This is a genomic window from Pelomonas candidula, assembly GCF_043555985.1.
GTDB classification, from domain to species: Bacteria; Pseudomonadota; Gammaproteobacteria; order Burkholderiales; family Burkholderiaceae_C; genus Pelomonas; species Pelomonas candidula.
On the sequence record NZ_JBIGIC010000007.1, the window covers coordinates 225,778 to 322,498 of the forward strand.

The 96,721-nt window shown below is 69.9% G+C and carries 77 protein-coding genes (1 of these 77 cut by a window edge); 45 read left to right on the top strand and 32 right to left on the bottom strand.

Going from position 1 to position 96,721, the window contains the following annotated elements:
• Together ACG04R_RS15820 and ACG04R_RS15825 are read right to left on the bottom strand one after the other, a co-directional pair.
• On the bottom strand, nt 1-333 hold the 5' portion of the coding sequence (locus tag ACG04R_RS15820; protein WP_394412447.1) for a 4-hydroxyproline epimerase. It extends 612 nt beyond the left edge of the window; 333 of the gene's 945 nt are visible here — the first part of the coding sequence; its start codon is at nt 331-333; its stop codon lies off the left edge, out of view.
• Nucleotides 330-1,244: a dihydrodipicolinate synthase family protein gene (locus ACG04R_RS15825; protein ID WP_394412450.1), complete on the bottom strand. Its 915-nt coding sequence runs from the start codon at nt 1,242-1,244 to the stop codon at nt 330-332. Before ACG04R_RS15825 ends, ACG04R_RS15820 begins: the two co-directional genes overlap by 4 nt.
• A 183-nt stretch (nt 1,245-1,427) precedes the next feature.
• Between ACG04R_RS15825 and ACG04R_RS15830 the strand changes: the two genes are divergently transcribed.
• Complete coding sequence (locus tag ACG04R_RS15830) at nt 1,428-2,072, top strand: hypothetical protein (RefSeq protein WP_394412452.1); 645 nt, start codon at nt 1,428-1,430, stop codon at nt 2,070-2,072.
• A gap of 15 nt (nt 2,073-2,087) precedes the next feature.
• On the opposite strand, the gene ACG04R_RS15835 is transcribed toward ACG04R_RS15830, so the two are convergent.
• Entirely contained in the window at nt 2,088-3,788 is a 1,701-nt protein-coding gene (locus ACG04R_RS15835) for a methyl-accepting chemotaxis protein (protein ID WP_394412455.1), read from the bottom strand.
• A gap of 224 nt (nt 3,789-4,012) precedes the next feature.
• Here ACG04R_RS15835 and ACG04R_RS15840 point away from each other — a divergent pair, with 224 nt between their 5' ends.
• Both ACG04R_RS15840 and ACG04R_RS15845 read left to right on the top strand, forming a co-directional pair.
• Nucleotides 4,013-4,519, top strand: coding sequence for a hypothetical protein (locus ACG04R_RS15840; RefSeq protein ID WP_394412458.1), 507 nt, complete (start codon nt 4,013-4,015; stop codon nt 4,517-4,519).
• 31 nt (nt 4,520-4,550) lie between these two features.
• On the top strand, nt 4,551-5,048 hold the full coding sequence (locus ACG04R_RS15845; protein WP_394412461.1) for a 3'-5' exonuclease: 498 nt from the start codon (nt 4,551-4,553) through the stop codon (nt 5,046-5,048).
• Nucleotides 5,049-5,050: 2 nt separating this feature from the next.
• Here the strand turns inward: ACG04R_RS15845 and ACG04R_RS15850 are convergent, their stop codons facing one another.
• The 5 genes from ACG04R_RS15850 to ACG04R_RS15870 form a co-directional block, all read right to left on the bottom strand.
• A complete protein-coding gene (locus ACG04R_RS15850; RefSeq protein WP_394412463.1) occupies nt 5,051-5,239 on the bottom strand; it encodes a hypothetical protein in 189 nt (62 codons plus the stop codon).
• A gap of 35 nt (nt 5,240-5,274) precedes the next feature.
• Nucleotides 5,275-6,774: a malonate--CoA ligase gene (locus ACG04R_RS15855; protein WP_394412466.1), complete on the bottom strand. Its 1,500-nt coding sequence runs from the start codon at nt 6,772-6,774 to the stop codon at nt 5,275-5,277.
• Nucleotides 6,775-6,787: 13 nt separating this feature from the next.
• Nucleotides 6,788-8,776: a hybrid sensor histidine kinase/response regulator gene (locus tag ACG04R_RS15860; protein WP_394412469.1), complete on the bottom strand. Its 1,989-nt coding sequence runs from the start codon at nt 8,774-8,776 to the stop codon at nt 6,788-6,790.
• A 51-nt stretch (nt 8,777-8,827) separates the two neighbouring features.
• Nucleotides 8,828-9,253, bottom strand: a complete 426-nt coding sequence (locus ACG04R_RS15865) for a globin family protein (protein WP_394412472.1) — start codon at nt 9,251-9,253, stop codon at nt 8,828-8,830.
• A 147-nt stretch (nt 9,254-9,400) separates the two neighbouring features.
• Nucleotides 9,401-9,601, bottom strand: a complete 201-nt coding sequence (locus ACG04R_RS15870) for a hypothetical protein (RefSeq protein WP_394412475.1) — start codon at nt 9,599-9,601, stop codon at nt 9,401-9,403.
• 129 nt (nt 9,602-9,730) lie between these two features.
• Between ACG04R_RS15870 and ACG04R_RS15875 the strand changes: the two genes are divergently transcribed.
• The gene (locus tag ACG04R_RS15875; protein WP_394412478.1) at nt 9,731-10,450 is read left to right on the top strand and encodes a response regulator; all 720 of its coding nucleotides are present in this window, start codon (nt 9,731-9,733) and stop codon (nt 10,448-10,450) included.
• Nucleotides 10,451-10,688: 238 nt separating this feature from the next.
• Here ACG04R_RS15875 and ACG04R_RS15880 read toward each other — a convergent pair whose 3' ends face one another.
• Nucleotides 10,689-11,201, bottom strand: a complete 513-nt coding sequence (locus tag ACG04R_RS15880) for a response regulator (protein WP_394412481.1) — start codon at nt 11,199-11,201, stop codon at nt 10,689-10,691.
• 228 nt (nt 11,202-11,429) lie between these two features.
• Here ACG04R_RS15880 and uvrA point away from each other — a divergent pair, with 228 nt between their 5' ends.
• The 13 genes from uvrA (at nt 11,430) to ACG04R_RS15945 (ending at nt 33,110) form a co-directional block, all read left to right on the top strand.
• Nucleotides 11,430-17,057, top strand: coding sequence for an excinuclease ABC subunit UvrA (gene uvrA / locus ACG04R_RS15885; protein ID WP_394412484.1), 5,628 nt, complete (start codon nt 11,430-11,432; stop codon nt 17,055-17,057).
• Between the two features lies 1 nt (nt 17,058).
• Nucleotides 17,059-17,481, top strand: a complete 423-nt coding sequence (locus tag ACG04R_RS15890) for a hypothetical protein (RefSeq protein WP_394412487.1) — start codon at nt 17,059-17,061, stop codon at nt 17,479-17,481.
• A 424-nt stretch (nt 17,482-17,905) separates the two neighbouring features.
• On the top strand, nt 17,906-20,584 hold the full coding sequence (locus tag ACG04R_RS15895; RefSeq protein ID WP_394412699.1) for a S9 family peptidase: 2,679 nt from the start codon (nt 17,906-17,908) through the stop codon (nt 20,582-20,584).
• Between the two features lie 221 nt (nt 20,585-20,805).
• Nucleotides 20,806-23,193, top strand: a complete 2,388-nt coding sequence (locus ACG04R_RS15900) for a sensor histidine kinase (RefSeq protein WP_394412490.1) — start codon at nt 20,806-20,808, stop codon at nt 23,191-23,193.
• A gap of 57 nt (nt 23,194-23,250) precedes the next feature.
• Nucleotides 23,251-24,987: a sensor domain-containing diguanylate cyclase gene (locus ACG04R_RS15905; RefSeq protein WP_394412493.1), complete on the top strand. Its 1,737-nt coding sequence runs from the start codon at nt 23,251-23,253 to the stop codon at nt 24,985-24,987.
• A 183-nt stretch (nt 24,988-25,170) separates the two neighbouring features.
• Nucleotides 25,171-25,542, top strand: coding sequence for a response regulator (locus ACG04R_RS15910; protein WP_394412496.1), 372 nt, complete (start codon nt 25,171-25,173; stop codon nt 25,540-25,542).
• Between the two features lie 11 nt (nt 25,543-25,553).
• The gene (locus tag ACG04R_RS15915) at nt 25,554-25,856 is read left to right on the top strand and encodes an STAS domain-containing protein (RefSeq protein ID WP_394412499.1); all 303 of its coding nucleotides are present in this window, start codon (nt 25,554-25,556) and stop codon (nt 25,854-25,856) included.
• Nucleotides 25,853-28,006 carry a chemotaxis protein CheA gene (locus tag ACG04R_RS15920; protein ID WP_394412502.1) on the top strand — a complete coding sequence of 718 codons (2,154 nt, stop codon included), beginning with the start codon at nt 25,853-25,855 and terminating at the stop codon, nt 28,004-28,006. The genes ACG04R_RS15915 and ACG04R_RS15920 overlap by 4 nt, the downstream gene beginning before the upstream one ends.
• Before the next feature lie 33 nt (nt 28,007-28,039).
• Nucleotides 28,040-30,205 (top strand): methyl-accepting chemotaxis protein, encoded by a 2,166-nt coding sequence (locus tag ACG04R_RS15925; RefSeq protein WP_394412506.1) that lies wholly within the window; start codon nt 28,040-28,042, stop codon nt 30,203-30,205.
• 16 nt (nt 30,206-30,221) lie between these two features.
• Nucleotides 30,222-30,713 carry a chemotaxis protein CheW gene (locus ACG04R_RS15930; RefSeq protein WP_394412509.1) on the top strand — a complete coding sequence of 164 codons (492 nt, stop codon included), beginning with the start codon at nt 30,222-30,224 and terminating at the stop codon, nt 30,711-30,713.
• A 14-nt stretch (nt 30,714-30,727) separates the two neighbouring features.
• A complete protein-coding gene (locus ACG04R_RS15935) occupies nt 30,728-31,546 on the top strand; it encodes a CheR family methyltransferase (RefSeq protein ID WP_394412512.1) in 819 nt (272 codons plus the stop codon).
• Nucleotides 31,543-32,058 (top strand): chemotaxis protein CheD, encoded by a 516-nt coding sequence (locus tag ACG04R_RS15940; protein WP_394412515.1) that lies wholly within the window; start codon nt 31,543-31,545, stop codon nt 32,056-32,058. The genes ACG04R_RS15935 and ACG04R_RS15940 overlap by 4 nt, the downstream gene beginning before the upstream one ends.
• Nucleotides 32,059-32,060: 2 nt before the next feature.
• Nucleotides 32,061-33,110, top strand: a complete 1,050-nt coding sequence (locus tag ACG04R_RS15945) for a protein-glutamate methylesterase/protein-glutamine glutaminase (RefSeq protein ID WP_394412518.1) — start codon at nt 32,061-32,063, stop codon at nt 33,108-33,110.
• A 289-nt stretch (nt 33,111-33,399) separates the two neighbouring features.
• Here the strand turns inward: ACG04R_RS15945 and ACG04R_RS15950 are convergent, their stop codons facing one another.
• A complete protein-coding gene (locus ACG04R_RS15950; RefSeq protein WP_394412521.1) occupies nt 33,400-34,089 on the bottom strand; it encodes a response regulator transcription factor in 690 nt (229 codons plus the stop codon).
• Between the two features lie 160 nt (nt 34,090-34,249).
• Between ACG04R_RS15950 and ACG04R_RS15955 the strand changes: the two genes are divergently transcribed.
• Complete coding sequence (locus ACG04R_RS15955; RefSeq protein ID WP_394412524.1) at nt 34,250-34,606, top strand: hypothetical protein; 357 nt, start codon at nt 34,250-34,252, stop codon at nt 34,604-34,606.
• Here ACG04R_RS15955 and ACG04R_RS15960 read toward each other — a convergent pair whose 3' ends face one another.
• Together ACG04R_RS15960 and ACG04R_RS15965 are read right to left on the bottom strand one after the other, a co-directional pair.
• Nucleotides 34,607-35,149: a DUF1415 domain-containing protein gene (locus ACG04R_RS15960; protein ID WP_394412527.1), complete on the bottom strand. Its 543-nt coding sequence runs from the start codon at nt 35,147-35,149 to the stop codon at nt 34,607-34,609. It lies immediately after the preceding gene.
• Nucleotides 35,146-36,339, bottom strand: a complete 1,194-nt coding sequence (locus tag ACG04R_RS15965) for a M20 aminoacylase family protein (RefSeq protein WP_394412530.1) — start codon at nt 36,337-36,339, stop codon at nt 35,146-35,148. The genes ACG04R_RS15960 and ACG04R_RS15965 overlap by 4 nt, the downstream gene beginning before the upstream one ends.
• Before the next feature lie 50 nt (nt 36,340-36,389).
• Here ACG04R_RS15965 and ACG04R_RS15970 point away from each other — a divergent pair, with 50 nt between their 5' ends.
• The 11 genes from ACG04R_RS15970 (at nt 36,390) to ACG04R_RS16020 (ending at nt 50,993) form a co-directional block, all read left to right on the top strand.
• Nucleotides 36,390-36,704: a hypothetical protein gene (locus ACG04R_RS15970; protein WP_394412533.1), complete on the top strand. Its 315-nt coding sequence runs from the start codon at nt 36,390-36,392 to the stop codon at nt 36,702-36,704.
• A 72-nt stretch (nt 36,705-36,776) separates the two neighbouring features.
• On the top strand, nt 36,777-38,936 hold the full coding sequence (locus ACG04R_RS15975) for a TonB-dependent receptor (protein ID WP_394412536.1): 2,160 nt from the start codon (nt 36,777-36,779) through the stop codon (nt 38,934-38,936).
• A gap of 144 nt (nt 38,937-39,080) precedes the next feature.
• Nucleotides 39,081-40,517 (top strand): circularly permuted type 2 ATP-grasp protein, encoded by a 1,437-nt coding sequence (locus tag ACG04R_RS15980; protein ID WP_394412540.1) that lies wholly within the window; start codon nt 39,081-39,083, stop codon nt 40,515-40,517.
• A 16-nt stretch (nt 40,518-40,533) separates the two neighbouring features.
• On the top strand, nt 40,534-40,692 hold the full coding sequence (locus ACG04R_RS15985; RefSeq protein ID WP_394412543.1) for an alpha-E domain-containing protein: 159 nt from the start codon (nt 40,534-40,536) through the stop codon (nt 40,690-40,692).
• Entirely contained in the window at nt 40,682-41,626 is a 945-nt protein-coding gene (locus tag ACG04R_RS15990) for an alpha-E domain-containing protein (RefSeq protein WP_394412546.1), read from the top strand. Before ACG04R_RS15985 ends, ACG04R_RS15990 begins: the two co-directional genes overlap by 11 nt.
• Nucleotides 41,627-42,343: 717 nt before the next feature.
• Entirely contained in the window at nt 42,344-45,778 is a 3,435-nt protein-coding gene (locus ACG04R_RS15995) for a transglutaminase family protein (protein ID WP_394412549.1), read from the top strand.
• Between the two features lie 38 nt (nt 45,779-45,816).
• Nucleotides 45,817-46,098 carry a DUF6290 family protein gene (locus ACG04R_RS16000; RefSeq protein ID WP_394412552.1) on the top strand — a complete coding sequence of 94 codons (282 nt, stop codon included), beginning with the start codon at nt 45,817-45,819 and terminating at the stop codon, nt 46,096-46,098.
• Nucleotides 46,098-46,382, top strand: a complete 285-nt coding sequence (locus ACG04R_RS16005) for a type II toxin-antitoxin system RelE/ParE family toxin (protein WP_394412555.1) — start codon at nt 46,098-46,100, stop codon at nt 46,380-46,382. Before ACG04R_RS16000 ends, ACG04R_RS16005 begins: the two co-directional genes overlap by 1 nt.
• A 13-nt stretch (nt 46,383-46,395) precedes the next feature.
• Nucleotides 46,396-47,259, top strand: coding sequence for an alpha/beta fold hydrolase (locus ACG04R_RS16010; RefSeq protein ID WP_394412558.1), 864 nt, complete (start codon nt 46,396-46,398; stop codon nt 47,257-47,259).
• Between the two features lie 82 nt (nt 47,260-47,341).
• Nucleotides 47,342-49,999, top strand: coding sequence for a circularly permuted type 2 ATP-grasp protein (locus ACG04R_RS16015; RefSeq protein ID WP_394412561.1), 2,658 nt, complete (start codon nt 47,342-47,344; stop codon nt 49,997-49,999).
• A complete protein-coding gene (locus tag ACG04R_RS16020) occupies nt 49,956-50,993 on the top strand; it encodes a transglutaminase family protein (RefSeq protein ID WP_394412702.1) in 1,038 nt (345 codons plus the stop codon). The genes ACG04R_RS16015 and ACG04R_RS16020 overlap by 44 nt, the downstream gene beginning before the upstream one ends.
• 163 nt (nt 50,994-51,156) lie before the next feature.
• Here the strand turns inward: ACG04R_RS16020 and ACG04R_RS16025 are convergent, their stop codons facing one another.
• From ACG04R_RS16025 to ACG04R_RS16035, 3 genes are all read right to left on the bottom strand, one after another.
• Nucleotides 51,157-53,742 (bottom strand): S8 family peptidase, encoded by a 2,586-nt coding sequence (locus ACG04R_RS16025; RefSeq protein WP_394412564.1) that lies wholly within the window; start codon nt 53,740-53,742, stop codon nt 51,157-51,159.
• Between the two features lie 89 nt (nt 53,743-53,831).
• Nucleotides 53,832-56,441, bottom strand: coding sequence for an ATP-binding protein (locus tag ACG04R_RS16030; RefSeq protein WP_394412567.1), 2,610 nt, complete (start codon nt 56,439-56,441; stop codon nt 53,832-53,834).
• Between the two features lie 118 nt (nt 56,442-56,559).
• Nucleotides 56,560-57,150: a LysE family translocator gene (locus tag ACG04R_RS16035; protein WP_394412570.1), complete on the bottom strand. Its 591-nt coding sequence runs from the start codon at nt 57,148-57,150 to the stop codon at nt 56,560-56,562.
• A gap of 84 nt (nt 57,151-57,234) precedes the next feature.
• Here ACG04R_RS16035 and ACG04R_RS16040 point away from each other — a divergent pair, with 84 nt between their 5' ends.
• Nucleotides 57,235-57,678 carry an Lrp/AsnC family transcriptional regulator gene (locus tag ACG04R_RS16040; RefSeq protein WP_394412573.1) on the top strand — a complete coding sequence of 148 codons (444 nt, stop codon included), beginning with the start codon at nt 57,235-57,237 and terminating at the stop codon, nt 57,676-57,678.
• Between the two features lie 207 nt (nt 57,679-57,885).
• Here ACG04R_RS16040 and ACG04R_RS16045 read toward each other — a convergent pair whose 3' ends face one another.
• Nucleotides 57,886-59,019 carry an ABC transporter substrate-binding protein gene (locus ACG04R_RS16045; RefSeq protein ID WP_394412576.1) on the bottom strand — a complete coding sequence of 378 codons (1,134 nt, stop codon included), beginning with the start codon at nt 59,017-59,019 and terminating at the stop codon, nt 57,886-57,888.
• Between the two features lie 43 nt (nt 59,020-59,062).
• Nucleotides 59,063-61,792 (bottom strand): sensor domain-containing diguanylate cyclase, encoded by a 2,730-nt coding sequence (locus ACG04R_RS16050; RefSeq protein WP_394412578.1) that lies wholly within the window; start codon nt 61,790-61,792, stop codon nt 59,063-59,065.
• Nucleotides 61,793-61,892: 100 nt separating this feature from the next.
• On the opposite strand from ACG04R_RS16050, the gene ACG04R_RS16055 reads away from it, so the two are divergent.
• The 4 genes from ACG04R_RS16055 to ACG04R_RS16070 all read left to right on the top strand — a co-directional run bounded on the left by ACG04R_RS16055 (nt 61,893) and on the right by ACG04R_RS16070 (nt 64,307).
• Nucleotides 61,893-62,438: a DinB family protein gene (locus ACG04R_RS16055; RefSeq protein WP_394412582.1), complete on the top strand. Its 546-nt coding sequence runs from the start codon at nt 61,893-61,895 to the stop codon at nt 62,436-62,438.
• A gap of 13 nt (nt 62,439-62,451) precedes the next feature.
• Nucleotides 62,452-63,003 (top strand): hypothetical protein, encoded by a 552-nt coding sequence (locus ACG04R_RS16060; RefSeq protein ID WP_394412585.1) that lies wholly within the window; start codon nt 62,452-62,454, stop codon nt 63,001-63,003.
• A gap of 26 nt (nt 63,004-63,029) precedes the next feature.
• On the top strand, nt 63,030-63,320 hold the full coding sequence (locus tag ACG04R_RS16065; protein WP_394412588.1) for a DUF1330 domain-containing protein: 291 nt from the start codon (nt 63,030-63,032) through the stop codon (nt 63,318-63,320).
• A 246-nt stretch (nt 63,321-63,566) separates the two neighbouring features.
• Complete coding sequence (locus ACG04R_RS16070; protein ID WP_394412592.1) at nt 63,567-64,307, top strand: PEP-CTERM sorting domain-containing protein; 741 nt, start codon at nt 63,567-63,569, stop codon at nt 64,305-64,307.
• Nucleotides 64,308-64,339: 32 nt separating this feature from the next.
• Here ACG04R_RS16070 and ACG04R_RS16075 read toward each other — a convergent pair whose 3' ends face one another.
• Complete coding sequence (locus ACG04R_RS16075; RefSeq protein ID WP_394412596.1) at nt 64,340-67,870, bottom strand: indolepyruvate ferredoxin oxidoreductase family protein; 3,531 nt, start codon at nt 67,868-67,870, stop codon at nt 64,340-64,342.
• A gap of 112 nt (nt 67,871-67,982) precedes the next feature.
• Here ACG04R_RS16075 and ACG04R_RS16080 point away from each other — a divergent pair, with 112 nt between their 5' ends.
• Both ACG04R_RS16080 and ACG04R_RS16085 read left to right on the top strand, forming a co-directional pair.
• Nucleotides 67,983-68,453, top strand: a complete 471-nt coding sequence (locus tag ACG04R_RS16080; RefSeq protein ID WP_394412599.1) for an Lrp/AsnC family transcriptional regulator — start codon at nt 67,983-67,985, stop codon at nt 68,451-68,453.
• A 31-nt stretch (nt 68,454-68,484) separates the two neighbouring features.
• Entirely contained in the window at nt 68,485-69,501 is a 1,017-nt protein-coding gene (locus tag ACG04R_RS16085) for a sensor domain-containing diguanylate cyclase (RefSeq protein ID WP_394412603.1), read from the top strand.
• Between the two features lie 49 nt (nt 69,502-69,550).
• Here ACG04R_RS16085 and ACG04R_RS16090 read toward each other — a convergent pair whose 3' ends face one another.
• Genes ACG04R_RS16090 through ACG04R_RS16115 form a run of 6 tightly spaced genes read right to left on the bottom strand, consistent with a single transcriptional unit; the run spans nt 69,551 to nt 78,534 of the window.
• Complete coding sequence (locus ACG04R_RS16090; RefSeq protein WP_394412606.1) at nt 69,551-72,817, bottom strand: ATP-binding protein; 3,267 nt, start codon at nt 72,815-72,817, stop codon at nt 69,551-69,553.
• Between the two features lie 4 nt (nt 72,818-72,821).
• Complete coding sequence (locus ACG04R_RS16095; RefSeq protein WP_394412609.1) at nt 72,822-73,799, bottom strand: ABC transporter substrate-binding protein; 978 nt, start codon at nt 73,797-73,799, stop codon at nt 72,822-72,824.
• Nucleotides 73,796-74,761 carry a GGDEF domain-containing response regulator gene (locus tag ACG04R_RS16100; protein WP_394412612.1) on the bottom strand — a complete coding sequence of 322 codons (966 nt, stop codon included), beginning with the start codon at nt 74,759-74,761 and terminating at the stop codon, nt 73,796-73,798. The genes ACG04R_RS16095 and ACG04R_RS16100 overlap by 4 nt, the downstream gene beginning before the upstream one ends.
• Before the next feature lie 34 nt (nt 74,762-74,795).
• Nucleotides 74,796-75,965, bottom strand: a complete 1,170-nt coding sequence (locus ACG04R_RS16105; protein WP_394412615.1) for a hybrid sensor histidine kinase/response regulator — start codon at nt 75,963-75,965, stop codon at nt 74,796-74,798.
• Between the two features lie 31 nt (nt 75,966-75,996).
• Entirely contained in the window at nt 75,997-77,589 is a 1,593-nt protein-coding gene (locus ACG04R_RS16110) for a response regulator (RefSeq protein WP_394412618.1), read from the bottom strand.
• Between the two features lie 60 nt (nt 77,590-77,649).
• Nucleotides 77,650-78,534 (bottom strand): LysR substrate-binding domain-containing protein, encoded by an 885-nt coding sequence (locus ACG04R_RS16115; RefSeq protein ID WP_394412621.1) that lies wholly within the window; start codon nt 78,532-78,534, stop codon nt 77,650-77,652.
• A gap of 107 nt (nt 78,535-78,641) precedes the next feature.
• Between ACG04R_RS16115 and ACG04R_RS16120 the strand changes: the two genes are divergently transcribed.
• Genes ACG04R_RS16120 through ACG04R_RS16130 form a run of 3 tightly spaced genes read left to right on the top strand, consistent with a single transcriptional unit; the run spans nt 78,642 to nt 79,814 of the window.
• Nucleotides 78,642-78,947, top strand: a complete 306-nt coding sequence (locus ACG04R_RS16120) for a carboxymuconolactone decarboxylase family protein (RefSeq protein ID WP_394412624.1) — start codon at nt 78,642-78,644, stop codon at nt 78,945-78,947.
• Between the two features lie 10 nt (nt 78,948-78,957).
• Nucleotides 78,958-79,350, top strand: coding sequence for a tautomerase family protein (locus ACG04R_RS16125; protein WP_394412627.1), 393 nt, complete (start codon nt 78,958-78,960; stop codon nt 79,348-79,350).
• The gene (locus tag ACG04R_RS16130) at nt 79,350-79,814 is read left to right on the top strand and encodes a DUF4865 family protein (protein WP_394412630.1); all 465 of its coding nucleotides are present in this window, start codon (nt 79,350-79,352) and stop codon (nt 79,812-79,814) included. The genes ACG04R_RS16125 and ACG04R_RS16130 overlap by 1 nt, the downstream gene beginning before the upstream one ends.
• Here ACG04R_RS16130 and ACG04R_RS16135 read toward each other — a convergent pair whose 3' ends face one another.
• From ACG04R_RS16135 to ACG04R_RS16155, 5 genes are all read right to left on the bottom strand, one after another.
• Entirely contained in the window at nt 79,815-80,459 is a 645-nt protein-coding gene (locus ACG04R_RS16135) for a response regulator (RefSeq protein ID WP_394412632.1), read from the bottom strand.
• A complete protein-coding gene (locus ACG04R_RS16140) occupies nt 80,456-82,123 on the bottom strand; it encodes a PAS domain-containing sensor histidine kinase (protein WP_394412635.1) in 1,668 nt (555 codons plus the stop codon). Before ACG04R_RS16140 ends, ACG04R_RS16135 begins: the two co-directional genes overlap by 4 nt.
• 240 nt (nt 82,124-82,363) lie before the next feature.
• On the bottom strand, nt 82,364-83,713 hold the full coding sequence (gene ccsB, locus ACG04R_RS16145; RefSeq protein ID WP_394412638.1) for a c-type cytochrome biogenesis protein CcsB: 1,350 nt from the start codon (nt 83,711-83,713) through the stop codon (nt 82,364-82,366).
• Nucleotides 83,710-85,791 carry a cytochrome c biogenesis protein ResB gene (locus ACG04R_RS16150; RefSeq protein ID WP_394412641.1) on the bottom strand — a complete coding sequence of 694 codons (2,082 nt, stop codon included), beginning with the start codon at nt 85,789-85,791 and terminating at the stop codon, nt 83,710-83,712. Before ACG04R_RS16150 ends, ccsB begins: the two co-directional genes overlap by 4 nt.
• A gap of 93 nt (nt 85,792-85,884) precedes the next feature.
• Entirely contained in the window at nt 85,885-86,505 is a 621-nt protein-coding gene (locus tag ACG04R_RS16155) for a c-type cytochrome (protein WP_394412644.1), read from the bottom strand.
• Nucleotides 86,506-86,575: 70 nt separating this feature from the next.
• Here ACG04R_RS16155 and yihA point away from each other — a divergent pair, with 70 nt between their 5' ends.
• On the top strand, nt 86,576-87,325 hold the full coding sequence (gene yihA / locus ACG04R_RS16160) for a ribosome biogenesis GTP-binding protein YihA/YsxC (protein WP_394412647.1): 750 nt from the start codon (nt 86,576-86,578) through the stop codon (nt 87,323-87,325).
• A 135-nt stretch (nt 87,326-87,460) separates the two neighbouring features.
• Here the strand turns inward: yihA and ACG04R_RS16165 are convergent, their stop codons facing one another.
• A complete protein-coding gene (locus ACG04R_RS16165; RefSeq protein WP_394412651.1) occupies nt 87,461-89,473 on the bottom strand; it encodes a DUF1631 family protein in 2,013 nt (670 codons plus the stop codon).
• A gap of 190 nt (nt 89,474-89,663) precedes the next feature.
• On the opposite strand from ACG04R_RS16165, the gene ACG04R_RS16170 reads away from it, so the two are divergent.
• The gene (locus ACG04R_RS16170) at nt 89,664-91,751 is read left to right on the top strand and encodes an O-linked N-acetylglucosamine transferase, SPINDLY family protein (protein ID WP_394412654.1); all 2,088 of its coding nucleotides are present in this window, start codon (nt 89,664-89,666) and stop codon (nt 91,749-91,751) included.
• 29 nt (nt 91,752-91,780) lie between these two features.
• Nucleotides 91,781-92,611, top strand: a complete 831-nt coding sequence (locus tag ACG04R_RS16175) for a MipA/OmpV family protein (protein ID WP_394412657.1) — start codon at nt 91,781-91,783, stop codon at nt 92,609-92,611.
• Between the two features lie 89 nt (nt 92,612-92,700).
• On the opposite strand, the gene groL is transcribed toward ACG04R_RS16175, so the two are convergent.
• On the bottom strand, nt 92,701-94,350 hold the full coding sequence (gene groL, locus ACG04R_RS16180; protein WP_394412660.1) for a chaperonin GroEL: 1,650 nt from the start codon (nt 94,348-94,350) through the stop codon (nt 92,701-92,703).
• A 149-nt stretch (nt 94,351-94,499) separates the two neighbouring features.
• The gene (locus ACG04R_RS16185; RefSeq protein WP_394412665.1) at nt 94,500-94,790 is read right to left on the bottom strand and encodes a co-chaperone GroES; all 291 of its coding nucleotides are present in this window, start codon (nt 94,788-94,790) and stop codon (nt 94,500-94,502) included.
• 676 nt (nt 94,791-95,466) lie between these two features.
• On the opposite strand from ACG04R_RS16185, the gene ACG04R_RS16190 reads away from it, so the two are divergent.
• The 3 genes from ACG04R_RS16190 to ACG04R_RS16200 are packed head-to-tail and all read left to right on the top strand — an operon-like array spanning nt 95,467 to nt 96,611.
• Nucleotides 95,467-95,706: a hypothetical protein gene (locus tag ACG04R_RS16190; protein WP_394412668.1), complete on the top strand. Its 240-nt coding sequence runs from the start codon at nt 95,467-95,469 to the stop codon at nt 95,704-95,706.
• A gap of 36 nt (nt 95,707-95,742) precedes the next feature.
• Entirely contained in the window at nt 95,743-96,036 is a 294-nt protein-coding gene (locus ACG04R_RS16195; RefSeq protein ID WP_394412671.1) for a helix-turn-helix domain-containing protein, read from the top strand.
• Nucleotides 96,033-96,611, top strand: coding sequence for a reverse transcriptase family protein (locus ACG04R_RS16200; RefSeq protein ID WP_394412674.1), 579 nt, complete (start codon nt 96,033-96,035; stop codon nt 96,609-96,611). The genes ACG04R_RS16195 and ACG04R_RS16200 overlap by 4 nt, the downstream gene beginning before the upstream one ends.
• Nucleotides 96,612-96,721: the final 110 nt, after the last annotated feature.

Genomic DNA, 96,721 nt, shown 5'->3' on the forward strand with positions numbered 1-96,721 from the left:
GACATGCTCGCCGGGCGCGATGCGGCCCAGGTGGGCCAGCGTCGCAACGAGGCCGATGGTGCCGTGTCCGCACATGCCGAGATACCCCGCGTTGTTGAAGAAGATGACGCCGGCCGTGTGCGCCGGGTCCTGCGGTGTGCAGAGCAGGGCGCCGACCAGCACGTCGCTGCCGCGCGGCTCCAGCAGCGTCGCGCGGCGCCAGCGGTCGTGGCTGCCGCGCAGCAACGCCAGCCGCTGGGCCATCGAGCCCGTGCCGACGTCGGGAAACCCGTCGATGACGACGCGCGTGGGTTCGCCGCCGGTGTGCGAGTCGATGGCGTGGATGTAGTTCATGGGCGGCTCTGGCAGTCGGCGGGCCGCGTCGCCAGCGCCTGCGCGACGAGCGCCTCCACGCGCTGTCGCTCCGCGCCCACCAGTGGCAGCCGCGGGCGGCGCATGTGCTCGCTGCCCACGCCCACCAGCGCGTCGATGAGCTTGAGGTTCTGCACCAGCTTGGTCGACACGTCCAGGTGCAGCAGCGGCGTCATCCAGCGGTAGATGTCGCGCGCCTCGTTCCAGCGGCCGGCCTGCATCAGCTCGAACAGCGTGACCGTCTCGCGCGGGAAGGCGCAGCCCACGCCGGCCAGCAGGCCGTCGCAGCCCAGCGCCAGGCCTTCGAAGGCGAGGTCGTCCACGCCCATGAACAGCTGGTAGCGGCTGCCCAGCAGGTTGCGCAGGTCGGTGATGCGGGTCACGTCGCCGCTGCTTTCCTTGATGGCGGCCACGTGCTCGCAGTCGGCCAGCTCGGCGAAGTGTTCGGGCTTCAGGTCCACACGGTAGGCGACCGGGTTGTTGTAGACCATCAGCGGCCGCTGGGCGGCGGCGGCGTAGGCGCGCACATTGGCCATGGCCTCGCGTGCGTCGGCCACGTAGATGACCGATGGCATGACCATGTAACCGGCCACGCCCAGCGCGTTGGCGCCCTCGATGAAGCGCAGCGCCTCGCGCGTGCTGGGCTCGGAGACGGTGGCCAGCACCGGCACGCGGCCGTTCGCAGCGTCCAGCGCGCAGCGCGCGACGGCCAGTTTCTCGTCCAGCGTCAGCGTGCTGGCTTCGCCCAGCGAGCCGCAACAGACGACGCCGTGGATGCCGTTGCGGATCTGGAAGTCGATGTGGCGCGCCGTGCCCGCGAAATCGAGGCTTTCATCGGCGTGGAACTTGGTCGTGACGGCGGGGAAGACGCCGCGCCAGGGGACGTTGTGCATCGCTGGGCTCCGGTGCGCTGAGGGCGCCATCATGGCGCAAGCTGCAGCGACAGCCTGGGGTTTGTGTGAAGAAGTCCGAAGCGATGTAAAGGCCGGCGAAAACAGCCCTTCTTTTTGAAGTATCGACAGGCACTGCCGATACCCATGATGACCTCCCTTGGTTTTTTGTCGTGAGGTATCGGCATGAGCACAGTCAGTAGCTTGAGCAGCAGCAATGTCTCGGTGTATTCGCCGACGACGACCCGGGCCAGCAGCGCGTCCGACCCGGACGGTGATGGCGACAACGACGGCGGACGCGTCCACCACGGCCACCGCGGCAAAGGTCCGGAGGGTGGCGGCATGGCTCAGCAACTGATGGCGGCGCTTCAGAGCCTGGGCCTGACGGCGCCGGGCACGTCGTCGGCGTCCAGCAATTCGTCCTCCTCATCTTCCTCGACGAGCAGCGACAACAGCAGCAGCCCGTCGACGGACGCCACGGGCAAATCCACGCTGCGCAAGGACATGCACGAGTTCATGCACCAGCTGTTCGACGCCGCCCGCCAGGCAGAAAGCAGCAGCTCGTCGACGTCGACCAGCGCCGACGCCGGCAAGAACGGCTTCTCCCAGGGGCTGGCCGCCGTGCTGGCCGAGGTCAACGGCGGCAACGCGCCCAGCGGGCTGCAGTCGGCGTTCGACCAGCTGAAGTCGGACCTGACGGCCAGCAGCGGGACGTCCAGCAGCTCGGTGACCCTGCAGGACCTGCTCGGCAAGCTGCAGAGCAACGTCGGCTACAGCGGCACGTCGACGACGACGGCCGCCAGCGGCATCGCGGTCAACACGGTCGCCTGACGCGGCGCGGCGCGCTCAGAACGACGACCAGTCGCCGTCCGGGGCGGTCGTCGACGCGCCGCTGTTGCGCGCGCTGGCGGTCGGAGCCGGGCTCGGCCTGGCGCGGCGGGCAGCCGTGGCGGAGTGAGTCGGGCGGGCCGGTGCGGGCGTCGGGTGCGGCCTTGGTGCGGCGTCCAGCTTGAACGCGGCCACCGTCTCGGCCAGCTGGCCGGCCTGCGTGCGCAGGCTCTCGGCGGCGGCGGCGCTTTCCTCCACCAGGGCGGCGTTCTGCTGCGTCACCTGATCGAGCTGGCTGACGGCCTCGCCGATCTGGCCGATGCCCTTGCTCTGCTCGCCGCTGGCCGCGCTGATCTCGCTAATGAGGTCAGCCACGCGGCGCACCTGGCCCACCACCTCGTCCATCGTGCGGCCGGCCTCGCCGACCAGCGTGTTGCCGGCCTCCACGCGATCGACGCTGGCGCCGATCAGCGTCTTGATCTCGCGCGCCGCCTCGGCCGAGCGCTGGGCCAGCAGCCGCACCTCGCCGGCCACGACGGCGAAGCCACGGCCCTGCTCGCCGGCACGTGCCGCCTCGACGGCAGCGTTCAGTGCCAGGATGTTGGTCTGGAAGGCGATGCCGTCGATGGTGCCGATGATGTCGGCGATCTTCCTGGAGCTGTTCGTGATCTGCTCCATCGTGTCGACGACCTGGCCCATGACCTGACCGCCGCCCTCCGCCACGCGGGCCGCGCTGTCGGCCAGCTGGGCTGCCTGACGGGCGGTGTCGGTGTTGTGCTTGACGGTGGCGCTCAGCTCCTCCATCGACGCGGCCGTCTCCTGCAGGTTGCTGGCCTGCTGCTCGGTGCGCTGGCTCAGGTCGGCGTTGCCCTGGGCGATCTCGCCGCTGGCCGTGGCCACGCTCTCGGCGTTACCCCGCACCGCGCCGACGATGCCCACCAGCGAATCGTTCATGCGTTGCAGCGCGCCCAGCAGCTGGCCGGCTTCATCGCGGCGGTCGGTCGTCAGGCGCAGCCGCAGGTCACCACTGGCCACGGTTTCGGCGGCCCGCACCGCGTCCCGGACTGGTCCGACGACGGAGCGCGTGATCAGCACTGCCATCGCCGCGCCGATCACCATCGACAGCATGGCGCCGGCGAGCATGGCCGTCGACGCGAAGTTGACCGCATGGTCGGCAGAGGCCGCCGACTTTTGCATCAGCTCCTTCTGGAAGTCGATCAGCGCATCCAGCGCAGCGAAATAGGCTTGCTGCTTGGTCTGCACCTCGCCCAGCAGCAGATCGCGAGCGGCCTCCTTGCTCTGCTGCACACCCAGGTCGGTCACGCGCTGGACGGCCTCGACGTAGGGGCCCCGCGCCTCACCGGTGGTGGCCAGCAGCTGAAGGCCGCGGCTGGACGTGATCGACGCCTTGAGCTTGGCAAAAAGTTCAGCCGTGTTCTTGCGATTCTCGGCGATGGTGTCCAGTTGCTTTCGGACGGCGGCCGGCTCGGACAGCAGCACGATATTGCGCACCGTGAGCGCTGTCAGGTTGACGTTGTGCTTGATTTGCTCGAGCTGCTGCACCTTGACGATGCGATCGTCGACCATCACTGCCAGCTCATCGTTGATGCGGATCAGCGCCGTTCGGGCATAGCCGGCCAGCAACAGGCTGATGGCGATGGAGATCGTGAACGCGAGGCCGAGACGGTGGCCGATGCGAAGGTTGTTCAACAGCTTCATGCGTGGGCTCCCTGAGGTTGCATGGAGCGTCGGTCCTGGGCCGTGTGGGCTCTGTCTGGTACCGGCGCCGTGTGTGCGAGTCTGTGCCATCCTGTCGGCCTCGCGCAATACGCTTTTGTGCATAAATGCTGGCGTCATCGTCGTGGAGTACGGGCATGGCTAATGAATTGAATCTGAGCGACAAGGTACTTGCCCTCGTGGCACAGCCGCCAGAACCTGGCGTTATGCCCAGCCCCCGCCCGGCCGACGCAGCGGCGCGTGTCATCGAAGGCGCGGCTGGCAAGGCAGCACTGGCCGCCGGCACGCTGGCGCTGCCCGCGGGGCCGCTGGGCTGGGCCACCATCGCGCCGGAGATGCTGACCGTCTGGCACATCCAGCGCCAGCTCGTCGCCGACATCGCCGCGCTGTATGGCCGCAGTGCCGATCTGGGCCCGGCGCAGATGATGTGGTGCCTGTTCCGCCACACGGCCGCACAGGCATTGCGCGACCTGTCGGTGCGCGTGGGCGAGCGCGTCATCGTGCGCCCGGCGGCGCAGGCGCTGCTGCAGCGCGTGGCCGGTGCCGTCGGCGTGCATGTCGGCAAGCAGGCGGCGGGGCGGGCGCTGTCGCGCTGGCTGCCGCTGGTCGGCGCGGCCGGCGTGGGCGCCTACGCCTGGTGGGACACGCGCCAGGTCGGCCGCGCGGCTCAGCAGCTGTTCGAGGGCGAAGTCGTCATCGACAACCCTGTGTAACTTCTTGTACGGGGCTGAGACACTTGGGCGGATGGACCCGCTGCCCACCATCCTCGACATCGAAGCCTCCGGCTTCGGCCGCGGCAGCTACCCCATCGAGGTGGGCTACAGCGCCGGCGACGGCACGCTGTTCTGCGGCCTGATCCTGCCCGAGCCCGACTGGGTGCATTGGGACGATGCCGCCGAGGCGCTGCACGGCATCAGCCGCGAGCTGTTGTGCCAGCACGGCAAGCCGGCGCGCTGGATCGCCGAGCAGCTCAACACACGGCTGCGCGGCCAGACCGTCTTCTGCGACGGCTGGGGGCATGACTACACCTGGCTGAACCGGCTCTACGACGCCGTGGCGATGCGGCCCAGCTTCAGGCTTGATGACCTGCGCAAGCTGCTGAACGAGGACGAAGCCCAGCGCTGGAAGGGCGTCACCGAGGCCGTGCGCGAACGGCAGCAGCTGAAGCGGCACCGGGCCAGCAGCGATGCGCGGGTGTTGCAGCTGGCGTTGGGGGAGGTGAAAGCGGGCGTTAGTTGCTAAGTTCAGCGCGCACTTGCATGAGCGCGAAACCCAGCAGGTTCAAGCCGCGCCACTGATTTGGATTGCTGGCTGAAGCTTGCAGCGGTGACGCCGTTCTTGCCGGACTGATGGCCCCAGAAGAAGACGAACTTCAGCTTCTCGCCGGCGTTGAACCTCGACCTCAGGTCGTCGACAAGTTGCGAATCGTCCATGGGCTTTGCTGAAGCTGAAGTCATTTGCCCCCTGCTCAGACAAACAACCCCGCGTACTGCTCCCTCAGCAGCTTCTTCTGCACCTTCCCCATCGCATTTCTTGGCAGCGCCTCGACCACGATGACCCGCTTGGGCACCTTGAACCCCGCGATGCGGTCCTTCAGCTCGCGGATCAGTGCATCCGGGTCTGGCTGGCCGGCCGGCGTGATGACGGCGACGACCGCCTCGCCGAAGTCCGGGTGCGGCACGCCGATGACGGCGGATTCGCCGACGCCGGGCATTTCATTCAGGAAGCCCTCCACCTCGGCCGGGTAGACGTTGAAGCCGCCGCTGATGACGAGGTCCTTGCTGCGGCCGATCAGCGTCAGGTAGCCGTTGGCGTCGACACGGCCGACGTCGCCGGTCCTGAACCATCCGTCCGCCGTGAACTCCTCGGCCGTCTTCTCCGGCATCTGCCAGTAGCCGCTGAAGACATTGGGGCCGCGCACTTGCACGTGGCCGATCTCGTCCACCGCGCAGGGCTCACCGTCATCGCGCACGATGCGCAGCCCAACGCCGGGCAGTGCCGGGCCGACGGTGCCGCCGACACGTTCGCCGTCCTCCGGCTTGCAGGGGTTGGACGTGAGCATCAGCGTCTCGCTCATGCCGTAGCGCTCCAGGATCAGGTGGCCCGTGCGGGCCTGCCAATCGCGCCAGGTCTCGATGAGCAGCGGCGCGGAGCCGCTGATGAAAAGACGGATATTGCGCGTGTCCAGCACCTTCTCCTGCAGCAGCCGCACGTACAGCGTCGGCACGCCCATGAAGATGGTGGCCTCGTGCAGCCGATGCGCGACGGCATGCGCATCGAACTTGTTGAACCACAGCATCCTGCTGCCGTTCAGCAGCGCGCCGTGCGAGGCGACGAACAGGCCGTGCACGTGGAAGATGGGCAGCGCATGCAGCAGCACGTCGTCGGGCTGCCAGTCCCAGTAGGTCTTCAGCGTCCGGGCGTTGGACAGCAGGTTGCCGTGGCTGAGCATCGCGCCCTTGCTGCGCCCGGTCGTGCCGCTGGTGTAGAGGATGGCGGCGAGGTCACCGGCATCGCGAGCCACGGGTTCGTGCGCATCGCTCATCTGCGCGGCGCGGTCCAGCAGCGTGCCGGTGCGGTCGTCGTTGAGCGTGAAGACCCAGCGCACGCCGCGCTGGAAGGCGAGCTTGCTGACCCAGCCGAAGTTCTTGCCGGCGCACACGACGACGGCAGGCGCCGCGTCGGCGATGAAGTGTTCCAGCTCGGCCGCGTGATAGGCCGGGTTCAGCGGCAGGTAGACATGGCCGGCACGCAGCACGGCGAGGTAGAGGATCAGTCCTTCGACGCTCTTGTCGGTGTGCACCGCCACGCGGCTGCCGGCGGGCAGGTCCAGCCGGGCCAGCCAGTTGGCCAGCATGGCGCTGCCGCGTTCCAGGTCGCGCCAGGCGTAGAGGGCGCCGTCGTGGTCGATGGCGGTGGCGTCGAGGTCGGCTGGGAAGCCGGCACGCAGGGCGGTGTAGAGGTTCATGGCAGACGGATTATCAAGACAGCAGTTCCGCCACGCGGGCCAGCAGTTCCGCCTTCGAGAACGGCTTGTTCAGGCGGCCGCAGCGCGCCTCGTCGAGGAACTGCCGCGCCGTCGGCGACAGCGTGTCGCCGGTGACGAACAGCATGCGCCGCGCCAGCGTCGGCCGCGTGCGCCTGACCTCGCGCCACAGGCCGGCGCCGTCCAGCTCGGGCATGTGCAGGTCGCTGACGATGGCGTCGAAGCGCGCCTCGTCCAGCATGGCCAGCGCGACGGCGCCGGACTCGGCCGTCATCACGTCGTAGCCGGCGCCGGACAGCATCTCGCCGATCAGCTCGGCGATCTCGGCCTCGTCGTCGACGACCAGCAGCCGCGCATGGACTTCGTCGGTGTCGGCGAGCGGCACGGGCTCGGTCTCGGATGCCTCGGGCTCGCCGCTGACGGGCAGTTGCAGCACGAAGCAGGCGCCTTCGCCGTCATCCTGCAGCGTCAGCTCGCCGCCGTGGTCGCGCGCGATGGAGCGCGACACGGCCAGCCCCAGGCCCGTGCCCACGCCTTCGCTCTTGGTCGTGAAGAAGGGCTCGAAGACGCGCTCGCGCAGATCGGCCGTGATGCCGGGGCCGTTGTCGCGCACGCGCAGCCACACGCGCGGCACGCGGCGGCGGTCGCCGTCGGTCATGGGCGCCAGGCCCGTGGCGACGGTCAACCGGCGGCCGTGGTCGCGCGCACCCAGCGCCTGCTGCGCGTTGACGATGAGGTTGAGCACGATCTGCCCGATCTGGTCGGCGTCGGCCTTCACGGGTGGCAGGCCCGGCAGCAGGTCCAGCACGACGGCGATGCCGTGGCTGCGCAGCACGTAGGCCAGCATGTCGATGGCGGCGGTGGCGAGGTCGTTCAGCGCCACCTCGCTGCGGTTGGCCGGGCGGCTGCGCGCCATGTTCAGGAAGGTGCGCACGATGCGGCCGCAGCGCTCCGCGGCCTCGTGGATGCGCTGGGCGTCGGCGGCCAGCGGGTTGCCGCTCATCTTCTCGGCCAGCAGCGATGCGCGGCCCATGACGATGGACAGCGGGTTGTTCAGCTCGTGCGCCACGCCGGCCAGCAGGCTGCCCATGGCGGTGAGCTTCTCGCTCTGGCGCAGCGCCTCGCGCTGGCGTTCGATCTCGCCCTGCGCGGCCTCGCGCTCGGACAGGTCGAATAGCGACGCGGTGTAGTAGGTCTGGCCGCCGACGGCGGTGCGCCACAGCAGCATCTCGATGGGGAACTCGCTGCCGTCCGCGCGCAGCGCGGCCATCACCATGCGCTTGCCCATCACGCGCTGCTCGCCGCCGGCTGTCACGCGGGCCATGCCGGCGTTGTGCGCGTCGCGCAGCCGCGGCGGGATCAGCACGTCAGCCACCGAGCGGCCCAGCGCCTGCTCGCGCGCGATGCCGAACATCGCCACCGCCGCCGGGTTGAACTCGACGACATGGCCGGTCTCGTCGGTGGAGACGAGCGCGGCCATCGCGTTGTCGAAGATGGAGGACTTCAGCGCCTCGGTGGCCTCCAGCTCGGCGACCTTGGCCGACAGCGCGGCGTCGCGGCGCTTGAGCTCGGTCAGGTCCAGGCTCATGACGACGGTGGCCTGCGGCACGCCGGCCTGCACGTCCACCGGCACGAGGTGCTCGCGCATATAGCGCCGGCCGGCGCCGGCCAGCTCGGTCCAGCCTTCCCAGGCGACGGTCTGGCCGCTGGCCAGCCGGGCGCGCACGGCGTCGTAGCCGGCGTAGGCGACGTCGCCGATGATGCGGCCGATGGGCTGGGTCAGCACCTGCTTGGGGTGCAGTTTCGTGAAGCGGAAGAACTCCTGGTTGGCCCAGACGAGGCGCTCGTTCACGTCGATGACGACGACGCGCGCCGGCACGGCCTCCAGCAACTGCGTCAGCAGCGGCAGCGTGGCCTTGAGCACGGCGCTGAGTTCGCCCACGCCGGCGTCGGGCGTGGGGTGGAAATGGATGTCGTCGGTCATCGCGGCCGTTCTCCCTGGCGCTGCTTCTGGAGCGCGGCCGATGATAGGGAATCAGGCCGCGAGTACGGCCGAGTTGGCGCCTTCCATCATCGTGCGGGCGACGACGCCGTACATCGTCGTCCAGGCTTCGCGCACCTCGACTGTGAAGCCATCGCCCAGGCCAGCGGCCAGCGTGTCCAGCAGAGCAGCGCCGACGCTGTCGTAGTGCGCGTCGACGACGCCGTAGCCGACATGGCGCTGGCCCAGGCGCAGCAGTACCGGCATCAGCGCGCCGGGCCGGTCCAGCAGCTCGATGGCGGCTGACAGCATCTGCATCAGGCGCTCGCCCTGTTCGGCCATGTCGCCGCCGCGGAAGAGGGCGCGCAGCGCCGGGTCGCGGGTGAACAGCTGGGTGTAAAAGGCCTCGGCGACCGTGGCGGCCAGTGGCTTGAGCGGCTCGAAGCTGCTGCGGATGAGTTGGATCTGGTGCGGGGTCATGGCGAATTCCTTTGTGTCCATGGGCGTTTCGGGCCGAGCGCCGGGCCGCTCCCAAGCCGGCCCGTTCTGGGGATGTGCTTGCTGGTCGATCCAGCAAGCATCACCGTCCCCTCGGGGGACCGACCAACGTACTCGTTGGGCGAGGGGTCAACGCAGATACGCGTCGGCGACGGGGGCGAAGATGCACAGCAGCGGCAGGGCTGCCACCAGGCGTTCCAGCGGATGCCAGCCAGGGGCGGGCCGGGTGTCGTCGTCCTCGGCGAGGTCTTCGGCGAAGGCTTCGCTGCGGTAGACGATGGCCATGGTTTCCGGCCAGTCGGTGTGAGGGTTGTCGCTGCGGTAGTTCATGGTGTGCTCCTTTGGGGTGTCGCCACTGTCGGAGGCTCCGGTTTCAGCGCCGCTTCACGCCGCGGCGGCTGTGTTGCGTTTGTTTCAGCACCACGCCGCCGCCGGCGTGTCTGCCTATCATTTGCCGCCATGCCCGACACCTCGCCCACCGTCCTGCTCGTCGACGACGAGCCCGAACTGCGCGCGTTGCTGGCCGAGTACTTCGGCCGTAACGGCTTCGAGGTCGTGCAGGCCGAGGACGCGGCGGCCGCCCGTGCCCGGGTCGCCGAGCAGGTGCCCGACGTGGCGGTGCTGGACATCAACATGCCCGGCGAGAACGGCCTGTCGCTGGCCCGTGCGTTGCGCGAGGCCCATCCGCGGCTGGGCGTGGTGATGCTGACGACGGCCGGCGAAGCCATCGACCGCATCGTGGGGCTGGAGGTAGGTGCCGACGACTACGTCGCCAAGCCCTTCGAGCTGCGCGAGCTGCTGGCCCGCGTGCGCGCCGTGCTGCGCCGCCTGCAGGTCGCGGCTGCGCCGGCCGCGGCAGCACAGGGGCCTGACCGTATCGCCTTCGGCCCCTGTCAGCTGGACGTGGCGCAGCGCAAGCTCTTCGGCGCGGACGGTGCCGAGATCGACATCACCGCCGCCGAGTTCGACCTGCTGGCCCTGTTCGCGCGCCATCCCAACCGGCCGCTCAACCGCGACCAGATCATGGAACAGGCCCACAACCGTGGCTGGGACGTCTTCGACCGCAGCATCGACCTGCGCGTCATGCGCCTGCGGCGCAAGGTGGAACGCAACCCGGACAAGCCGGAGGTCATCAAGACTGTCCGCAACGTTGGGTACGTCTACGTGCCGGTAGGCTGACGAAATCTTCGCGGCCGTAGTGCCCGACTGCGGGCCGAGCGCCGGGCCTGCCATGGCCAGAGGCCATGGCCTTCCGTAGGCACAAGCAGTCCGCAGGGACTGCTTGTGTCCGACTCCAGTTCACCAAGCCGGCCCGTCTGGCGATGTGCGAGCGGCTCAACGCCGAGAGCATCACCGTCCCCTCGGGGGACCGGTCAGCGTTGCCCGCGTTCAGCAGGGCGACGCTGGACGAGGGGCCTCAATTGTTCGCTTGGGGCAGCTTCAACCACCGTTGCAGCCGCGTGCGCAGCGCCACGAAGTCCAGCGGCTTGGTCAGGTGCTCGTCCATGCCGGCCTCCATGCTGGCGGCGACGTCGGCGTCCAGCGCGTGTGCGGTGAGGGCCAGGATGGGGAAGGCGGCCATCTTGCCGTCGCGCTGCTGGGCGCGCAGGCGGCGGGCGCATTCCAGGCCATCCATGCCAGGCATCTGGATGTCCATCAGCACGAGGTCGGGGGCGGCTTCCTCGCAGGCGGCCAGTGCCTCGATGCCGTTCTTGGCCAGGCGGGCCTGCACGCCCATCAACGCGAGGAATTCCAGCGCGACGACCTGGTTGATGTGGTTGTCTTCAACGAGCAGCACCTGGGGCTGGCGTTGGTCGGTCACGTCTTCGTCAGTGCCGGGCTGCGGCATACCGGCACCGACACCGCCTGCGGCGGCGCTCAACCAGAGCGAATGCGTGTGCACTTGAGCAAGCAGCCTGTGGTCGTCCATCCCATATCCTCGATTGGCTTTGTTTTTATGTCCCCCGGTAAGGGGTTGGGCGATTGTTGCCTCAGGCGGTGTTGCGACGCAACCCGTTGCCCCACGATTGCCATCAGCCTTGGCCGCTCACGTAGGCTGGATCGACCGCTGGTCGGTAGGTAGGGGGGCTGCGCGTGCTGACAATTTTCTGTCACCCCCGTCCCTACACTGCTCGCCTTCGCAGTTTTGACCCCCACCATGTCCGACGGTCTGATCCGCATCCGAGGCGCCCGCCAGCACAACCTCAAGAACCTCGATCTCGACCTGCGCACCGCGGAGCTGACTGTCGTCACCGGCCCCAGCGGCTCCGGCAAGTCCAGCCTGGTGTTCGACACGCTGTACGCCGAAGGCCAGCGGCGCTACGTGGAGACGTTCTCCGCCTACGCCCGCCAGTTCCTGGACCGCATGGACCGCCCGGCCGTCGACAAGGTCGACGGCGTACCGCCCGCCATCGCCATCGACCAGACCAACCCGGTGCGCACCAGCCGCTCCACGGTCGGCACCATGACGGAGCTGAATGACCACCTGAAGCTGCTTTTTGCGCGCGCAACAGAGCTTTTTGACCGCAAGACGGCGCTGCCGGTCAGGCATGACACGGCGCAGAGCATTTATGCGGAATTGATGAGCCGCGCCGAGGCCGCGTCCGACCCCAGGATGGTGCTGACCTTCCCGGTCGAGCTGCCCGCCAACACCAGCGCGGAGCAGGTCGCGCAGTGGCTGTCGGCCAGCGGCTTCACGCGCGTGCAGGCCGAACGCGACATCGATGGCAAGAAGGTGCTGGACGTGGTGGCCGACCGCTTCCGCATCCTGGGTGCGGACAAGCAGCGGGCGATGGAGGCCATCGAGCTGTCGCTGAAACGCGGCGCCGGGCGTCTCACGGTCTACGCGGGCGATGCCGGGGAAATGCTGTGGAGGTTCTCCACCGGCCTGCACTGTCCCGAAAGCGACATCCGCTACGCCGACCCGCAGCCGGCGTTGTTTTCCTTCAACTCCGCCTTCGGCGCTTGCGAGGCCTGCCGGGGATTCGGCCGCGTCATCGGCGTGGACCTGGGCCTGGTCATCCCCGACGAACGCAAGACGCTTCGCAACGGCGCCATCAAGCCGATGCAGACGCCGGCGTGGAAGGACTGCCAGGACGACCTGCTGAAGTACGCCGGAGAGGCCGGCATCCCGCGCGATACGGCCTGGAAGGATCTGTCGCCCACCCACCGCGACTGGGTCATCAACGGCACGCCGAACTGGAACGGCAACTGGAACAAGCAGTGGTACGGGGTCAAGCGCTTCTTCGACTACCTCGAGAGCAAGGCCTACAAGATGCACATCCGCGTGCTCTTGTCCAAGTACCGCAGCTACACCGAGTGCCCGAGCTGCCGCGGCGCGCGGCTGAAGACCGAGGCGTTGCTGTGGCGCGTGGGCAGCAAGGCGCTGGCCGACGCGGCGCTGCCGCCGGAACAGCGCTTCCTGCCCGTCGGCGTGGACTGGACCCGCGAACAGCTGGAAGCGCTGCCGGGCCTGTCGCTGCACGACCTGATGCAGCTGCCCATCAGCCGGCTGCGCGACTTCGTCGACGGCCTGCAACTGCCCAGCACGATGCTGGACGAGGCGCTGAAGCTGCTGCTGGACGAGATCCGCCACCGCAGCCGCTACCTGTGCGACGTGGGCCTGGGCTACCTGACGCTGGACCGGCAGAGTCGCACCTTGTCCGGCGGCGAGGTGCAGCGCATCAACCTGACGACGGCCCTCGGCACCTCGCTGGTCAACACGCTGTTCGTGCTGGACGAGCCCAGCATCGGCCTGCATCCGCGCGACATGGGCCGCATCGTGCAGGCCATGCAGCGGCTGCGTGATGCGGGCAACACGCTGGTCGTCGTCGAGCACGACCCGGCCGTGATGCTGGCCGCGGACCGCCTCATCGACATGGGCCCCGGCCCCGGCGAGCGCGGCGGGCAGATCGTCTTCGACGGCACGCCCGAGACCATCCGCGCGGCCGACACGCTGACCGGCGCCTACCTCGGCGCGCGCAAGCATGTCGGCATGGGGCTCAAGCGGTTGGTGGAAGAGAACACGCCCAAGCTCATCCTGCAGGGCGTGCGCGAGCACAACCTGAAGGACGTGTCCGTCGAGTTCCCGCTGCAGCGCATGGTGGTCGTGACCGGCGTGTCCGGCTCCGGCAAGAGCACGTTGATGCAGGACGTGCTCTACCCCGCGCTGGCACGCCAGTTCGGCAAGGCCACCGAGTCCCCCGGCGCACACGACCAGTTGCTGGGCGCCGACCATCTCGCCGACGCCGTGTTCGTCGACCAGTCGCCGATCGGCAAGACGGCGCGCTCCAACCCGGCCAGCTACGTCGGTGCGTTCGACGAGATCCGCAAGCTGTTCGCCGACGCGCCGGTGGCGCGCGAGCGCAGCTACACGGCGGGCATGTTCAGCTTCAACGCCGGCGACGGCCGCTGCCCCACCTGCGGTGGCTCGGGCTTCGAGCACGTCGAGATGCAGTTCCTCAGCGACGTCTACCTGCGCTGCCCGGACTGCGACGGCAAGCGCTTCCGCGCCGAGATGCTGGACGTCAAGCTGTCGCTGAAGGACAGGGACCTGAGCGTGTCCGACGTGCTGGAGCTGACCGTGGCCGAGGCGGTGCACCTGTTCAGCGAGCACCGCGCGGTGCTGCAGAAGCTGCAGCCCATCGTCGATGTGGGCCTGGAATACGTGCGCCTGGGCCAGCCGGTGCCCACGTTGTCCGGCGGCGAGGCGCAGCGGCTCAAGCTCGCCGGCTTCCTGGCCGAAGCCGCGAGCAGCCCGCGCTTCGGTGTGGCGAAGAAGGGCACGCTGTTCCTGTTCGACGAGCCGACCACCGGCCTGCACTTCGACGACATCGCCAAGCTGATGCGCGCCATGCGCAAGCTGCTGTCGGCCGGGCACTCGCTGATCCTCATCGAGCACAACCTGGACGTCATCCGCGCGGCGGACTGGCTCGTCGACCTGGGCCCCGAAGGCGGTGAGGGCGGCGGCGAGGTCATCTGCGTCGGCACGCCGGAAAGCGTCGCGCAGCATCCGACCTCGCACACCGCCGCCGCGCTGCGCGACTACGCGCTGCACATGGACCGCCCGGCCGTGGCCGTCGAGGAAGGCCGTCCGCTGCAGCAGCTGATCAAGGCGCGCCGCACGGCCGACGAGGCGATCAAGATCGTCAACGCCCGCGAGCACAACCTCAAGGGCCTGAACGTCGAGATCCCGCGCGGCAAGTTCAATGTCGTGACCGGCGTGTCCGGCTCCGGCAAGTCCACGCTCGCGTTCGACATCCTGTTCAACGAAGGCCAGCGCCGCTACCTCGAATCGCTGAACGCCTACGCCCGCTCCATCGTGCAGCCGGCCGGCCGGCCCGAGGTGGACGCGGTGTGGGGCATCCCGCCGACCGTGGCCATCGAGCAGCGCCTCTCCCGCGGCGGCCGCAAGAGCACGGTGGCGACGACGACCGAGGTCTGGCACTTCCTGCGCCTGCTCTACGTGAAGCTGGGCGTTCAACACTGCGTCAACGACGGCGCGCCGGTGCGGCCGCAGAGTGTCGAGAGCATCGCCGCGCAGCTCATGCGCGACTATCGCGGCCAGCACGTCGGGCTGCTGGCGCCGCTGGTTGTCGCGCGCAAGGGCGTCTACACCGACCTCGCGAAGTGGGCCAAGGCCCGCGGCCACACGCATCTGCGCGTGGACGGCGAGTTCCTGCCGACGTCGCCGTGGCCGCGCATCGACCGCTTCAAGGAACACACGCTGGAACTGCCGGTTGGCGACCTCGTCATCGAGCCCGAACGCGAGGCCGAGCTGCGCGAGCTACTGGCCAAGGCGCTGGACATCGGCAAGGGTGTGCTGCACCTGCTGGCGCCGTTGGACGGCCTGAGCCTGGAAGACGGTGCGACCGGTGCCGGCGTCGGCACGGTCAAGGTGTTCTCCACCAAGCGTGCCTGCCCGGTCTGCGGCACCAGCTACCCCGAGCTGGACCCGCGCCTGTTCTCGTACAACTCCAAGCATGGCTGGTGCACCAGTTGCGTCGGCACGGGCCTGCAGCTGACGCGCGAGCAGCGCAAGGCGCTGGATGACAGCGTGCAGTCCGACGACAACCGCGGCCGCGAGCAAAGCTTCCCGTCGGAAGAGACCGAGGTCGAAGGGCTGACGGATGCCGCCTGCCCGGACTGCCATGGCACGCGGCTGAACCCGACGGCGCGGTCCGTCGAGTTCGAGGACAAGGGCATCGGTGACGTCGCCGCGTGGAGCGTCGGCGAGGCGCGTGAGTGGGTGAAAGGCCTGCATCTCGAAGGCCGAGACGCCGACATCGCGCGCGACGTCGTCAGCGAGATTCTTGGCCGGCTGGAGTTCCTCGAGGAAGTGGGTCTGGGCTACCTGACGCTGGACCGCGCTGCGCCCACGCTGTCGGGCGGCGAGGCGCAGCGCATTCGCCTGGCCGCGCAGCTGGGCAGCAACCTGCAAGGTGTCTGCTACGTGCTGGACGAGCCCACCATCGGTCTGCACCCGCGCGACAACCAGATCCTGCTGAAGGCGCTGTCCACGCTGGGCGACAAGGGCAACACGCTGGTCGTCGTCGAGCACGACGAGGACACCATCCGCCGGGCAGACCACATCATCGACATCGGCCCCGGGGCCGGCAAGCGCGGCGGCCGCGTCGTGGCCGAAGGCACGGCGGCGCAGCTCGCGCTGCAGCCGGAATCGACGACTGGCCGCATGCTGGCCCGGCCGCTGATCCACCCGCTGCAGGCCCGCCGCGCGATCGACCCGGAAGCGCCCAAGCTGACCGTGCTGAACGCCGCGCTGCACAACCTCAAGGGCGTGACGGTGGACGTGCCGCTGCACCGGCTGGTTGCCGTGACCGGTGTGTCCGGCTCCGGCAAGTCCACGCTGGCGCGCGATGTGCTGCTGGCCAACATGGCCGTCGCCGTGCCGCTGCGCAAGGCGCCGGCGAAGTGGGCGGGCTGCGATGGCATCGAGGGCCACGCACAGGTCGACCGAGTGCTGGAGGTGGACCAGACCCCCATCGGCAAGACGCCGCGTTCCTGCCCGGCCACCTACATCGGCTTCTGGGACGCCATCCGCAAGCTGTTCGCCGAGACGCTGGAGGCCAAGGCGCGCGGCTACGCGCCGGGCCGCTTCAGCTTCAACACCGGCGAGGGACGCTGCCCCGGCTGCGAAGGGCAGGGCATGAAGACCATCGAGATGAGCTTCCTGCCCGACGTGAAGGTGCCCTGCGACCAGTGCCACGGCCAGCGCTTCAACCCCGAGACGCTGGGCGTCACGTGGCGGGGCAAGAGCATCGGCGACGTGCTCTCGATGGAGGTCGACGAGGCGGTCGAGTTCTTCGCATCGATGCCGTCGATTGCGCATCCGCTGCAGTTGCTGAAGGACGTGGGGCTGGGGTATCTGACCCTGGGCCAGCCGTCGCCGACGCTGTCGGGCGGCGAGGCGCAGCGGATCAAGCTGGTGTCCGAACTCGTCAAGGTGCGCGACGACGTGACCCGTCGCGGGCAGAAGGCGCCGCACACGCTGTACGTGCTGGACGAGCCGACGGTGGGCCTGCACATGGCCGATGTGGAGAAGCTGATCCGCGTGCTGCACCGGCTGGTGGCGGGCGGGCATTCGGTCGTCGTCATCGAGCATGACCTCGACGTGATTGCCGAGGCGGATTGGGTGCTGGACCTGGGGCCGGAAGGGGGCGATGCGGGTGGCCGGGTCGTCGTCGAAGGCACGCCGGAGGCGGTGGTGGCGAGTGGCAGCCATACGGGCGTGGCGCTGAAGCCGGTTCTCGCCAGAACCGGGCGTTGAGATGAAGCGACTGGCGTTTTTTATTGGCTTGTTTGGTGCGCTAAACGCCTTTCTGTGGGCGTGGGCGCCATCGATTGCTCGCTGGCAAACGCGCAATGTTCTTGAGCGCTACGGCAGCTTGGAATCGCTTGAGATCGCGATGCAGGTCTATCAAGAGTCGATGCGCTTTGTGTTTATCGAGGCAGGAGTTGTGGGCGCAGCGATGCTCTTGGCTGCGGCGCTGATCTTTCAACATCGCGTGCTGGGGTGGCGGCTTTGGCTTGTTTGCCTTGCGATATGCGTCGGTAGCGCCCTTGTCCACGCCGCAGTGGACGGACTTTCCTTCGCAGCTGCCTGTCGCTTGTTGGTGCTGTCGGCTTTTGCCAGCAGTGTGATTAAGGTCGGGCGAAGCGGGGCATGGGCAGCCTGGTTTCCCAATAGGTAATTTCGGCCGATGATGGGTTGACGCGTGAGGCCCATGCCGGGATTTCGTCCCGGCGGCCGACCTACTTTCTTGGGCGCCCAAGAAAGTAGGCAAAGAAGGCGCCCCTGCAAAACCGCCCGGCAGAGCCGGGTGCCCTGTGCTTCTCGGTCACCAAGGCCCGCGCAAAACTCGCGCCGCTACGCTCTGCTCAAACAGTTGCGCGGAGTCAGATGTCGAAGCGCGCCAAGGCGCGCGCCTCGGTGCCCTGCGATGCTCGGCGGTTTAGAAGGGGAGACTGCCGAACAGCCGAACAGCCGAACAGCCGAACAGCCGAACAGCCGGTGTGTCGCTCGCGGCACCATGACGAACAGGACCGGCTTGGGGGCTTCCTAGAATTCGCCGCCCCTAACCCTAGGGGGCGAATTCAGGAGACCCCTTGAAGCCCGTGACCTTCGCTGCCGTGAGCAGCCTGGCCCTTGCCCTGGCCTTGTCGGCCGCCGTGCCGCTGCAGGCGCAAACCGCCGCCCCCTCGGCCGCCACCGTTCCCACGCTGGAGCAGATCTTCCGCGCCGAGCCCTACCGCAGCGAGCCGGCCAAGGACGCCGCCTTCAGCCGCAGTGGCCGCTACCTGGCCTACCTGTGGAGCCCGTTCGGCGAGCCCGGCACCGATCTCTGGGTGCATGACACCAAGACCGGCAAGACGCAGCGCGTCACCTCGCCCCAGGTCATGGCCGCTTTCGAGGCGCCGGAGGACATGGCGCGCTTCGACAGAAAGCTCAAGCAGCGCAACGACGAATACGCCGAGCGCCAGGCCCGCGAGGTCGCGCAGCAGGCCTATCTGCACGGCGACAAGGTCGACCTGTCACAGTGGGAATCGGCCCGGATCGAAGTGCTGAAGAAGGAGCTGGCCGAGAAGAAGGCCAAGGACGATGCGCAGAAGGCCGCCGACAAGGCCGACGCCGAGGTCGAGAAGCAGGCCATGGCGGCGCTGGCCGCCAGGCGTGCCGGCAAGCCGGTGCCCGCTGCGGCGCCCGCGTCCGCCGCCTCGTCGCCCGACAAGAAGGACGACAAGGAGAAGGAACTCTGGGAGCTGCGCGACGAGCTGAAGAAGAAGCTCGCGCGCGACAAGCTCAAGCCGGCCGACCTCTACCCCGGCCCGGCGCAGTTCGTCTGGGCGCATCGGGCGGACGAACTGGTCTTCCAGTATCGCGGCGGCCTCTATCGCTGGGCGGTGGGTGACAAGGCGCCGGCGCCGCTGGTTGCCACGCAGCGCGAGCTGCGCACGGTGGCCTACACGGCCGACGACGCCGGCTTCGTGTTCATGGACGAGACCCGCGTGCTGCGGCTGAGCTTCAGGCGGCCTGGCGTGGAGGTCGTCAACCGCGAGCTGATCCACCCGGACGACGAGCAGAAGAAGTACCGCATCGCCGAGACGGCGATCAGCGAGGACGGCCGCTGGATGTCGCTGGTCGCGACCGCGCCGCTGAAGGGGGCCGACGACAAGCCGGCGCCGGCGGGCCGCCAGGTGGAAATCATGAACTACAGCGACCGCTGGGCCACGGCCAAGAAGGTCGGCCGCGAGGTGTCGGACGACAAGCGCACCGAGAAGCCGCTGGCTCTGTATATCCGCCAGGTGCCCGCGAACGGCGCCGCGCCGCGCAAGCAGCCCGAGCCGGTGTTCACGAACGCCGGCGGCGACGTCTGGTTCGAGATGAGCGACGTGGCCTGGGCCAGGGATGGCAGCCGCTATGCGTTCACGACCTGGGAGCGCGACAAGGAACTGCTGCGCGTGTACATCGGCCAGGCCGACGAGAACGCCAAGCCCGAGATGGTGCTGGAGCGCCGTGGCGACGTCGGCCACGAGGTCGTGAACGTGCTCAAGCCCCGCTTCACGCCGGATGGCAAGACGCTGGTGCTGACGCTGGACGAGACCGGCTGGCGCCAGCCCTACGCCATCGACGTGGCGACGAAGGCGCTGCGCCCGCTGCTGAAGGGCGAGTTCGAGGCGCCGCAGGTGGTCGGCATCACGGCCGACAGCAAGGCGCTGTTCGTGCTGGCCAACCAGGGCGACTTCGCGGCGATGAACGTGCTGCGCGTCGACCTGGCCAGCGGCGCGATGCAGGCGCTGGGGGCGGCGGGCGAGTACCACCGCGGCGCGGTCGCGTCGGAGGACGGCCGCTGGGTCGCCGCCAACGCCGGCAACTGGGCGCAGCGCCCGGAGCTGAAGCTGCTGGCTGGCGACGCCAAGGCCAACCCCAAGGCTGAAGCGCGCACGCTGACCGACAGCACCGACAAGGCCTGGGCCGACCTGCACCTGCTGCAGCCCGAGCGCTTCGCGTTCACGAACCGCCATGGCGACCGCATCGAGGCCTATGTCTTCAAGCCTGCCGGCTGGCAGGCGACCGACAAGCGCCCCGGCATCGTCTACGTCTACGGCGGCCCGCTGAACGACCGCCACATCGTCGAGGTCGACAGCTTCCAGCCCACCGCCTACCTGTTCGGCCAGTACATGGCCGCCAAGCACGGCTTTGTCACCATTGCCGTGGACCCGCGCGGCCACAGCAACTACGGCCGCAAGTTCTCCGACGCCAACTGGGAGCATCCCGGCGAGCCGCAGGCCGAGGACCTGGAAGACCTCGTCAAGCTGCTGCCGGGCTACGGCGTGGACCCGGCGCGCGTGGGCCTGAACGGCTGGAGCTTCGGCGGCTTCCAGACGCAGTACACGATGTACACGCGCCCCGACCTGTTTGCCGCCGGCATTGCCGGTGCCGGCCCGACGGAATGGGAGAACTACAACAGCTGGTACAGCGGCCGCACGATCGGCAAGGCGACCGACCGGACCAAGCCCGTGCTGCGCAGGTTCTCGCTGCTGCCGCTGGCCAAGGGCCTGAAGCACCCGCTGATGCTGGTGCACGGCATGCAGGACCCCAACGTGCTGTACCAGGACACGGTCAACGTCTATCGCGAGCTGCTGGACTCGGGCAAGGAGTCGCTCGTCGAGCTGTTCCTGGACCCCGACGGCGTGCACGCGCTGGGCGGCGTCGTGAAACCGGCGGGCTGGCACCGCAAGTACGAAGCCTTCTGGATCAGAACGTTGGCCCCTCGCCTGGCCTCGCCGCGCTGAACGCGGTCGAGCTCAGTCGGTCTTGCAGACCGCGCTGTGCCGGTGGCGCAGCCCTTCGGCAGGCACAGGCCGTCCACTGGACGCCCTGTGTCCGGCCTCAGCCCCCATGGGGACGGCGATGCTCGCAGCATTGAGCTGCGAGCACATCGCCCGGCGGGCCGGCTTGGGGGCGGCCCGGCGCTCGGCCCGCATGGGTGTGGACGTGCCCTAAGCTGTCGGCCATGTGGACAGCCCCGCCTCCGCCGCCCGATGAAGACCGCCGCCTGGCGCGCCTGGCCGCGCTGGCGGTCATGGACACCGAGCCGGAGCCGCTGTTCGACCACCTGACCGCGCTGGCCGCGCAGATCTGTGGCACGCCGGTGGCGCTGCTGGGCCTGCTGGACGAGCGCCGCCAGTGGTTCAAGGCCGCGGTCGGCTTCGGCCGCGCCGAGACGCCGCGGGCGCTGACCTTCTGCGCCCACACGCTGTTGGCGGACGGGCTTTTCGAGGTCCAGGACACCAGCGGCGACCCGCGCTTCGCCGAACATCCCGACGTGCTGGCCCAGCCGCCGCTGCGCTACTACGCCGGCGTGCCGATCCGGCTGGATGATGGCAGTCACCCGGGCACGCTGTGTGTCGTGGACTTCCGGCCGCGTGAACTGACCGACGCGCAGCGCGAGGCGCTGATGCGGCTGGCCGACGTTGCCGCCGAAGCGCTGATGATGCGCGAGCGCGTGCTGGCGCGCGCAGACACCGGGCCGCAGGAGCAGCCGTTCCGCGTGCTGGCCGAGACTGCGCCGCTGGGCATCTTCCGTACCGATGCGGCCGGGCTGTGCATCTACACCAACCCCGTCTGGCAGCGCATCTACGGCGCCGGTGCGCGTGACGCGCTGGGCGAGGGCTGGGCCGCCACGCTGGCGCCCGAGGATGGCGACTCGGTGCTGGCCCACTGGCGGCGCTGCGTGCAGCGCCGCCAGCCGTTCGAGATGCGTTACCGCGTGCGCCGCCCCGGCGGTGCGATGCGCCAGGTCTGGTCGCGCGCGCGGCCGCTGCTGGCGCCGGCGGGCGAGCTGCTGGGCTATGTCGGTATCTCCGAGGACGTAACCGACCGGCTCAGCGTCGAGCGCGAGCTGCGCGACAGCAAGGCCTTGCTGGACCGCACCGGCCGCGTCGCTGGCGTGGGCGGCTGGAGCCTGGACCTGCAGACGCAGGAGCTGGTCTGGAGCGACCAGACCTTCCGCATCCACGACCTCGAACCCGGCCTCCAGCCCACGTTGGAGGAGGCGCTCGCCTTCTACCCGCCCGAGGCGCGCGGCGCCATCGAGTCGGCGGTGCAGCGCGGCATCCTGTACGGCGAGCCGTGGAGCCTGGAGCTGCCGATGATCACCGCCAGCGGCCGCGAGGTCTGGGTGCTGGCCCAGGGCCAGGTGGACTGGCAGGACGGCACGCCGGTGAGGCTGGTGGGCGCCTTCCAGGACGTCACCGAGCATCACCGTGCCGCCGTCGAGCTGGAACTCAACCGCCAGCGGCTGCGCGCGCTGTACGAGTCCACGCCGGCACTGATGCATTCCGTCGACGCAGGCGGGCGTGTGCTCAGCGTGTCGGACCGCTGGCTGGAGCGGCTGGGCTACCGGCGCGAGGAGGTCATCGGCCGCATGCTGGACGACTTCCTGACCCCCGAGTCCAGCCGCCGGGTGCGCGAGGTGCACCGCCCCGCGCTGTGGCGCCTTGGCCATGTCGACGACTGCGCCGTGCAGCTGATCTGCGCCGACGGCCGGCTGCGTGACGTGCTGGTCTCGGCCGTGGCCGAGTACGACGCGCAGGGCCGGCCGCTGCGTGCGCAGGCGCTGGTGGATGACATCACCGAGGACCTCAAGCGTCGCGCCCAGCTGGCCCAGGAGCAGCAGATGCGCCGCCAGACCGAGCGCCACGTGCAGGAGCTGGATCAGCTGCTTCGCGAGCGCTCCGAAATGCTGGACGTGCTGGCCCACGAGGTGCGCCAGCCGCTCAACAACGCCAGCGCCGCGTTGCAGAGCGCCGCGGGCAGCCTGGCCGGTCGCGGTGAGCGCCAGGCCCAGGAGCGGCTGATGCGCGCCCAGGCCGTGCTGGGGCAGGTGCTGGCCGGCGTCGACAACACGCTGGCCGCGGCCACGCTGCTGGCTGGTGGCGGGCGCATCGCGCGGCTGGACACCGACATCGACACGCTGATCGCCGTCACCATCGCCGACCTGCCGCGCGAGCAGCGCGACCGCGTCGTCGTGCACCGCCACACCGCCACGCGCACGGCGCTGATGGACATGAGCCTGATGCGGCTGGCGCTGCGCAACCTGCTGTCCAACGCGCTCAAGTACGCACCCGGCGTCAGCCCGGTCGCGCTGCACGTGATGGACTTCGACGAACCGGCCGCGCTGCAGTTCGAGGTCGCCGACGCCGGCCCCGGCATCCCGCGCGAGCTGCTGCCGCGGCTGTTCACGCGCGGCGCGCGCGGCGTCGGCGGCACGGAATCGGCCCACGGCCTGGGCCTGTACATCGTGCGCCGCGTGATGGACTTGCACGGCGGCACGGCCGAGCTGCTGCGCACCGGGCCGCTGGGCACGGTGATGCGGCTTACCTTGCCTCAGGCTGGCTGAGCCCCCCTTGTCCTTTATTTAGACTGGGCGCCTCCCGGCCACGCTCCTGTTACCGAGATGCCCGACGCCCCCGAACGCTCCACACCCGTCCACCGCCTGCCCAGCCTGCGTGGCCAGCTCAGCCTGGTGCTGGGGGGCCTGGCCCTCGCCATCCTGGCGGCGGTGGGAGGGTATCTAGGCAGCGTCGCCACGCAGGAGCTCTACACCGCCCAGCAGGTCGTCGTGCGCTCGACGGCACAGTTCGCCGCCGAGCTGCTGGCCGCGCAGTTGCGCGACCGTGAGCGCGAGATCGAGCTGTTGAGCCTGGCTCCCCACATGGTGGAGGGGGCGCTGGATTCGCAGCGTGTGCGCGACTCGCTGGATCGCCGCGCGGCCTTGCACGACGAGTTCGCCTGGCTGGGCGTGGCGTCGCCGGACGGCACGGTGCTGCAGGCCACCGGCGGCATGCTGGCCGGCCGCTCTGTCGCCCAGCGTGAGTGGTTCGTCGCCGCGCGCGAGCGCGTCTACGTGGGCGACGTGCACGAGGCCAAGCTGCTGGCCACGATGCTGCCGGCCCAGCCCAATGGCGAGCCGACGCGCTTCATCGACTTCGCCGCCCCCATCCGCGATGCCGAGGGCCGGCTGCGCGGCGTCGTCGCCGCGCACGCGCACTGGCGCTGGGTCACCGGCCTCGTCGAGGGAGTGGCGCGCCGCCAGAGCCCTGGCGCCGGCATCGACGCCCTCATCATCGACGGCCAGGGCCGGGTGCTCTACCCCGAGGCGATGAAGGTCGCCCAGGCCAACGGTGCCGACGTGCTGCCCAAGGTCGCCGGCGGCCGGTTCGAGGGGGAGCTGGGCTTCGATGGCAAGACCTACCTGACGAGCGAGGCGCCGCTGCAGGTGAGCACCAATGCCGGGTTGGGCTGGCGCATCGTTGCGCGCCAGCCGCTGGACATGGCGTTGCGCCCGGTGCGGGACCTGACGCGCGAGCTGGTGTTGTTGGGGGTGCTGGCCGCCGCCGTGCTGTCGTTCGCCGCGCTGCTGCTGGCGCGGCGCATCAGCCGCCCGGTGGAGCAACTGGCGCGCGTGGCGGCGCGCGTCGAGGCCGAGCGCCGCATCCCCGATTTTCCCGACCGGCCCGGCGCCCGGGAGCTGGGCCGCCTCAGCGAGGCGATGCAGTCGATGGCGCGCTCACTGCTGTCCACCGAGCAGGAGCTGCAGCAGGCCAACGCGACGCTGGAGGCCCAGGTGCAGCAGCGCACGGCCGAGCTGCAGGCGGCCAACGCGGCGCTGGAGCACCTGGCCACGCGCGACCCGCTGACCGGTCTGCACAACCGCCGCAGTCTGGATGCGCGCCTGGCCGAGGCGCAGGCGCTGGACCGACGCTACGCTGTCTCCAACGGCCGTGTGCACGGCCTGCTGCTGGTGGACGCGGACCACTTCAAGCGCGTCAACGACCAGTTCGGCCACCCGGTTGGCGACGCCGTGCTGCGCCAGCTTGCGACCCTGTTGCAGGCGTCGATCCGCGTCACCGACATGGCAGCGCGCTTCGGTGGCGAGGAGTTCGCCGTGCTGTTGCCCGAGCTGGCGGGGCCTCAGGAAGCCGTCATGGCAGCCGAAAAGATCCGCACCGCTGTCGAGGCGGCGGTCTTCCCTGGGGTCGGCAAGCTGACGATCAGCGTCGGCGTCAGCCTGGCCTCGCCGGACGACGTGGACGTGCGGCCGCTGATCGACCGAGCCGACGCGGCGCTGTACGAAGCCAAGCGCGGCGGCCGCAATGCCGTCGTGCTGAAGGCTGCCGACGCCGTGGCGTAGTTCACGGTTGCCACCGCGCCGCCGCAAGTCCGGCGGCGGTCTGGAGGCACCCCGACACCGGCGATCAAGAACTCCCCGCATCGTTCAGGGGGGGTGAAACCTAGGCTAGCGGCATGTTGATTGCATCCGCTCCCGCCTCGCTCTCCGGTGCTTGCAGCACCGGCGGGCGTCGCGCCGCACGCCATGGCTAAGACCATCCTCATCGTCGACGACTCCAGTTCGCTGCGCACCGTCGTCAAGATGGCCCTGAACCGCGCCGGCTACGACGTTCTCGAAGCCGCCGACGGCGAAGAGGCGCTGGCCAGGCTGGAGAACACGGCCAAGGTCCACCTCATCGTCAGCGACGTGAACATGCCGCGCATGGACGGCATCACGCTGGTGACCCACGTCAAGCAGCATGCCCGCCACCGGTTCACGCCGGTCATCATGCTGACGACCGAAGGCCAGGACGAGAAGAAGCAGGCCGGCAAGGCTGCCGGCGCCCGCGCCTGGATCGTCAAGCCCTTCAACCCGCCGCAGCTGCTCGACGCGGTTGCCAAGCTCATCCTGCCCTGAGGAGACGCGCAATGGACGGCACGACATCCTGGGGCAGCCTGCCCGTCGAGGTGGGCATCTACACGGCCGCCGAGCTGCGCACGCAGTGGCTGGCGCAGCTGGACCAGCCGCACGAGGGCGGCCACGTCGAGCTGGACGGCTCGGCCGTCGAACAGTTCGATGCCGCCGGCGCCCAGGGGCTGCTGGCCCTGGCCCACTCGCTGAGTGCGCGCGGCCAGGAACTTCATCTGACCCATGCCAGCCACACGCTGGCCGATGGCTGCCGCGTGCTGGGCCTGGCCGGGCTGCTGGGCACGCGGGAGGCGCGATCATGAGTGACGACGATCGCGACTTCATCGCCGCGGCGCTGCCGGTCTTCATCAGCGAGGCCGAGGAGCAGGTCGAGCGGCTGGAGCACTTGCTGCTGGAACTGGAAGCCTCGCCCGGCGACCGTGACCTGCTGGACGCGCTGTTCCGCTGCGCCCACACCGTCAAGGGCTCGGCGGGCGTGTTCGGGCTGGACACGCTGGTCGGCTTCACGCATCACGTCGAGACGCTGCTGGACCAGGTCCGCGAAGGCCGCCGCGCGCTGGACGCCAGCGTCAGCACGCTGCTGCTGCTGTGCAACGACCAGCTGCGCCGCCTCATCGGCGCCGCGCGCAACGGCACGGGCGACGACCCCGAGGGGGCGCCCGCGCGCGACGCGCTGGAGCTGCGCCTGCGCGCCGCCTGCAACGCCGAGCCGCCGCCGGCACCCGTGTCGCTGACGCCGGCCGGCGAACGCCTCTGGCACATCTGGGTGCGCTTCGGCGCCGACACCTTCCGCAACGGCATGGACCCGCTGGCGCTGCTGAACTATCTGCAGGGCATGGGCCGGCTGGAGCACGTCGTCTGCGATCACGCGGCCGTGCCCGACCTGGCGACGCTGGACGCCGAAACCTGCTGCCTGGCCTTCGAGTTCGGCCTGCGCACGGCGGCGAGCCGCGAAGAGATCGAGGGCGCGTTCAGCTTCGTCCGCGAGGACTGCGAGCTGCACCTTGTCGAGCCCGATGCCGGCCCCGAGCAGTTCGTCGCGTTGATCCAGTCGCTGCCGCAGCACCCGCGGCTGGGCGACATCCTCGTGTCCGCCGGCGCCATCAGTCAGGCCCAGCTGCACGCCGCGCTGGCCGATCAGGAGCGCAGCCGCACCGTCGGCGCCCCTGCCGCGCCGCTGGGCGAGATCCTGCGGCAGAAGTCTGGCGTGCCAGCCGCCGTCGTCGACGCCGCACTGCAGCGCCAGGCCAAGGCCGAGGGGGGCGAGGACCGCTTCATCCGCGTGCACGCCGACCGGCTGGACGCCGTCATCAACCTGCTGGGCGAGCTGGTCATCGCCGGCGCTGGCGCCGCCGAGCTGGCGCGCCTGAGCCGCCAGCCCCACCTCGTGCAGGCCAATGACCAGATCGGCGGCCTCATCGAGGAGATCCGCAACGCCACGCTGCAACTGCGCATGGTGCCCATCGGCGAATCGTTCTCGCGCTTCCGCCGCGTCGTGCGCGACACGGCGGCCGAGCTGGGCAAGGAAGTCGCGCTGGAGATCCAGGGCGGCGAGACCGAGCTGGACAAGTCCATGGTCGAGCGCATCGCCGACCCGCTGATGCACCTCGTGCGCAATGCGCTGGACCACGGCCTGGAGACGGCGCCGCAGCGCGTGGCCGCCGGCAAGCCGGCCCAGGGGCGCCTGGTGCTGTCGGCCTGCCACGACGGCGGCAGCATCCTGATCCGCATCGACGACGACGGCCGTGGCATCGACCGCGAGCGCGTGCTGCAGCGGGCCTGGGACAAGGGCCTGGTGGAGCAGGGCGTCGTGCCGGCCGATGCCGACGTCCTGAACCTCATCTTCGAGCCCGGCTTCTCGACGGCCGAGAAGATCACCAACCTCAGCGGCCGCGGCGTCGGCATGGACGTCGTGCGCCGCAACATCGAGGCGCTGCGCGGCAGCGTCACGATCAGCAGCGAGGTCGGTACCGGCACCCGCATCGAGATCCGCCTGCCGCTGACGCTGGCCATCATCGACGGCTTCCTCGTCGGTGTCGGTGCGTCGCGCTTCATCTTCCCGCTGGACGCGGTCGTCGAGGTCATCGAAGGCCGCGGCGCCGAGGCGTCCATGCAGCCCGACGGCTGCGGCGTGCTGGCTTTGCGTGGGCAGCCGCTGCCGGTGCTGAGCCTGCGCACCGCGTACGAGCTGGACGACACGCCCGCGCCGGCGCGCTCCAGCGTCGTCGTCGTGCAGTCCGGCGCGCGCCGCTACGGCGTGCTCGTCGACGCGCTGCTGGGCCAGCACCAGACCGTCATCAAGCCGCTGGGCCGCATGTTGCGCACGCTGCGCGGCATGTCGGGCTCCACCATCCTCGGCAACGGCGAGGTGGCGCTGATCTTCGACCCCGAGGCGCTGCGCCGCTTCGCCGAGCAACCCGCCCAGCGCACGCCCGCGCTGGCCGCCCGCTGATCCCGCCCATATCCATATCAGAGAGGACCCACCATGACCGCAAGCACCCCCTCCTGGCTCGCCCGACTCGTCGCCGGCACGGCACTTCGCGAGGCCGACGACCGGCTGCAGCAACAGCAGCAGGCCTGCGCCGCGCTGGAGGCGGAGCTGGCCGCGGCACGGTCCAGGCTCAAGGTCACCGAGGCCGAGCTGAAGGTGCGCAGCGACATCATGGACATGACCAGCATCGTCTCGGAGGCCGACAAGAAGGGTGACATCGTCACCGTCAACGACAAGTTCATCGAGGTGTCCAAGTACGCACGCCACGAGCTGATCGGCCACCCGCACAGCACGACGCGCCACCCCGACATGCCCAAGGACGTGTTCAAGCAGCTGTGGGGCACGATCGGTCGCGGCGAGATGTTCCGCGGCATCATCAAGAACCGCGCCAAGGACGGCACGCCCTACTACGTCGACGCCGTCATCGCCCCCATCCTGGGCGACAACGGCAAGCCCGAGAAATACCTTGGCGTCCGCTACGACATCACGGCCACCGAGATCGAGCGGCAGAACATGCGCGGCGTGCTGGCGGCCATCAACCGGTCCTATGCCTACATCGAGTTCGATCTGGCCGGCCAGGTGCTGAGCGCCAACCCGAACTTCCTGGCGGTGCTCGGCTATTCGCTGGACGAGGTCGTCGGCCGCCACCATCGCCAGTTCGTCGAGGCGGGCTACGCCAACAGTGGCGATTACGCGCAATTCTGGCGCGACCTCAATGCCGGCAAGCCACAGAGCGGCGTCTTCAAGCGCCGTCACAAGAGCGGCCAGGACGTCTGGATTCAGGCCGTCTACGCGCCAGTGGCCGACGAGACCGGCCGCGTCATCAAGATCGTCAAGATCGCCACGGACATCACCGCCCAGGTGCAGGCTTCGCAGATGCTGGAGCAGGCCGTCGAGCAGGCCCAGCAGGTCGCCTCCGCCGGCCGCCGCGGCGACCTGTCGCAGCGCATCCCGCTGGAAGGCAAGAGCGGCCCGATCCTGGCGCTGTGCGAGGGCGTCAACACGCTGATGGAGACCACCTCGGTCATCTTCGCCGACGTCGGCCGGGTCTTCGGTGCGCTGGCTGCGGGCGACCTGTCCCAGCGCATCACCGACCACTACGACGGCGTGTTCGGCCAGGTCAGGAACGACGCCAACGCCACGTCCGACGCGCTGGCGGCCATCATCGACGACATCGGACGCGTCTTCGGCGGCCTGGCCAGCGGCGATCTGGGCCAGCGCATCGACCGCCCCGTGCAGGGCGTGTTCGAGCAGGTCAGGAACGACGCCAACAGCACCTGCGAGAAGCTGGCCGGCATCATCGAGGAGGTGCGTGCCGCCGCCGACGCGCTGACCGGCGCAGCCAACCAGGTCAGCGCCACGGCGCAGAGCCTGTCGCAGTCCGCCAGCGAGCAGGCCTCGTCGGTGGAGGAGACGACGGCGTCCATCGAGCTGATGTCCGCCTCCATCTCGCAGAACAGCGACAACGCCAAGGTCACCGACAGCATGGCCTCCAAGGCCAGCCGCGAGGCCGGTGATGGCGGCACGGCCGTCACGCTGACGGTGACGGCGATGAAGCAGATCGCGCAGAAGATCAGCATCGTCGACGACATCGCCTACCAGACCAACCTGCTGGCGCTGAACGCGGCCATCGAAGCGGCGCGTGCTGGCGAGCACGGCAAGGGCTTCGCGGTGGTGGCGGCCGAGGTGCGCAAGCTGGCCGAGCGCAGCCAGGAGGCCGCCAAGGAGATCGGCGACCTGGCCGGCAACAGCGTCGACACGGCCGAACGTGCCGGCAAGCTGCTGGGCGAGATCGTGCCTTCCATCCAGCGCACCAGCGAGCTGGTGCAGGAGATCGCCGCAGCCTCGCAGGAACAGAGCGAGTCGGTCAGCCAGATCGGCAGCGCGATGAACCAGCTCAGCAAGGCGACGCAGCAGAACGCGTCGGCATCGGAGGAGCTGGCGGCCACGTCGGAGGAGCTCTCCGGCCAGGCCGAGCAGCTGCAGCAGTCGGTGGCCTTCTTCGATATCGGCGGCCACGATGGCGGCCAACGCCGGCGCGCCGAGGTCAGCGACCTGGCCGCGCGCCGCGCCACGCCGCGTGGCGTGGCAGCCGTGCCGGCCCGCGCGACCCGGCCGGGCTCGGCCACCGGCACGCACGGCAACTTCCGACCCTTCTGACCCCCGGGAGCTGTTCATGACGACGACGCCCGGAACCCAGTACCTCAGCTTCTCGCTCGGGGACGAGGTGTTCGCGATGGACATCCGCACCGTGCGCGAGATCATCCAGCACGGCAGCATCACGTCGGTGCCGCTGATGCCGGACTTCGTGCGCGGCATCATCAACCTGCGCGGTGCCGTCGTGCCGGTCATCGACCTGCACGCCCGCTTCGGCCGCGGCGCCGGGCGCATCGGCAAGAAGAGCTGCATCGTCATCTTCGACGCCAGCCGCCAGGGCGAGAAGGCCGAACTCGGCCTGCTGGTGGACGCGGTCAGCGAGGTCGTCGAGATTCCCGATGCGCAGATCGAGCCGGTGCCCGAGTTCGGTACCTCGGTGCGGCGCGATTTCATCCGTGGCATCGGCAAGCTGGCCGGCCGCTTCGTCATCCTGCTGGAGCCCGACCAGGCCTTCGACATCGATGAGATGACGCGGCTGTGCGAGGCGCCGCGCGAGCTGCTCGCGGCCTGACGGACTGACAAACGATGCCCCTGCAGGAATTGCACGAGGACACCTACCTCCAACTCGCCGAGCTGATGCACGCATCCGTCGGCCTGAGCTTCTCCACCGCGAAGAAACCGCTGATCGCGTCGCGCCTGGCACCGCGCATCCAGCGCCTGGGGCTGTCCGGTTACGAGGCCTATGTGGATCTCATCGCCGGCTGCGACGACGGTGGCGAGTTCCAGATGGCTGTCGATCTGCTGACGACCAACGAGACCTATTTCTTCCGCGAGCCGGCGCACTTCGACCTGCTGGAGTCCGAGCTGAGCCGCACGCGCCCCCAGCGCCTCAGGCTGTGGAGTGCGGCCTCGTCCTTCGGCGACGAGGCCTACAGCCTGTCCATGCTGCTGGCCGACATGCAGCAGACAGGTCGCATCGGCGCGGACTGGTCCATCCTGGGCACCGACATCAGCGAGCGCGTGCTGCGCAGCGCTGTCGAGGGCATCTACCCCGAGGACCGGCTGCGCCACGTGACGCCTGAGCGGCTCAAGCGCTACTGCCTGCGCGGCAGCGAGGGCTCGGCCGGCCTCGTGCAGGTGCAGGAGCGGCTGCGCGAGCGGGTCCGCTTCGGCCAGCTCAACCTGTGCCGGCCCGTCGAGGAGCTGGGACCGTTCGACGCCGTCTTCCTGCGCAACGTGCTGATCTACTTCGACCCGCCCACCAAGCAGGCCGTCGTCGAGCGCGTGCTGACGCAACTGCGTCCCGGTGGCCTTTTCTTCGTCGGTACGGCCGAGGGCCGCGTGCCTGGCGTGCGTGGTTTGACGCCCATCGCGCCAGGCGCCTTCCGCAAGGAGGGCGCATGAACCTCGCGCGGCCTGATGAACACCTGGCCGATCCGTCGGACAGGCAGGCGCGTGGCGCGAAGGGCGCGTGCATGACCCACGTGTTGCATCCCGGCGATGTCATCTGCGTCGAGCGCGGCGAGCGTGTCGAGACGCTGCTGGGCTCCTGCGTCGCCATCGTGCTGACCGATGCGCGGCGCAGCATCGCCGCCGTCTGCCACCTCGTGCATGCCGGCGCGGGAGCCACCACGGCCTACGGCGGCTGTGCGTTGCAGGCCATGGAGGCGATGCTGCGGGCGCGCGGCTTCAACGCGCGGTTGTGCGAGGCCTTCGTCTACGGCGGCGGCAACATGTTCCCGGTGCTGGCGCCCGGCGACCAGCATGTCGGCATGAGCAACGTGCGTTGGGCGCTGTCCGAACTGGCCGGCCGCGGCATGCCGGTGCTGGCCCAGGACGTGGGTGGCGACGGCTATCGCCGCTTCGCCTGGACCGTCGGCCCGGGCATGCCCGAAGTCGTGCAGTTGAGAGGGTGAGCATGCCGACCAGCGTCTACATCGTCGACGACTCCGCCATCATGCGGCAGACGCTGACCCACCTGCTGCGCGGCGACGCCGAGCTGGAGGTCATGGGCAGTGCACCCAATGCGCTGATCGCCGGCACGGCCATCGCCAAGCGCCGCCCCGACGTGCTTCTGCTGGACATCGAGATGCCCGGCATGGACGGCCTGACCTTCCTGCGCCAGCAGATGGAGCGCGACCCCATCCCGACGGTCATCTGCTCCACGCTGACGACCGACGGCAGCCGCGCCGCACTGGATGCGCTGGCCGCCGGTGCCGTGGCCGTTGTCGCCAAGCCGCGGCTGGGGCTGAAGCAGTTCCTGGAGGATTCGCGCCGCGAGCTGTGCCAGACGCTGCGCGCCGCAGCGCGCACCAGGCCGCGCCGTGCCGCCCCGCGACCGGCCTCGGCGCCGCGGCCGGCTCCGGTCTCGCACAACCCGCTGGCGTCGATGCTGGCGATGAACCGGCCGGTGCTGATCGGCAGCTCCACCGGCGGCACGCAGGCCATCGAGGCCATCGTCACGGCGCTTCCGTCCGACGCACCGGGCATCGCCATCGTGCAGCACATGCCCGAGAAGTTCACGGCCATGTACGCCGAGCGGCTGGACCAGATCTGCGCGATGCGTGTGCGCGAGGCGCGCGACGGCGACCGGCTGGAGCGAGGCCTCGTGTTGATCGCACCAGGCGGCAAGCACCTGCAGCTGCGCAAGGCAGCGGGGCAGTACTTCGCCGTCGTCGCAGACGGCCCGCCGGTGAACCGCCACAAACCGTCGGTGGATGTGCTGTTCCGCTCGGCCGCAGCCTGCACCGGCGGCGACGCGCTGGCGCTGATCCTGACCGGCATGGGTGACGACGGCGCCCGAGGCATGGCGGCGCTGCACGATGGCGGCGCGCGCACGCTGGCCCAGGACGAGGCCAGCTGCGTCGTCTACGGCATGCCCAAGGAGGCGGTGGCGTGCGGCGGCGTGGATGCGGTGCTGCCGCTGAAGGACATGGCAGCGGCCATCATGGAATTCGACCGGCGCTGAAGCGTAAGCAACGCGCGACGCTCATCTACTGGCAGCTGCAAATCCGTGGCACACCACGGCCGGACGTATCACGGGCTGCAAGGTCCGGGCCTGGCTTCCAGACGCCCTGGCGCGGCAGGCATCGCTTCATGCACGCTGCTCGCTGCGCCTCGTCGGAAGGGCGGAGAACAGCGAACAGCGCCGTGGCAGCCATCAGCAAGACCACCAGCATCCACCGCTTGGTCGTCGACAGCACCGGCTTCGGGGGCATGGCGCCTTTGCCCTTTGCGCGAATGCCGCGAGGTCGCGTTCAGATCAGCTGCAGCGGCGCCCGGAACACGTAGCCCACACGCGACTTGCTCTGCAGCGGCACCAGCGTCGGCGTCGCGCGCTCGATGCGGCGGCGCAGGCGGTAGATGGTGGCCGACAGGCCGTCGTCGGCCTCGCCGTCCGGCACCTCGCGGCCCAGCTTGTTCAGCAACGCCTCACGCGTGACCGGCTCGCCGCCGGCGGCGGCGAAGCACTCCAGCAGCTGGCGGTCGGCCTCGCTGAGCTGGATGCGGGTGCCGTCCGGCACGATGAGCTCGCCGCTGGCGCGGTCCAGCTTCCAGGCGGCCTCGGCGGCCGACGGCTTGGCGACGCGGCGCTGCACGGCGGCAATCGCCAGCGACACCTGTTCGAACTGCACCGGCTTGACGAGGTACATGTCGGCGCCGGCCGTGATGACCTCGCGGAACACCTCGGGGCCCAGCCGGCCGGACACGACCACGATGCCGGCATCGGTGCGGCGGCGCAGGATCTTGATGAGCTCCACGCCGTTGACGCCCGGCAGCATCAGGTCCACGAGGTAGAAATCGAACGAGAAGGCTTCCGGCGCGGCGAGCAACGCGTTGCTGTCGTCGAAGCGGCTGACCGTGACCCCTTGCTCCTGCAGGAACTGCGTCAGGAACTCCGAATATTCGGCGTCATCGTCGATCAGGGCGAGGGTCTTGGGTTGCATGGTGGCGGTGCACGAAAGCAACCGGCGAGTTTGCCGCATGATGGAGGCGTCAGGCCGCAATCATTGCTCAACACCGTGCCGATTTCGCAGGTTGAAGGGCGATAAATGATTGACGTCGGGCGCGTCTCGTGAGAAATCTCGGGGGTGCAGGAGACAAACCATGGACGATGCCGCACAAGACGACAGGGCCGAGGACGACCTCGCCTGGCTGTTGCCGGGCTACCGCGCCGCCCCGGCCGACGCGCTGCGGCGCATCCAGACGCTGTGTGTCGCCTGGCCCGACCTGCACGCCGCGATGCTGGCCGTGCTGGCCACGCATCAGGAGCTGCCACGCGACATGCTGGCCGCGGCGATCAAGCAGTTCCGCCCCGACCTGGCAGCCTACACGGCCGAGGACGTCGTCAGCCTGCTGACGGCGGTCTGGAACGGCGGCAAGAGCGGCTTCGATGCCGTGTTGCGCACACGGGCGGCGTCGCCAAAGAAGGGCGCTGGCGCCTTCTCGTGGGTCAAGGAATAGCTATTTCTTCAAGCCCAGGGCTGCCCAACCCTCGCGGCCCAGCTTCTCCAGCGTCTCGAGGTTGTTCTCGTAGATGGACGCCGTGTCGGGCATGGACTCCACGGCCCGGCTGATGCTCTCCTCGCGCAGCAGGTGCAGCGTGGGGTAGGGCGAGCGGTTGGTGTAGTTGGCGATGTCGTCGGGCTCGCTGTCGCCGAACTGGTAGTCGGGGTGGAAGTCGGCGATCTGAAGGATGCCGTCGAGCTTGAGCTCCTCCACCAGCGCGTCGGCGGCGTCGAGGAAGTCGTTGAAATCGAGGAAGTCGGTCAGCACGTTCGGATGGATGACCAGCGTCGTGTCGACCTCCTCCGGATCGGCGCGGTTCAGCGCCAGCAGTTCGCGGGCCAGGTCCTGCAGCAGCGCCTCGGGCTCGGTCGCGTCGCAGACGACGTAGCGGATGCGCTCGTTGACGTGCACGGCCTTGGCGAACGGGCACAGGTTCAGGCCGATGACGGCCTTGACGACCCAGTCGCGGGTGTCGGCGATGACTTGTTCGTGGTTCATTTCGGTGTATTTAGCCAGGCCTCTGCCATGCGCACCCACATCGAGCCGCCCAGCGGAATGAGGTCGTCGTTGAAGTCGTAGCTCGGGTTGTGCAGCGTGCACGGGCCCAGGCCGTGGCCGCCGGTGCGGTGCTCGCCATCGCCGTTGCCGATGAGGAAATAGCAGCCGGGCTTGTTCAGCAGGTAGTAGCTGAAGTCCTCGGCGCCCATCGTCGGCTCGAACTCCTGCACGTTGTCGGCGCCGACCATGTCGGTCAGCACGCGGCGCACGAAGTCGGTCTCGGCGGGATGGTTGATGGTCGGCGGGTAGTTGCGGCGGAACTCGAACTCGGCCGTCAGCTCGAAGGCGCCGGCCAGCTGCTCGGTCATGTCCTTCATGCGGCGCTCCAGCAGGTCCAGCAGCTCCAGCGTGAAGGTACGCACCGTGCCTTCCATGACGACCGAGTCGGGCACGACGTTGGTGGCCTCGCCGGCGTGGATCATCGTCACGGAGATGACGCCGGGGTCGATGGGTCGCTTGTTGCGGCTGATGATGGTCTGGAAGGCCGTGACCAGCTGGCAGGCCGCCGGCACCGGGTCCAGCCCCAGGTGCGGCATGGCCGCGTGCGAGCCCTTGCCCTTGAGCGTGATCTTGAACTCGTTGCTGCTCGCGAACACCGGGCCGGTCTTGACGGCGAACTGGCCGGCCTTCATGCCGGGCCAGTTGTGGGCGCCGAACATGGCCTCCATCGGGAACTTCTCGAACAGGCCGTCCTTGATCATCTCGCGCGCGCCGCCGCCGCCTTCCTCGGCGGGCTGGAACACGAGGTAGACCGTGCCGTCGAAGTTGCGGTTCGTCGCCAGGTGCTTGGCGGCGGCCAGCAGCATGGCGGTGTGGCCGTCGTGGCCGCAGGCGTGCATGCGGCCCAGGTAGCTGCTGGCGTGCGGGAACTGGTTGCGCTCGGTCATCGGCAGCGCGTCGATGTCGGCGCGCAGGCCCACGGCGCGGTCCGAGGTGCCGTTCCTGACGATGCCGACCACGCCCGTCTTGCCCAGGCCGCGGTGGATGGGAATGCCCCAGTCCGTCAGCGCCTTCGCGATGACGTCGGCGGTGCGTTCCTCGTGGAAGCAGAGTTCGGGGTGCTTGTGCAGGTCGCGGCGGATGGCCGTGATCTCCGGCGCGTGCGCCAGGATGGTGTCGATGAGCTTCATGAGCGTGTGACTTCTAGGCCCTGTAAGTGGGCGAGTTTAGGATTGCAGCCGTGAACCTTCGTCGTTGGTCAAGAAACTGGCTGTTGTGGCTGGCGCTGCTGCTGCCCATCGCGCAAGCGATGGCGGGCGTGCATGCGCTGTCGCACGTCAGCGGCGGGCGCCAGGACGAGGGCGTCGCCCATCTGGTTCACTGCGACCTCTGCCTGACCGCGGCCGACCTGGCCGGCGGTGCGCCGGCCGCCGAGCCGGTGGCCGTTGCCGCCACCACGGCCACGCATGTGGCGCCGCTGGTCGCGCGTCGCAGCACGCCGCGCGCCGTCAGCCTGGGCTTGCCGCCCGCCCGGGCGCCGCCCGCTTCCGCCTGAAGTCCCAAGCTTGCCCGCCGCGCCCGATGTTTCGGGGCGCGGGTGTTTGCCATTTCTCGTGGAAGTACCCCCATGCGTTTCTTTGCCCTGGCGCCCGTGGCGGCCGCCTGCCTGTCCGTTCTTGCTGCTGGCGTCCATGCCGACCCGGCCGGCACCCCTGCGACGTCCGCCAACCCGCCTGCGCCCACCGCGGACGCCGATGTATCGAGCCTGCAACGCGTCGAAGTCACCGGCACCCGCCAGCGCCTGGATGCGGCGCGCAACGCGCTGTCGCCGGACACCGGCAGCAGCATCTACCGCCTCGACAAGCAGGACCTGAAGAACCTGCCGCTCGGTGACAGTACGCCACTGAACCAGGTGCTGCTGCAGACGCCCGGTGTCGTGCAGGACTCCTACGGCCAGCTGCATGTGCGCGGCGACCACGCCAACGTGCAGTACCGCATCAACGGCGTCATCATTCCCGAGTCCATCAGCGGCTTCGGCCAGGCGCTGGAGACGCGCTTCGCCGACCACCTCAACGTGCTGACCGGCGCGCTGCCGGCGCAGTACGGCATCCGCAACGCGGCCGTGGTGGACATCCAGAGCAAGGGTGACACGCCGGACAGCGGCGGCAGCATCGGCGTGACGCTGGGCAGCCGCGGCCATGCCGAGACGTCGCTGGAGCTGAGCGGCACGCAAGGCCAGCTGAACTATTTCCTGACCGGCTCCTTCGAGCGCAACAACATCGGCATCGAGAACCCGACCCCCGACCGCAACGCGCTGCACGACAAGACCCGGCAGGGCAAGACCTTCGGGCTGCTGTCGTACGTGCTGGGTGACGACAGCCGCGTCAGCGTGATGTTCGGCACCAGCAACGACCGTTTCCAGATCCCGGACGTGCCGGGGCAGTCGCCCAGCTTCACGACCGATGGCCATGCGCCGGTCGACTCGGCCACGCTGGACGCGCGCCAGAACGAGCGCAACCGCTTCGTCGTGGCCAGCTACCAGGGCGCCCTGGGCAGCCTGGTGGACTACCAGCTCTCCGTCTTCAACCGCGTGACGGACGTGCACTACCAGCCGGACGCGATCGGCGACCTGCAGTTCAACGGCATCGCCGCCGACATCCTGCGCCGCAACAACGCCAGCGGCGTGCAGGGGGACTGGAGCTACAAGCTCAACGCGGCCCACACGGTGCGCGCCGGCCTGTTCGCCCAGCAGGAGAAGGTCACGTCCGCCAACGGCGCCTCGGTGTTCCCGGCGGATGCCGACGGCAACCAGACCAGCGGCGTGCCGGTCTTCATCCAGGACGATTCGCGCATCACCGGCCACCTGTGGAGCGCCTACCTGCAGGACGAGTGGAAGCCCATCAAGCCGCTGACGATCAACTACGGCCTGCGCTACGACAAGGTTCGCACCGTCGTGGACGAGCAGCAGTTCAGCCCGCGCCTCGGCGCGGTCTACGAGGTGTCGGACACGCTGCGCCTGCACGCCGGCTACGCACGCTACTTCACGCCGCCGACGACGGAGAAGATCGACACCACGTCGGTCGCCAAGTTCCTCGGCACGACCAACGCGCTGCCGTCCGACGCCAACACCGCGGTGCGCTCCGAGCGCTCGGACTACTTCGACGCCGGCCTGTCCCTGCAGGTGTCCTCCCAGCTGACGCTGGGCATCGACGGCTACTACCGCAAGGTCAAGCACCTGCAGGACGAAGGCCAGTTCGGCAATGCGCTGATCTTCTCGGCCTTCAATTTCGAGCAGGGCCGCATCTACGGGCTGGACCTGTCGGCCACCTACAAAGCCGAGCGCCTGAGCGGCTACGTCAACCTCGGGCTGTCGCATGCGCGCGCCAAGGGCATCGAGAGTGGCCAGTTCAACTTCGAGCAAGACGAGCTGGACTACATCTCCAGCCACTGGGTGCACCTGGACCACGAGCAGCGCTACAGCGGCTCGGCGGGCCTGTCCTACCGTTTCGGCGACGGCCTGACCGCAAGCACCGACCTGCTGTTCGGCAGCGGCCTGCGCCGCGGCTTCGCCAACACCGAGCACCTGCCGGCCTACACCAGCGTGAATGCCGCGGTCGCCAAGACCTTCGACCTGGGAGGCGGGCTGGGCAAGCTCGACACGCGCCTGGCGGTCGTGAACCTGTTCGATCACGTCTACCAGCTGCGCGACGGCTCGGGCATCGGCGTCGGTGCACCGCAGTTCGGCCTGCGCCGGTCGGTCTATGTGACGGTCAGCAAGCCGTTCTGATCGGGCGGCCGGGGCGCCGGGTATAACTCTGGTGCCCCGGCGCTCGCGCGACGGGCGACGCGCACGCAAACGGTGCCTCGCGCACCAGAAGCTGCTGCCGAACCTGGGCGCGGAACTTGCGTCGTTGGCTTGAGAGGAGCAACGATGCAGACCGCCTTCGATGAAATGAAAGCCGCGGGGGGCAACGCCACCCGCGCCCACTACGAGGCCTACGCCCGCTGGCTGGCCGAGCAGCCCGAGTCGCTGATGCGCGAACGGCGGGAGCAGGCTGAGCTGATCTTCCGCCGCGTGGGCATCACCTTCGCCGTCTACGGCGACAAGGACTCCGGGGAGGGCACCGAGCGCCTGATCCCCTTCGACCTGATCCCGCGGGTCATCCCGGCGGCCGAGTGGACGTCTATGCAGGCCGGCCTGGCCCAGCGCGTGACGGCGCTGAACCGCTTCATCCACGACGTCTATCACGACCAGGAAATCCTGAAGGCCGGCATCGTGCCTGCCGACGAGATCCTGAAGAACGCGCAGTTCCGCAAGGAGATGATGGGCGTGGACGTGCCGGGCAATGTCTACAGCCACATCGCCGGCGTCGACATCGTGCGCGCCGGCAATGCTGACGGCTCGGGCGACTACTACGTGCTGGAGGACAACCTGCGCGTGCCCAGCGGCGTGAGCTACATGCTCGAGAACCGCAAGATGATGATGCGGCTCTTCCCCGAGCTCTTCGTCAGCCACCGCATCGCGCCGGTCGCCCACTACCCCGACCTGCTGCTGGACACGCTGCGCAGCGTGGCGCCGCCCGGCGTGGCCGACCCGACCGTCGTCGTCATGACGCCGGGCATGTACAACTCGGCCTACTTCGAGCATGCCTTCCTCGCGCAGCAGATGGGCGTGGAGCTGGTGGAGGGGCAGGACCTGTTCGTCGATGGTGGCTTCGTCTACATGCGCACGACCCGCGGCCCCAGGCGGGTGGACGTCATCTACCGCCGCATCGACGACGACTTCCTCGATCCGCAGGTCTTCCGCGCCGACTCGCAGCTGGGCTGCGCGGGGCTGGTAAATGCCTACAAGGCCGGCAAGGTGACGCTGTCCAACGCCATCGGCACGGGCATCGCGGACGACAAGTCCATCTACCCCTACGTGCCGAAGATGATCGAGTTCTATCTCGGCGAGAAGCCCATCCTGCAGAACGTGCCGACCTACGTCTGCCGCGAGAAGGACGACCTGGCCTACACGCTGGCGCACCTCTCCGAGCTTGTCGTCAAGGAGGTGCACGGTGCCGGCGGCTACGGCATGCTGGTCGGCCCGGCGGCGACGAAGGACGAGATCGAGGCCTTCCGCGCGCGGCTGCTGGCCAACCCCGGCAACTACATCGCGCAGCCGACGCTGTCGCTGTCCACCTGCCCAACCTTCGTCGAGAGCGGTGTGGCGCCGCGTCACATTGACCTGCGACCCTTCGTGCTCTCGGGCTCGACGGTGCGCATGGTGCCGGGCGGGCTCACCCGCGTCGCGTTGAAGGAGGGCTCCTTGGTGGTGAACAGCAGCCAGGGTGGTGGGACCAAGGACACCTGGGTGCTGGAAGACTGAAGAGGGAGACGACGAGATGCTTTCAAGAACCGCTGACCACCTCTTCTGGCTGAGCCGCTACATCGAAAGAGCCGTTCAAGCGCGAAGCGCTTGGGGCGAAGCCACAACACGGCGGCGCGCGCCAGCGCGCGCGGGGTTTTCGGCCAACGAGGGGGAGTCGAAGCATGCTGTCTAGGACTGCTGATCATCTGTTTTGGCTGAGCCGCTACATCGAGCGGGCCGAAAACACGGCCCGGATGCTCGACATCGCCTACCAGACGTCGCTGCAGCCGCAGTCCGCCGACGAATCCGAGCAGACCTGGCGCAGCCTGGTGTCCATCTCCGAGCTGAACGGCCTGTACGGTGCCAAGTACTCGACGATCAACGCGCGCAACGTCATGGAGTTCATGGTGGCCGACGAGAGCAACCTCTCGTCCATTTTCAACTGCCTGCGCGCGGCGCGCGAGAACGCCCGGGCCGTGCGCGGCGCGCTGACGACCGAGGTCTGGGAGACGATGAACCAGACCTGGCTGGAGTTCCGCCGGCTACTTCGCGAGGGCGCGCTAACGCGTGACCCGTCGCAGCTGTTCGAGTGGGTCAAGTACCGCTCGCACCTGTCGCGCGGCGTGACGGTCGGCACGATGCTGCAGGACGAGGCCTTCCACTTCATCCGCATCGGCTCCTTCCTGGAGCGGGCCGACAACACGGCGCGGCTGCTGGACGTCAAGTTCTATCGCCAGGAGCAGACGCAGGGTGACGACGACGCCGCACGCGACTTCTACTACTGGTCGGCCGTGCTGCGCTCGGTGTCGGGCTTCGAGATCTACCGCAAGGTCTACAGCAACGTCATCCAGCCCGACAAGGTCGCCGAGCTGCTGATCCTGCGGCCTGACATGCCGCGGTCGCTGTCGCACTGCGTGACGCGCATGCTGGCCAACCTCAAGCGGGTGGCCAACGGCCATTCCGCCGAGACGCTGCGCCGCACCGGCCGGCTGGAAGCCGAGCTGGCCTTCGGCCGCATCGACGAGATCCTGGCAGAGGGGCTGCATCCGTTCCTCGACGGCTTCCTCGCCGAGGTGGCCGACCTGGGCTCGGCGATCAGCCGGGACTTTCTGGTTCCGTCGACCTGAGGTGCTGGCGTTGACCAATCTTTCTGGGCGTCCAAGGGAGAGTTGGTCAGTGGCGAGGCCCGTGCCGGGATTTGCCTTCGGCGAAACCTTCGGTTTTCGCCTTGGCGGGCGACCTACTTTGGCTTCGCCGAAACCTTCGGTTTTCTTGTGCGGACAAGAAAGTAGGCAAAGAAGCCGCCCCTGCAAAACCGCCCCTTCGGGGTTCGCTGCGATGCTCGAAGCCCAGGGCCGCGCCGAACTCACTTCGCTACGCTCCGTTCAAACAAGCGGCGCGAAGTCAGTTCTTGAAGCGCGCTTCGCGCGCGCCCTGGGCTTCTGCGCTTCTCGGCGGTTTAGAAGGGGAACCCCGAGCAGCCAACAGCCAACAGCCAAACCCGAAAGCCGGCTGGCGTTGGCTGTTCGGCATGCCCCCTTTAGCACCGCCGAGGAACGGAAGGTCTTGAGGCCGTGCGCGCAGCGCACTTCAAGAACTGACTTCGCGCGGCTGTCTGAGCGCAGCGTAGCGAAGCGAGTTCCGCGCGAGGCCTCAAGACCTGATTACCGCAGGGAACCCGAAGCGAAGCGCAGGGCGGTGCGGTCGGGGGGAGCTCTTTGCCTACTTTCTGGCGGTCCAGAAAGTAGGTCGCCCGCCGGGGCGAAAACCGAAGGTTTCGCCGAAGGCAAATCCCGGCATGGGCCTGGCCATCAGACAACAGCAGCGAAGTAGCAGACCACATCATGTCCATCCACGTCGCCCTCAAACACGTCACCCGCTACAAGTACGACCGCCCGGTGCAGCTTGGCCCGCAGGTCGTGCGCCTGCGCCCGGCGCCACACTGCCGCACGCCCGTCCTCAGCTATTCGCTGCGGATCGAGCCCGCCAAGCACTTCATCAACTGGCAGCAGGACCCGTTCGCGAACTACCTCGCGCGGCTGGTCTTCCCCGAGAAGACGACCGAGTTCACCGTCACGGTGGACCTCGTCGCCGAGATGGCGGTGTACAACCCGTTCGACTTCTTCCTGGAGCCGCACGCGCAGACCTTCCCTTTCGCCTACGACGAGGCCCAGCAGATTGAGCTGGCGCCTTATCTGCAGGCCGGCCCGGCCACGCCGCTGCTGGCGGCCTACCTGAAGGACATCCCGCGCACCGAGCGCGCGACCATCGACTTCCTCGTCGACCTGAACCAGCGCGTCCAGAACAGCGTCTCCTACCTGATCCGCCTGGAGCCCGGCGTGCAGACGCCCGAGGAGACGCTGCAGAAGGCCTCCGGCTCCTGCCGCGACTCCGGCTGGCTGCTGGTCGAGCTGCTGCGCCACCTGGGCCTGGCGGCGCGTTTCGTGTCGGGCTACCTGATCCAGCTGACGCCCGACGAGAAGGCGCTGGACGGCCCGAGCGGCACCGAGGTCGACTTCACCGACCTGCACGCCTGGTGCGAGGTCTACCTGCCCGGCGCCGGCTGGATCGGCCTGGACCCGACCTCGGGCCTGCTGGCCGGTGAGGGCCACATCCCGCTGGCCGCCACGCCCACGCCCGGCAGCGCCGCGCCCATCAGCGGCGCGGTGGACGAGAGCGAGGTCGAGTTCGGCCACGAGATGGGCGTCACGCGCATCTACGAGTCGCCGCGCGTGACCAAGCCCTACACCGAGGAGCAATGGGCCGAGGTGCTCAAGCTCGGTGAGCAGGTCGACCGCGACCTCGTCGCCGCCGATGTGCGGCTGACGATGGGCGGCGAGCCCACCTTCGTCGCCGTCGACGACCGCGACGCGCCGGAGTGGAACACCGAGGCGCTGGGCCCGACCAAGCGCCTGTACGCGCAGCAGCTCACGCACAAACTGCGCGACGAATACGGCCAGGGCGGCTTCCTGCACTTCGGCCAGGGCAAGTGGTACCCCGGCGAGCAGTTGCCGCGCTGGGCGTTGTCCATCTACTGGCGCGCCGACGGCCAGCCCTGCTGGCGCAACCCCGACTGGTTCGCCGACGAGCGCGAGGGCCACGCCTACACCAGCGAGCACGCCAAGACCTTCATGGGCGCGTTGACCGCGCGCCTGGGCCTGCCGGACACGCATGTGCAGCCCGGCTTCGAGGACACCTGGTACTACCTGTGGCGCGAGCGCCGCCTGCCGGTCAACGTCGACCCGTTCGACTCGCGGCTGGACGACGAGCTGGAGCGCGTGCGCCTGCGCCGCGTGTTCGAGCAGGGGCTCAGCCACGTCGTCGGCTACGTGCTGCCCATCCGCCACGCCGGCGACTCCCCGGCGCTGGCCGGCACGCGCTGGCAGACCGGCCCGTGGTTCTTCCGCGATGAGCGCCTCTACCTCTTTCCCGGCGACTCGCCGATGGGCTGGCGGCTGCCGCTGGACTCGCTGCCCTGGGTCACCAAGGGCGACTATCCCTACCTGATCGAGCAGGACCCGTTCGCGCCGCGCGGCATGCTGCCCGCCGCGGCGGCACTGAAGGCGCAGGTGCGGGGCGTCACGTCCAGCGGGCACTCGTCGGGCCTGCGCGGCGGCGCCGAGGCGGGTCGGGGCTTCGCGCCCGGCGAGTCACCTTGGCCCGCACCGGCCACGGCGTCCGCACCCGCCACCGCGCCCGCCCGCTTCGAGAACGCGCACGGGATCACGCGCACCGCGCTGTGCGTCGAAGCCCGTGACCCGCGGCGAGCCAACGGCCCGGCGGCCGAGGCCAACGGCACGGCCACCGGCGTGCTCTACGTCTTCATGCCGCCGCTGGAGAAGCTGGAGCACTACCTGGAACTGTTGGCGGCGGTGGAAGCCGCCTGCGAGGACACCGGCTTCAAGATCGTGCTGGAAGGCTATCCGCCGCCCCGCGACCCGCGGCTTAAGCTGCTGGCCGTCACGCCCGACCCGGGCGTCATCGAGGTCAACATCCACCCGGCGCACAGCTGGGGCGAGCTGGTCCAGCACACCGAGTTCCTGTACGAGGCGGCGCGCCTCACGCGGCTGTCGACCGAGAAGTTCATGATCGACGGCCGCCACAGCGGCACCGGTGGCGGCAACCACTTCGTGCTGGGCGGCGCCACGCCGGCGGACTCGCCCTTCTTGCGCCGCCCGTCGCTGCTCGCATCGCTGCTGGCCTACTGGCACAACCACCCGTCGCTGAGCTATCTGTTCAGCGGCCTCTTCATCGGCCCGACCAGCCAGGCGCCGCGCGTGGACGAGGCGCGCAACGACCAGTTGCGCGAGCTGGAGATCGCCCTCAACGAGATCCACAAGCTGGGCAACGACGTGCCGCCCTGGCTCATCGACCGCACGCTGCGCAACGTGCTGGTGGACGTGACCGGCAACACGCACCGCAGCGAGTTCTGTATCGACAAGCTCTACTCGCCGGACTCCACCACCGGCCGCCTGGGCCTGCTGGAGCTGCGCGCCTTCGAGATGCCGCCGCATGCGCGCATGAGCATCGTGCAGCAGCTGCTGCTGCGCGCGCTCGTCGCGCGGTTCTGGAGCCGCCCGTATCGCGCGCCGCTGGTGCGCTGGGGCACCGAGCTGCACGATCGCTGGCTGCTGCCGCATTTCGTGCGCGACGACTTCGCCGACGTCATGCAGGACATGGCCCAGGCCGGCTACGCGCTGGACGCGGACTGGTTCGCGCCGCACTTCGAGTTCCGCTTCCCCAAGGTCGGCGAGTTCGCCGCACGCGGCGTCCACGTGACGTTGCGCGGCGCGCTGGAGCCCTGGCACGTGATGGGCGAGGAAGGTTCGGCCGGCGGCACGGTGCGCTACGTGGATTCGTCGCTGGAGCGGCTGGAGGTGCATGTGAGCGGCCTCGTCGACCCGCGCCACCGCATCACCGTCAATGGCCAGCCGCTGCCGCTGCAGCCCACCGGCCGCGTCGGCGAGTTCGTCTGCGGCGTGCGCTATCGCGCCTGGCTGCCGCCGTCGGCGCTGCACCCGACCATCGGCATCCACGCACCGCTGACGCTGGACCTCGTCGACACCTGGCAGCAGAAGTCGCTGGGCGGATGCCGCTATTTCGTCGCCCACCCGGGCGGGCGCAACTACGCGACGCTGCCGGTCAACGCCTACGAGGCCGAGAGCCGCCGCCTCGCGCGCTTCACGGCCATCGGCCACACGCCGGGCCGTGTCGACGTGAAGGAGCCCAAGCGCAGCCTGGAGTTCCCGTTCACGCTGGACCTGCGCAAGCCGGGGTGATGTAGCACAATTGCGCTACTCAACGCAGGAGTAGCGCCATGTCGACAACCACGATCCGCCTCGATGACGACCTCAAGCAGCGGCTCGGCGAGGCGGCTGCACGTGCCGGCAAGACGGCGCACGCCTTCATCCGCGACGCCATCGCCGAGTCCGTTGAGCAAGCGGAGTTCGACGCGGAGATGGACCGCATCTGCGAGGAGCGCTGGGCGGAGTTCCTGAAGACGGGCGAGGCCATTCCGTGGGATGACGTCAAGGCCTACATGAAGGCGACCGCGGCTGGCGAGCAGGCAGAACGTCCCGTGCCAAGAAAGGTCTTCTGATGACCGCGGTCCAGTTCACGCCATTTGCATTGGCTGATCTGGAGCGGATTCGAGATTTCCTGCGAGTGCATGACCCCGACAACATCGTGGAACGAATCGATGAATTGTTGGAGGGCCTCGATGTGCTGACCCATGCCCCCGAGATGGGTCGTCGCACGGGGCGGAGAGCAAGAGAACTGGTGATCGGCCGCGCGGCGCGCGGCTATGTTGTTCGCTACGAGTACATGCCACGCATCGACACTGTTTTCGTGACGCAGGTGCGTCATCAGCGCGAGTCGCGCTAGCGGCCAGACATCCATGCACATCGAAATCCAACCCGGCATCCGCCTCTTCGTCGACATCGAAGGTCTCGGCCTGGTACCGGACGGCCGCACGTTGAAGGAAAAGCCCACCCTCGTGCTCATCCACGGCGGCCCGGGTTTCGACCACACCGCCTTCCGCCCCTTCTTCAGCCGCTTCACGGACCTGTGCCAGGTCGTCTATTTCGACCAGCGCGGCCATGGCCGCAGCGACCCGCGGCCGCTGGACGAGATGCGGCTGGACGTGTTCGCCGACGACGTCGTGCGGCTGTGCGATGCGCTGGGTGTCACCAGGCCCATCGTGCTGGGCCAGAGCTTCGGCGGCTTCGTCGCGCAGCGTTACCTGGCGCGGCACCCGGCGCATCCGCGCAAGGTCGTGCTGTCCAGCACGTCGCACCACTTCGGCCTGGCGCGCAAGGTCGAACGTTTCGGCGCGCTGGGTGGCCCCGATGCCGCCCGGGTCACGCGCGACTTCTGGGAGCGCCCCGGCCCCGACACCTGGGCCGCCTACGAGCAGCATTGCCGCCACCTCTACAACACCCGGCCCAAGAACCCCGACGCGGGCGGCTGGATGCAGTTCAGGCCCGACATCCTGTTCGAGCACACGCGCACCGAGCTGCCGGGCATGGACCTGCGGCCGGGCCTGGCGAACGTGCAGTGCCCCGTGCTCGTCATGGCCGGCGAAATGGACCCCGTCACGCCGCCGCAGGACGCCGAAGAGATCGGCGCCGCCATACCGCCGCAATGGCTCGCCGGGTTCGAGCGCTTCCCCGGCGTCGGCCACGGCCCGTGGCGCGACGACCCCGAGGCCGCCGAGCGCGTGCTGCGTGCCTTCCTGGCGTCGCAGTCCGCCGCCGGCTGAAAGAACGGGCGCTTCCCCGCCGCCGCGAGCGGGCCGTGGCGCGGACATTGCTCGACAATGCCTCTTCACCCCTGACCTGCCCATGCCCGAGCCCACGCCCAGCCAGTGGAGCCTGCTCCCCGACGAGCCGGACGAACCCACGGCGCCTGACCCGCTGGCCCAGGCCGCTTCCGCCGCCCTGCGCAGCCGCGACGGCCACTTCTACGAGCTGACCGGCCAGGTCAACCAGCCCGGCGAGCCGCAGGCCGGCATTGCCGGGCGCTGGCAGCGCTTCTTCGAGGCCGGCGGCGCGGCCGGCTGGCAGGAGCTCTCGGCCAAGGCGCTGCGCGTGCAGCGCCGCGTGCTGGAGGACGGCGCCAGCTACAACGTGCACAGCGACGGCCCGCCGCTGCCGGGCCAGGACGGGCAGGACGGCTCGCCGCTGGCCCGCCACTGGCCGCTGGAACTGCTGCCCATGCTCATCGAGCCGGACGAGTGGCGGGGCATCGAGGCCGGCATCGTGCAGCGCGCACGGCTGCTGGAGGCCGTGATGGCCGACACCTACGGCGAGCGCCGGCTGCTGCGCGAAGGCCTGCTGCCCGCGTCGCTGGTGCTGGCCCACCCGCAGTACCTGCGCGCCATGCACGGCAGCCAGCCGCCCGGCGGCGTGCACCTGCACGTGCTGGCCTTCGACCTGACGCGCTGCGCCGACGGCCACTGGTGGGTCGTGGGCCAGCGCACGCAGGCACCGTCGGGCCTGGGCTATGTGCTGGAGAACCGGCTCATCATTGCCCAGCAGTTCCCCGAGGCCTTCCGGCAGATGGCCGTGCAGCGCCTGGCCGCGAGCTATCGCGACTTCATCCAGACGCTGACCCGGCTGTCCCCGGCCGGCGAACGCAGCCGCGTGGCCCTGCTGACCCCGGGGCCGCGCAACGAGACCTATTTCGAGCAGGCCTTCCTCGCACGCTATCTCGGCATCACGCTGGTCGAGGGCGCCGACCTGACCGTGCGCGCCGACAAGGTGTATCTCAAGACGCTGGCCGGCCTGGAGCGCGTGCACGTGCTGCTGCGCCGCGTCGATGACACCTGGCTGGACCCGCTGGAGCTGCGCCCCGAGTCCATCCTCGGCGTGCCGGGCCTGCTGCAGGCGGCGCGTGCGGGCGAGGTCGTCATCGCCAACGTGCCGGGCGCCGGCTGGCTGGAGAGCCCGGGCCTGACCGCCTTCTGGCCCGCCGTGGCCGAGAGCCTGCTGGGCGAGGAGCTCAAGCTGCCGGCCATCCAGAGCTGGTGGTGCGGCGAGGAGAGTGCCTGGGTCGCGCTGCGCCCGCGGCTGGCGGAGTTCATCGTCGTGCCGACGTTCTCGGCCAGCAGCACGACCGAGCATTTCGCGCCCGTCGTTGCCGCCGAGCTGAACGACGGCGAACTGCACGAGCTGGCCGCCCGCATCGACGCCAATCCCACCGCCTACACGCTGCAGGCGCGCGTCAAGCCCACCAAGCAGCCGGTATGGACACGCGGCGCGCTGGAGCCGCGCGTGGCCGTGCTGCGCGTGTTCGCGCTGTACGGGCATGACAGCGATGGCCAGGGCGGTTGGAAGGTGCTGCCCGGCGGCCTCACACGCGTGGCACCACGCCGCGACCCGCTGGCCGATGCGTGGCTGTCGATCCAGCGTGGGTCGCTGAGCGCCGACACCTGGGTCATGACCGATGGCGAGGTCGACCCCACCACGCTGCTGGCCCAGCCGCTGCAGGCCACCGACCTGCGCGACGTGCACTGGACCGTGACCAGCCGCGCCGCCGAAAACCTGTTCTGGCTGGGCCGCTACACCGAGCGCGCCGAGAACAGCGCGCGGCTGGCCCGCTACGTCATCGAGGCCAGCGTCATGGTGCAGCGTGGCGCCATGCCGCCGCCCATGTTGCCGCTGCTGGACGCGCTGGCGCGCCGGCATGGCCTCGTCGGCCCCGACGCACCGCACGCGCAGGACGACCCGCGCGGCTTCGAGCGCGCGCTGCTGGCCGCGCTGCTGCCGGGCTCCGGCGCCAACAGCGTGGGCTGGAACCTGCGCGCGCTGCAGGGCTGCGGCCAGGCGCTGCGCGAGCGGCTGTCGCCCGAGACCTGGCGCCTCATCCACGAGGCCGCGGCGCATTTCGAGCAGCATCTGCGCGCCGTGCTGGACCGCCCAGGCGCCGTGCCGGTGACCGACGTGCTCAATGTGTTGGCCCGCGCCGATACGCACCTGGCCGCCATCACCGGCGCGCAGACCGACCGCATGACGCGCGACGACGGCTGGCGGCTGCTGTCCATCGGCCGGCAGATCGAGCGCCTGTCCTTCCACGCCGAGGTGCTGGCCGAGACCTTTGCCCAGGACCTGGCGCTGACCGAGGACGGCTTCGCGCTGCTGCTGGGCGTGTTCGACTCGACCATCACCTACCGCGCGCAGTTCCAGGCGCGCCGCGAGGCGCCGCCGCTGCTGCACCTGCTGGTGCACAACACCGACAACCCACGGTCGCTGGCCTGGGTGGCGCGCACGATGCGCGAGCGCTTCGCCAAGCTCGCCCGGCACGATCCCGGCTGGGCGGCCGACATCACCGCCGAGCTGCCGGTGCCTGAGGCCTGGCCGCTGGCCGAGCTGGCCGCGTCGGGGCCCGTCCTCGTCGACCGCCTGCGCCGCGCCGCAGCGCAGGCCGCCGAGCTGTCCAGCCTCATCAGCCAGCGCTATTTCGCGCACGTCATCGGCGCCGAGCAACGCGTATGGCAATGAGCGCCGCACGGCCGCCCGAAGGCGCTCGCTCCCGCCTGGCGGGACAGCGCGCAGCGCGAAGGGTGCATCCATGAAGCTTTCGGTCCATCACGTCACCGAGTACACCTACGACGACTCGGTGGAGTGGGCGCACCACGCGGCCTGCCTGGCGCCGCAGGACACACCGTGGCAGCACGTCAGCGGCTGGCGGCTCACCATCGACCCACTGCCCGACGGCTGGGGCGTGGAAGGGCTGGAGCTGGACGCTGCCGAACTGGCCCGCCACCTGCGCCGCGACCCCTGGGGCAACCGCCACCTGAGCTTCGGACACGCGCGCGTGCACGAGAAGCTGGTCGTCGACAGCCGCTTCGTCGCCGAGCTGCAGGAGCGCCCGGCGCCCGACCCCGACCGCGGCCCCGCCTGGGAGACCGTGGCCCATGGCCTTTGCTACCGCGCCGGTCGTGCGCTGGAGGAAGCCGACGAGTTCGCGCTCGCCTCCACCTACGCCGCGCCGGACGACACGCTGGCCGCCTACGCGCGCCGCGCCTTCCCGCCCGGCCGCAGGCTGGCCGCTGGCGGGCTGGCGCTGATGACCCAGATCCACACCGACCTGCGCTATCTGCCGCAGAGCACGACGGTCGCCACGCGTGCGGCCGACGCGCTCGCGCAGCGCAGTGGCGTGTGCCAGGACTTCGCCCACGTCTTCATCGCCGCCTGCCGCTCGCTGGGGCTGGCCGCGCGCTATGTGTCGGGCTACCTGCTGACGCGCCCGCCGCCGGGCCAGCCCAAGCTGGTCGGTGCCGATGCCTCGCACGCCTGGGCCGAGATCTGGTGCCCCGAGCAGGGCTGGCTGGCGCTGGACCCGACCAACGACGTGCCCGCGGGCCTGGACCACGTCACGCTGGCTTGGGGGCGCGACTACGCCGACGTGGCGCCGCTGCGCGGCGTGCTGCGCGGCGGGGGTGTGGCGACGCTGAAGGTGGGGGTGACGGTGGAGCCCATCCCGGAGGCTTGACGGATGAACGCGCGGCGACGCCTTTGCAGTCGTCGGCATCGTTCTCGTCCGTGCCTCATGGGCTTTCGAGCAAGCGAGCCATGCGCAGATGAACGCTGCCGAGACGAATTGGCGTTGACGGTTCAGGGCAGTCGCAGTGCTGCGAGTGCTTGCCCTGTTGGTGTCAGCGGCGCTCGCCTGTGGACTTGCCCGGCATGGGCTGAAGGGGCTGCTGGCGCTTCGCGGCGGGCCTGAGCAGGCACGCTGACAGCACCAGCCCCAGCAGCCACATCACCGACATCGCGCCGCCGCCACCGCCGCTGCTGGAGCTGCTGGTCGAGCCCGTCGCCGAGCTGCCGGCCGTGGTCACCGTGATCGTCTGCGTCTTGGTGGCCTGCGCCCCCGCGCTGTCGGTCAGCTGCAGCTGCACGGTGAACGTGCCGGCCGCGCTGGTCGTCACGGTGGCCGTGCTGCCCGTCGTGCTGCCGCTGAAGGCGGCGATGCTGCTGCCGCTGGTGAGGCTCCACTGGTAGCCGGTCAGCGTGCGGCCGGCCGGGGCGCTGGAGCCGGTGCTGTCCAGCGTCACGTTGTTGCCGGCCGCGACCGTCGTCGCGGACGGGCTGATGCTGGCGGTCGGCGCCAGCGGCGTCACGGTGACGGTGCTGGTGGCGCTGCCGGTCTGGCCCAGCGAGTCGGTCACCGTCAGCGTCACGGTGAACGTGCCGCTGCCGCTGCCCAGCGTGGACACGGTGGCCGCACTGGTGTTGGTGGCGGTCGTGAACGTGGCGAGGTTGCTCGGGCTGCCGCTGGTGGGCGTGACGGTCCACTGGTAGCTGGCGATGCTGAAGCCGGTGGCGGCCTTGCTGCTGCTGCCATCGAAGCTGACCGCCGTGCCCGCAGCCACGGCGCTGGCCGACGCGACGATGCCCACCGTCGGCGCGGCCGGCGCGGTGACGGTGATGACCTGCGTCTTGCTGGCCTGCGTGCCGGCGCTGTCGGTGACGGTGAGTTGCACGGTCACGCTGCCGATGCCGGTGGTCTTCAGGCTGGCCGTGGCCGTGTTGGTGGCGCCGCTGAAACTGGCGAAGCTCGCGCCGCTGGTGATGCTCCACGCGTAGCCGGTGACGGTGCGCGTGCCGGCCGCCACCGATGCGCTGCCGTCCAGCGTGACCGTCGTGCCGGCGGCCACCGTCGTCGCGCTGGCGCTGATGCTGGCGGTGGGCGTGGCGCCGGCGGCCGCAGCGGCCACGGCGGCGCCCACGTCCAGCATGCCGGCGCCGCAGGTGGAGGTGGTGCAGTAGCACTCGTCCTGCGCGGTGCTGGTGGGTGCCTTGCAGACGGGCGTGCTGCTGCCCGAGGGCTGGGTGGGGAAGCTGCGGGCGCTCGACTGCAGCAGCGACTTGATCGTCGCCGGCTTCAACGACGGGTTGACCGACAGCATCAGCGCCGCCGCGCCCGCCACCATGGGCGTCGCGAAGCTGGTGCCGACCGAGTAGTTGGTGCCGTTGCTGTAGGTGTAGCCGGCGGCCGTGGTGTTGGCCGTCGTCGTGCCGCTGTCGGTGGCGGTCAGGATGGGGTAGAGGCAGCTGCCCGTCGAGTTGACGCAGTTGCCGCCCGGCGCCGCGATGGCGACCTCCGGGCCGATGCTGGAGAAGCCGACCTTGGTGCCGATGTGGCGCAGGCCGGCCACGGCGATGACGTTGCTGCAGTTGGCGGGCACGCCCACGGCCAGGCCCTCATCGTTGCCGGCGGCCGCGACGACGGTGACGCCGGCCGCGACGAGCTGGTTGATGGCGTCCTGGTAGGCCGTCGTGCAGCTGCCGCTGCCGCCCAGGCTCAGGTTGATGACCTTGGCCGGGTTGGGGTTGGCGTAGGGCACGCTGCTCACGCCGCCGGCCCACAGCATGCCGGCGATGATGTCCGAGTCGGTGCCGCCGCACTTGCCAAGCACGCGCACCGGCAGGACCTTCACGTCGTAGCCCACCGACGCGATGCCGACGCCGTTGTTGGTCTGCGCGCCGATGATGCTGGACGTCTGCGTGCCGTGCCAGCTGCTGCTGGTGGCCGCGCCGCCGTCGCCGCACTGGTTGGCGGTCGTGTAGTCGCCGGGGTCGGTGGGGTCGGTGTCGCGGCCACCGCCATCGCCCGCGGTGGTGGTGGAGCTGACGAAGTCGTAGCCGGCCAGCAGCTTGTTGGCCAGGTCGGGGTGGGCCGGCAGCACGCCGGTGTCGACGTCGGCCACGACGACGCTGCTGGAGCCGGTCGTGATGTTCCAGGCCCCGACGGCGTTGATGGCGGCCACCAGCGTCGAGTCGGCCGGCTGCAGGTACCACTGGCCGGCCGCCAGCGCGGCGCTGGCGCTGGCAGGCAGCAGCGGGTCGTTGGGCAGGGCCAGCGCGTGGCGGCGCTCGTCGGGCACGGCGTATTCGACGTCGGCGTCCTGCGCCAGCCTGGCGGCCAGCGCGGCGGAGGTGATGCTCTTGTCGCCCCAGATGACCTGGCTGCGCGCGTCGATCATGCGGCCGTCGCGCAGGCTCAGGGCCAGCCGGCCGCCCATCGTGGTGGCGTGCTGCGGGCCGCGGTCGCCGCGCTCGCGGGCGGCGCGCATGAGCGGGCCCAGCGCCTTGAACTTGACGATGACGCGGGCGCCGTCGGCGTCGTTGGTTGCGGCGTGTGCGGGCAGGGCGCCCAGCACCAGCGACAGCAGCGCGATGGCGGCGATCAGCGCGAGCAGGACGGGGACGAAGGAGCTGGGGTTGAAGCGGCGCACGCGAGACTCCGGGGCGAGATTTCGGCGATGCTCGGGCAGTCTCGTAAATTCCTTGCTACCGCTTTGTGTCGGCGCCGATACAAGACGTTTCAGTGACGGCTTGCGGTCAGCAACGCGGCCACGCGCGCACCCAGCTGCTCGACGATGAACTCCTTGCTCATCAGGCCCACGCCGGCGAGTTCGGCGCTGGCGCTTCGCAGCGCCGCGGTCACCTGGCCGGTGACGATGAGGACGGGCAGGTCGGGGTGGCGCTGGCGCAGCGCGCGGGCGACGTCCAGGCCGGACATGCGCGGCATGTCGTAGTCGGTCAGCACGAGGTCGATGCCGCCGGCAGCGGCGTCGACGGCGGCCAGCGCGGAGGCCGGGTCGGCGTGGGACTCGACGCGGTAGCCCAGGCGCGTCAGCAGCGCCTCGACGGTCAGGCGCAGCACCTCGTCGTCGTCGAGGTAGACGATGCGTTCGCCCCGGCCTGGCAGCGTCGGTGGCGCGGGCTCGTCGGCGGGGCCCTCGGCAGCCGTCGCGACCGTGGGGAGCCAGATCTCGAAGATGCTGCCATGGCCCGGCACCGAGCTGAGCTCGATGCGCCCGCCGTGGCCCGTGACGATGCCGTGCACCATGGCCAGGCCCAGCCCCGTGCCCTGGGCGGCGACCTTGGTCGTGAAGAAGGGTTCGAAGATGCGCTCGCGCAGCGCCGCGTCCATGCCGGTGCCGTCGTCTCGCACGCTCAGCACGGCCCAGTGGCGGCCCTCGCGCAATCGTGCGTCCAGCGTGATGTCGATGCGCCCGCGATGGCCAGGCATGGCCTGCCAGGCGTTGTTGCAGAGGTTGAGCAGCACCTGCTGGATCTGCGTCGGCTCGGTGACGACGTGCAGGGGCTCGGCCGCGAGGTCGGCCTCCAGCTTCACCTCCACCGGCAGGCTCAGGCGCAGCAGGGCCAGCGCCTCTTCCACCAGCGGCTGCAGCGGCTGCGCCCAGCGGCCCTCCGCCGACGGGCGGCCGAAGGTGAGCAGCTGCTGCACCAGCGAACGCGCGCGCAGCCCGGCCTGGCGGATGCGCTCCAGGTGCGGCCGCGCGGGGTGATGGGCGTCGAGGTCTGCGTCCACGAGCGCTGCGCCGCCCAGCACGATGGCGAGCACGTTGTTGAAGTCGTGCGCGATGCCTCCCACCAGCGTGCCCAGCGCCTGCATCTTCTGCGCGCGGCGCAGCTGCTCCTCCAGGCCTTGGCGTTCGGCGGCGGCGTTCAGACTGGGCGTCAGGTCGCGCACGATGACGCTGGCCAGCGGGTTGCCGTCGCTGTCCTGGTAGGCCATGGAGCTGATCTCGGCCTCGAAGAAGCTGCCATCGGCGCGCCGCATGCGGACCTGGCCGCGGGTGCGACCGGTGGCCTGGCGCTCGGCCATCAGCGGGGCCAGGCGCGGGTCGGCGGGGTCGATGATGTCGTCGCGCGTGGCGGCCAGCAGCTGCGCCTCGCTGCGGCCGAACAACTCGCAGGCCGCGCGGTTGGCGGCGACGACGCCGCCGCCCGGCCGCGTGTTGAGCATGGCGTCCAGGCTGTGCTCGAACAGCAGGCGCAGCCGCGCCTCGCTGCGCGCGAGCTGGGCGGCCTCGGCCTCCAGCTGCGCCAGGCCTTCGCGCACGCGCACCTCGGCCTGCTGGCGGCCACGGGCCAGGCCGGCCGTCAGCAGCGCCAGCGATGCAGCGCAGACCAGGCCCGCCGCGAGCAGTTGCAGCGTGCCGTCGTTGACGTCGTCCCACGGGCCCGCTGGCGGCGGTGCCACCTCGACGAGCCAGCGCCGGTCGGCCATCGGCAGCTCGAAGCGCAGCGCGTCGGCCGGCACGGCAGCGCCGGGCTCGTTGTCGTAGACCAGCGGCGCCTGCGGGGGCGCGGTGGGGTCGGTCACGCGGACGCGGGCGGGCGTGCCGCCGGAGGCAGCCAGGTCCGGCGGCAGCGCACCGCGCACGAGCTCGGCACTGCGCAGCGCGATGCCGACGACGCCGGTGGCCGCTGAGCGGCGCTCGTCGGCCGTGGCGGGCAGGTGGTCGCCGCGGTAGGTGGCGGCGCGCACGACGATGCTGGTCAGCTCCGGATGGTTGGGGCGGTGGCGGTCGCGGGCCAGCAGCAGCGGCGGCGTGGCGACGAGGCCGCCATCGGCGATGGCGCGCTCGACCGGCTGGCGGTAGCTCTGCGCCGGGTCGTAGAGGTCGTAGCCGTCGTTGGCCGGGTCGGTCGGCAGTTGGTGGCGCAGCAGCATGTACTCTGGCCGGTCGCCGGGCGGCTGCACGGCGAAGCTGGGGTGGCCGGCGGGATCGGTGCTGCGGTCGGCGCGCACGCGCTCGACGTAGGCGGCACGCCCGGCCAGCGGCACGCGCTCGGCGATGAAGCTCAGCGTCAGGCCGGGGAAGCGCCGGGACTCCAGCACGCTGTCGACGTAGCGCTCGAACTGGGCATCGTCCAGCGGCGTCGGCCCGCTGGCGGCCAGGCGCAGCCCGGGCAGGATGTCGAGGTGGCTGCGCACGACGCTGGCCAGCGAGATCCGCAGGGACTCGACGCTGCGCTCGAACAGCGCGCGGCGCTCGGCCGCGTTCTGCTGGACGGACCACGCGGCGAGCGCCAGCGTCAATGCGACGGTGGCGGCGAACAACAGCCACGGCAGGGCACGGCGTGCGAGGGGCTCGGCGCGTGCAGCGGGCTCGGGCATGGGGCGTCTCCCTGATCGGCAGACCCTGCCTTCGGGCTAACGCCTCGTTTTGCCGGCAGGGCGCGAGGATGATAGAGCGGCCCGCCGCCGCTCCCAATCCGACCGTTGCGCGCCGGCTTCAGCCGCGCAGCAGCGGCAGTACGGAGACCACCATCAGCGCCGCCGCGCCCCAGTTGAACGCCTGCAGCGCGCGCGGGCGGTGCAGCCAGCGGCGCATCCCCTCGCCCAGCAGCGCCCAGGAGCCGCAGCAGGGCAGGTTGACGAGCACGAAGACTGCCGTCACGGCGGCGGTGCCCAGGTCGCCATAGGCCGTCACCGCCGTCAGCGCCATGGCCCAGGCCTTGGGGTTGACGAACTGGAACAGCGCCGCCGCGCCCAGCCCCATCGGCCGGCCTTTGCTGGGCTCACCGGCCGAGGTTGGCGGTGCCGCCGTGGCGACTTTCCAGGCCAGCCACAGCAGGTACGCGAGGCTGGCCCACTTCAGCCCGTCGTGCAGGCCGGGAAAGCGCTCGAACACCTCGCCCAGCCCCAGGCCGACCAGTGCCAGCATGACGCCGAAGCCCAGGCTGATGCCCAGCAGGTGGGGCAGGCTGCGCCGCCAGCCGAAGTGGGTGCCCGAAGCCAGCAGCATCAGGTTGTTGGGGCCGGGCGTGATGGAGGTGACGAAGGCGAAGCCGACGAGGGCGATCAGGGGGGCGCTGGTTTCCATGGCGCGCAACTCTAGGCAGGTCGGTGCCGAATGGGCTTGCGTTCGGTGCGGCTGAAGGCGGGCTTTGTGCAATCATCTGCGGCCATGGACGCCATCGACGAGAGGATATTGCGCGAGTTGGTCAGGGATGGCCGCGTGACCAACGCCGAGCTGGCTCAGCGCATCGCGCTCAGTCCGTCGGCCTGCCTGCGCCGTGTGCAGGAGCTGGAGCGGCTGGGCGTCGTCAAGGGCTACCGCGCCGTGCTGGACCCGGCGCGCCTGGGCGTGGGTTTCGTCGCCTACGTGGCCATCGGCCTGTCGCGCCACACGCTGGACGAGCAACTGGGCTTCGAGCAGGCGATGCGCGACTGCCCCGTTGTGCGCGAATGCCACAACGTGACCGGCGCCTTCGAGTACCTGCTGCGCGTGGAGGTGGCCGACCTGCCGGCCTACAAGCGCTTCCATGCCGACGTGCTGGGCGGGTTGCCGCAGGTCAGCATGATCACGAGCTACATCGTGATGGAGTCACCCAAAGATGACCGCGGCTGAAGGTGTTTGCGGGCCGAGCGCCGGGCCGCTCCCAAGCCGGCCCGCCTGAGGCGATGTGCTTGCCGGTCGATCCGGCAAGCATCGCCGTCCCCTTGGGGGCTGAGGCCGGACACATTGAGCCCAGTGGGCTCGATGTACCTGCCGCAGCGCGGTCTGCAAGGCCGACTGGGCTCGCCCGCGTTCAGCGCAGCGAGACCGGGCGAGGGGTCAACGTTTTACTTTTCCGTCGCCCGTCAGCATCGACAGCTCGACGAAGCTGGAGCCGGTGTGTTTGCTGGCCGAGAAACTCAGCCGGTAGCCCCGAGACTCGTAGCCGGACAGCGTTTCCAGCGCGCCGATCAACGCCTCGCGGTTGAGCTTGCCGCCCAGGCGTCGCAGGCCGTCGACGATGACGCGGGCGGCGACATAGCCCTCCATGCTGGTGTAGTTGGGTTCGGCCTTGGGGTCGAGCTTGTGCAGCGCCAGCTGGTAGTCGTTGACGAGGCCCACGGCCGTACCAAAGGGCGAGGGCATGACCTGCGAGACGACGATGCCGGCGGCGTCCTTGCCGAGTTCGTCGGCCAGCGCCTGCGTGCCAACGAAGGACACGTTGTAGAACTGGCCGAAGTAGCCTGCCTTGCGCGCCTCGCGGATGAAGGCGGCGCAGCTCTTGTACGCGCTGATCTGCACGATGGCTTCTGCCTGTGCCGGCACCAGCGTCTTCAGCGCGGCGGCAACGTCCACGCTGTTTCGCTCGACGGTGGCGACGGCCACCGGCTGCAGGCCGCGCTTTTCCAGCGCGCGCTGCACGCCCTTCAGGCCGGCCTGACCGTAGGCGTCGTTCTGGTGGAAGACGGCGATCTTCTTCAGGTCCAGCTGCGTGAGCTGCTTGACGATGAGTTCGGTCTCGTCGTAGTAGGACGCGCGGATGTGGAAGACCAGCTTGTTGAACGGGTCGCGCAGCGACTCGGCGCCGGTGAACGGGGCGATGAAGGGGATCTTCGCGGCGTTGACCAGCGGCAACGCCGCCACCGACGTCGGCGTGCCGACATAGCCGAACAGTGCGAACACGTCCTCCTGGATGAATTTCTCGGTATTGGCCTTGCAGCGTGCCGGGTCGTAGCCATCGTCCAGCGTCTTCAGCACGATGGGCATGCCGCCCACGCCGCCGGCGGCGTTGACCGCGTCGAAGTAGGCCTTGGCCCCCAGCTGCATCTGGATGCCGAGCTGGGCGGCCGGGCCGGTCAGCGGCGCCGACTGGCCCAGCACGATGGCGCGGCGGTCCTGCGCACGTGCTGCCAGGGCTGCCGGCAGGCTCAGGCCGGCGAGTGCGAGCTGGTTGAATCGTCTTCTTGTCTGCATGCCCGATGATCGCCCGGATTGGCGTTTACCCGTGTGAACTAAGTCAGCCTCGGCGTGTAGTCGTGCGCATGCGCCCCGCGCGTTTGTTAGCAAACATTTCCTCGTCGGCGTGGCGCATCAGCTCGTCGGGGGTGCGGCCGTCCACCGGGTAGTGGGCCAGTCCCAGGCTGCTACCCACGGCGACCTGCGCGCCGCTGGCCAGCGTGATGGGCTGGGACAGCGCGTCCAGCAGTCGGTTCAGCACCGGCTCGGCCTCGGCCGGCGCCGGCGTGGGCGACAGCAGCACGACGAACTCGTCGCCGCCCAGCCGCGCCACGGTGTCGCTGGCCCTCAGGCCGGCCTGCAGCCGCGCGGAGACAGCCTTCAGCACCTCGTCACCCGCATCGTGGCCGTGGTTGTCGTTGACCTGCTTGAAGCCGTTCAGGTCCAGGTAGGCCAGCGCGAAGACATGGCCGTTGCGCTCCGCGCTGTGAATGGCCTGCTTGAGGCGGTCGGCCAGCAGCATGCGGTTGGGCAGGCCGGTCAGTGCGTCGTGCAGCGCCGCCTGCTCCAGCCGCGCCTCATGGGCCTTCTGCTGGGTGATGTCGACCATCATCCACATCGATTCGCCCTCTCGATCCCCGGATGCAGCGGGCAGCTCGATCCCACCGATGTCCACCCAGATCAGGGTGCCGTCTTTGCGGCGCATCTGCTGCTGCGTGCGAAAGCGCCCGCCGGCGCGCATCTGCGGGTAGGCCAGGGCACCGAGCGTCTCGTAGGCGGCGGCGTCCAGGTAGAGCTGGCGCACCGGCACGCCCAGCAACTCGCCCTCCGCGAAGCCGAACATGCGCTCCAGCGCGTGGTTGCGCCAGCTGATGCGGCGGTCGCGCAGCTTGGCGATGCCGATGAGGTCGCTCTCCAGCATGGCCTCCTGGTCCAGCGTGAGCTGGTGCAGCTGCTGGCGGATGCGGTGGGTCTCGCTGATGTCGAACATCACCGAGCGGCTGCGCAGGTAGCTGCCGTCGGCGGCGTAGATGGCGGTGGCCGACAGGCTGACGCGGCGCGCCTCGCCGTGTCGGCCCTTCATGTCGAACTCCAGCGCCGACACGCGGCCCTCGCGCTTGAAGCGCGGGAAGGCGTCATCGAACAGTGTCTGGCTCTCGGGGCTGAAGAAGTCGCGCGGGCTGGCGCGGGCTATCAGCTCGTCGGCCGTGCAGCCCAGCCACTTCAGGCCCAGCGCGTTGATCTGCAGGAAGCGGCCATGGCTGTCGAGCGCGTAGTAGGCGCAGGGCGCGTTGTCGTAGAGGTCCTGCAGGCTCTGGCGCGCCTCGTCGGCCTGGGCCTGCAGCGCCTTGCGGGCGGTGATGTCGGACTCGATGATCATGAATCCGGTCAGTCCGCCGCCGCCGTCGTGCAGCGGCTGGATTTCGACCTCGGCCCAGTAGTCACGGCCGTCCTTGGCGCGCTTGAGCAGCTCGGCGTGGGCGCCCATGCCCACGCTCATGGCCTGGCGCAGGCCTTCCACGGTGTCGGCATGGGTCAGCTCGGAATGCAGCAGCTCGCTGGGCAGCTGGCCCAAGGCCTCGGCCGACGCGTAGCCGCAGATGCGCGTGAAGCCTTCGTTGACCCAGGTGATGCGGAGCTCGGGGTCGGTGATCATGACCGCGTTGGTCGTGTGGCTGGCCACCATGGCCAGCCGGGCCAGGTCGGCCGTCATGCCGCGTGCCATCCGCTCGGCGCGGGAGCGTCCGGCGGCCAGCAGGTAGACGGTCGCGGCCAGCAGCAGGCTCAGCAGCGCACCGCCCAGCTCCAGCCCGGCGCCGGACAGGCCCAGCAGGCGCACGGTCGCGTCGTGTGTCAGCGCGGCGTCGAGGCGGAACTCCCGGCCGGAGACCGTGAAGTGGCTGGTCTCCACCGTCTGCGCGTCCTCCAGCGTGTCATCGGCCATCTCCTGTGGCGTCAGCGTCTTGCCCCGGCGCGTGGCCAGCAGTGGCAGGAAATCGCTGTCCGGCATGCGCACCGACAGCTTCAGGTCCAGCAGCGACGAGGCCGGCTCGGCCACGCCGCGCAGCAGGTCGTTGACCACCAGGGGCGCGTACAGCAGGCCTTGCAGCGACGCGCGCCGCAGCGTCGGCGAGCCGGGGTCCTGCCCCTGACGGTAGACGGGCAGGAACAGCAGGAGGCCGGGGCCTTTCAGCGGGTCCTGCACCAGGCGCGTGGCGCTGGACAGCGTGGGCTCGCCGCTGTCGATGGCCTGCTCGATGGCCTCGCGGCCGATCGGGTTCGCGCCCGAGTCGATGCCCCAGGCCGAGAAGTTGTGCGAGAACGGCGAGATCTGCGTGACGACGTACAGCGTCGGGTCCTGGCCCGAGCCGTGCACGCGGAATTCGGTCGTGCCCTCGCGTTGGTGGGCGGCGACGAAGGCGTCGAGGTCGGTGCGTGCCACCCGCTCGATGAAGCCGAAGCCGCGCACGCCGGGGAACTCCTGGGCCAGGTCGCGCGACTCGACGTAGGCATCGAAGGCCTCTCGGCCGAACCGGCCCGGCAGCGCCGCCATGGCACCGCGCGCGCCTCGAAGGCCGTAGACCGGGGTTGTCAGCCGCTTGACGACGTCGTCCTGCAGGCGCTCCATCTGGTGCTGCTGCTGCACGTGCGCCTCAGTGCTGGCCTGGCGCTGCTGCCAGAGTACCGCGCCCGCCGTCAGCGCCAGACCGATGGACAACACCGCTGCCGCCGCCACCCAGGCCGCGGGGCTGGCCATCTCGGGCCCGGTATAGGCGTCTCCGATGCGCAAGGGCGTTCTCTTGTCGTCGACGAGGAATAGCCGGGCCATTGAAGCATGTCCGGGCGGCCGCGTCAGCCCCTGGCGGCCGTGGCCGCGCACAATCGCCGGCATGACGTTGCTTCTGACCCAGGCTCGCGCCAACCGCCTGGCCAACCGCCGCCTGCTGGGCGCCGTCGCCACGCTGCCCGACAGCGAGTTCCACGCGCCGCGCACCAGCGTCTTCCCCAGCCTGGCGCTGACGCTGAACCACATCCTCAATGTGGATCACTACTACCTCGCCGCGCTGCGCGGCGACGCGGCCATGCGCCACGTCTGGGCCGGTTATGTGCCGGCGCGGACTGCGGGCGAGCTGGCCGCGCGGCAGGACGAGAGCGACGCGCAACTGATCGCGTTCTGCGAGAGCCTGCGGCCGGGAGACGAGGGGCGCATCGTGGCCTTCGACCGCGGTGCCGGCATCGAGAACGGCCCGCGCGAGCCGGCCTGGCGCGTGCTGGCGCACCTGTTCATGCATCAGACCCATCACCGCGGCCAGGCGCATGCGATGCTGGCCGGCACGGCCGTGAAGCCGCCGCAGCTGGACGACTTCCTCCTGCTGGGAGACAAGGTGCATCGCGTCGACGACATGGCGGCCTTAGGATGGACCGAACCGGTGTAGCTGGAGGCTCATCATGCAGAAAGTCGAACTGGTCAGCATGAAGTCTGGCGTGCAGAAGGTGGGTTGCACGCGCGCGTTGCAGGCGTCCTGCCAGCTCGGCCTGGCAGCGGCCCAGGCCAGGACGGACGCGCTGCTGGAACGCAAACACCCGACCGTCGGCGTGACGTCGGCGCCGGCGGCGCGACGGCTCATCCTCCAACTCGCAGCGCTGGGCGTCGTCGCGCGTTTTGCCGAGGACGCGAACTATTCGCCGCAGGCGCGGCTCGACGAGGTGCTCGCGCAGCTGGCGCCGCTGCTGCCGCCCTCGACGGTCGCCACCGCCCGGTCGCTGTCCGGCCACGGCGAATGGGAGCTGGCGCTCTCGCATTGCATGGCCGGCCTCGGCACGGAGGCGCCGCCGGCCGAGACTGAACGCCTGCTGTCGGACGTGCTGGTCGAGTTCGGCCTCGCGCTGCCCGACGACGCCTGGGCCGCGGAGATCGAGCGGCATCTGGCCGCCGCCGATCGCGGCGAGGCGCCGGCCCCAGCGGCCGGCGACGTGTTCGGCAGGCGTGCGGCGCGCTGACCCGGCTGGCAGCAGCGGAGGAAGACATGGCTGTCTACGTCATCAACAACATGAACATCCATGACGCCGGCGAGTACAAGACGTACGTCCGGGCCTTCATGCCGACGCTCGAAGGCTTTGGCGGCAAGGTGCTTGCCGTGCAGAACGCGCCTGAACCCGTCGAGGGCCGGTGGCCTTACGACCGGATCGTGCTGCTCGAATTTCCTAGCCACGAGCTGGCCCGGCAGTGGGTCGACTCGCCGGCGTACCAGGCCATCGCCGGCCATCGCCGGGCCGGGGTCGACAGCAACGTCGTCATGCTCGACGGGCTGTCCTGAAGCGGTCGCGCAGGCTCAGAGATCCGCCACGCCCTTTACGCGCACCGGTATCGCCAGGGGCTGGGCTGCCTCTTCGGCGCACTGCTATGCGCAGTGTTCGGTCACCCCCTAAATTGGATGACTTCATCTTGCTGGGTGGCAAGGTGCACCGGTAATCGACTATGGTTGCGCGCCGTAGGCAGAAGCCGGTATGTCTGGCGGTTAGACCGTCGCGCTGCTGTACCGCATTCCCAGGGAGCAATGATGATGAAGCTGATGACCGCTATTGCGGCGGTGTGCCTTGCACAGGTGGCGCAATCCGCCACGCCGGAACACGTCAACGGATTGGGCGGTTGGCTTTCTAACACCACGTTCGCCTATTCGGCAGAGCCGGACGGCAGCCCTTCAACACTGCAGTTCGCGTCGGGGGCGATGGGGCTGGCCGTGATCGGCGCTGGCTTTGGCCCCGACGTGGATGGCAAGATCGCAAGCCTTTCGGTGTCGGCAACTGCCGACATGAGCAGTGTCGGTGCCAGTGTCACCGGCTCCAAGTTCTATCAGAGCTTCGCTGCTCAGGGTAAGGTCGACATCTCCATGCTTGATGGCCTCTCGGGCAACCTGCTGTCTGCCACTATCAGTGGCGGCTTGGTTCAGGTGGACGTGGTGACGCACCGGGCTACCGTGGAGCTGAATCTCGTAGGCTTGACGTCTGGCAGCCTCTACCTGACCGGGCAGCCGGCGACGCTCTCGCTGGATGGCATGCTTGCGACGGCACCCATGCTTGGCAATTGCAGCGACCACGCTTACAAGGCCACTTGCCTGCCGGGTGAGCAATTTCTGGATGACTTCATGCTGACCTCGAACTCGACGGCAGGCAGTTGGAAGATCTCGACAGGCGCCTTCGTCAGCGCCGTGCCTGAGCCCGGCACGGCGGCGCTGATGTTGCTGGGCACTTTGGCTCTGTCTTGGCTGGCCGCAGGTCGTTCCGCGGCAAAGGCTCGGAACTGACTCCAGGGCCTGTGAAGGCTGCGTATCGCGTCTCAAAGCTCCGCGACGCCCTTGACACGAACCGGTATGGCCACGGGCTGAGCGGCCATCTCGGTCGTGCGGCCGTGGAACTTGTCGAGCAGGGCTTGCCACTGCTTTTTCACCGCCCCGACGTTGGCGTGCTTCACATGCCCGTAGCCGCGGATCTTCTCGGGCAGGCGGGCCAGGTCGACGGCGGTGCCGAGGTTGTCGGCGGTCAGTGAGGCCAGCACCTCGTCGATGAGTCGCTCGTAGTCGGTGATCAGCTGCCGCTCCATGCGGCGCTCGTCGGTCTTGCCGAAGATGTCCAGCGCGCTGCCGCGCAGGCCTTTGAGCCTGGCCAGCCACTTGAAGGCGGTGAAGGTCCACGAGCCCATCTCGATCTTCTTCGCGCGGCCGTCGGCGCCGGGCTTGGAGATGAGCGGCGGCGCGAGGTGGAAGCTCAGGCTCGACCAGTTCTCGAACTGCGCCTTCATCGCGGTCTCGAAACGGCCGTCGGTGTACAGGCGCGCCACCTCGTACTCGTCCTTGATCGCCAGCAGCTTGGCGTAGTAGCGGGCCACGGCCTGGGTCAGGCGCTGGCCCTTGCCGAGCGGGGCCTCGGTCGCGCGCACGCGCTCGACCAACGCGCGGTAGCGGGCCGCGTAGGCGGCGTCCTGGTAGTCGGTCAGGAAGGCCACGCGGCGTTCGATCAGGCCGTCCGGCCCGTCGAGCTGGTCGAAGTTGAAGAGCTTCACGACGTTGACGTCGCCGGTCAGGCGCGCGATGGCGTCCGGCGCGGCGATGGCCAGGCGGCCCAATGCGAAGGCGGTCTTGTTGGCCTCGACGGCCACGCCGTTCAGCTCGATGGCACGCATCAGCGCCGCCTCGCTGACGGGAATGAGCCCGCGCTGCCAGCACGCGCCCAGCATGACGATGTTGCTGGGCAGCGTGTCACCCATCAGGCGCTGGGCGATGTCCTGCGCATCTACCGTGTCGAGCGCGCCGTGCTCGCCGACGGCGAACTTCATCTTGGCCAGCAGCGACTCGCCCTGCAGCGACGCGTCCGGGTTGCGCACGAAGCCCGCCGTCGGCAGTTCGTGCGTGTTGGCCAAGATGACGGTGCGGCCGGCCTTCACGGTACCCAGCGCGTCGGGTGACGCGCCGACCACCATGTCGCAGGCCAGCAGCACGTCGGCCTGCTGGGTGTCGATGCGCACCTGGTTCAGCAGGTCCAGCGTCGGCGCGACGCGCACGAAGGAGAGCACCGCGCCGCCCTTCTGTGCAAAGCCCATGAAGTCCAGCACCGAGGCCTGCTTGCCTTCGAGGTGGGCCGCCATCGTCACCAGCGCGCCAACCGTGACGACGCCCGTGCCGCCGACGCCGGTGACCAGCATGTCGAACGGCCCCGTCCAGTGCCAATTGGCGGGCGGCTGGATGGCTGCGATTTCTCGCGCCAGATCCTGCGGTGTGTAGGCTGCGCCGGCCTTCTTCTTCAGCACCGGATCGTGCACGGAGACGAAGCTCGGGCAGAAGCCGTTCACGCAGGAAAAATCCTTGTTGCAGCTGCTCTGCTCGATGGCGCGCTTGCGGCCCCAGTCGGTCTCGACGGGCACGACGCTCAGGCAGTTGCTCGCTACGCCGCAATCGCCGCAGCCCTCGCAGACGGCCTCGTTGATGAAGATGCGCTTGGGCGGGTCGGGGAACTCGCCCTTCTTGCGGCGCCGGCGTTTCTCGGCGGCGCAGGTCTGGTCGTAGATCAGCACCGTCACGCCGTCGATGTCGCGCAGATTGCGCTGCACGGCGTCCATCTCGCTGCGGTGGTGGAAGGTCGTGCCGGCCGGGAACAGGCCGTGGTGGCCGTCGTACTTGGTGATGTCGTCGGACACGACGACCAGCCGCTTGACGCCCTCGGCCTCCACCTGGCGCGCGATCTGCGGCACGCTGGTCTGGCCGTCCACCGGCTGGCCGCCGGTCATGGCCACCGCGTCGTTGTAGAGGATCTTGTAGGTGATGTTGGCCTTGGCCGCGATGGCCTGGCGGATGGCCAGGTAGCCCGAGTGGTAGTAGGTGCCGTCGCCGAGGTTCTGGAAGACGTGCTTCTCTTTCGTGAAGCGTGAATGCGCCGCCCAGTCCACGCCCTCGGCGCCCATCTGGATCAGGCCGGAAGTGCCGCGCTCCATCCAGCTCGCCATGAAGTGGCAGCCGATGCCGGCCAGCGCGCGCGAGCCTTCGGGCAGTTTGGTGCTGGTGTTGTGCGGGCAGCCCGAGCAGAAGTAGGGCTGGCGGCGCACGCCGTCGGCCGCGTTGCTCAGCAGGCAGGGCGTCAGGAAGTCGACGACGAGGTGGCGGCGGTCCAGCGCGGGGTTGAGTCGCGCCAGCCAATCGGCCACCGTGCCCATGATGCGACTCGGCCGTAGCTCGCCGAGTGCCGACAGCACCGGCGCGCCGTGCTCGTCCGTCTTGCCGACGACGCGCGGGCGCTGGAAGTCGGGCAGGTGGTAGAGCAGTTCCTTGATCTGGCGCTCGACGACCGGACCTTTTTCCTCGATGACGAGCACGTCCGTCAGGTTGGCGCAGAACTCGGTGATGCGCGTCGGCTCCAGCGGGAACACGAGGCCCACCTTGTAGACACGCACGCCGGCCGCTGCCAGCGCGTTGGGGTCCAGGTCCAGCCGGCGCAGCACTTCCATGAAGTCGTAGTGCGCCTTGCCCACGGTCACGATGCCCAGCGTCGCGGCCGGGCTGGTGACGATGTGCTTGTCGATGCTGTTGACCTTGGCGAAGGCCTTCACCGCGTCCAGCTTGTGCGCGAGGCGCGATTCGAGATCGAGCGAGGGCAGGTCGACAGCGCGGATGTGCAGGTTGGTTGGCGCGACGTAGTCGACGGCGTGCTCGAAGTCCAGCGGCACCGCGTCGAGGTCGACCGTCATGCCGCTCTCGACGACCTCCGAGATCGCCTTGAAGCCCACCCACGCGCCCGAGAAGCGCGACAACGCCCAGCCGTACAGGCCGAACTCCAGGTACTCGGCCACGTTGGCCGGGTGCACCAGCGGCATGCTCCAGGCCTGCAGCGCCTGGTCGCTCTGGTGTGGCGTGCTGCTGGACACGCAACCGTGGTCGTCGCCACAGACGACCAGCACGCCGCCCTGCGTCGACGTGCCGTAGACGTTGCCGTGCTTCAGCGCGTCGCCCGAGCGGTCCACGCCGGGGCCCTTGCCGTACCACATCGCAAACACGCCATCGACGGTGCGCTGCGGGTCCAGCGCCACGCGCTGCACGCCAAGGCAGGCGGTTGCGGCGAGGTCTTCGTTGATGGCGGGCAGGAACTCGACGTGGGCGGCGTCCAGGAACTTCTTCGCCTTCCACAACTGCTGGTCCACCATGCCCAGCGGCGAGCCGCGGTAGCCGCTGACGAAGCCGGCCGTGTTCAACCCGGCGCGCTCGTCCTGCTTCTTCTGCGCCAGCAGCAGCCTCACCAGGGCCTGCGTGCCGGTCAGGAAGACCGCGCCGCTGTCGGCCGCGAGGTTGTCGCTGAGCTGGTAGGCGCGCAGGGTGTCGGTCATGGGGCAGCTCCGTGTGGGGCGCAAATTCTTTCTCTGCACGGCCGGATGAACTTGCCTCAATGCCGGTCGGCGAGTCTTCCAATGAGATGATTTATCTCCAAAGAGGTCAATCATGGAAACAAACGAACTCGACCGCGCCAGCCTGCAGATCCTGCAGATGCTGCAGGCCGACGCGCGGCTGTCCACGCAGGCGCTGGCCGAGAAGGTGGGCCTGTCCGCCACGCCGGTGTGGCGGCGCGTGAGGGAGCTGGAGGACCGCGGCGTCATCCGCGGCCAGGTCGTGCTGGTGGACCGCGAGAAGGTGGGGCTGTCCATCCTCGTGCTGGCGCACGTCAGCCTGGTGCGGCACAGCGAGGGCGCGGTGGAGCAGTTCGAGCAGCTCAGCGCCACGCGTCGCGAGATCATCGAGTGCCACGCCATCACCGGCGAGGCCGACTACGTCATCAAGGTCGTCGCGGCCGACATGAAGGCCTACGACCAGTTCCTGCAGCAGCACATCTTCAAGCTGCCGGGCGTCAGCAGCGTGCGCAGCAACGTGGTGTTGCGCGAGGTGAAGTACGAGACGGCGCTGCCCGTGGGCTAACCTCGCGCGGTCGCATTGCCGTCGGTTGTCCATGGATTCCTTCTTCGCCCAGCTCTCCGATTCCGTCTCCAAGGCCCGCACGCTGGAGGACCTCACCCGGCCGCTGCTGGAAATGCTGGAGGCCGTGTCGGGCCTGGAGTCGACCTACCTGACGACCGTCGACCTCGCCGAAGGTCTGCAGCACATCGTCTACGCCCGAAACTCGCGTGAACTGCAGATTCCCGAGGGCCTGACCGTGCCCTGGGGAGACACGCTGTGCAGGCGCGCGCTGGACGAGGGCCGCCCCTTCACGGACGACGTCGGCGGCTTCTGGGCGGACTCCGGCGCCGCGCGCGACCTGGGCATCCAGACCTACGTCAGCACGCCGGTGCGCACCGATGACGGCGCCCTCTACGGCACGCTGTGCGCGGCCAGCTCGCAGCGCCGGCCGATGCCGCCCGATGCCGGGCACGTGCTGCGCCTGTTCGCCAGCCTCATCGAGCAGCACGTCGCGCGCGAGCGCCTTGTCGAGCAGCTGCAGCAGGCCAACTCCGAACTGCGCACCCAGGCGCTGACCGACGCGCTCACCGGCCTGCTCAACCGCCGAGCGCTGATGCTGGAGCTGGCGCGCCTCAACTCGCTGGCCCACCGCACCGGCAGCTGGCTGCTGGCGGGCGCTATCGACCTGGACGGTTTCAAGCAGATCAACGACGGCCACGGCCACGACGCCGGCGACGAGTTCCTGCGCGGCGTTGCCAGCCGACTGCAGGCGGCGCTGCGTGCTGGCGATGTGCTGGCGCGCATGGGCGGCGACGAGTTCGTCGTCATCGGCCTGGGCCCCCGGCTCGCCGAAGATGGTGCCAACGCGGCCCAGCTGATGCGCGCCCGGCTGGCGGCCGCCACCGTGGGCGACTACCGGGTCGGCCCGACGACGCTCTCCTACGACGGCGCCAGCGTCGGCGTCGCCTGCCTGGACCCGTCGCAGGCCGGCGCGGAGGAGGTGTTGCGGGAATCGGATGCGGCGATGTATCGCGTCAAGCTGGAACGGCGGCGCGTGACGCAGCACTGAGGCCGGCCCAGGGGCGAGGTCGCCGCGGCGGCCGGACGAAGGCCCGCGCCTAGGCGGACAGCTGCGCTGCCGCCGTCGCGAAGTCCAGCCGGCCGACGCCGTCGCGCAGCGCCGTGAAGCGGGCCTCGTCCAGCGTGGCACGCAGCGAGGGCGCCAGTTGCTCGAACAGGTCCAGCGCGGCCAGGTCCTGCACCTGCAGCGCCTGGCGCAGCCGCGCGAGCGAGGCCTCATCCAGCGGCGGGGCGGTGCGCGGTTCGGCCTGCTGCTGGGCGGCCTTGTGGCGCTGCAGCCAGGGGCGGGCCTGGGCCGTCAGCGCCGCCATCAGTCGTGCGACCTCGGCGAGCTCGGCATCGAAGGCCTCGCCGGCGCGGGCGTGGGTCTCGCCGCGGTGGGCCGCGTCGCGCAGCGGCCGGGCCGCCATCAGCCCGGCGCTGCCGGCGAGCTTGTGCAGCCGGGCCGCGGCGGCAGGCGCGTCCAGCGGCGGCGGCGGCTCGGTGGCCAGGTCGGCGAACTCGTCGATGAGCCGCTCCAGCAGCCGGGCAAAGAAGTTCACGTCGCCCAGCAGCCGCTGGCGGGCCTCGTCGCGGGTGATGCCGTCCAGCTGCGGCCACGGGTCGTCCTGCGCCGGCGCCTCGGCCGCGCGGGCGGCCACCGGCAGGCGCCCGCCACGCGCGCGCTCCACGTGCTGGCGCAGCAGCAGCACCAGGGCCGAGGGATCGAAGGGCTTGCTGACGAAGTCGTTCATGCCGGCCTCCAGCGCGCGCTGGCGCTCGCTGAGCAGCGCGCCGGCTGTCAGCGCCAGGATGGGCAGCTCGCGCAGGCCCAGCTCGGTGCGGATGCAGCGCGCCGCGGCCAGGCCGTCCAGCACGGGCATCTGCACGTCCATCAGCACCGCGTCGAAGCCTTGCGGCCCGGCCCGCAGCCGCTCGACGGCAAGTGCACCGTCCTGCGCCAGCGTGACCTGCGCGCCTTCGTCTTCCAGGATGCGCTGGGCCACTTCGAGGTTGATGGGGCTGTCGTCGGCCACCAGCACCCGCACGCCGGGCAGCAGCCGCACGGCGGACGCGCCGCGCGCGCCGTCCAGCAGCGACCCGGCCGCGCCGTGCCCGGCCAGCGCCGCGTGCACGGCGTCGAACAGGCTGGACACGTCGGCCGGCAGGCGCAGGCCCGCGGCATCCTGCACCGTGGCCGCACGGCTCATCAGCACGCAGGGCAGGCCGGCCAGGCGTGCCTGCAGGGCCTGGCGAGGCGCGGCCTCCAATGGCAGCAGCAGGCGGTGGTCCAGCAGCAGCAGGTCGGGCGGCGCGCTGTCCAGCCGGGCCTGCAGCGCCGCCGCGTCGGCCACGGGCTCGGCCAGCCAGCCCAGGTCGGCGCACAGGCGCTGCAAGGCCTCGCGCTGGACGAGGTCGTCGCTGGCCAGCAGCAGCGCCAGCGGGCGCGACGACAGCACCAGGCCGCGGGCCACGTCGGCCGGCTCGAACGGCAGGTGCACGACGAAGCGCGTGCCTGCGCCGGGGCTGCTGCTGACGTCCACCTTGCCACCCATCAGCTCGCACAGCTGCCGCACGATGGACAGGCCCAGGCCCGTGCCGCCGTAGCGGCGCGACGTGGAGCTGTCGGCCTGGGTGAACGGCGTGAAGATGCGCGACAGGGCCTCGGCCGGGATGCCGATGCCGCTGTCCTCGACGGTGATCTCCAGCACCACGGGCCGGGCGCTCGCATTCGCGCAGCTGGCGCCGACGCGTACCTCGCCCTCGCCGGTGAACTTGATGGCGTTGGAGACCAGGTTGCCGACGATCTGGCGCAGCCGCGCGCCATCGCCCAGCAGCAGCGCCGGCAGGGGGGGCGACACGTCCAGCTGCAGCGCGATGCCCTTGCCCCTTGCCTGCTCGGCAAACAGCGCGGCCACGTCGCGCAACAGCGCATGCGGATCGAACGGCGCGGCCTCCAGCACCATCTCGCCGGCTTCGATCTTGGACAGGTCCAGCACGGCGTTGATGATCTCCAGCAGCGAGCGGCTGGCGTTGCCGATCTTGACGACCAGCTCGCGCTGCGCCGGGGCCAGCTCGCCGCGCTCCAGCAGCGAGTTCAGCCCCAGCACGGCGTTCATCGGTGTGCGGATCTCATGGCTCATGTTGGCCAGGAACTGGCTCTTGGCGGCGCTGGCGGCGTCGGCGGCCAGCATGGCGTGGCGCAGTGCATCGGCGGCGGCACGGCGCTCGGTCACGTCCTGCACGGCGCCCACCAGCCGCACGACGCGGCCGTCCACCCGCTCGGCTGCACCCACCGAGTGCAGCCAGCGCGGCGCGCCGTCCGCGCCGGGCACCTCCAGCTCCAGGTCCCAGCCCTCGCCGTTGGCTCGCGCCAGCGCCATGGCCTGGCGCAGCCGGCGCTCGGACTCGGGGGCGAAGCAGCCCAGCATCGCGGCGACGTCGACGACGTGATGGGTCGGCAGACCCAGCAGCCCCCGCGTCTCGCCACTCCATGACAGGTGATCGTCCGCCAGTTCCAGCTCCCATCCCCCTACGCCGGCCATCTTGCCGGCGCGGGCAAGGAAGGCCTCGCTGCGCGACAGCAGCCGGTTGCTGTCGCGCAGCGCCGCGTCGCGCTGCTGCAGCGCGCCCGTCATCGCGTCCAGCGCCTGCGACAACTGGCTCAGCTCGTCGCCGCCGGGCAGCCGGCTGCGTGCCGACAGGTCGCCGCCCTCAACGGCACCGGCCACCTCGCGCAGCCGGTCGATGGGGGCCAGCACGCGGCGGTGCAGCAGCCAGGCCAGCACCAGCGTCAGCGCCAGCACCAGGCTGTGGGCGGCGACGGCCATCCAACGCTGGTGCACGGCGTCCACACTGCGCTGACGTGCCAGCTCACCTGACAAATCGAAGGCACCGTCGCTGACGCGGCGCGTCTCGTTGACGAGCTGGTCGGTCAGCATCTCGCGGCGGTCCAGCGCGTCGCTGCCGTCCTGGCCCGCGGCGCGCAGCGCGGCGAACAGTTGCGGCAGCGTGCGCGCGGTGCCCTGCAGGTCGTCGACCTGGTCGGCGCTCTCGGGGCCGTCGGCCGCATAGTCGGCCAGCGCGCGCGTCAGCCGTTCGTGCACGAGGCCCCACTGCCGTGCGGCGCGGTCGCTGCGGTGCAGCCCGTAGTCCTGCGTCAGCACAAGCAGGCCGGCAGCGTCGCGGGCGATGACCTCGACGATCTCGCGCTGCGCGTCGTTGCGCGCCGAGGCCTGGCGCTCCAGTTCGATGCTCGTCAGCCGCAGCGAGACGATGGCCAGCGCGGCGATCACGCAGGTCATCAGGGCGGGGCGAAGTCGCATGCCCCTACTTGATCAGTGTCACGGCCCTCGGGTCAAGTGCCCGCAGTGGTTCCACACGCATGATTTCTAGGAAGTCGGGCTTGCCGCCACGCTCCACCAGGTCCTCGCGCACCGCCCAGCGCGACTCGGCCTCCAGCGTCGACAGCAGGTTCTGGCTCAGGACGAGGCGGAACTCATAACCGTCCAGCCGCTCGGCGGCTGTTTTGGTGTCGGTCCGCCAGCGCGCCGCGAGCAGGGCCTGCGCGCGCGCGGGCTGGCTGTTGAGCAGGTCGACGCCGCGGCGCGCAGCGCGCAGCACGCGCAGCAGGCTGTCCTGGCTCAGCCCCGGCTGGGCCACGAGGTTGACCATCAGCGCGTAGGGCAGCAGCGTTTTGAGCACCAGGCCTTTGGCGCCCAGTTGCTGGACGGCCTGCGGGCCATAGGGGCGGTAGAGAGCGGCAGCGTCGATGTCGCCGCGCAGCAGCGGGTCGATGCCGGCGTTGGGATCGATGAAGACGATGTTGACTGCGTCGCGCGGCACGCCGTTGATGAGCAGGAAGACGTTGGCGAAGTAGTGCGCGCTGGTGCCGCGCACGACGCCCAGGCGTTTGCCGGCCAGGTCGGCAGGTGTGCGTATGCCGCGGTCGGCGCGGGCCACGAGCGCCGTGTCGTGCACCGTCGTGCCGAAGCTGGCGACGATGTCGAAGCGGTGGCCAGCGTGCAGCGCGAAGACGATGGGCGTGTCGGCCACCGTCGCGACCTGGGCGTCGCCGTCTGTCAGGTGCTTGAGGCAGCGTCGCCCGTTGACGCACGGGATGACCTTGACGTCCAGCCCCTCGGCCGCGAAGTAGCCCTCCTGCGCAGCCAGCTGCAGTGGCGCGAACAGCGAGGTCTCGCCGATGGCGATGACCAGCGGCGCGGCGTGGGCGCCCAGGCTGGCCAGGCCCAGCAGCAGGGCGGCCCAGAGACGTGCCGTCGAGCGGCGCGGCGCTGCCGGCGTCATGGCCGGTAGGGCGCGGCGGCCTGGGCGCCGTCGGCCAGGAAGAGGCTGCCGGGGCCGGCGCGGCGCGCGGCGGCCAGCGCGGTCTCGGCGGCGGCGGCGACGTCGTGCTCGGGCGTGAGCAGGCCGATGCCGATGGCCAGCGTCAGCCCATCTCCGGCCGCCAGCCCCTGCTGCAGCCGGGTGGCCAGCGTGGCGGCGCCGGTGGCGGTGGTGTCGGGCAGCAGCAGCGCGAAGACGTCGTCGCCGTGCCGCGCGGCCAGGTCGGCCGGGCGCTGCAGCAGCTGCTGGGCCAGGCCGGCGACGTGGCGCAGCGCGTTGTCGGTGGCGCCCCGGCCGTGGCGCTGTTCGTAGCCGGCCAGGTCGTCGACGCCGGCCAGCAGCAGCGCCAGTGGCTGGCCGTTGCGGCGCGCGCGGCGGGTCTCCTGGGCAAGTTCGTCGTCCAGCTGGGCGCGTTCGGCCAGGCCGGTCAGCGCGTCGCGCCGCGCCAGGCGTACCAGGCGCTGGGCCGTGCGGCGCAGCCGCAGCTGCATGGCCACGCGGGCGCGCAGCGCCGGGCCGGCGACGGGCTTGGCGATGAAGTCGGCAGCGCCCAGCTCGAAGACGGCGGCCTCGATGGCGGCGTCGGTGTGCTGGGTGACGAAGACGATGGGCACGTCGGCGAGCAGCGGGTCGGCCTTCATGCGGCGGCAGACCTCGAAGCCGTCCAGCCCCGGCATTTCCGCGTCCAGCAGCACGAGCTCGGGCTGCCAGCCCTGGGCCAGCGCCAGCGCCTGCTCGCCGCTGGTGGCGAAGCGCAGCTGCGTGTAGCCGGCCAGCAGCCGGCCGAGCTGCTGGATCTGGCCGGGATCGTCGTCGACCAGCAGCAGTCGCGCGTCGCCCAGCGGCGGCAGCAGCGCGTCCAGCCGATGCGCCAGCGGGCCTGGCGCGGCGGGGGCGATGTGGAGCGGCAGTCTGAACGTCATGTCGCGTTGATTGTGGGGCCGCGGCCGGGCCGCCTCAATCGGCAGCGCGCAGCAGCAGCTCGAAGCGGGCGCCGTGGCCGGTGCCGTCGCTGTGCACCAGCAGCCGGCCGCCCATCGCGCGCATCAGCTCGCGGGTCAGCGTGAGGCCCAGGCCGGTACCGGGGATGGCGCCGCCGTCGCGCCCCAGGCGGTTGTAGGGTTCGAAGAGCTGCGCCATCTGGCTGTCACTGAAGCCGACGCCCTGGTCCTGCACGGCCAGCACAACTTCGCCGCCGCGGTCCTCGATCTCGATGTCGATGCGACCGCCGTCATCGCCGTACTTGAGGGCGTTGGACAGCAGGTTGTCCAGGCACTGGCGCAGCCGCCGCGCGTCGGCGCGGACGCGCACGGGCCATGCCGGCGTGGGCAGGTGCAGATGCACGCCGGCCTGGGCCGCCTGGGCCTGCGCGGGCATGCAGGCCTGTTGCAGGAAGCTGTTCAGCTCGACCTCGGCGGTCTCGACGTGGAACTGGCCGGACTCCATGCGTGCGACGTCGGTCATGTCGTCCAGCAGTCCGCGCAGCCGTTCCACGGCTTCGAGGATGTGGGACAGCTTCTCGGCCTGGCCGGCCTGCAGCGGCCCGGCCTGCATCAGCTGCGCGAAGCCCTTGATGACGTTGACCGGGTTGCCGATCTCGTGGGCGAGGTAGGACAGCATGGAGGCCTGCGGCGCGACGGCCACGAGGTCTTCGGCGTGGGCCGCGCCGGCGCGCAGCTGCAGGCGAAGCCGCGCCAGCACCTGCACGTCGTCGAAGGGCTTGCGCAGGAAGTCGTCGCCGCCGGTGCGCCGTGCCTGCGCCTCGGTGCCGGCATCGCCGTGACGGGTGGCGAAGACGATGGGCAGGTCGTGCAGCGCAGGCATGGCGCGCATGCGGCGGCAGACCTCGAAGCCGTCCACCCCCGGCAGCTCGATGTCCAGCAGCACGAGGTCGGGCCGCTGCTGCAGGGCCAGGCGCAGTGCGTCCTCGCCGTTGGTGGCGAAGCTGACCTGGGCGAAGCCCTTGAGCAGGTGGCCCAGGTGCTCGATGGCGTTCAGGTCGTCGTCGACGACCAGCAGGCGGATCGGGGTGCTGCCCGAGGCCTCGTCGTCGGCCATGGCGCTGGGGCGGGCCCGCAGCGGTGGTGGACGACGCGGCCGGCAGGGGGTGATGGCAATGGTCGGCATGGGCGTTCTCCCTGGTCTTGTCTTTGCCGCGTCAGCGGCCGCCGTGGCGTGCCAGTGCGTCGGCAAGGCGGCCGGCCAGCTCCAGCACGTCCAGCGGCTTGGTCCAGTAATCGTCGAAGCCGGCCTGCATCGCGCGCTCGATCTGGGTCGGCGTCGCGTCGGCCGACAGCGCGATGCACAGCGTGTCGGCGAGGGCCGGGTCGGCGCGCAGTTGGCTCACGACCTCCAGCCCCGAGATGCCGGGCAGGTTGATGTCGGCCAGCACGACCTCGGGCCGGCGCGTCCGCGCCAGCGCCAGGCCGCTGCGGCCGTCGGCGGCGTGCAGCACCTGCCAGTCTCGGCGCTCGCGCAGCGCTTCCTGCACGAGCAGCGTGTTCAGCGGCTCGTCCTCGATGTAGAGCAGCGTGAAGGCGTCGGCGGCGGGGCCGTTGGCGGCCTCGGGCTCGCGGATGGCCTCGGCGCGATCCAGGTCCAGCAGGCCGTCAACGAGCTGGTGCAGCCGCTGGGCCGACGACAGCACCCACTCGATGCGCTCGCGCTGCCGTGCGGTGAGCGGTTCGTCGTCGGCCAGCAGCAGCAGCTGGCTGAAGCCCAGCACCGCGTTCAGCGGTGTGCGCAGTTCATGGCTGGCGCGCGACAGGAAGGCGCTCTTCTCGGCGCTGGCGCGCTCGGCGGCTTCCTTGTCGCGACGCAGGCGTGCGACCTCGACATGCTCGTCCACGTCGGCGATGAAGCCATGCCACAGCACGGTGCCGTCGGCCAGCCGCGAGGGGCTGGCGTGCACGGAGCGCCAGCCGGGTTGCAGCCGATCAGGCAGGCAGACGCGGAACAGGTGCTGCCAGGGCTGATGGGTGTGGGCGGCATCGGCCATGCAGCGCAGCAACCCGCGCAGGTCGTCGCGGTGGCAGCGCTCCAGATAGCTGCGCAGGCCCGGCGGCTGCAGCGGCGCGAGTGCGCCGAACACGGCCTCGGCCTGGCCGCTGACGAAGCTGAGCCGGCCCCGCTGGCCGGGCGGCTTGCGGTACTGGAACAGCATGCCGGGCGTCTCGCGGCTGAGGCTCATCAGCAGCTCGGCGCGATCCTGCAGATCGGCGCGGCTGGCCAGCAGATCGGCATGCTCGCGGCGGTGGCTGAACCAGGCCGCCACGGCGTTGGCGATGTCGGCCAGCAGCGTGGCCTGCACCGCGTCGAGCCGGCGCGGCACGGTGTCGGCCACGCAAAGCGCGCCCAGCGTCAGGCCGTCCAGGCGGATGGGCAGGCCGGCATAGGCGCGCAGGCGGGGCCCGCCGGTGACGCAGGCGCTGGCGGCGAAGCGCGGGTCGGCGTGGGCGTCGGGCACCTCGAACAAGGTCTCGCCGCGGATGGCATGGGCGCAGAACGAGGTGTCGCGGTCGTCGCCCGTCAGGTCGATGCCGTAGCGTGCCTTGAACCACACGCGGCGCTCGCCGACGAGGCTGACCAGCGCGACGGGGAAGCCCAGCAGGTGGGCCGCGCAGCGCACCAGGCCGTCCAGCACGGCATCTGGCTCGGCGTCAGCGCCGGGGCCGGCGAGGCCCAGTTCGGCCAGGCACTGCAGGCGCTCGGCCTCGCGGGTTTCGGGGGCGGGAAGTTCGGCGGCAATCATGGGAGCTCAATCTAGGTGCCCCCCCGTGGTGGCGATGCCGGGAAATCTTGATCGAGGCTGTCAGGCCGTTCGGAGCATGTTGAGCGAGGTCTTCAGGTGAGCTTGCAGCAGGCTTTCCAGGCGCTGTACCGGGCCTGAGGGATCGGCGTCGCTGCGATGCAGTTGCAGTGCGACGGCGGGCAGCCGGGGCAGGCCGGGCAGCGCGGCCAGCCGCTCGGGCAGGCCGGCGCGGGTTCGCACGGTGACGCCCAGGCCGGCGTCCACCGCGGCCCAGATGCCGGCCAGGCTGGGGCTGGTGAAGGCGATGCGCCAGGGGCGCCGCGCCTTGTCCAGCGCTGCGATGGCGGTGCTGCGCATCAGGCAGGGGGCCTCCAGCACGGCCAGCGGCACCGGTTCGTCGGCGGCCAGCCCTGTCGGGGCCTGGCCGGCGCGCCCTATCCACTGCATGGGCAGCCGCGCGACACGCCGCGTGTGCGCCGTGGCCCGGCCGCCGTCCCAGGCGAGCGCCAGGTCCAGCTGGCCGCGCTCGACCTGTTCGATCAGCTCGGCGTTGCGTGCCAGCCGCGCCTGCACGCGCACGTTGGGGTGGGCGCGCGCGAAGCCGCCCAGCACGGTGGGCAGCAGCGACTCGCCGAAGTCCTCCTGCACGCCCAGTCGCACCTCGCCCTTCAGCTCGGCGCCGCGCACCGCGTGGGCCGCCTCGTCGTTGAGGTCCAGCAGCCGGCGCGCGTAGCCCAGCAGCACCTCGCCGGCCGGTGTCAGCACCATGCCGCGGCCGGCCTTGCGCAGCACCGGTGAGCCGGCCTGGTCTTCCAGCTTCTTCAGCTGCGCGCTGACGGCCGAGGTGGAACGCCCCAGCCGGTCCGCCGCCTTGGCGAAGCTGCCCAGCTCCACGCCGGCGACGAGGGTGCGCAGCACGTCGAGATCGAAGGTGATGCGGCGCATCGTGATCGTCCTGATTGACGGGACGTTGCGTCCCGAACTTTCTGATTATCAGGACGAAGAGAAGGGCCTAACTTTCGGCTGAGATCAGAACTGAAAGGACCCCTCCGATGACTTCATCTTCCCTGGCCACCCACCCCATCAGTCGCGTCGCGCCCAAGCTGGCTGAACTGAGCGAGCAGGTGCTGTTCGGCGACGTCTGGCAGCGCCTGCCGCTGACGCCGCGCGACCGCAGCCTCGTCACCGTCGCCGCGCTGGTGGCGCTGGTGCGCCCCGAGCAACTGCCTTTCCATCTGCGGCGTGCGCTGGACAACGGCGTCACGCGCGAGGAGCTGGCGGAGCTGGTCACGCACCTGGCCTTCTATGCCGGCTGGCCCGCCGCCGCCACGGCCTGCACGGTGCTGGACGCACTCTGAAGGACCCGCCATGCCCTACACCCGCATCTCCCTGCACGCCGGCCGGCCGCCGGCATTCCTGGTTGCGCTGTCCGACGGCCTGCACGCGGCCATGGTCGAGGCCTTCGACGTGCCGCCGGCCGATCGCTTCCATGTCTTCCACCAGCACGCGCCCGGCGAGCTGGTCGTTGACCGCGACTACCTCGGTGGCCCGCGCGGTGACGGCTTCGTGCTGATCGCCATCACGGCTGGCAAGCCGCGTTCGGCAGACACGAAGCGGCGCTTCTACCGCCGCCTGGCCGAGCGGCTGGCCGAGTCGCCGGGCATCGCGCCGCGCGACGTGATGATGGTCATCACGTCGACGCAAGCCGAGGACTGGTCGTTCGCCAACGGCGTCGCGCTGATCGACGCACTGGAGCCGTGATGCTGGCGATGCAATACACGATCACGTTGCCCGACGACTACGACATGGCCGTCATCCGCCAGCGCATCCGCGACAAGGGTCACCTGCTCGACGGCTTCGACGGGCTGTTGTTCAAGGCCTATCTCTACGCCTGTCGCGGCGAGGACGGGGCGCAGAACCTGTACGCGCCGTTCTACGTCTGGCGCGACACGGCAGGCATGGACCGCTTCCTGCGCGGGCCGGGCTTTGCCGCGTTGTCGGCGGACTTCGGCCGGCCGGCGGTGCGGTTGTGGGCGGTGTCGGCGCTGACAGGCGCGCCTGATCGCCAGGCGCGCTGGGCCACGCTGGGCGACGAGGTGCGCGGCGGCGCGAGCACCACCGCCGGGCTGTACGACCCCGGGCCGTGGATGAGCGCCAGCTTCGAGCTGTGGCCGGACGAACCGCCTGCACCGCGCTTTCGCGTCGGCTATGTCGCCGCCGGTTGATCAGGCGTCGTCGCTGATCAGCCCGTGCCGCAGCGCCAGCTTGACGAGAGCCGTCACGTCGGCGACGCCCAGCTTGGCCATCAGCCGGCTGCGGTAGCTGTCCACCGTCTTGGGCGACAGGTGCAGCTCGGCGGCGATCTCGCTGCTGGACTGGCCGTTGACGACCATCGTGACGACCTGGCGCTCGCGCACCGACAGGCTGGTGAACGGGTCCTCGCCCGACCCCTGCGCCAGCGCGCGCGCGGCGAGTTCGGCCACGCCCTGACCCAGGTGGCGACGGCCGGCGCGCAAGGCTTCGATGGCCTGCAGCAGTTCCTCCGACGGCGAGCCTTTCAGCACGTAGCCGCAGGCGCCCAGCTTGAGCGCCATGCCGACGTGGCGCGGCTGGGCCGACATCGTCAGCACCAGCGGCCGCGTCGGTAGGTGGCGGCGCTGCAACTCCTCCAGCAGCTCCATGCCGGAGCGCGTGCCGAGCGACAGGTCGACGAGCACGATGTCAGGTGTGAGCTGCTGCAGCTGGGCCAGCGCCTCGGTGATGTCGCCGCTGTCGCCGACAACGTCGTGGCCGGCTTCGGTCAGCACGGCGCGCAGGCCCTGGCGCACCATGGCGTGGTCGTCGACGAGGTAGACGCGGGCTCGGGTCATTCGGCAGTCTCCCAAAGCAAGGTGAGTGCGGTGCCGCCGCCGGCGCGCGGCTCCAGCGCCAGCCGCGCGCCGATGGCGCGGGCGCGTTCGCGGATGCCGACGAGGCCGAGGTGGCCCGGGCGGCGCTCGAAGCCCGGCGCCAGGCCGATGCCGTCGTCCTCGACGCGGAGCTCGATGTCATCGGGGCCACCCTGGAAGCAGACGCGGACTTCGTTCGGGCGGGCGTGACGCAGCGCGTTCTCCAGGCCTTCGCGGGCGATCATGAACACGGCGTATTCGACCTCGGCGGGCCAGCGCTGCGTCGCCAGCGTGGCGTCGGCGTCCAGCGCGAGGCGCACGTTGCAGTGCAGCGCGCGGCGCTGGGCGACCTCGTTGTCCAGCGCCGCGCACAGGCCCTCGGCCTCCAGAAGCGGCGGGCGCAGGTCGACGAGCACCTCGCGCAGTTCGCGCAGCGCCTGGTCGATGAGGTCGCGCGCCTGCTGGCGGGCGTCGGTGGCGCCGAGGTCCAGCGTCAGGCGCAGCGCCGTCAGCGTCTGGCCCAGCTGGTCGTGCAGGGCCTGGGCGAGGTGGCGCGTCGTCTCGCGCTCCTGGGCCATGAGCTGCTCGGCCAGCGCCGACAGCGTGGCCTCGGCGTCGATCTGCGCGGAGATGTCGACGACGACGCACAGCAGCAGGGCCCGGCCGCCCAGCTCGACGGGCTCGGCCACCAGCTTGGCGTGCAGCCGGCAGCCGGACGCGGGCCGCAGCTCGCGGTCGTCGATCTCGGTGCGGCCGGCCAGGCCCGGCAGCGGCGCCAGCCCCAGCGCGGCGGCCGTCTGGCCGGCAACGGACAGCGTGGGCCAGCCCAGCAGCCGTGCCAGCTCCTCGTTGGACTCGACGACGGTCTCGCTGGCCGCGTCGATCAGCGCGATGCCCACCGGCACGGTGTGGAAGAGGGCGCGGAACTTGGACTGGCTGTCGGTCAGCGCCTGCTCGGTGAACTTGGCAACGCTGATGTCGGACAGCGTCGCCAGCACGCGGGCGGGCCTGCCGTCGGCGCCGTGCTCGGTCCAGCCGCGGCAGTGCAGCCAGCGTGCCGGCTGGGCTGCGGGGCCGGCCAGGCGCACATCGATGTCCAGCGGCGCGCCGTGCTGCAGATGGGATTGCAGCGCGGCGCGCCAGAGGCCCAGGTCGTCTGCATGCAGCAGCTCGGCGATGCGGCCCGTGCGGCCCGCGAGGGCGCGGGCGCGCGGCGACAGGTATTCGCTGTCGGCGGCGATGTCCCATTCCCACAGGCCGTCGGCCGAGCCCCGCATCGCGCGGGCGTAGCGGGCCTGTTCGGCATCAGCGGCACCGAGATCGCGGGCGACGCAGAGCCAGCCGCCGCCCGGCAGCGGCGCGACGCTGGCCTCGAACCGCGCGGCGCGTCCGGCAAGCGTGCGCAGGGAGTAGCCCAGGCGTCGCGGCTGGCTGTCGCAGGCTGCGAGGAAGCGACGAGCCACATGCGGCGGGCCGATACCGGCCAGCGGCCGGCCCTGCAGCGTGGCCCAGGGGGCGTGCAGGTCGGCGTGGTCCGGGTGGTTGCACGCGGAGAAGCGCAGGTCCGGCCCGATCAGGAAGGCCAGCTCCGGCAAGGCCGCGGCGATGGCCGGCGCGGCCTGCATCCAGGGCTCGCGGTCCAGCATCGTTAGCCGCCTGTCATTCGTTTGTGGCGGTGCTTGGCTGTTGCGGGCCGAGCGCCGGGCCGCTCCCAAGCCGGCCCGTCCTGGCGATGTGCGTGTGGCTCAATGCCGCACGCATCGCCGTCCCCTCGGGGGCTGAGGCCGGACACAGGGCGTCCAGTGGACGGCCTGTGTCTGCCGAAGCTCTGCGGCCGCTGGCCGCAGAGCGGTCCCGGCCAAGGTACTCCTTGGACGAGGGGCTCATCAAAGCGTACCGTAGCTGTGCAGGCCGCTGAGGAACATGTTGACGCCGAGGAAGGCGAAGGTCGTGACCAGGAGGCCCACGAGTGCCCACCAGGCCGCGACGTTGCCGCGCAGGCCCTTCATCAGGCGCATGTGCAGCCAGGCCGCGTAATTGAGCCAGACGATCAGCGCCCAGGTCTCCTTCGGGTCCCAGCTCCAGTAGCCACCCCAGGCCTCGGCCGCCCAGAACGCGCCGAGGATGGTGGCGATCGTGAAGAACGCGAAGCCCAGCGCGATGGCCTTGTACATGAGGTCATCGAGTTGGGGCAGGTCGGGCAGGCGGGCCGTCAGGCGCGGGCGCAGCGCGATCGCCAGCGCCATGAACACGGCGACGCCGGCGATCTTGTAGGCCCAGCCTTCCATGCCGGTGACGGTGGCCGCGTCCAGTGCGGCGCCGAAGCGCACGGCCAGGATGACCGCGATGACGCCCGCCGGCATGGCGACGAGCCCGATCCACAGCGAGCGGGTCTGGGCGGTCTTCAGCAGGTAGGCCAGTGCCACCATGGAGGCCAGCGCGAAGCTGCCGTAACCGACGAAGTTGGCCGGCACGTGGATCTTCATCCACCAGCTCTGCAGCGCGGGCACCAGCGGCTGGATCTCCTGCGCCTCGCGCGCCACCGTGTACCAGAGCAGGAAGCTGACCGCGCCGCTGACGACCAGCATCACGTAGGCGCCCAGCGACCGCGTCGCGAAGCGCTGCTCGTAGTAGAGGTGGAACAGCGTCGTCAGCCAGCAGAACAGCACGAAGACTTCGTAGAGGTTGCTGACGGGGATGTGGCCGATGTCGGGGCCGATCTGGTGGCTTTCGTACCAGCGCACCAGCGTGCCGATCAGCGCCATGCCCACGCCGCCCCAGGCCAGCTTGGAGCCGACGACCTCGGCCATGCTGTTGCGTCCCGCGCCGGTGAAGAAGCCGCCCCAGTAGAAGAGCGTGCTCATGTAGAACAGCAGGCTCATCCACAGGATGGCGCTCTGGCTGGACAGCAGGTACTTGAGCCAGAAGACCTTCTCGCCGGCGGCGAGGTCGGCGCCGAAGCTGTCGGTGTGCTGGGCGTACAGGCCGATGGCCACCAGCGTGGCGGCGCCGGTCACGACGCTCAGCAGCCGCAGCGGCTTCCAGAACCAGCCCAGTGCGATGAGGGCCGGCACGGCGCACAGCAGGATGCCCTGCTCGTAGACGTCCATGCTGGCGTGGTAGCGGCTGAACGCATAGCCGCCGCCCAGCAGCACGAGTGCGGCGAAGGCCCAGTCCAGCGTGTCGCGGCGCTGCAGCGCGTGGCGGCGCGGCAGGTCGAAGGTGGTGGTGTTCATGCGTGTTCTTTCAGGATGGCGGCCTTGATCTGCGCGAACAGCGTGGCGTTGTCGGGCGACTCGCGGGTGCTGGACATGGCCATGCGCACCTGCGAGCTGGCGGTATCGGCGCTGGGGGCAAGCCACACCCACAGCCGCCGCTCCTTGACGTAGAGCATGGCGAAGACGCCGACGATGAGCAAGAGGGCACCCAGATACACCAGCTTCCTGCCCGGCGCGCGCGCCACCTGGAATTCGCTGGATTGGACCTGGTCGAAACTGTCGAGTTGCAGCAGCATGGGTGACGGGTAGTACAGGCTGTCGGACAGCGACAGCACCGCCTGCGTCATGAAGGCCTGGGTCTGCGTGTCGACCGCGGCGGGCGGCAGGCCGGTGTGTTCCCGGGCCAGCTGGTGCAGTTCAAACAGGCTGCCGTTGAGGATGCGCAGCAGCACCTCGGAGACGCGCTGGCGCTCCTTCTCCGGCACGTCGCGCTCGATGAACTGCGACAGCGCGGGCAGGCCGCCCTTGACCTCGTCGCCGGGCTTGGCGGCGGCGCCCGAGAAGAGCGTCAGCGCGCGCTGCGCGGTGAGCACCAACTGCTCGCGCATCTGCGGCTGGGCGGCCGGTGTGGCGGATGCGGCATAGCTGCGGGCGGCGGCGTCGCGCATCACCGGGTCGGCCAGCGCCTGGCGAAGGCGCAGCCAGCCGTCCAGCGCGCCGTTCTCGTCAGCCGGCATGCGCAGGTAGCGGAAGTTGTCGGCCGGCGTGTCGCGCACACCGGCCAGGAACACGCGCTGGCCGTCCAGCTCCACCGGCATCATGTAGTTGTTGAACTCGCGCGCCTGGCCGGCCGCGTCGCGCAGCTTGTAGCTGAAGCTGGGGCCCACGTTGTGCAGCGCCTTGGTGGCGCTGGTCTTGGCGCCGCTGCCCAGGTGGTTGCTCAGGCGTTCGCCGAGGTCGACCTTGCGCACGTCGGCGCCGCTGGCATTGGCGCTGTCGTTGGCGAGGTTCTCGACGTTGATGACGCGCAGCCCGTCCAGCTCCAGCATCTGGTCGCCGAACTTCATCTGCGTGCCGACGATGCCTTCGATGCCGACCGGCGTGCCGCCGGCCAGCGGCAGGGCCTTGAGCCGCAGCTTGCTGCCGCCGTCGCCGAAGCTGCTCTGGTAGATGGCCAGGCCGTTGTGGATGACGGGCTCGTTGACCTTGACCGTGGCCTCGCGGGTCGTCGCGCCGTCGTGGATGACGATGTCGCTCGCGAAGCTCTTGGGCATGCCGGTCGGGTAGTAGTCGACCTTGAAGGCTTTCAGCTCGATGTCGAAGGGCAGGTCCTGCAGCACGATGCCGCTGGGCAGGCCCAGCACGGCGACGCCGCGGCGCTGGTGCTCCGGCACCGACACATTGCCGCGGAAGCTCGGGTTGGCGGCGCTGAGGCGGTGCTGGGCGCCGATCTCGCTGACGAAGTTCGCGCCGCCGGCGTAGATCTGCTTGCCCTGCGCCCACATCGCGAGTTTCACCATCGCGTTGCCGTCCAGCACGCCGCCGACGAGGATGAGCACGATGGCCGAGTGCGCGGCCAGGTAGCCGATCTTGTTGGCCGCGCCGCGCCGCGCCGCGATCATGATGCCGTGCTCGCGCTGCTGCACGCGGGCCTTCCAGCCCAGCGCCGCCAGCACGTTGCCGATCTCGGCCAGCGCCATCTGCGGGTTGCTGGGCAGCTCGCCGATGGCCTTGTGGTGGTGGGCCTGCAGCGACTGCTCGCGCACGCCTTCCTTGTAGTTCTTCAGGTCCGCCAGGATCTTGGGTGTGTTGCGGGCGATGCACAGGCTGGTCGAGACGACCAGGAAGGCCAGGATCACCAGGAACCACGGCGCGCTGTAGACCGTGTACAGGCCCAGCTTGCCGAACACCTCGGCCCAGAAGGGACCGAACTGGTTGATGTAGTTGCCCATGGGCTCGCTCTGGCGCAGCACCGTGCCGATGACGGCCGAGATGCAGATCACGCACAGCAGCGTGATCGCAAAGCGCATGGACGAGAGCAGGTCCAGCAGTTCGCGGGCGGTGGAGGAGCGGGGAGCGGCAGCGGCGGTGGACATCAGGCGACCTGGATCTGGGTCAGGGAGTGTCGGCCAAGAAAAAAGGCCGGTGCGTGACACCGGCCTTCGTTCAGCAAGGCTGTTTGCGCTGGATCAACGCAGGCCGGCGACATAGTCCGACACGGCCTTGATCTCCTTGTCGTTCATCTTGGCGGCCACAGCCATCATCTGCGGCGAATTGGTGCGTGTGCCGGCGCGGAAGGCGGTCATCTGCGCTTCGACGTAGTCGCCGTGCTGGCTGCCGATGCGCGGGTACTGGGCCGGGATGCCCGAGCCGTTGGGGCCGTGGCAGCCGGCGCAGGCCGGGATGCTGCGGTCAGCGATGCCGCCGCGGTAGATCTTCTGGCCCAGCTCGACGGTGTCCTTGTTCTTCGCGAAGCCGGGCTTGGCCGTCTTGCTGGCGTAGAAGGCAGCGACGTTGCGGATGTCTTCTTCGGACAGCGGCGCGGCCATGCCGTTCATGACGGCGTTCTTGCGCTTGCCGGCTTTGAACTCGGTCAGCTGTTTGACCAGATATTCGGCATGCTGGCCCTGCAGGATGGGGTTGGCCGGGCTGCCGCGCGAGCCATCCGCGGTGTGGCAGGCCGAGCACACCTGGGCCGAAATGGTGCCACCCTTGGCGAGGTCCGGCTTGGCCGGCGCGGCGGCGGGCTCGTTCGCGGAGGCCGTGACAGCCAGCAAGAGACTCGACAGGAGAATGGCGACAGTCTTCATGTTTTGTTGGGTTCTCAAAGGGCGCAACCTTCGAATTTTACAATGCCGAATCACAGCGTCCGACCCGCCCATGACCAACGAAATCCCTGATGCCGCTTCCTCGGAACCTCTGACCGAGAAGCTGGCCCTGGCCTGGACGCACACCGCGCGCTTCCTGACCACGGCCAGCCAGCTGGTCCACCTGCCTGCCACCGAGTTGCCCGAGATCGCCTTCGTCGGCCGCTCCAACGCCGGCAAATCCACCGCCATCAACACGCTGGCGCAGCAGAAGCGTCTGGCCTTCGCGTCCAAGACGCCCGGCCGCACACAGCACATCAACCTGTTCGAGCTGGGGCCCAAGGACGCCGCCGACGCGCTGTTCGCCGACTTGCCGGGCTACGGCTACGCCGCCGTCGCCAAGTCCGCCAAGGTGCGCTGGCAGAAGGTGATGGCCGACTACCTGGCCGTGCGGCGCAGCCTGTCCGGTGTCGTGCTGATGGTGGATTCGCGCCTGGGCCTGACCGACCTCGACAAGCAGTTGCTGGAGTTCGTCGAGGCCCGCGTGGCCACCGGCGAGATCAAGCTGCTGGTGCTGCTGACCAAGTCCGACAAGCTCAACCGCAAGGAGGCCGACGCGGCGCTGCGCGCGACGACCGAGTTCCTGGCCGGCATGACGACAGAGAACTCCGACGTCGCGGTGACGCTGTTCTCGGCGCTCAAGAAGAGCGGCGTGGGCGACGTGGCAATGGTGCTGCGCGAGTGGGTGCTGGCGCACCAGTCGGCCGGCGAGGTGCCCGACGACGTGCTCGCGGCGGCGCCTGCCGAGCCTGACGAGGGCTGACGCGCTTCACGATGGGGTCTGTGCGGCGGCGCAGCCCGCCGCTTGATCGAGCAGCCGCCGCGGAGCTGGCTTTGCCAGGCCGCTGGCGGCGCCCCCTTGAGGGGGATGCGCGTCAGCGCCTTCGGGGGTGGGTCATCACCCGCCGTCCAGGTCGCTCATCAGCGTGTCGACGGCGCGCTGCACGACGCTGTCGTCCTCCAGCGCCGTGATGAGGCCGTTGGCCAGCAGCGCCTCCAGCGCACGACGTGTCAGCGGCATGCGCTCTTCCGCCTCGCGGCCGACGAACAGCATGAACTGGTGACCCTCGCCGATCCAGGCGATCTGGGCCGTGTGCCAGTCGCCCTGGATGAACATGTGGAACCAGCGGCCGATCTGCAGGCCGTCGATCCAGCGCTGCAACGCGGCGCGGGCGTCGGGCGAGTCGTGCTCGTTGTAGAGCTGCACCGGCACGGTCGGCAGCTCGCCGCGGTCGACATCGACGCTGAGCCAGTGCGACGGCACCTGCGAGTCGCGCTCCTCCATGAGCCGCCGCACGATCTCGTCGGCCGAGGCCGGTGCGTTGCTGCTGGTGGCATCGGGCCGTGTCGGGCGGCGCGCACCCGGGTCCAGCGCCGGCTGGCCGCGCAGCAGGCGGGCGTGCTGGCCCATCAGTTCGGTGAGCGCGGGCTCGCGCTTGGCGTCCGGCAGCTGGATGCTGTCGCAGCCGGCCATCAGCCGCTCGATGAGCACCGGCAGCCGCATGCGCAGCGCCTCGCGGTCGGCCGAGTCGCGTGGCGTCGTGAGGCTGTCGATGACGGCGTCCACCGTTTCCATCGCAGCCAGCGCCTCCTGCGATTCGCGTCCGTGGCGGACCATCGCCGAGACGATGACCTCCACCCAGGCCGTCTGCAGGAAGCGGTGCATGCGCGGCGCCAGCGGCGCGCCGGCAATCTGGTGGTCGATCTGCTCGCGGATCAGCTCGCGCCATTCGTTGCGCTGCTGGCCACGTTCCAGCGCGGCCAGCGCGACGGCGTTCTGCGCGCTGCTCTGGCGGGCCTGCTGGTCGATCTGCGCGTCCACGCGGGCCAGCACCTGCTGGAACAGCATCGCGGTGGGCGTCGGCGCGTCGACCAGCAACTGGGCCTCGGCCTCCATGAAGCGCAGGAACTCGACGAGGCGCGGGTCGTCCACGCGTTCGAAGGCCATGCCATGGGCGGCCACGCGGTTCAGCAGCGACCAGGTGGGGTGATCCTGTCGGCGCAGCAGCGTCGCGTCGGCGCGCGCCAGGCGCACGACGGCGATCTGCAGCCGCGCGAGCAAGGCCTTCAGCGGAGGCAGCAGGCGCGGGTCGGCGAGGATCTGGTCGTAGAGCCGGCTCAGCATGTCCGGCCCCGTCGTGCGCACGAAGGGCGCGGGGGCGTTCGGGTCGCGCGGCGCGGCGGCGCCCAGGCCCTGGGGCCGCGAATTGGCGGCGTCGACGCGGCGCGACAGCCCGTCCAGCGTGCCCTGGCCGGAGCGCGAGCCGATGCCGCGTGCGGCAGCCAGGCGCTGGTGGGCCAGCGGGTCGCTCTGCGTGCGGCCGTGCGAGGCCACCATGTCGCCGATGTTGGCGGCGTGCAGCGTTGCGCAGGCGGCGACGTACTGGCGGTTCAGCGCGCGGGCCAGCGGCCCGGCGGCCACCCGCATCAGCTCGTACTGGGCCTGTGCACCGACCGGGCTGACGGCCAGCGCGTGGTGCAAGGCGTGCGCGTAGAGGGCGGGGCGCAGCGGGTTGTCGCGTTCGCGGGCGCGGGCGATGCCGCGCAGCGCGGCGTAGAAGTTGCCGATCTGGTGCAGCTCGGCGCGGCTCATCTCCTCGGCCGCCTGGGCGACGTGGGCGATGGCGACGTCCTGCAGCGCCTGGTGTTCGTCGACGAGGCTCAGGCTCTCGAGTCCGCCGATCTGCAGCGGGCGGTGCAGCGGGTCTTCGCCGCGGCGGCCGGCCTGCAGCAGGGAGATGAGCTTGCCCTCGAAGTCGGCGGCGAAGTTGCCGCGCACCTTGCGCCAGCCGTCGCGCAGCGGGAAGTACTGGGGCTGGGCGTCGAGTTCATCCTGGACGAGATTCAGCAGCTCGCGAGCCAGGGGACCGGCCTCGGTCAACGCGTGGTCGATCAGATGATGGGGATGCAAGCTGGCAGACATGGACTCGGGACAACGGCGTGATGAGATTATCTGGCGCCGACATGGCGCGCCTTAGCGTGTTGCGGCCGCTTACCTCCCCCTCAGCCACATGGTCAACGAGACAATTCAGGACCTATTCACGCTTTTTCAGACGGGTCGTCATGCCGAGATGGCGGCCAGGGCACGAGAGCTCCTGACGGTGCACCCGAACGAGGGGCAGGTCTGGAAAGCGTTGTCGGTGGCGCAGCAACTGCTCGGCGAGGATGCGCTGCCGGCGATCGAGCGGGCCATGCAGCTGCTGCCGGGCGATGCCGACCTGCCGGCCAACCTCGGTGCGATGCTGGCCGACCGGGGCCGCTGGGCCGAGGCGCGGGCGGCCTACGAGCAGGCGTTGCGGCTGCAACCGCGCCTGGCCGGCGCGCACAACAACCTCGGCAACGCGCTGCTGGCGCTGGGGCAGCCGGGCGAGGCACTGGCGGCCTTCGACCGCGCGCTGGCGCTGCAGCCCGGCCTGGCCGCGGCCCTCGGCAACCGCGGCCGGGCGCTGCTGGCGCTGGGTCGGCATGCCGATGCAGCCGATGCGTTCGGGCGCGCCCTCGCCGCCCAGCCGGGTGACGTGGGTCTGCGCCTGCACGCGTCGACGGCGCTGGCCGCGGCGGGCCGGGCGGCGGACGCCGTCGCGGCGCTGCGTGGGGCGGTGGTCCTGGCGCCCGTGCATGTCGACGCCTGGTTCCGGCTGGGCCAGCAACTGCAGGCCGGCGGCGATGCGGCTGGTGCCGTGGAGGCCTGGGAGCGCGTGCTGGCACTGGATGCAGGCCATGCCGAGGCGGCCTGCAACCTGAGCCTGCTGCAGCCGGAGTCCGGCGAGATCGTGCTCGGCACCGCGCTGCTGGCCGGCGTGGCCGGCGAGCGCCGTGCGGCGGTGCTGGCCAACCTGGGTGGCCTGCGGCTGGCCGCCGGCCGGCATGCCGGCGCGGTGGCAGCCTACCGGGAGGCTCTGGCGCTGCTGCCGCAGTCGCCGCAGGCGCTGGGCAATCTCGCCCAGGCCTTGAAGCGCCAGGGCGCGCTGGACGAGGCGGACGCCGTGCTGGGCCGGCTCATCGAGCTGGACCCGGCGCTGCCGACGGCGCGCAGCGACCGGTTGCTGCTGCGCACCTACCGCGGTGCGGACACGGGCGACGAGGCCGCTGGGTTCGGCCGCGCGGTGCGGGCGCCGGCCGTGGCTCGCCCCGCCCGACCTGCGGGGCCGCTGCGCGTGGGCCTGGTGTCGGCCGACCTGCGCAGCCACCCGGTCGGGCGGCTGGCCGAGGCCTGGCTGCCGGCGCTGGCGGCGCGCTGCGAGCTGTTCGTCTACGCCGGCTCGCGCACCGAGGACGCACTGACGCAGCGCCTGCGCGCGGCGGTGCCGCGCTGGCTGAACGTCGCGGCACTGGACGACGACGCGCTGGCCCTGCGCATTGCCGCCGACGGCATCGACATCCTCGTCGACCTCAACGGCCACACGGGCGGCCACCGGCTGGGCGTGTTCGCGCGCCGGCCCGCACCGCGGCAGTTCAGCTGGCTGGGCTATGCCGGCAGTACGGGCCTGGCCGAGATCGATGCCTTCGTCGGCGACCGCGGGCTGCTGCCCGAAGGCGCCGAGAGCCGTTTCGTCGAGCCGCTGCGGCGGCTGCCGCACAGCTTCACCGTCTACGCGCCGCCGGCCGATGCGCCGGCCGTGGCGCCGCTGGGCGAAGCGCCGTGCTTCGGCAGCTTCAATGCGCTGCACAAGCTGGGCGACGAGGTGCTGGCGTTGTGGGCGCGCGTGCTGGACGCGGCGCCGGGCAGCCGGTTGCTCGTCAAGGCACCGGGGCTGCAGCACGCCGCCGAAAGCGCGGCGCTGTGCGCGCGCTGGCCCGGGAACGCGCAGCGGCTGGAGCTGGAAGGCCCCGGCCCGCTGGCCGACTACCTCGCCGCGTTCGGACGTGTCGACATCGCGCTGGACCCGTTCCCGCACGGCGGCGGCATGACGACGCTGGACGGACTGTGGATGGGCGTGCCGGTGCTGACGCTGCCCGGCGCGGCGACCATCTCGCGCCAGGGGCTGAGCTTCATGCAGACGCTGGGCCTGGCCGATGACTGGGTCGCGACGGATGCCGACGACTACGTGCGCCGCGCCGCGGCACGCTTGTCTGACCGCGCTGGCCTGGCCGCGCTGCGCCAGAGCCTGCGCGGGCGCATGGCTGCCAGCCCGCTGTGCGATGCCGGGCGCTTCGCCGACGACCTGCTGGCCGTTCTGACGGCATGATGCGCGCCGTTCCGACTCATTCACCGCCCATGAAGCGTCTCCTTGGCCTGACCCTGGCCGGTATCGGCGCGCTCGCGCATGCCGACGACTCCTCTGCGCCCGCGCGCCGTGACCTGCCGCTGTGGGAGGTGGGCGTGTTCGGCGTCGGCATCTCCCAGCAGGCCTACCCGGGCGCCGACCAGCAGATCCGCCGCGGCCTCGTGCTGCCCTACGTGATCTATCGCGGCGACGTGTTCCGCGCCGACGACGAGGGCGCGGGGCTGCGCGCGGTGCGTTCAGAGCACTTCGAGCTGGATATTTCCGTCGCCGCATCGCTGGGCACGGGCGGGCGCTCGCTGCGGGCTCGCCAGGGCATGCAGCGCCTGGGCACCCTGCTGGAGGCCGGTCCGGTGGCCCGCTGGTTCCTGAACGGGCGCGGCGCGCGTGACCGCGTCACATTCGAGCTGCCGTTGCGCGGCGTGTTCGATGCAGGCGACCAGTTCAGGCACAAGGGCATGAGCTTCGAGCCCGAACTGGGTGTGGAAAGCGCCGCACGCGGCGGATGGGGTTATGGCGCCAACGTGCGCGGCTTCTTCGGCGACCGGCGGCTCGGCTCGACCTTTTACGCGGTGGCGCCGTCCGAAGCCTTGCCAGACCGGCCGGCCTATGCTGCGCATGGCGGCCTGATCGCCTGGCGCCTGAACGGCCGCGTGACGCGGCAACTGACGCCGGACCTGCGCGTGTTCGCGTTCGGCCGCTTCGACAGCGTCGCGGGCGCCGCCAACCGCGACAGCCCGCTCGTACGCCAGACCAACGGCGTCACCTACGGCCTGGGGCTGACCTATACGCTGGCACGTTCGGCGGCGCGGGCGGGCGAATAGCCGCGCAGGAACCAGACGGGCAAAGAAAAAGGGGCTGCTCGCGCAGCCCCTTCTCGTTTGTCAGCGACGGGTGTGTCGCCGGCGTGGACTTACATGTCCATGCCGCCCATGCCACCCATGCCGCCCATGCCGCCAGGCATGCCGCCGCCGGCAGCTTCTTCCTTCGGCGACTCGGCGACCATGCACTCGGTCGTCAGCATCAGCGACGCGACGGACGCGGCGTTCTGCAGCGCGGTGCGGGTCACCTTGGTCGGGTCCAGGATGCCCATTTCGATCATGTCGCCATAGGTGCCGTTGGCGGCGTTGTAGCCGTAGTTGCCCTTGCCGGACAGCACGGCGTTGACGACGACCGACGACTCTTCGCCGGCGTTGTAGACGATCTCGCGCAGCGGGGCTTCGATGGCCTTCAGGATCAGCTTGATGCCGGCGTCCTGGTCGGCGTTGTCGCCCTTGATCTCGCCAGCCGCTTGCTTGGCACGCAGCAGGGCCACGCCGCCGCCGGCGACGATGCCTTCTTCAACGGCGGCACGGGTGGCGTGCAGCGCGTCTTCCACGCGGGCCTTCTTTTCCTTCATCTCGACTTCGGTGGCAGCACCGACCTTGATGACGGCGACGCCGCCGGCCAGCTTGGCCACGCGCTCTTGCAGCTTCTCGCGGTCGTAGTCGCTGGTGGCTTCCTCGATCTGGATGCGCACTTGCTTGACGCGGGCTTCGATGTCGGCAGCAGCACCGGCGCCGTCGATGATGGTGGTGTTTTCCTTGCCCACTTCGACGCGCTTGGCCTGGCCCAGGTCGGCCAGCGTGACCTTCTCGAGCGTCAGGCCGACTTCTTCGGCGATGACCTTGCCGCCCGTCAGGATGGCGATGTCTTCCAGCATGGCCTTGCGACGGTCACCGAAGCCAGGCGCCTTGACGGCGACGACCTTCAGGATGCCGCGGATGGTGTTGACCACCAGCGTCGCCAGCGCTTCGCCGTCGACTTCTTCGGCAATGATCAGCAGCGGACGGCCGGCCTTGGCCACTTGCTCCAGCGTGGGCAGCAAGTCACGGATGTTCGAGATCTTCTTGTCGAACAGCAGGACGAACGGGTTGTCCAGCAGAGCGGCTTGCTTCTCGGGGTTGTTGATGAAGTAGGGCGACAGGTAGCCGCGGTCGAACTGCATGCCTTCGACGACGTCCAGCTCGCTGTCCAGGCTCTTGCCGTCTTCGACGGTGATGACGCCTTCCTTGCCGACCTTGTCCATCGCCTCGGCGATGATGCGGCCGACTTCGGAGTCGCTGTTGGCCGAGATCGTGCCGACTTGAGCGATTTCCTTGGAGGTCGTGGTGGCCTTGGAGGCAGCCTTCAGCTGGGTCACCAGGGCGGCGACGGCCTTGTCGATGCCGCGCTTCAGGTCCATCGGGTTCATGCCGGCGGCCACGTACTTCATGCCTTCGCGGACGATGGCCTGGGCCAGCACGGTGGCGGTGGTGGTGCCGTCACCGGCGTTGTCGCTGGTCTTGGAAGCAACTTCCTTGACCATCTGGGCGCCCATGTTCTGGAGCTTGTCCTTCAGCTCGATTTCCTTGGCCACGGACACGCCGTCCTTGGTCACCGTGGGGGCGCCGAACGAGCGCTCGAGCACGACGTTGCGGCCCTTGGGGCCCAGGGTTACCTTGACCGCGTTGGCCAGGATGTTGACGCCTTCAACCATGCGGGCGCGGGCTTCGCCGCCAAAGATCACGTCTTTTGCTGCCATTTGGAATTCTCCGAATCTAAATTGGGGTCAGAGACAATTTCTCTGAGTCAGTTGAGGACAGAGCTCGCGCTGCGCGCTGCGGTCTGTCCCGCAAGCCAGTAAGTCAGCGAGGACGGAGCATCACCGCGTGATGGTCCATCCCCGGACCATTACTTTTGAACGACGGCGAAGAGGTCTTCTTCGCGCATGACCAGCAGTTCCTCGCCGTCAACCTTGACGGTCTGGCCGGAGTACTTGCCGAACAGCACGCGGTCGCCGACGACGACGTTCAGGGCCAAGAAATTGCCCTTGTCGTCGCGCTTGCCGGGGCCGACGGCCAGGACTTCACCTTGGTCAGGCTTCTCGGCGGCGTTGTCGGGGATGACGATGCCGGAGGCGGTCTTGGTTTCCTGTTCCAGGCGGCGAACGATCACGCGATCGTGCAGGGGGCGCAGCTTCATGGGGTCTCCTTCAGAGAGTTTGAACCGCAGTGGTCGCGGGCTCGTCGAGCCGCGGCGCACCGAAAAAACGGGGCTGATTATTCAGTCCGATTTCGTTAGCACTCGATTGTGGAGAGTGCTAGCAGCTGCTCATTATAGGGACGCAGGATGACGATTCAAGGCCCCCAATTCTTGGTGTCGATCGCCGGCTAAGTCGGAACTCTCGTCGTCTAAGTCTGAACCGAAGCCGATTCGAGGTCGGGGTCGGGGTCCGGCGCCGGGCGCGAAAGACCGGGGCCGCAGGTGCGGCTTGAGCGCGCTCATGCGGTCGGCTTCAAAACCACATCCGCGTTTCACTGACAGTGAACTTTGTTGACAGGAATTGAGATCTCAGGCACAGTGCTTGCCCAGGGTGAGCGTTTCGCTCACACGTTCTTTAAGTTCTAAGACTTCTCCAGCAGGAACGAAGGTTTGCTCTTCGCCAGGCACGAGCTTGGCGCTGGGTGTGACCATCACTCAGCTTCCGTCCGCAAACGGGCCCGGCTTCCCCAGGGTCCGGGCGCCGGGCGCGAACGACCGGGTCGTAGATGCGGCTCGAACGCGTTCAGAACGGTGGTGGGCTTCCGGGGCATCAGCAACTCCTTCCGGCTTTCGCTTTCTGCGGCTCGGGCGTCTTGCCCGGACTTGGAGAACCCCCATGCAGTCTTCTGACTTAAAGAAACTTGTGACCGAGCTGGATGTCTGGCTCGACTCGCGAGGTGGTTTGCTTGATGCCCCAGCTCGAGACGAATTGAAAGCTCGCCTCGACCGTTGCGCAGCGGCGGTCGAGGTCGCGATTGAAGAGGAAGAGAAGGCTCGTTTGCGAGCCGAGCTCTACCAAATCTTCGCGACGTTGATTGGCGTCTTCACGAACGTGATGTCGCTGTTCAACAAGTGAGTTCGACGGTGTTGCAGAGCAGGAAGCCCAACTTCCTTGTTGGAGTACGAATTGAATATTGGACATGCGTTGAAAGTGTGCCGCTCCGCCAAGAGGCTCTCTCTCGGAGAGCTGGCGGGGCGCACCGAACTTTCGACGTCTTACCTGTCGATGATTGAATCCGGCAAGCGTGAGCCAACGCTTTCCAGCATCGAGAAGATCGCCAGCGCCATGGGCGTGCCGACGCCGATCCTTTTGTTCCTTGCTGCAGATACCACCGAGCTCGAAGGCATCGACCCAGAGACCTCGCGTCGACTATCGGCCGCTGCCCTGGACGTGATGCGTTCGTGAACCCGAAATCCCCCACCTACCCTCACGATCCCATCCAGAGCGTCAACTCGCTCTGTCGTGCGCTTGCCGTTCCCGAGGCGCTGCTGGGCTCGCTCGCCGATCGCATTTCCAAGCTGTATATCGGCCCAAAACCGAAGCCCAAGAAGAGTGGCAACGGCTTCAGAGACGTCTACGACACCCGCCCTCCCTTGAAGCCGCTTCTCAGGCGGATAAATAAGGTCTTCTTCGAGAAGGTCGTTTTTCCTGAGTACCTACACGGTTCCATCCGCGGCTGCGACTTCATCAGCAACGCCAAGGTTCACGAGGGTTCGGTCACCGTGCTGACTGAAGACATCAAGGGATTTTTCGACCACATCACGGAAGAGCATGCGTATGACATCTGGCGGCGCTTCTTTGGCTTCGGCGAGGCGCCATCCGAGCTTCTTACGAAGCTGGTGACCAATGGGGGCCGGGTCTACCAGGGCTCGCCCACCAGTTCATACCTTGCAAACCTGGTGTTCTGGGACATCGAGCCGAGGACCGTGGCAGCGCTCCAGCAGCGCGGCATGCGCTATAGCCGTGTTGACGCCGACTGAAATTTGACCCACCCGTGAGGGCCCTGCCGACCCAAATTTGACCCAGGTGTTCAACCTACCCTGCCCGAGATATCCACAGCTGGGCGGGGGTGTGAGGAGTGATCACCATG

What these genes read in the sequence shown, in the direction of transcription:
- ACG04R_RS15995 (WP_394412549.1), top strand. Translation starts at nt 42,344, where the DNA reads ATGTCCATCCACGTCGCCCTCAAACACGTCACCCGCTACAAGTACGAC.
- yihA (WP_394412647.1), top strand. Translation starts at nt 86,576, where the DNA reads ATGACCAACGAAATCCCTGATGCCGCTTCCTCGGAACCTCTGACCGAG.
- ACG04R_RS16120 (WP_394412624.1), top strand. Translation starts at nt 78,642, where the DNA reads ATGACTTCATCTTCCCTGGCCACCCACCCCATCAGTCGCGTCGCGCCC.
- ACG04R_RS16175 (WP_394412657.1), top strand. Translation starts at nt 91,781, where the DNA reads ATGAAGCGTCTCCTTGGCCTGACCCTGGCCGGTATCGGCGCGCTCGCG.
- groL (WP_394412660.1), bottom strand. Translation starts at nt 94,350, where the DNA reads ATGGCAGCAAAAGACGTGATCTTTGGCGGCGAAGCCCGCGCCCGCATG.
- ACG04R_RS15855 (WP_394412466.1), bottom strand. Translation starts at nt 6,774, where the DNA reads ATGAACCTCTACACCGCCCTGCGTGCCGGCTTCCCAGCCGACCTCGAC.
- ACG04R_RS16155 (WP_394412644.1), bottom strand. Translation starts at nt 86,505, where the DNA reads ATGAAGACTGTCGCCATTCTCCTGTCGAGTCTCTTGCTGGCTGTCACG.
- ACG04R_RS15915 (WP_394412499.1), top strand. Translation starts at nt 25,554, where the DNA reads ATGGACGGCACGACATCCTGGGGCAGCCTGCCCGTCGAGGTGGGCATC.
- ACG04R_RS15840 (WP_394412458.1), top strand. Translation starts at nt 4,013, where the DNA reads ATGCCCAGCCCCCGCCCGGCCGACGCAGCGGCGCGTGTCATCGAAGGC.
- ACG04R_RS16140 (WP_394412635.1), bottom strand. Translation starts at nt 82,123, where the DNA reads ATGCTGGACCGCGAGCCCTGGATGCAGGCCGCGCCGGCCATCGCCGCG.
- ACG04R_RS15940 (WP_394412515.1), top strand. Translation starts at nt 31,543, where the DNA reads ATGAACCTCGCGCGGCCTGATGAACACCTGGCCGATCCGTCGGACAGG.
- ACG04R_RS16075 (WP_394412596.1), bottom strand. Translation starts at nt 67,870, where the DNA reads ATGACCGACACCCTGCGCGCCTACCAGCTCAGCGACAACCTCGCGGCC.
- ACG04R_RS16085 (WP_394412603.1), top strand. Translation starts at nt 68,485, where the DNA reads ATGGATTCCTTCTTCGCCCAGCTCTCCGATTCCGTCTCCAAGGCCCGC.
- ACG04R_RS15925 (WP_394412506.1), top strand. Translation starts at nt 28,040, where the DNA reads ATGACCGCAAGCACCCCCTCCTGGCTCGCCCGACTCGTCGCCGGCACG.
- ACG04R_RS16080 (WP_394412599.1), top strand. Translation starts at nt 67,983, where the DNA reads ATGGAAACAAACGAACTCGACCGCGCCAGCCTGCAGATCCTGCAGATG.
- ACG04R_RS16045 (WP_394412576.1), bottom strand. Translation starts at nt 59,019, where the DNA reads ATGCAGACAAGAAGACGATTCAACCAGCTCGCACTCGCCGGCCTGAGC.
- ACG04R_RS15865 (WP_394412472.1), bottom strand. Translation starts at nt 9,253, where the DNA reads ATGACCCCGCACCAGATCCAACTCATCCGCAGCAGCTTCGAGCCGCTC.
- ACG04R_RS15935 (WP_394412512.1), top strand. Translation starts at nt 30,728, where the DNA reads ATGCCCCTGCAGGAATTGCACGAGGACACCTACCTCCAACTCGCCGAG.
- ACG04R_RS15945 (WP_394412518.1), top strand. Translation starts at nt 32,061, where the DNA reads ATGCCGACCAGCGTCTACATCGTCGACGACTCCGCCATCATGCGGCAG.
- ACG04R_RS15955 (WP_394412524.1), top strand. Translation starts at nt 34,250, where the DNA reads ATGGACGATGCCGCACAAGACGACAGGGCCGAGGACGACCTCGCCTGG.
- ACG04R_RS15835 (WP_394412455.1), bottom strand. Translation starts at nt 3,788, where the DNA reads ATGAAGCTGTTGAACAACCTTCGCATCGGCCACCGTCTCGGCCTCGCG.
- ACG04R_RS16070 (WP_394412592.1), top strand. Translation starts at nt 63,567, where the DNA reads ATGAAGCTGATGACCGCTATTGCGGCGGTGTGCCTTGCACAGGTGGCG.
- ACG04R_RS16000 (WP_394412552.1), top strand. Translation starts at nt 45,817, where the DNA reads ATGTCGACAACCACGATCCGCCTCGATGACGACCTCAAGCAGCGGCTC.
- ACG04R_RS15910 (WP_394412496.1), top strand. Translation starts at nt 25,171, where the DNA reads ATGGCTAAGACCATCCTCATCGTCGACGACTCCAGTTCGCTGCGCACC.
- ACG04R_RS15850 (WP_394412463.1), bottom strand. Translation starts at nt 5,239, where the DNA reads ATGGACGATTCGCAACTTGTCGACGACCTGAGGTCGAGGTTCAACGCC.
- ACG04R_RS15985 (WP_394412543.1), top strand. Translation starts at nt 40,534, where the DNA reads ATGCTTTCAAGAACCGCTGACCACCTCTTCTGGCTGAGCCGCTACATC.
- ACG04R_RS16010 (WP_394412558.1), top strand. Translation starts at nt 46,396, where the DNA reads ATGCACATCGAAATCCAACCCGGCATCCGCCTCTTCGTCGACATCGAA.
- ACG04R_RS15890 (WP_394412487.1), top strand. Translation starts at nt 17,059, where the DNA reads ATGAAGCGACTGGCGTTTTTTATTGGCTTGTTTGGTGCGCTAAACGCC.
- ACG04R_RS16190 (WP_394412668.1), top strand. Translation starts at nt 95,467, where the DNA reads ATGCAGTCTTCTGACTTAAAGAAACTTGTGACCGAGCTGGATGTCTGG.
- ACG04R_RS15825 (WP_394412450.1), bottom strand. Translation starts at nt 1,244, where the DNA reads ATGCACAACGTCCCCTGGCGCGGCGTCTTCCCCGCCGTCACGACCAAG.
- ACG04R_RS16100 (WP_394412612.1), bottom strand. Translation starts at nt 74,761, where the DNA reads ATGACGTTCAGACTGCCGCTCCACATCGCCCCCGCCGCGCCAGGCCCG.
- ACG04R_RS15880 (WP_394412481.1), bottom strand. Translation starts at nt 11,201, where the DNA reads ATGGACGACCACAGGCTGCTTGCTCAAGTGCACACGCATTCGCTCTGG.
- ACG04R_RS16095 (WP_394412609.1), bottom strand. Translation starts at nt 73,799, where the DNA reads ATGACGCCGGCAGCGCCGCGCCGCTCGACGGCACGTCTCTGGGCCGCC.
- ACG04R_RS15900 (WP_394412490.1), top strand. Translation starts at nt 20,806, where the DNA reads ATGTGGACAGCCCCGCCTCCGCCGCCCGATGAAGACCGCCGCCTGGCG.
- ACG04R_RS15965 (WP_394412530.1), bottom strand. Translation starts at nt 36,339, where the DNA reads ATGAAGCTCATCGACACCATCCTGGCGCACGCGCCGGAGATCACGGCC.
- ccsB (WP_394412638.1), bottom strand. Translation starts at nt 83,713, where the DNA reads ATGAACACCACCACCTTCGACCTGCCGCGCCGCCACGCGCTGCAGCGC.
- uvrA (WP_394412484.1), top strand. Translation starts at nt 11,430, where the DNA reads ATGTCCGACGGTCTGATCCGCATCCGAGGCGCCCGCCAGCACAACCTC.
- ACG04R_RS15860 (WP_394412469.1), bottom strand. Translation starts at nt 8,776, where the DNA reads ATGACCGACGACATCCATTTCCACCCCACGCCCGACGCCGGCGTGGGC.
- ACG04R_RS16185 (WP_394412665.1), bottom strand. Translation starts at nt 94,790, where the DNA reads ATGAAGCTGCGCCCCCTGCACGATCGCGTGATCGTTCGCCGCCTGGAA.
- ACG04R_RS16065 (WP_394412588.1), top strand. Translation starts at nt 63,030, where the DNA reads ATGGCTGTCTACGTCATCAACAACATGAACATCCATGACGCCGGCGAG.
- ACG04R_RS15930 (WP_394412509.1), top strand. Translation starts at nt 30,222, where the DNA reads ATGACGACGACGCCCGGAACCCAGTACCTCAGCTTCTCGCTCGGGGAC.
- ACG04R_RS16135 (WP_394412632.1), bottom strand. Translation starts at nt 80,459, where the DNA reads ATGACCCGAGCCCGCGTCTACCTCGTCGACGACCACGCCATGGTGCGC.
- ACG04R_RS15830 (WP_394412452.1), top strand. Translation starts at nt 1,428, where the DNA reads ATGAGCACAGTCAGTAGCTTGAGCAGCAGCAATGTCTCGGTGTATTCG.
- ACG04R_RS15845 (WP_394412461.1), top strand. Translation starts at nt 4,551, where the DNA reads ATGGACCCGCTGCCCACCATCCTCGACATCGAAGCCTCCGGCTTCGGC.
- ACG04R_RS15960 (WP_394412527.1), bottom strand. Translation starts at nt 35,149, where the DNA reads ATGAACCACGAACAAGTCATCGCCGACACCCGCGACTGGGTCGTCAAG.
- ACG04R_RS16015 (WP_394412561.1), top strand. Translation starts at nt 47,342, where the DNA reads ATGCCCGAGCCCACGCCCAGCCAGTGGAGCCTGCTCCCCGACGAGCCG.
- ACG04R_RS15950 (WP_394412521.1), bottom strand. Translation starts at nt 34,089, where the DNA reads ATGCAACCCAAGACCCTCGCCCTGATCGACGATGACGCCGAATATTCG.
- ACG04R_RS16090 (WP_394412606.1), bottom strand. Translation starts at nt 72,817, where the DNA reads ATGCGACTTCGCCCCGCCCTGATGACCTGCGTGATCGCCGCGCTGGCC.
- ACG04R_RS16105 (WP_394412615.1), bottom strand. Translation starts at nt 75,965, where the DNA reads ATGCCGACCATTGCCATCACCCCCTGCCGGCCGCGTCGTCCACCACCG.
- ACG04R_RS16040 (WP_394412573.1), top strand. Translation starts at nt 57,235, where the DNA reads ATGGACGCCATCGACGAGAGGATATTGCGCGAGTTGGTCAGGGATGGC.
- ACG04R_RS16005 (WP_394412555.1), top strand. Translation starts at nt 46,098, where the DNA reads ATGACCGCGGTCCAGTTCACGCCATTTGCATTGGCTGATCTGGAGCGG.
- ACG04R_RS16150 (WP_394412641.1), bottom strand. Translation starts at nt 85,791, where the DNA reads ATGTCCACCGCCGCTGCCGCTCCCCGCTCCTCCACCGCCCGCGAACTG.
- ACG04R_RS15905 (WP_394412493.1), top strand. Translation starts at nt 23,251, where the DNA reads ATGCCCGACGCCCCCGAACGCTCCACACCCGTCCACCGCCTGCCCAGC.
- ACG04R_RS15980 (WP_394412540.1), top strand. Translation starts at nt 39,081, where the DNA reads ATGCAGACCGCCTTCGATGAAATGAAAGCCGCGGGGGGCAACGCCACC.
- ACG04R_RS15870 (WP_394412475.1), bottom strand. Translation starts at nt 9,601, where the DNA reads ATGAACTACCGCAGCGACAACCCTCACACCGACTGGCCGGAAACCATG.
- ACG04R_RS16055 (WP_394412582.1), top strand. Translation starts at nt 61,893, where the DNA reads ATGACGTTGCTTCTGACCCAGGCTCGCGCCAACCGCCTGGCCAACCGC.
- ACG04R_RS16130 (WP_394412630.1), top strand. Translation starts at nt 79,350, where the DNA reads ATGCTGGCGATGCAATACACGATCACGTTGCCCGACGACTACGACATG.
- ACG04R_RS16115 (WP_394412621.1), bottom strand. Translation starts at nt 78,534, where the DNA reads ATGCGCCGCATCACCTTCGATCTCGACGTGCTGCGCACCCTCGTCGCC.
- ACG04R_RS15975 (WP_394412536.1), top strand. Translation starts at nt 36,777, where the DNA reads ATGCGTTTCTTTGCCCTGGCGCCCGTGGCGGCCGCCTGCCTGTCCGTT.
- ACG04R_RS15990 (WP_394412546.1), top strand. Translation starts at nt 40,682, where the DNA reads ATGCTGTCTAGGACTGCTGATCATCTGTTTTGGCTGAGCCGCTACATC.
- ACG04R_RS16060 (WP_394412585.1), top strand. Translation starts at nt 62,452, where the DNA reads ATGCAGAAAGTCGAACTGGTCAGCATGAAGTCTGGCGTGCAGAAGGTG.
- ACG04R_RS16030 (WP_394412567.1), bottom strand. Translation starts at nt 56,441, where the DNA reads ATGCCCGAGCCCGCTGCACGCGCCGAGCCCCTCGCACGCCGTGCCCTG.
- ACG04R_RS15875 (WP_394412478.1), top strand. Translation starts at nt 9,731, where the DNA reads ATGCCCGACACCTCGCCCACCGTCCTGCTCGTCGACGACGAGCCCGAA.
- ACG04R_RS16125 (WP_394412627.1), top strand. Translation starts at nt 78,958, where the DNA reads ATGCCCTACACCCGCATCTCCCTGCACGCCGGCCGGCCGCCGGCATTC.
- ACG04R_RS16035 (WP_394412570.1), bottom strand. Translation starts at nt 57,150, where the DNA reads ATGGAAACCAGCGCCCCCCTGATCGCCCTCGTCGGCTTCGCCTTCGTC.
- ACG04R_RS15920 (WP_394412502.1), top strand. Translation starts at nt 25,853, where the DNA reads ATGAGTGACGACGATCGCGACTTCATCGCCGCGGCGCTGCCGGTCTTC.
- ACG04R_RS16110 (WP_394412618.1), bottom strand. Translation starts at nt 77,589, where the DNA reads ATGATTGCCGCCGAACTTCCCGCCCCCGAAACCCGCGAGGCCGAGCGC.